Source organism: Moritella sp. 36 (genome assembly GCF_018219415.1).
GTDB lineage: Bacteria > Pseudomonadota > Gammaproteobacteria > Enterobacterales > Moritellaceae > Moritella.
This window is the reverse complement of the sequence record NZ_CP056120.1, coordinates 2,133,845-2,249,187: the sequence shown is the minus strand read 5'-3', so window position 1 is coordinate 2,249,187 and position 115,343 is coordinate 2,133,845. Positions and strand designations below refer to the sequence as shown.

Below are 115,343 nucleotides of genomic sequence, written 5' to 3'. Positions count from 1 at the left end.
TTACGAATGAAACCAAGAGAAGGTGATCCACGTCACAATATGAATGCTAATAGCTTTAATTAACATCAAACCTTAATGATAACACCCACATGTAGTTACCTAATTAGGTGGATAAACTTAATTTAAACGTGTAAGCGAAACAGGTTTGATTTGTTAAACCGATGACATACGACAAGGAAGATAACATGTTAAAAAAACGTTTTTTTAAAACAAAAGCCGAGGCCGATGTTACTTTTGAGTTCGCCTGCGATACCAGTACATCATTAATTAACAGTGATATTGTCGAACTCCATGCTGACTTTAATAATTGGCAAGCAATACCAATGAAGTACATAAAAAAAGATAACGTTTTCCGCACTAAAGTTCGTTTACCCATAAACCAGCATTTTCATTTTCGCTACCTAATTAATAGTAATGAATGGCATAACGATCATAAAGCCGATTTATATTTACCTAATACCTACGGTACAGATAACAGCGTTGTATCAACGCTACGTACTAAATAGATAACTAACAATACGTTTAATCCAGGATGGATCATGAGTAACATTTCGACTACACCAACAATAACAGGGCGCTTTGAAGAACGCTTTAGTCATCAAATCGATGCGCTAAACCAAGGTACACTCGATGACCCTTTTGCTTTTTTAGGTCCACACCAAATCACCAGTGATAAGTACGAACTTAGCGCTTTCATTCCCGGTGCACAACAGGTGTTTTATCAAAACCACCAGCGACGTTATCAACGTGTTGGTACCAGCGACCTGTTTGTTCTTAGCTTGTCAAAAAAACAATACAATGCTAATTATCAACTCACAATCGCATATCCATTTTCTACCGTAGTCGAGCAAGACCCTTATAAATTTGCATCAACCTTAGATCCAAAAGCCGTTTACTTATTTAACGAAGGTACGTTAGAACAAGCCCAACGCCATTTAGGTGCGCATTGGACTATCATCGATAATGTTGAAGGCGTTCGTTTTACGGTATGGGCACCAAATGCAAACTCAGTCAGTTTGATCGGTAATTTTAACCATTGGAATCCAACGCGTCACCCAATGCGTAAACACCTTGGTGCAGGTATCTGGGAAATATTCATTGCCGATATTACTGATTCTGATACCGACAATAATTACAAATTCAGTATCATTACCGAAAATGGTGAGCGCTTAGAAAAAGCCGACCCATTTGCCTCGTCCATGCAGTTACCACCGCAAACGGCATCATGTGTCCCCACTAAAGCAAACTCTGGTGCATGGCAGCAATCTCCAGCGAAAGCATGGGCACAACGAGCAGAACGAAACGCGATTAACGCACCTATTAGTATCTATGAAGTGCATGCGGGTTCATGGAAACGAGACGAGAATAATCAGTTCTTAAGTTATAAAGCATTATCCGAACAGCTTGTACCTTATGTAAAAAATCTTGGGTTTACGCATATCCAATTAATGCCAATCAGTGAATTTCCGTTTGATGGTTCGTGGGGTTATCAGCCTGTTGGTTTATTTGCCCCGACCAGCCGTTTTGGTAGCTTGGCAGATTTCCAATTTTTTGTTGACGCTTGTCACGAAGCCAACATCGGTTTATTAATCGATTGGGTACCTGGACACTTCCCTGCTGATGCACATGGTTTAGCACAGTTTGATGGCTCACATCTTTTTGAACATGCGGATAAACGTCAAGGCTTCCATCCCGATTGGCAAACCCATATCTTTAATTATGATCGCGCAGAAGTACAAAGCTTTTTAATTTCAAATGCACTTGCTTGGTTTGATAACTTTGCCATTGACGGTCTACGTGTTGATGCTGTGGCATCCATGTTGTATCTCGATTACAGCCGTCAAGAAGGTGAGTGGATCCCAAATCAGTATGGGGGCCGTGAAAATCTAGGTGCCATTGAATTATTAAAACAAGTTAATCAGCGTTGCTATAAAAATCATCCAGGCATCATGATGGTTGCCGAAGAATCAACAGCCTGGCCAGGTGTGACAGCGTTCACTGACCAAGGTGGTCTTGGGTTTGGTTATAAATGGAACATGGGCTGGATGAATGACAGCTTAGAATACATGAGCTGCGACCCACTCTATCGCCAGCATCACCACCATGAAATGACCTTTTCATTAGCTTATGCATTCAGTGAAAACTTTATTTTACCGCTAAGCCATGACGAAGTTGTACACGGTAAAGGCTCACTGCTTAACAAGATGCCCGGAGATGATTGGCAAAAATTTGCTAATTTACGTGCCTATTACGGTTTCATGTGGGCACATCCAGGTAAAAAACTACTGTTTATGGGTTGTGAATTTGGCCAACGTGCAGAATGGAATCATGACCAATCACTCGACTGGCATTTACTTGATCAACCAGCGCATCAAGGTGTTCAAGCGCTCATAAAAGCCTTAAATAACAGTTACTGTCATCAACATGCCTTATTTGAGTTAGACACTGATCATCAAGGTTTTGATTGGATTGACGCAAGTAATGCCGAGCAATCCGTGTTTAGTTTTTTACGTTATAACAAAGCAAAAGATGAACATGTTGTCGTGGTATCGAATATGACACCTGCATGCCACTCAAACTACCGCATTGGCGTACCAAATCTCGGTGAATATGAGGTTATCGTTAATACCGATGATACTGAATTCGGCGGTAGCGGTTTTGCAAACCAAGCGAGTTACACTGCCGAATACGTTGAATGGCAAGGATTTACACAAAGTATTTGTATAGCGCTACCACCGCTATCAACGGTGTACTTAGCACCCCAAAAATAGCAAAAAATAACCACAGTAATAAAAGAATAGTTAGCCCAAATGTCATAATAAAGGAAGTAATATGTCATTAAAAAAACATACATCTAAAACAAACAAAGTTTGTACGTTAGAGACAAATAATGGGCCAGTGGTGAATGCCAGAACCTTGCCTGAAGATTTAAAACGTCATTTCCATTATACCCTTGGTCGTGATGAAGTCGGTGAATCGCCACAATATCTATACCATGCTCTGGCATTAACAATCCGTGATCGCTTAATGGAAAAATCACGCGCTACAAAAAAACGACAGCAAACGCAACCGACACGTCGTGCAGCTTATATCTCATTAGAATTCTTAATGGGTCGCGCATTAGGTAATGCGGTGCTAAACCTTGATTTAGAAGACAGTGTTCGTAAAGGCCTGAACCATTACAGCTGTGAATTAGAATCCATTGCAGATTCAGAACACGATGCCGGTTTAGGCAATGGTGGTCTAGGTCGATTAGCCGCTTGTTTCCTCGATAGCTGTGCAAGTTTAGCACTACCGGTGACAGGCTACGGTATCCGTTATGAATACGGTATGTTTAATCAAAGCATCGAAAATGGTCATCAAGTAGAACACCCAGATAACTGGCTACGTGATGGCCACCCTTGGGAAGTTGCCGCGCCAGAGCATAACCGCCGTATTAAGTTCTTTGGTCATGTAGAAACCTATCAAGATAAAGAAGGTCGCACTCATCACCAATGGGTTGGGACTGAAGATGTACTCGCTGTGCCTTATGATGTACCCGTTCCTGGTTATCAAAACGGTATCGTTAATACGCTTCGCCTTTGGAAGTCAGCGGCAACAGATGAATTTGATCTCGGTGAATTCAACGCTGGTAGCTACACTGAAGCGGTTGCACGTAAAAATTTAGCTGAACAAATTACCATGGTGCTGTATCCAAACGATGCCAGTGAAAACGGTAAAGAGCTACGTTTACGTCAGCAATATTTCCTTACGTCTGCTAGCTTACAAGACATCATTGCTGAATGGGTAAAAGTACACGGCAGTGATTTTACTGATTTTGCTAAATACCACGTGTTCCAACTTAATGATACGCACCCAAGTGTGGCGGTTGCAGAACTGATGCGTTTACTACTGGATGAGCATGATCTAGATTGGGATCTCGCGTGGCAGATCACAACGTCTACAATGGCGTACACCAACCATACCCTGTTGCCAGAAGCATTAGAAAAATGGTCTGTACGTTTATTTTCACACCTATTACCCCGCCTGCTTGAGATTATTTATGAAATCAATGCGCGATTCTTAACGGAAGTCGCTTGTCAGTGGCCAGGTAATGTTGATAAACAACGTGCGTTATCAATTATCGAAGAAGGCGATGATCCACAAGTCCGCATGGCTTACCTTGCAATTGTGGGGAGTTTCTCGGTAAACGGTGTTGCCGCATTGCACACCCAGTTATTGAGTGAAGGTTTATTCAATGATTTCTATCAGCTGTCACCAAACAAATTCAATAACAAAACAAACGGTGTAACGCCACGTCGTTGGTTAGCACACTGTAATCCAAAACTAAGCGAACTGATTAGCGACAAGATTGGTCATAACTGGACCCGTGACTTAAGCGAAATCAGTAAACTACGTCGTTATTATGACAACGCTAACTTCCATGCCAAGTGGCAAGACGTTAAAAAACACAACAAACAAAAATTAGCGGATTTAGTCAAAGAAGCATGTGGGGTTGAATTCGATACCAACATGATGTTTGACGTTCAAGTTAAACGTATGCACGAATACAAACGCCAGTTACTTAATATTCTGCATGTTATCCATCTTTATGATCGCATCCGTCGTGGTGATACCGAAGGTATGACACCACGCTGCGTATTAATTGGTGGTAAAGCGGCGCCGGGTTATTTCATTGCTAAGTTGACGATCAAATTAATCAATAACGTTGCCGCAACGATCAATGCCGATCCGCTAGCACAGCCTTGGTTACGTATTGCATTCTTACCAAATTACAACGTAACAGCGATGGAAACTATCTGTGCAGCAACGGACTTGTCAGAACAGATCTCAACCGCAGGTAAAGAGGCGTCTGGTACAGGCAACATGAAATTCATGATGAATGGCGCTGCCACTATCGGTACATTAGACGGGGCAAACATTGAGATCCGTGATGCTGTCGGTGCAGATAACTTCTTCTTATTTGGTGCTCACAGCGAACAGATAACCGATATCCGTGCTCACTACAACCCTGAAAATATCATTGCCAATGACGACAAACTAAACAGTGTAATGACATTACTCAACAGTGGTCATTTCAACTTATTTGAAAATGGTTTATTCCAACCATTAATCGACTCAATTTTAAACCCGCATGATCAGTGGTTAGTCGCCCATGATTTTGCAAGCTACTGTGAAGCGCAACAATCAGCCGCCCTCGCCTATCAAGATAAAGCAGCATGGACACGATTAAGCATTCTGAACACCGCAGCAAGTGGCACGTTTTCAAGCGACCGAACAATTAATGAATACAATCAAGATATTTGGAAGCTAACACAGCTGGACGCTTGATTTAACACTATTTATTAAGCCCTTGATTACTCTTGGCCTTACAATTAAAGTAACTTAAAGCATTGATTTAATAGTTAATTTCAAGGGTTGATAATTAAACCTAATTTCGACACAAGCTTATGGAGAAGTAATATGTCAAAAGGTACACATCGTTATATTAGTAACTTAACTAAAGATACTTATGCCTTGATCCTTGCAGGCGGCAGAGGTAGTCGTTTACATGAGTTAACAGATTGGCGCGCAAAACCAGCTGTATTTTTCGGTGGCAAATTCCGCATTATTGATTTCCCATTATCTAATTGCATTAACTCTGGGATCCGTCGTGTTGGTATTGCAACTCAGTACAAATCACATTCATTAATCCGTCACGTAAACCGTGGTTGGGGACATTTCAAGAAAGAATTGTCTGAGTCTGTCGAGATCTTACCGGCATCACAACGCTACGGTAACGATTGGTATTCAGGTACGGCAGATGCTGTATTTCAAAACATCGATATTATTCGTTCAGAAATGCCAAAATACGTCATGATCTTGTCTGGTGACCACGTATATCGTATGGATTACGGTGATCTACTTGCTAAGCACGTTGAAAATGGGGCTGACATGACGGTATGCTGTATCGAAGTCGCAACAGAAGAAGCGGCTGGCCAGTTTGGTGTAATGACAGTAGACGAAGATAACCGCGTTAAGCGTTTCGACGAAAAACCTGCACAACCAAATGAGATCCCAGGTAAACCAGGGCAGTGTTTAGCATCAATGGGCAACTATGTATTTAATACTGAGTTCTTATTTGATCAACTAGAAAAAGATGCGACGCGAACTACATCTGATCGTGATTTCGGTAATGACATCATCCCCGCAATCATTGAAGATCATCAAGTATTTGCATTCCCATTCAGCGATCCAAATAGTGATCAACAACCGTACTGGCGCGATGTAGGCACGCTTGACTCGTTCTGGGAAGCTAACATGGAACTGGTGACACCTGAGCCACAACTTAACCTTTATGATTCAAGCTGGCCAATTTGGACGTACCAAGAACAACTACCACCAGCTAAATTTGTTTTTGATAACGATGTGCGCCGTGGTATGGCTGTTGATTCGACCGTTTCCGGTGGTTGTATTATTTCAGGTTCAATAATCCGTAAATCACTGCTATTTTCAAATGTACATGTGCATTCATACTCAACAATTGAAGAGTCGGTAATATTACCGGGTGCTAATATCGGCGAAAATTGTAAATTGCGCCGTACTATCATCGACAGCAAATGTGTATTACCAGCCGGATTGATCGTAGGCTATGATAAAGACCAAGACTTAGCAAACGGTTTCCGCGTATCCGCAAAAGGGATCACCTTAGTAACATCGGATATGCTTAAAAGAATGGCAGAAAAGGGCGTTAAAGCAGCACTAGAAAAAGCCGCGAAACAAACTGCAGAACTCGTTTAATCGATAACTGAAAATCAATGTTTTATAAGCAATAAGTCTCTTAACTAAGTGACTTATTGCTATTTTTGTTTTATAACAATAAGTCTCTTTAATTCCACGATTATATTTCAATCAGACAAGTTTAATATTCTGCTTTAAGGACAATTTATTCATGCACGTTTTAATGATAGCCGCCGAAAATGATGCGATACCTGGTGCTAAAGTTGGTGGCGTTGCTGACGTAGTTCGGGATTTACCAAAAGCTTTGCCTAACCATGATGTAAGCGTTGATGTTCTGATCCCTGATTATGGTCATTACGCGAAAAAGTTTGAGTCACGCCAACTTGCAAGTGTAAAGGTTGAGTTTGCAGGACAAAGCGAAACCGTTACCTTATTCGAACTGTTTTTACCCGAAACACCAAATAAAGTACGTCAGTTTGTACTACAACATCCCTTATTTAGTCAAGGCGGCCATGTGTATAGCCATGACGAAGGCAACCGCCCTTTTGCTACTGACGCAACAAAGTACGCCTTGTTTAATCTTGCTGTATGCCAACTTCTTATCGAGTCAAAATTAACCCGACCTGATGTATTACACTTACACGACTGGCACAGTGCAACAATAGCCGTATTAGCCCAATATGCACCGAAATATAAAGAACTTGCTAATATCCACTCGGTTTACACCGTGCATAACATTGCCTTGCAAGGTATCCGTCCTATTACAGGCGATAAATCAAGTTTACTACACTGGTTCCCAACACTTAATTTTGATAAAAATGCCATTTGCGATCCGCGTTATAACCACTGCTATAACCCAATGCGCGCCGGTATCAATCTGTGTAACAAAGTCCATGTGGTATCACCGACTTATGCAGAAGAAGTATTGCACGCCAGTGTTGCTAGCAATGGTTTCTTTGGTGGCGAAGGACTAGAACAAGATCTGGCAAACGCAAAACAGCAAAATCGTTTAGTCGGTATTTTAAATGGCTGTGAATACACAGACACAGTCAGTAAAAAACGCACGAAACCAGCTGCACTAAGTACCTTCTTGGCCCCAGCACAGCAACAAGTTAAGCGCTGGTTAGCACAGTCTGAGCATTTAAAAACGGTACACTACCTTGCGAATGAACAGATCAATAGCTGGAATAGCCAAGCACCTTTCACTGATTTTTTAGTGACTAGCATTGGTCGTTTAACCGATCAAAAAGCACTGTTATTACGTCAGCCTTATCAAGGTAAAACAGTATTGTCTGTGTTACTTGATGATCTTGCACGCATGAATGGCCGCATGATCATTCTAGGTTCTGGCGATACTCGCATTGAATTTGAATTCATGCAGCTAATGGCAAGTCACGATAATTTCTTATTCTTAAACGGTTATGGCCAGACATTATCCGATCAAATGTATCTACATGGTGATCTGTTCTTAATGCCAAGTTCATTCGAGCCTTGTGGTATTAGCCAAATGTTAGCTATGCGTGATGGTCAACCTTGCCTCGTTCATGCTGTTGGCGGTCTAAAAGACACTGTTCAGCATTTAGAAAATGGCTTTAGCTTTAACGGTTCATCACTGCAAGAGCAAAGTGATAACTTGATTAGTGCCTTTAACGAAGCAATCAAACTCTATGCGAACAAACCTAAAACATGGGCTAAGATTGCAGACAACGCAAAGTTGGCTCGTTTTAGCTGGCAAGAAAGCACAAAGCAATATCTAGAACTGCTCTATACACACGACTAGACTAATACAGTGATAAATATCTAAACCACCCTGCTTTGCTCGGTGGTTTTTTTTCGATTAAAAATCAATACCTCACAGAGTATCACCCCAATCTTAGTAAATTAAAACACCCAAATAAGATCTTAACTTAATTCATAACACTAAAAATAAGATATAACCCATTCGATCTCGATCTATCTCTATCAATAACTAGTACTAATTGACATAAACACAATTATTTTGATAATGATAACTATTTTTATTTGAGCGTACGCTATTATGAATATGTTCTAGGAGAAGAACTTAAATTTGTCATTACAACAAAGGATTAACAATGATTAAAAAATTATCGCTATTGTGTATTTCGGGTTTTATCGCAACATCTGCACAGGCTGGTGTAAACATTAAGTGTCATAATACAGTGGAAAACCTACCGGTATCATTCAGCATCAGCAGTTCAACGGCCGGGTATGAATTAACTGCAACCAATGCATTAGCGACCCCTACACATTCATCTTATACGACAAGCTCTCACGTCTCAGGTATTCATCAAGCAACAATAAGACTATTTAGCGGCACAAATAATGCTGATGTTGAATTTGCTCTTTACTACCCATCAGTCCATGAAAAAATAAAATCTCATCATGAAGGTACTCCTGGATATCAGTATGATGTTGCTTCGCTATTCAATAACTTTACCGTGACACCTCAAGATCCAGAGAAAGTTCACGAAGTGCCCGCGAAAACCTATGACACAACTTATTATAAAGTCAAAAGCTATAATCTAGCATCTGTGCGATATTGGGATGGTAGTCAAGGCCATTCTTATTACGGCTGCCATATTGTAAATAGCCCAGTGACTGATCATGTTAAAAATAGCTAATTAACCAAATTTAACTTAAAAATTAAAACCGTTAAATAATACGTCCTAGCCCGACAAGTCATGGACGTATTATTTATAAAAAAACATGTGATCACCATGAATAATATCGCCAAGCTGAACGAATCCACTCAAACCCGAAATTATCAAAGAAGTACAACCTTTTGCGGTGTTTTTCTATCGGTGTATCAATACTTCGCTTGTATCCATGCTTCACTAAGTCATTTTCGACTTTCAAAAGATCATCAACGTTCAGCATTTAGAAAATGGCTTTAGCTTTAACGAAGCAATCAAACTCTATGCGAACAAACCTAAAACATGGGCTAAGGTTGCAGACAACGCAAAGCTGGCTCGTTTTAGCTGGCAAGAAAGCACAAAACAATATCTAGAACTGCTCTATACAGTGGTTATATGTAATTGATGTATGTCCACTTTATATTTTTATAGGCCAATTCTTACATGACCTGACAAAACCTTACAAGTGACCTCTGCTGCTAAGTCAATTAAAAATAAGCTATTTCTATAATTACGACCACAAATGAACATATATGAATACCGCATGATTAGCGACAATGAAAAATCACAGTAAACAGCTGAATTTAAAAGAAATATTACTATTTCACTTGTTCTGTTTAAACTTTATATGTTTATATTCAAGCCTTTACACTACCTGACAAAACCTTACAACTAACCAGTCTTATTGAATTGTTTAAAAGTGAACTTTCCCTATAATTGCGGCCATAAATTATTATATAGCATAGGAAGAGACGACATGAAATCGATTATAATTGCAGGTACTTTAGCGGCACTTTCATTAACAACAAGTGTTCAGGCAAACCAAGATGTTTCAGGCTTCTACCTTGGTGGTGGTGTTGGTAAATCAGCAATCGGCACAGATGCAAAAGGGGTGAAGAGCAAAACAGATGGTACTACACTAAAACTTATTGGTGGTTACCAGTTTAACCGTATCGTAGCAATTGAAGCTCAATATACAAAGTATGGTAGCATGACGCCGAATAAGGCGAATAAATCGAATAAGTGGGATCCAAAAACTTTTTCTGTAGCTGCTAATCTTGGTTACACTTTTCAAAACGGTTTACGTCCTTTTGCTATTCTTGGTCTTTCATCACTAGATCTCGATCAATCAGTAAAAATATACGACGATAAAAATGCACAAGCTATACACTGGGGCGCTGGTTTAGAATATACACCCGCTGCATTTTCAGATATAAGTTTCCGTATTGGTTATGAAGCTGATTCTTTTAAACTTGAACAGAAAAAGGCTAAGGATACTAACGTAACGATTGCTTCTGCATACCTTGCTGCAACATACAAATTCTAATTTTAGCCGGTAAGAAAGTACAAAAAAATATTTAGAACTATTTCACACGAATTAATTTCTGTAAACGAGTTCAAAGCCACCTAATATTATTAGATGGCTTTGAATCGTTATTTAACGCTAGCTATAGAGAGCGTAAAAAGGCAATCAAAGCTTGCTTATCACCCCTTGATAAGTTTTGATAATTATCATTGGATGTTTGAGCTTCACCGCCGTGCCACAGAATAGCTTCGTCGATTGTTCTTGCGCGACCATCATGTAGATAACTTGCATCTGGTGAACAAACTTCATCGCCCCGCTTATTGCGGTCGACATCAATCACACCGCCTGTAACACAAGCTGAAAGACCTAGCCCCCAAAGTGGCGCAGTCCGCCATTCTGCTCCTGTAGCTTGACCCTCACCTAAGTTATCAGCCAAGCCAGTCCCCATATCATGAAGTAACAGATCCGTATAAGGATGAATAGTTTGGTCTCTAAGTTCTGCAAATGGTGCATATGAACTCGTTTGCATTGTATCTCGGTGACAACTTTCACAACCAATAGCATTGAACTTCTGCTTACCAACAATGACCTGTTGTTGCTCAATATCACGCTGAGGTCTAACACCTAACAAAGCAATGTATTTAACTAAATTATCAAGATTCTCATCAGATAGCTCAGCCCCTTGACTATTGTTACAATTTTTCTGCTCTGCTCCACAATCAGGATTAGGTAGCACACTCGTCATCACCCCCATATCAGTATTTAAAGCACCTGCAATTTGATGTTTCAAACTAGACGCTCCAGCTTTATAACCAAACCGGCCTAGACGAGCTTCGCCAGTAACGGGGTCAGTTACCTTTTGAGGTCGACCTGAAATACCATCTTGATTTGTATCTTGAGGATCTTCACGTTGTAAAATAACCTCCTCACTAACAGCTTCAAGTAAGCCTAAGCCTACAAGTTGGGGTGCGAGTCGTGCAGAAAGTTTGGCTGGTCTATTTTTAGAAAACTCATAATTTGGAGAGCGTAAACCATTAGATTCACTCCAAGCACCAAGAACAACACCACCTTCACTATCTTGCTCTGCAATTCCAACATTGTTTGACTGTAGTACGGACCCAATAAGCGGATGTGGATTTCCCTTGCTATCCGCAACTTTAAACACCCATTTGTCTAATGCCTCGCCAACGTCAGCAACAGGTGCGCGACCATTTCTGGCATGGCAAGAAGAACATGAGCTGTTAACATAATGTGTCCCAGCTATATTTTTAAGCACATCAAAAACACCATTTTTTACTGACTCATCATGCATCCCTGTAATCATATCAGTATGATGAACACGACGGCCTAAAACAAAAGGTTGGCCATTAATGCTCGATAGGTTTGTCGCCATCTGCATAAAGTGATTATCTGGTTCGGCAGTGTATTGATAAGGTAGGGTTGTTTTACCACCTAGCCAAGCAGACTCATCGATAGGATAAGAGTTTTCACGTTCTGAAGACTGGTCAGCAAAATCACCTACCGTTTTCCAAGGAACCATACCACCAACACCGACTTGATAAAGGTAAGTTGTACCATAATAATTGTCACGGCCTTCTGGCGCATTATCAAGAAATTGACTCACTTCAATCTCCATATACTGACCGACCGCTAAATTACGTCGAGTACCATCAAGTGCAACGTATTCATCAATAGTAAGTCGATATTTATACTGTTCCCCATCAGTACTTATCAACTCCAGGTTATCATCAAAAGTACCATTAGCAATTTCTTGAACATGATTCTCATAATTACCATGATATTCGGCTACAGTGCCAATTCCTCTATACCAAGCCCTAAACTCTTTAACGCCCAGTTTCCACTCTGTAACAAAAGTGATTTCAATATCACTGCCACCTTTAGCGACAGTATCAACAAATTTAAAACGAGCCGTTCTATGGGTCCAATAATGTGAAAGATAATGATCGTATGCTTGAAAATGATCTTCTTTTGCGTGACGATCGCGACCACGATCTGCAAAACGAGTTATTACGGCATAATTAGTCTCTGAAATAACACTTGGTTCCAATATTGTGTCAGCATTAAACAAAGGCGTTATATCAGTACTATTGATAGGACAACCGAACTCATTTACTGAAGTACCAGTTGGCGTATTTTCACACTGATCTATTGCATCGTTAATACCATCTCCATCAGTGTCAATCTCAGGTCCTATTTCACAACCAACCTCATTAACAACTACATCTGGTCGAGTATTAGGGCACAAATCAATACGATCAATTACGCCATCGCCATCAGTATCATTTACAGAACTAGATTCAAGCGTATAAGTTTTACTTTCAGTGTCAGTTGCAGACTTTCCAGTCCAGTAGGTAAAGCTATAAACAATCGAATCACCAATAGACAGGTTATTTAACTGAAAGTGATTACCATGTCCAGATTCAAGCATGCGAATATTTCGCTGTCTTCCTCCGTTGACCTTGAAATGAACGTCAGCCCAGGCATTATTATTCACATAAAAATTAACAGTATCTGAGCCAACTTGTTCGATCCCTGTCATTTCAGTAGCCACTTCACAACCATTTGTATCAACAGCCTGACCACTTTGAGTATTTGGACACTGGTCTAAACTATCAACCACACCATCGTTGTCACTATCAAGTTCACAACCAACTTCATTAACGCTGGCACCTTTACGAGTTGTAGGGCATTGATCAATGCTATCAATAACACCATCATTATCAGTATCTTTAACTTGATCAGATTGGAGCGTATAATTTTTAACGGAAGTAACAACCGCGTGCCCTTCACTTCCCCAATAAGTAAAACGATAACTAATTTCGTCACCGCGAGATAAATTATTTAGCTCGAATCTGTTACCATTTCCAGATAACTCCATACGAAGATTTCTTTGCTTTCCACCGTTAATCTTATAATGGACATCAGCCCAGTCATTACTACCAACATAAAAGTTAACCGTATTGGAACTAACTTGTGTGATACCTGCTATTTCAGTAGGTATTTCATCACCAGCTCTCACTTGATTTACATTTAAAATTAACATCCCCATAATGAAAAATATTCGAACCGTCATTCTATTTATTTTTTTTATTATATTATTTTTTATCATTACTCACACTCAGCCTAAAAAGTGGAATTCAGTCATTCATTGCTAATAACTAAATGTATTTAAAATTGCTAAATCAGTTACTACACAGGGATCTAGCCGACACCAGATGACGCTAACTTACAGTAGCTAACATTAACTGACACTAACTGACACTGGTGTTTTTTTTAAATTCACTTTATTTTTAACAACATTCTTTAAATTTTATCTATTCTTGTCCAAGTGTCGGTACACCTTCCGACTTAAAACGCTACTATTGTGTTGTTATACAATGATATTTGAATACGAATACAACAAAAATACGTCAATAAATAAAAATAAAAGAATTGTGAAGTCAATAACAGCCGTAAAAATATACATAATATTTTCACACTAAAACTAAGTTTCCTTCAAATAAAATAGCAATAGAAAACCAAGCTTACTGAAACCTCTAAAAATCAGTAGCATCACAAGATCGATCAACGAATGAGCAGCGATGATCACATAGCGATCACCTAATTAGTCACGCTATTGCATGATGGTCTACTCATTACTATGCTAGTGATTAACGATAATTATGGTTAACACTAGGATTAAACATGACTGATATTAAAAGCTTATTTGATCAACTCACCGCAGATTTAGACCTATTAAAAAAACTGCTAGGAAACACACAGCCTGTGCAGGCATTAGTTAGCCGGATCCCAGCGGTACTAAAAGGCCAAGAGCAAGCCATAATAAACGAAATCATTCCCGAATTAACGACCGATATGTTGGCAATGAAGTTAGCAGCAGAAGCCTTTAAAGACATTCACATTAAACACCCATTTTCGCAAAAATCAGCCCGCCGCTATGTCGGTATTATTCATTTACACCCAGACCACGACAATACAGAGAAAATAGTTACACAAATTAATGCCATTAATACGATCAAAGCGAAGATAGAACATGCTGTTGTTAGCGAGAATGACACACGCCAAGCGCGATTCAGCGCAATACACGATAATTGTCCAGGGGTGATGACTGTACACCTCTATCGAAAAATACATTGTGTAGATGATGAGTTAGTTAAATCTGTGCGTTTTAGTTGGCAGCGTAAAGATTCATTACACCAACCCGATAAGATAAAGTTATTAGCACAAATCACGATTGAACAAGAAAGAGCGACACTAGATAACCAATTAGCACTAGCGCAGTTATATCAAAAAATAGCCACGACACCAGAGCATGCATTACGTATTCGCCGACCAGTCAAAGTACAACCAGCAGCGAATATTGTAAAAGTAACCGGATTAAAAACAGTCACGGCACCATTACCAATAATTGTGGTGCAGAAAGAACCATTAGAAGCAAATGAAGTGGCAGATTTTGTTGCATCGCAGGTGCGAAAACAACGTTCAGATAAGCGTAAAAATACAGTATTAGGAACTCTGACTGGACATACTATTGAGAAAATAACCGCGGAATGATAACCCTGATAACTAGAACCAAGGACGGCTTTCTAATACATATTCTTGTTCAAATTTAACATCTGACTTAAACAAATAGATAACAAACTCAACCAAAGCAATAATCGCAATGACCATCGAAGGTAAACCGAGAAAAACATAACCTAATACAAACAACACCAACATGCAAATACCTTGTTTATGGTACCCTAAATAAAATTTATGGAAGCCTAAAGCGCCAAAGAAAAAAGCAAATAATACCGCGCCCATTTTCTTTGATTTCCCTACTGTTGTCATTGTGACTGAAACAAGTTCACCGGACTTTAAAGTGAAGTAAACTCGACTACCTATCTGAGGTAGTCGTTGGTACATCCACTGATTGATATTAAATAAATAACGACATCCATCCTCACCAGAAATAACGCCGTTCTTACTTCCGATATCAAATTCAAGGATCGATCCCTTCATCACTAACTCCATCTATAAATATAAGTGGTTAAATTATCACATTATTATTAACAATAACACCAAACTGACATACTGTTACATTACGAAGTGCAATCAATGAAGAACTATAAAAAATATTAGTGCCAAACAATGGTTAACATTTTTAGATGCACGATCGGGAAGCCATTATATTTATTGAAACCAAAGCAAACAACAGTAAAATTTATTTTATATTATTAATATGCATATTTAATTAAAAGTTAATGTTTTTGGTTAATTATCACTCGAACTTATTAAAATAAAATTTAAATCATCAACACGATTGCTATTAACTTGCTGATAAATTGAATGAATTTATAGTTATTTTAATCTTAACATCGCATTCTATTCACATTTGGGTATACTAAATAAATCAATACAACATAACACAGAGTTAATATATGAAAGTAAGAGATATAATGGCAGACAATATTGTTTGTATTAGCCATAAAGCCAGTTTAAAAGATGCGCATGAACTTATGCAAACTCGTGGTGTGCGCCATTTACCCGTTATCTCTGAAGACGATGGCACACTGGTTGGTATTCTGACTCACAAAAAAATGATCAGCACTGTCATTTCAATGATGAACAAATACGGCACTGACATACTCGCAAGAAAAGAACGTGGTCAGTTAATCGAAGATTTAATGGAATCAGACTTTCAGAAACTAACCGAAGACGAACCGCTTAAAATTGTTGTTGAATACTTTATTGGTAATAAACTTGGCTGTCTTCCGGTCATCGATAATCAGAACAAAGTCATTGGTATTGTTACCTCATCTGACTTTGTGAAATTATGCGCGCAATTACTGAATGAATAATAATACAATTTATTTGTCTGCTGTAAGCAAGGAGGCTGGTAGTTCCTTTCTCAGCCCTTGCTCAATGTTGTTATGACACAGCTTTACGAGAATAGGCTGCGGCAATTGTAGCACCCGTAAGCGCTATCATAGACGAAAGCAGCATCATGATAACGACAGGTTGCACTGAACCCAGACTTATAAATGCAGATAGTGCACTCACAGTCCCACCTATTGTATATTGAGTTGCTCCTAATACCGCAGAAGCAGAGCCAGCATTACGCCCAAAACTCTTCATAAAACATGCACTTGAATTTGAGATCACCGCACCATTTGCCGAAATAGCAATAACAAACCCGACGGCAGCCACATATAAAGCATCAGGTACAAGCACAGATGCTGTCACTAATATTATGCCACCAAACACTTGCAAGCTTAGAAACGCTTTTAATAAAGCTTCAGGTTCAAACCGCGATAATAAAAATGTATTCGCGCGGTTAACAACCACCAAACCACAGATATTGGCAAAGAACAACATTGAAAACTGTTTTGGCGTTTGACCAAACACTTCCATATACATCATCGACGCATTCGTTAAAAATATCATCATCACTGAATAAGCAAACGCTTGTGCAACCATAAATCCTAATGCGCGCTTTTCACTAAATACCGATAATAACCCGAACTTTTGCTGTATTTCTGAAGATACGGGTTCAAGTGTAACCTTTTCAGTTGGCTCAGGCATAAAGCACATAACGAGAATAGCCACCAGTACAGCCATGATCGCAAGTGTATAAAAGATCCAACGCCAATCAGCTAACGACATAATGATGGTACCCACTGTCGGCGCGATAGAGGGTGCAATCATCATAATGAGCGCAATCAACGAAAATAACTTAGCGGCTTCTTTACCACTGGTCGTATCCCGAATAGTTGCAGGGACACCAACAACAGCCATACCACCACCGATAGCTTGCAACACTCGCCATAACCACAAGACTTCAATTTGATTTGCAGTGGTTAATAATATGCTCGCAACCGCAAACACAGCTAAACCAGCAATCATAGCAAAACCACGGCCTTTCTTATCTGACAAGGGCCCACCGATTAACTGCCCTATAGCCAGTCCAAAAATGTATAAGCTTACCGTCACTGACATCAAAGAAATATCAACGCCCATTGCGTTGGCCATGGTTGGCATTGCTGGCAAATAACTGTCAATGGTAAAAGGGGTTAATGCAAATACTGCAGCCAGCGTTACAATCAATGTCTTATTCATTTTTCCGGTATTATCTATCGTATCAATTTTTATCTCACTCGTGGCAAGTGAAGATCCATTACTCTGTGTCATTTTAATGCCTCCAATTTATCTTTCTAGAAAGATAATAACTGGACTTTAGCTTTCTGGCAAGATATATTATCGAGGCTACTAACATAGATAGGGATTGAATGATGACTAATAGCATTAACGACATACTTGAAGCAATGAGTGAAAACTGGCCCCAGTGCGCTGACACGGTTTCTCCCGCATTATTACGCTTACTCCGTGTCAGTAATCTATTTCACAATAAAATGGAAACGCTTGTTGAAAGCCATAATTTACAACGCGCAGAATTCAGTGTATTAGCGACATTAAGGCGGAACCCAATACCTTATTGTATGTCACCCACGGCACTATATCAGTCAATGATATTTAGCTCTGGTGGACTGACCAAAGTATTGAATCGTTTAAACCAAGCAGAATTGATTGAAAGGGTTGATAACCCAGAAGATAAGCGCAGTAAGCTTGTACGCCTGACAGCGACTGGCAAGCAATTAATTGAAACTGTCATGCCAAGATTACATCAAAAAGAAAGAAATATATTAAGTGTGTTATCACCAGATGAGCAACAACAACTTGACTCGTTTATGCGACGTATTTTAGAGGCGCATGAGCCGTAAGATAATAACAGTGCAGGATTACGATCACCCTGCACTCTTTATTTTTACGTCACCTAAAATGTGCCCATACTCATCTCTACGCTGGCATTATGGAACACCTGTAAAGATGGTAATTCAGGGATTTTCATGGCTGTCACTTTATGTTTGATAAACAAAGAAACTGGAAATTGTTTAGCCGATGCAAAATAAATTGACAATAGATGTAGTCCATTCTCATGATGTAGCGGTTGGGTTTCGAGTGACAGCGCTTCCAATTTATCCTCATTTTCGAGCCAAGTTAAAAAAGCTTTAAAATCATCCTCTAGCACGTCTTTACTAACAAAGCTTATACGTAAAAAATCCAATTCAAGAAATGACCATAAAGGCTCTAGTTCTGATTCGTCACACATATCTATTTCGATATTAATACCATTAATACAATGGCCATAATGCGTCAGGTGCTTGATTTTGCTTATATCACAGGCATGCTTAGTATTAGCAATATTGATTTTAGCACCAGGTGTTTGTTGTAATAACGTTTCTACTTCCTGCGTGGTTGGCACATATTCGAACATGATTTCTTTGGGAGGCAATTCCATTTAGACACCTTATTTATCCATATAAACGGCATGAGTAACCAAATAAAAACACACCGTCTTATTTTGACATGACTATTACACAGATAAAATGTCATAAATATGCCATTTATAAAAATATGATCTAAATGACACAAAGGTGGAAATAAAGAGGTAGTTTCGTGATAAATTCTAAAATAAAATGAGTCCCTACGTCAAGGGTAAACTACAAAAACATAACAAATAAGAATAGTTAAAATGTTAAAATGTTAAAATACAAGTTGATACAAATCTAATTTACCACCGACCTACATTTTTACGTTTTTGTAACACCCAGTAATTCTTATTCGACGCGGTTATTTATTATCACCTAATATTTGCTCCATGACCCAACTGGTATGTAAAGCCGTTTCACCGCTAGATGGGTGGTCAATGTTATTAACAAGATGCTCCCGCATATTCTGCACATGATAGAGTTGAATATTTTCAGGATTCTCAATGATAAATTCTTGGCGTTGAGCAAGTGTTTGCAGAATAACGGCGGCTTCATCAAAAATAGAAAAACGGATTTCACCTTTACTGCCAGTGATCACAACCCGATCTTCCCGTGTACAACCACCAAAATTCCAACTTCCAACGCCTGTCACGCCACTTTTATGTTGCCAGCATGCGGATACCGAATCTAACGATGAATACAGCCCTTGCTGATTGGTTCCAAGCCCCTTAACAATATCAAATTCACCCAGCAAATAAGCAAACAGATCGAGTCCATGACTCGCTAGATCGTCAAAGTAACCACCAACAGCAACGTCTTTATCTGTTCGCCAATTAAACTGACCCGATAAATCTAATGCATTGGCGGGTTTATTCAAAAATGCATTAATCGTTCTTACTTGGCCAATAGCGCCGGCTTCAAGTAAGGCTTTCACTTTATTAAAACGTGGTAATGAACGACGGTAATAAGCCACAAACAAGGGAATATTCTTATCATTAAACGCATTATAAATGTCGAGGCTATCCGCATAATTTGGTGCTAACGGTTTCTCGATACAACAAGGTTTACCTGCTTGTGCAACTTTCAAGGCATAAAGCTTATGACTATCGGGAGGAGTCGCGATATAAACAGCATCAATATTATCGCTATTAATAATATCGTCCGGATTTGAGGAGTATGCTTCAACCTTATGTCTTAAAGCATAATCTTGGGCAAGATCAAGATTACGTCGCATTACAGCCGACAGTTTAAATCCCGCTACTTTTTGATATGCAGGACCACTTTTTAATTCCGTTACATTGCCGCAACCGATAATTCCCCAGCGAATCGGTAATGTCATTTCATTTTTACTCTGCATATTCTATCCACGAAAGGTTAAATTGAGTCTAATACCCATCTATCTATTGTGATGAGTATAATACCTCAGAGATATGAATATAGGCTATTAATATTAAGAAAAAGAGGATTAACAAGGAAAGGAAAAACATCAAAATTGGCTATACGCATTTCCACATGCATACAACCGTTCTGATCGATAACAATTAAACTGTTAGTGTATGCAACCGTTTAAGGGCCGCATCAACACCGACGTCAATTTGCTTAGTACCTGCGAGATAACGTTCACGGAAAACATCAAACCAGCAAGCAAGAATGTCAGCATTCAATGCTTCACCGTGATGACCGAGAACCAGTGACGCAACTTCAGCCGTTGCGAGCTGATTGTCTTTTGCAGCCTTACGGATCTGATATTGGGAAACCACGTCAGGATCAAATGAGATGACCGGAATATGTTCTAACCAGGGGCTCTTTTTGAACATCTTCTTCGCTTCACGCCAACTGCCATCGAGTAAGATGTATAACGGTCGTTTACCCGGCTCAATTATTAATGGCCCTGTTTGTACCCGCTCACGCTCAACCACATACTCTTCAGGGAAGATAATGAATGGTTGCCAGCAATCAGTATTGATGATGTCGATCATCTCTTGATTAGGTTCAGTGCGCGACCATTGATAAGCAAACGTATCTTCAACCACATCGGCAATCAAACGACCCGTATTGCTTGGCTTAATCATTTCATAATCAAACATCACCAGCATAAAACCAGCTGTCGACTTAACGAGTGGTTGATGCTCACAAATACAAAACTGTTTGCCTAGCATGCAATAATCGCAACGACGTAAGCGTCCGCCACGGGCTTTAAAAGGTTTAGTGCTGTCAGCTAAACGCTGTGTCGCTAATCGATGAACATTATGAATGCGCATAAAGTGATACCACTTAGAAATAAATTGCTAAATTGCAGATAAAAAAATGACCCAGTAGCAAGTTCTATCTCCACCGTCGTGGGATAATACCTGCTACTGAGTCATTCACATATTTAGGTACGCGTTTAGCGTCACTTAATTATGGTGCTTACGATCTTCCAATTCAGATTTAGTCGCACGAACCTGACGCATAAAGAAGTTAGCCATCGATGCTGCAGCAGGTTTCTTTTCTGGTGCTGGCATTTTTGACGTAATTACGCGTGGTTTCGGTGGCGCTACTGGTGCAGCAACAACAGGTTTTGCAACTTCCGGCTTAATTGCAGCAGGTGTTGCAGTTGCATGTACAGGACGAACCTGGCTTGTCGCAAATTGTGACGATGCAACGTGTTGTCTTTGTTGTTGTGCTTGTTGCCCATTCACTTGTGGACGCGTTCTAATCACTTCTATCGAGTAAAGTTTACTTGAGATAGAGTTTGTAGACTGTGAGACTTGCTCACGACGTAAACGTTCACCCGTTGATTTGAATTCTTGGTATTGTACTGCTAACCAATTCTTCAAATGCATTAACATACCAGCTTCAATTAACTCTAGGCAAGTTCGGTTGTTATACTCAACTAGTTTCGTTTCTGAAAAATACGTCTTGGCTTCTGCTTCTGAGCCGATGCGTTCGACTAGTTCGAACCATGTTGATAAACCTAATACTGTGTAATGACTCATTGTCTACCTTGCAGATAACCAGCTACATTTTAGTAGCTTTCTCGAAAAATTAGGAGGCGGATTCTATACCTTTGTCGCTGTGATTAAAAGCATATTTACGAAAAAAACTTAAAAATAATGTGATAACTCATAAATGTGCAGTTTCAGCTCCATTTAGACTAGACTAAATTAATTTTTTAGTGTTCGAAAAAGCTAAAAATAATAACATAATTTTTTTAACCTAATGAGTGCCGATTAAAATCTAGAAGCGATTATATCAGATGTTTCTGATTATCCTTGAGGTTTCGAGTTGCCTCTGTGAGAATGATCAAACTAAATTTTATTTATTAAAGGAAATGTGAGAATGCCTGACTCTTTATTACAAATCAGCCGTCAAACACACAAGGTTCAAATTTATATCGGTCAGGTTAAGCATCACTACGGTTTTGATTCTGCAATTGATAAAGAAACGGTCAACACCTGCATTTATCTTTCTGAGCTTGGACTCGAAAACGATACGACTGCCGATAAAAAATACCACGGTGGTCTTGAGCGTGCTTTGCATCAGTACCCTGCCGAGCATTATTCATTCTGGCAGCAAGTATTTTCACCACGCAATAACAAGCAACCACGATTTGAAGCGCCCGGCATGGGGGAAAATATCAGTGCAATAGGTATGACAGAAGAAAATGTTTGTATTGGAGATCAATATCAATGGGGCGAAGCTATTATCGAAGTGAGTCAACCTCGCCTACCTTGTTTTAAATTAAATACCCGTTGGAATGTCTCCGACATTTCAGTTCAGATGCAAACATTAAGCCGTTGTGGCTGGTTATATCGTGTTATCAAACCGGGTATGATCGCTCAAAGTGATGAACTACACCTCATTAAACGACTTGAATCTGCAACCACAGTTAAACAAGTATGTGAATTATTCTTTAGTGAGCCATTAAACAAAGCTAACCTAATTCGATTGATAGAAATGCCAGCGCTGACACCTATATGGGGTGAGGCCGCAAGCAAACGCTTAGAAACCAATACCGTCGAAAATTGGAACTTTAGATTACTCGATCATCCTTAACCACTAGAGAAGCAAGGTAGACAGTATTGTAACTCGCCATCTACCTGTGCTTAACTCAAACATGGATTAAGATCTTGCTATACTTCCGTGCCACGTAATTTTACTTAATAGCACTTTTCAAAATCGAATCAAAATCACGGATCCATGGGTAGTTCGTTTTCAGGCGAAGTGGTAAAACACTCATTGCAACCTGCGCCTCAGTAAAACTGGCAAAGTCACCGTAGTACAAATTATACCAATCACGCTGAATATGCAGGCTCTTATTAAAAGAAAGCAATTTTCCACTCAGCCCTATTTCATTTTGATTCACATAAGAAATTAAGTAGTTTTCGTCATAAGCACCCATCAACTGAATCGTATAATGAGCAGGATTACGCTGCGCTATCCAGCCGACATTATTGAGTGGTACTAACGATTGAGTTACTGCTCCATTTTTATTTCCTGGGCCTTCGACCTGAAACTTCAAGTCATCCATACCCGTTTTAACCGATGTGAGAGTCGCTGTGAGATGACCTAGCTGAGCAGTGCTCTTTTCTATTTGGGACTGTAATACTAAACGCTCTGCACTACGTCGTTCATCGATGGTTTCAGCCTTGGCTTCGAGTTCAGCAAATTTTGTCTTCACATCTGCAACATCACCTATTAATTCGGTACCAATTTCTGACTGCAGTGCCGTTTCAGTTTTAATCTCGGTCACTGAGTTATTAAGCGTCGATAACGATGATGTCAATTCAGACAATTCAGTTTTTACAAACTCAGGGACAACGGTAGGATTCAGTTCAAGCAAGGTTATCGCAGAGGCCAGAGCAATAGTCACCCCAGTGCCTACACCCGCAACAACTTTAAACCCTTTGCGCGTGTAGCGCTTCAAGCTGCTCGCATTCAACTCGATGCTATAGACTTTATCAGCAAGATCGTTAACTTGGCCTTTCAGTGATTCATGTTCTTCGGATAATATGACAAGTGATTTTTTCTGATCTTGATGCAGCGCTTTCAACCCTTCCACTTGGGCTTTGTTCGCCTGAATTCTTTGATAGGATTCCCGTGTGTGAGCTTGCAGGACCTCGTCGGTATCATCGGCATTTTTTTCAAGTCGCTTTTGCATTTCTTCAAAAGCAGTTTGAACCGTGAACAAGCGCTTGAGCTGCTCACCCTGCTCAATAATGGATTCATTCGCATCCTCAAAACCGCCCGTTAACGCATTCAGTTTAGCCTGTATACGCTGTTCTAGATCATCCGATAACTTAACTTGTTCCAAGGTAGATTGACTTAAATTAGAACCTACACTTTCAATCTTCTTATCAAGTTTGGCGTTGCGACTTCGTAATGAACGAATAGTGGCTCCCAAGTCGTCTTGAGCTTCAGAGAAATCTTTAGTTAACGTGTCAAAATGGATTTCGAAATCACCCATTTTGCTATTAATATCCCTCGCAGAAAGTAATTTAGTGTCCTGATCAGGAAGCTCAATAATGCGTGAGTCATCTTGACCCGATATTATAGGTTCTTCTATTGTCACGGATTCAGGGTAATCGAATTTTTTTTCAGCAGACATGGTAAACCTCCAACCTTGGAAAATAAGTCATTTTATGAATATTTAATATTCGACATTTAAGGTAGGATCTCACCTACCTACAATAAAGACACTCGTAATCACACCCGAAGTACTTCAAAGTTTTGGCTATCAATACACCTTAGATTTATCCATTAACTGCTCAGGAATTTAAAATCTGAACCTTTTCTTCGTCGGCTTGTTACTCGTACCCTCGATCAACACTTGGCCACATCAACACTAGGCCAATAAATTAGAATATTCATCCAACCTTGGAGCCTATATATTACATCTCACAACCAAACATTTCGTATTAATGATTATTCTGAATAAGATTTCGGATCATTACCATCAAACATAGATTTACGACGCTTAATAACTTGCTCTCACGCTTCGCTTAGCTTAATCTCTGGATATCATCCTAGAGACATTCTAAAATCACTAGAAACGAAAATTAAACGTGATGTAAATTGTAATGCAAGTTTCTGAACCAACTCAGCATAACAATAAAAAATAAACATCTAATTAGATAAAAATGAATAAGTACAAGGCGTAGTATGGATAACAATTCAAACAAAACAGCAACAGATCAGCCGACTTTTTACTGGCATGATTATGAGACTTTCGGATTAAGCCCGTCACTGGATCGTCCTTCTCAATTTGCTGGTATTCGCACTGACATGGACTTTAACGTAATCGGCGAACCTGATATGTTTTACTGCCGTCAATCAGATGATTACCTTCCTTCGCCAGAAGCTGCCATGATCACAGGGATCACACCTCAAAAGACCCAAGCAGAAGGTGTAACGGAAGCAGAATTTAGTAAACGTATTGAAGCGCAGTTCAGCCACAAAAACACGTGTATCATTGGTTATAACAACATCCGCTTTGATGATGAAGTAACACGTAATATCTTTTACCGTAACTTCTACGACCCATACGCACACACCTGGAAAGATGGAAACTCACGTTGGGATATTATCGATTTAATGCGTGCTTGTTATGCGCTGCGTCCAGAAGGTATTATTTGGCCAGAAAATGACGACGGCCTGCCAAGTATGCGCCTTGAGCTATTAACCAAAGCTAATGGTATTGAGCATGCCAATGCACACGATGCAACCTCTGATGTATATGCAACCATCGCGATGGCTAAGCTGGTCAAAGAAAAACAACCTAAACTATTTGATTTCTTATTTAACCTGCGCAGCAAACGTAAAGTTGAATCGCTGATTGATATCATCAACATGACACCATTAGTGCATGTAAGCGGTATGTTTGGTGCAGATCGCGGGTTCACTAGCTGGGTTGTGCCACTGGCTTGGCACCCTAGCAACAACAACGCGGTTATCGTGGCTGATTTAGCCCAAGACATTACGCCGTTATTAGAGTTAAGCGCGGACGAACTACGTGAACGTTTATATACACCAAAGAAAGACCTAGGTGAGCTAGCTCCTATCCCGCTAAAACTTATTCATATCAATAAGTGTCCAGTACTAGCTCCGGCTAAAACTTTATTACCTGAAAATGCAGAACGTTTAGGGATTGATCGCAACGCCTGCCTTGCAAACCTAAAACGTTTAAAAGAAAGCGCAACACTGCGTGAGAATGTTGTGGGTGTTTATCAAGTCGAACGTGAATATCCAAAATCAACCAATGTGGATGCAATGATCTACGATGGCTTCTTTAGTGCAGGTGATAAAGCAAACTTTGAAATACTACGCGAAACAACACCAGAGCAACTTGCAGGACTGCAACTGAAAGTCAGTGATGCGCGTTTTAATGAATTGTTCTTCCGCTATCGAGCACGTAACTTCCCGCATTTATTATCAATGCCAGAGCAACAAAAATGGCTTGATCATTGTCGCACAGTACTAGAAGACAGTGCGCCAGCCTATTTTGCACGTTTAGATGCATTAGCAATCGAAAACAGCCATGACGAGCGAAAAATGAGACTACTGCAACAATTATACCTTTATGGTCAGCAGATCATTGGCGGCTAAGTAAAAAATTAAAAGTAGCGTATTAAAAAGCCTGTTAGTGATCTCACTAACAGGCTTTTAGGCGTAACTAACCAAACTTAAACTACTAATCTTAAATCTCAGATTAGAATAGCTTTTTCAAACCTCTAAATATTTCATTCTTAATCTTGTTCTTGTCTTCATCTGACCCAAGATACTTATCAATCAGTTTATCTTTTTCAAGCTCTATCACTTGTTTAGTAATATCACTAAAATCAAACTTGATACGTGGCGCTGCAAAGCTGCCTTTCACTTCAATAGGAAGACGTAAATCACGTACAGCCTTCATCGTTGAACTTGATTGACCACCAATGTTTTCAGCAAGCGAAGCACCAAAAGTAAAATCAAGCTTTTCACGCATCAGATCTGCATAGCCCTTGCCATTGACCTTGATCGCAGGTGAAGCCAAATCGATTTTCGTCGATGTTAACTTACCGTCAGCGAGTTTAAAGTTTACAACCATCGCGCTGAAATCAGTCTGTTCACTTTGATCCGTATTATCGGCAGATTTCTTATCAAGCATAGCAATCGCTTTACGCACTTCTTTTGCTACATTAACCCCTAACAGCGCACCGTCAGAAAAGGTTGTATTAATCGTCCCTCTCGTCGCAGACTTAAGTTTAGTCATGGCTAAGCCTTTACCACTTAAACGCACGTCAACATCAACCAAACCCGTTAACAATTTTTTACCTGCAGCGATCGTGATCAATTGTTCTGACTGTACTTTCTCTAACGTACTATTCAAATTAAATGTAGCGGGTTTCTTGTTACTATCTAATAACGCTTTAACCATTAACTTCCCTTCATAAAGATCTGAAGATAATTTGGTTAACTGGAATACGCCGTCTTTTAACTCACTCTGAACCTTAACATTATCCAAGACATACTCGCCTTGTTTAATTTGAGTAATCGTCAATGACCCTTTTTGATTCACACTTGATAATGAACTCAAGTCAGGCTCTACGTCTGCAGCGGCTTTTTTACCCTGCTTATCTGTCGAGGTTTGAGTCACTTTTTTACTTGTGTCTGTCACTTTCGATTCAGTCTTTTTATCTACAGACTCAGTCTTAGGTAACCAATCATCAATAACAAGTGTATTCATGGCTAAGTTGTATTCAAGACTCGGTTTTGAAAATACATCAACAGACAGATCGCCAGTAATACTAAGTTCATCAACGTCTAATTTAAGTCCTGCCAATTTCATTTTTTTGTAAGCATTATCGTATGTCATGTCACCTTGCAATGAAATATTCATTTCTGGTCGCGGTAATAACTTGCCCGTTAACGCGAGTTTATTATCAAGCTGCGCTAATTTTATTTCATTAAATTGCTCGTCAATCGTTAATATCATGCTTGTTTTTAGTTTAGCCGTTAACTCATTGGTTCGGTAATTTGCAGCTAACGTAATCGCAACAGGTTTGGCAAAGGCAAACTCACCGACGGTTAAGCTACTGTCAGACAGTTTATGGTAGGTACCATCTTGACGGTTATTCAATGATAATTGTGCGTTGGTTATATTCACCGCTTTAATCACAAACTTATATTCGCTCTTCGCAATTTCACCTTCTGGTGTGACTTTAATCGCTTGAATATCTTCGTTTGATAATGCCTTTTCTGGTGGTGATAATGTGGCAAGTAATTCATCCATGTTATTACGGCCATCGGCTAATGTTTCGACATTAACGGTTAGACCATCCACTTCCACATTTGTTACCACTATCGTTTTGGTAAAGAGTGACATCAATTCGACAGCGACTTGTACACTTTTAACTTCAACTTGTTTTGAGTCCGCATATTCATGCTTATTGAATAAGGTCACTTTACCTAGCTCAAAACCAATTTGTGGATAGAAAGTTAGATTTAAATCACCTTCAATTGTGACGTCTTGTTTAGTGAACTGCTTTGCTTGCGTAATTAAATTATCTTTAATTAACTCCTCATTAACTAAAAACTTAATTGCAATAAATCCCACGACGATAATAATCGCAATGAGCCCACTAATACCAAGAAGTATTTTTTTCATCCTGAAACCACCTTATAGAAATATATCTTAATCAGCTAAGACAACACATAGAAGATTATGTTTACACTATCGACTCTAAGAATATCATGTAATTACCAGAAACGCAGAAAGATAAACAATAAAACACCTAACATAGATAAAAGCTAAGCAAAGTACATTTAGATTATAGAATAGAACTCATTATATTCAGCGATGCGAAAAAACTAGCTTAAAAAAAGAACATAAAATCAACTTGGTTATTTACAAATTATTCACAAATACAGACAAAATACGAAAATATAATCACGTTTACTGCATATCTATTGATTTCCGATATATAAAACTAGAAAAATCACACTAATCAATATAATCAGCCTAAATCAAAATCTATTTATGTGACATTAAACACCTAAAGCAACATAAAAAATTTTATTTTCATGACAGCTGACACATGGTGTTAATAATATGTTTCTCACATGTATATTCGCAGTTACTATCTCCAGCAATTAAGTTTACGGCAATTAAAAACACCTAATCTTAAATAAAATGGAAGATGGAATACTTAGTGACAATACTGTTATACCGAACTGGTAATCAGTAATTAGTCCTATAAAAGGGAACAATTCAATGAAAGATAATAATATTTACGCGGAATCACCGCGTAATCTAAACAAAACAAACACAGATGCTCAGACACACACAGGTAATAAATCAATATTACGATTTTTACTGCCTTCATTAATCGGTTTATTTTTATTTATGACCCCGGTAACCTATGAAGGTGACATGACGATCCCCGTCGCATTGTTAGCAAAAGTATTAATGGCAGCACTGGACGGTTATTTGCTTCATATCATTACCGTCATCATTTCATTTATGGCGGTGGCATCAACATTAGCGGTTTTACTTAAGCCTAAGTTTATTACTCAGAGTAAATTCCTTCATGAGTTATTTATACCGACACCGCTTTGGCTAGCCGTTCGAATTATCAGTTGTGCGTTTACTATCGCGACTGTATATCAGATTGGTCCAGAGTATATCTGGAATGAAAATACCGGTGGCCTTGTGCTCAATGACTTACTGCCGACTCTATTTGCAGTATTCATCTTTGCAGGTCTGCTACTGCCTTTATTGCTCAACTTTGGATTACTGGAACTATGTGGTTCGTTATGTACTAAGATTATGCGTCCAATTTTCAACCTACCAGGGCGTTCAGCGGTTGACTGTATTGCATCTTGGTTAGGTGATGGTAGTGTTGGCATCTTGCTGACCGATAAACAGTATCAAGAAAAGTTCTATACTCAACGTGAAGCAGCTGTTATTGGTACGACATTCTCGGCCGTATCCATCACATTCAGCCTTGTTGTCATCGCACAAGTAAACTTAGAGCAATACTTCCTACCTTATTACCTCGCGATTACATTATCGGGCATTGTTGCAGCGATTATCGTACCTAAATTACCGCCATTATGCTGGAAGAAAGATATCTATATCGATGGAACTGAAAAACACCATGATTTAGAGTCTATTCCAGCTAACCATAATGTTTTCTCATGGGGCATTGATCAAGCCATTGACAGAGCATCAAAAGTCACATCATACCGTGCTGTATTCATCGAAGGCCTAAAAAATGCCGCACATATGGTATTTGGTATTTTACCGGTAGTGATGGCAATAGGTACAATTGGTTTGTTAATCGCAGAATACACCTCGCTATTTGCGATTCTTGGTAAACCATTTATGTATTACCTTCAATTCATGAACGTACCAGAAGCTGCACTAGCATCTGAATCGTTAGTGGTTGGTTTTGCCGATATGTTTGTACCAAGTATTCTTGCTACGTCACTCGATAATGACATGACTCGTTTCATCATTGCGGGTGTATCAGTGTCGCAACTTATCTACATGTCAGAAGTCGGCGCATTACTGCTAGGCAGTAAAATCCCGGTTAACATCGTTGATTTGTTTATTATCTTCGTACTACGTACAATCATAACACTACCGATTATCACTGGTGTTGCACATCTTATCTTCTAATTACGACTAGCTAAGAAAACGAAGTAAAACCTAGACAAAAAAATGCCCATCACTTTAACGGTGATGGGCATTTTTGTATTTTAATTTAGTGAGATATTAACTGCTATACCAATTAGCTACTCATTATATTACTGAGTAACCATTATGCACTCTGATTGTCATTATCATCTTGGTTAATACGACTTGAATCAGCACCATGCTGGTTTTTGTACTTAGCATCTTTACGTTGATTGTAAGGACGTGCAGCAGGCGCGGTCAGTGTTTCAAAGTTTAACGCTGCAATAGTCATTTTCGGACGTAGTGCTAGCGGCAACTTACCACTGTTATAAAACTCAAGTACGATACGACCAGACCAGCCTGGGTCAATACGGTGTGCTGTTACATGTACCATAAGACCAAGACGCGCTAATGATGAACGTCCATCTAACCAACCAACGATATCTGCTGGTAACGTTACTTTTTCAAACGTCACAGATAAAGCAAATTCACCTGGATGTAAAATAAAGGCTTCACCGTCAGGCACTACAATTTCATCACTCATTACTTTATCAAGTTGGGTAGCCACTTCTTCTTTTGGACCACTCAAATCAATGTAAGGTGCGTTATGTGCTTGGAATACTCGGAATTCATGACCTAAAGTAACATCAACGCTTACGCCACTAATTTTACTTTGTTCAGGCCTTGGTTCTATCTCAATTCGACCATCATCTAAGTATTTTTCAATATCTGTATCGCACAGGCGCATGTTTTCTCTCTTTAATGGATGCTGTGTTATACCAATTACATTAAATAAGTGATCAATTATTTCGCTGGGAAAATTGACAATAACAAGGCGTTAATTGCCGTAACTAGTTATTCTAATTACAAAAATAACAACACTGTTAGTGTCTGTTTTAACCAGAAAGAATGATCATCTATTTATTGTGATTGGTACTAATTATAATGCTTTTCGCGTTGATACTACAAACAACTTAAATTAGTCGTTTAATAACTGACAAATTTTTGCTTTTAACGTATCAATCGCGAAACGATTCTTACCACCACGCGGAACAATAAGATCCGCATATTGTTTTGATGGCTCAATAAACTGTAAGAACATTGGACGAACCGTGTCATTGTATTGCTCAATTACCGATTCCATTGTTCTGCCACGTTCAGCAACATCACGCTGTAAACGACGTACAAAACAGATGTCTAACGGTGTATCCATAAATACACTTGCGTGAATAATGCTGCGGATAGCTGGATCTGTCAGTAACAAAATACCTTCTAAAATGATCACTTTTTTGGGTGTCAACTTAGTCGTCTCAGCCATACGCGTATGTTCTGTATAGCTGTACGTTGGAATTTCAACAGCATTGCCGTCACTCAAACCCTGTAAATGACTGCACAATAATTTATGATCCATCGCTTGTGGATGGTCATAATTTGTTTTAACTCGGTCTTCCATCTCGAGGTGACTTTGATCACGGTAATAACAATCTTCAGTAATGACTGCAATTTGTGACTCGCCAAACTCTGCAACAAGTTCGTTGTAGATTGTTGAAGAAAGTAGGCTTTTTCCAGATGCAGAGGCACCTGCGATCGCGATGATCACACAAGAGTTAGATTTAGTATTCATTTATAAAATGATCCGTTAGGGCTTAAGACTTGGTTATTATAGAAATTTATAGTCTGTCATTCTAGAGCAAACCGAAAAATACCTATAATAAGTTATAAAAGTACCTATATCACGTTAGCTTAATTGGTATCTCTGTTGATATTGTGTGCGTTTGAAAAAACATCTTACTGACAATATCATTCGCTAGTTGCGCATAAATAGCAGAGAATGCAGAATTAGGCTGTGCCGCTACAGTTGGTGTACCCGCATCTATATCCGCACGCAAGTCAATATGTAACGGTAGTTGAGCCACACATTCAGTGTCAAAACGTGCGGCCATTTTAACCACACCACCCGTGCCAAAAATTGCTTCTTCGTGCCCGCAGTTACTGCAGATATGCGTACTCATGTTTTCGACAACACCCAATACAGGGACTTTCACTTGTCTGAACATGCTAATACCTTTGGCTGCATCAGCAAGCGCAACATCTTGTGGTGTTGATACGATCAATGCACCCGTTACTGGAATATTTTGACTCAAGGTTAATTGAATATCACCCGTACCCGGTGGCATATCAATAAATAGATAATCAAGTTCGCCCCAATGTGTTTCACCGAGTAACTGCATTAAAGCTTTACTTGCCATTGGACCACGCCAAATCATCGCTTGATCATTTAGTGCAATAAAGCCAATACTATTAACCGCTAAACCATGGGCCTTGATCGCAGTCATGGTATTACCATCGTATGCTTCAGGGCGAGATTCGCTTACACCAAGCATGAGGGGAATTGAAGGACCATAGATATCCGCGTCCATGATACCGACTTTTGCCCCCATTTTAGCCAATGCGAGCGCTGTATTAACGGTTGTAGTTGATTTACCCACTCCACCTTTACCAGAGGCAACCGCAATCACATTTTTCACACCGTGAATAGCTGGCGCGTCGTTACAACGGGCTAAAGTCGCAATATCTAATGTGATAATCCACTGAACGCTTTCCACGCCCTTCATGAGTGCTACTTTTGGTTCTAACTTGGTTTTAACATCGCTTTCAAAATCCAACGATGGAAACGGTAGCCGTATCTGGATCTCAACACAACCGCCCTTATTGGTAATTGTTTCTAATACATTACTGTCCGCAATATTTTTCAACCAGTTTTTAGGTTGAAAAATGCCAACGAGCTGCGTGATCTTTGCAATATCCATAACCGCCTCTTAATTTGAGCTTGTAAGTGTGTAGCTTTTAAGCATTTATACTTTATTAATCTACTATATCAATGATAAAGCAAAGAATCACAAATAAATACGCTAAAAAACGCAGGGTTTTTAGCCTAACATCTATGCTTTAGAAGTCGTATCAGGTAACATCGGATAACTTTATTTTTCACCACAAGATGAATCAGATTTTTATGACATCAGAACGCAAAATCTTAGTAACAAGCGCATTACCCTATGCCAACGGTCCTATTCACTTAGGTCATATGCTTGAGTATATCCAGACTGACATCTGGGTTCGTTTCCAAAAGCAACGTGGTCACACATGTACATATGTATGTGCAGATGACGCCCACGGCACGCCAATCATGCTTAAAGCGCAAGAGCGCGGTATTACGCCGGAAGCAATGATCGCGCAGACTAAAATTGAGCATATGGCTGATTTTGCTGATTTCAATGTTGGTTTTGATAACTATCATTCAACGCACAGTGATGAAAACCGTGAACTTGCAAGCATGATCTACACGCGTCTACGCGACAATGGTCATATCAAAACACGTGTAATTTCACAGCTATTCGATCCTGAAAAACAAATGTTCTTACCAGATCGCTTTGTTAAAGGTATTTGCCCTGAATGTAAGAGTGAAGATCAAAATGGTGATAACTGCGACAACTGTGGCGCAACGTACTCTCCAACTGATTTAATCGCTCCAAAATCAGTCGTTTCAGGTGCAGAACCAATTCTTAAAGATTCAGAGCATTACTTCTTTGATCTACCTGCATTTGGCGATATGTTACAAGCATGGACACGCTCTGGTACATTACAAGACGAAATCGCGAATAAACTTGCTGAATGGTTTGAAGCTGGCCTTCAACAGTGGGATATCAGCCGTGATGCACCTTACTTTGGTTTCGAAATTCCTGATGCACCAGGTAAATTCTTCTACGTTTGGTTAGACGCGCCGATCGGTTACATGGGTAGTTTCAAAAACCTTTGTGATCGTAGTGATGATCTTGATTTTGACGAGTACTTCAAAAAAGATTCAACAACTGAACTTTATCACTTCATTGGTAAAGACATCGTTAATTTCCACAGCCTATTCTGGCCAGCAATGCTTGAAGGCACGGGTTTCCGTAAGCCAACAGCTGTATTTGCACACGGTTTTGTTACTGTAAACGGTAAGAAAATGTCTAAATCACGCGGTACATTCATCATGGCGCGTACTTACCTAGACAACCTAAATCCAGAATACCTACGTTATTACTACGCAGCAAAACTAAGCAACAAGATTGTGGATTTAGATTTAAATCTAGAAGATTTTGCACAACGCGTAAATTCTGACGTTGTTGGTAAAGTAGTGAATCTTGCAAGCCGTACTGCTGGTTTCATCTACAAACGTTTTGATGCAAAACTAGCAAGCGAAATTTCAGAACCTGAATTATTAGCTGAATTCGTTGCTGCTGGCGATACTATTGCTCAATATTACGAAACGCGTGATTTTAGCAAAGCAATTAAAGAAATCATGGCACTTGCTGATAAAGCAAATGCTTACATTGCAGACAAAGCACCGTGGCAACTTATCAAGCAAGAAGGTTGTGAAGCAGAAGCACACCTTGTTTGTACTATGGGTATCAACTTATTCCGTATCCTATCAGTTTACTTGAAACCTGTATTACCAGAAATGGTTGCTGAAGTTGAAAAATTCTTAAACGATGATTTTAACTGGGATAGCTACAAAACAGTATTAACAGACCACGAAATCAACAAGTTCAAGCCGTTAATGCAACGCGTTGAAATGGACAAAGTTGAAACTATGGTTGAAGCATCTAAGCAAAACTTAGTCGTTGCTGAAGAAGAGAAAGAAGAAGTTGTTGAGGAAACACCGCTTGATCTTGCTTCTGATAAGCACCTTAAAGATGAGCCAATTGGTGAAATGATCGCATTTGATGATTTTGAAAAAGTTGACTTACGTATTGCTAAAATTGTAAAAGCTGAACATGTTGAAGGCGCTAAGAAATTACTTAAGCTAACCTTAGATGTAGGCGGCGAAACGCGTCAAGTATTTGCTGGTATCAAATCAGCTTACGAACCAGAGCAACTTGAAGGTCGCTTAACGGTTATGGTTGCTAACTTAGCACCACGTAAGATGAAGTTTGGTATGTCAGAAGGTATGGTACTTGCTGCTGGCCCTGGCGGCAGCGATATTTTCGTACTAAACCCGGATGAAGGTTCTGAACCTGGCATGCGCGTAATGTAAGACGGTTTAGTCATAAAAATAGTGTTTCATCGCTATTATTATCACTAACTTTAAAGGGACTCACACTGAGTCCCTTTTTATCTATCTACTATAGAAGAATAAGAGATTTAAATGACAGCTCAAATTATCCTTGCTAAAGGCAAAGAAAAAGCACTTAAACGTAGACACCCGTGGATCTTCTCTGGCGCAGTTTCAAAAGTGAAAGGCGAAGCAACAGCTGGTGACACAGTTGATATCATGAGTGCCGGCGGTGAATGGCTAGCATCTGGTAGCTACTCTCCAGAATCTCAAATTCGTGTACGAGTGTGGCATTACGACCGTGGCGTAGAAATCGATCAAGCATTCTTTGAAAAGCGCATCAAACAAGCGCAATCATTACGTGATGAGTTAATCGAAGAAAAAGGCCTAACTGGCTACCGTTTAATCGCAGCTGAATCTGATAGCCTTCCAGGTATCACAATCGATCGTTACAACGATTTCTTAGTATGTCAGTTATTATCAGCAGGTGCCGATTTTCACCGTGACACACTTGTTGCAGCATTAAGCGTTCTTTACCCAGAGTGCAGCATCTACGAACGTTCAGATGTAGCAGTACGTAAAAAGGAAGGCCTAGAGCTAGTACAAGGTGTTCTTAAAGGTGAAGAGCCACCAGAAGTAGTGATCATTGAAGAAAATGGCGTTAAAATTGAAGTTGATATTAAAGGTGGCCACAAAACTGGTTTCTACCTTGATCAACGTGATAACCGTAAAGCAGCTGCAAAATATGCAAAAGGCAAAGACGTGCTTAACTGCTTCTCTTACACGGGTGGTTTTGGTGTTTACGCGCTACAAGCTGGTGCTAAGTCAATTACCAACGTAGATTTATCACAGCCTGCACTAGATATTGCTAAACGTAATGCAGAGCACAACAACCTTGACCTTTCAAATGCCTCTTTTGAACGTGCCGACGTATTCAAACTATTACGTAAGTTCCGTGAAGAAGGCCGTACATTTGATACGATCATTCTTGACCCCCCTAAATTTGCAGAAAACAAAGCGCAAATGAAAGGTGCTTGTCGTGGTTATAAAGACATCAACTTTGTGGCAATGCAAGTACTTAAGCCAGGCGGTACACTGTTAACATTCTCATGTTCAGGCCTTATGGAAGATGGTTTATTCCAGAAAATTGTTGCGGATGCAGCACTGGATGCTGGTCGTGATGCTTATATCGTTGAACGTTTATCACAAGCAGGTGACCACCCAACGGCTAGCTTCTATCCAGAAGGTTATTATCTAAACGGTTTAGTACTAAAAGTTTTATAATTTAGAGCTTTGATCTTGTAATAAATTGGATTTAGTTGCAAAGTGGCACTCAGATAGAATTTAATTCTCTATTCAGTGCCACTTTTTAATAAGGCCAATTTTTATGAAAAAAAATCTTCAAACAGCACTTTCCAGTTTACCGAAATCACTTCAAAGCCATGTTCTACCTATAATCTCTAAACCTGATTTTAAAGGTATAATTAGTGCTGCCGATGTCGACTTATTACAACTGCATTCAGCACTTGAAACACCTGAATTATTATTCAGTTTGTTACCCCTCGCTGCTGCCTATTCTGTTGCACCGATCTCTGAGTTTAATGTCGGCGCAATTGCACGAGCAGGATCTGGTAATCTGTATTTCGGTGCTAACTATGAATTTTCGAATCAAGCATTATTCAACAGTGTTCATGCTGAACAAGCCGCTATCAATAATGTATTTAGTCACCATGAAACAGAAATTTTAGATATTACAATTACCGCAAGCCCCTGTGGTCACTGCCGCCAGTTTATGAATGAATTAAGCTGTGCTAACGAATTAATTGTGAACCTTGAAGCCAGCGGTAGCAAACCACTGTCAGCCCTATTACCTGATTCATTTGGCCCAAGTGACTTAGGTGTAACCTCTCCCCTTCTTACTGCAGAAGCGGTATCGTTGACACTTAGTAGCGACTCAGCATCCGCAATTAGTGGTCATAACTCAACACTTACTGAGGTCGCACTTCAAGCAGCAAATACAAGCTATGCACCCTACAGCCATTGCCATGCTGGCATCGCGTTAAGAACAACATCAGGTACTGTAATTACAGGTCGTTACATTGAAAATGCGGCATTTAATCCATCGCTATCACCACTGCAATCCGTGTTAATTAATTTGAATTTAGCGGGATTTGAATTGGCCGATATTGAGACGATGATCTTGGTTGAAAAAGCAGAGACTAAGATGAGTCATGCACAAGCAACACAAGTACTGGTATCTGAAATAGGCGTAGTGAACTATCAATACTTATTAGCAAGTTAAACAATAAACGAAAACATCAACTATCCGAGCAATACTTGATGTTTTCGTTATTAAATACTTTTAGTCTAGAATGTTAAAGAACACCTAGCTCACGCAGTCTTTCTGTTAAGTATTCACCTGCGGTATAACGCTCTGATAATACAACCTCTGAATTAGGGTGTAAAAATAGCGGTAGCGAAACACGCGCTTTAGTCATATCAGCACCTTCAGGGTTTATCACTCGGTGCGTTGTCGATGGAAAATACCCACCCGATGCTTCTTGCAACATGTCACCAATGTTAATAATGATGTTACCAAAATCACTTGGTACATCTAACCAGCTACCATCTTGTTTCTGTACTTGTAAACCTGGCTCATTAGCAGCAGGTAAAACTGTTAACATGTTAATATCTTCATGTGCCGCTGCTCGAATAGCACCCACTTCTTCATCGCCCGTCATTGGAGGGTAATGCAATACGCGTAGTAGCGTAAGCGAGCTTTCTTCAACCATTTTTGACAATGGCATGCTGTATGTGGCAGACACATCGGCAGGTGAAAATTCTTCAACCCAATCAAGTAGCTCAGCGGCAAGTGCATTTGCTTGCTCGTAATACGCTAGAATATTTTCTTTTAATGACTCAGGAATACGGCCCCAAGTATATACATGGAAATATTCTTTAATATCTTTAACACTGTGGCCTTTTGCTGTTTCAGAAACAGTTGCAGGGAAAAAACCATCTTGCGTTTCTGGTTTAAACAAGAAATCATGTTTTTCTTCTGTTTCGAAAAACGCTTGCCATTCAGTATAAATAGTTCGAACTAATTCCGGATTAATCGGGTGATTAGTTAATACACCAAAACCTGTTTCACGAAGCGATTTTACAAACGCTTCAGCGCTGTTCTCTGCGCGGTAATCAATTGCTGCTAATGTCATTGCATATACTTCTCTGTTTAATTATTACAGAGAATAATAAAATTCATTAAACATAATGTCTACTGTTATCAACCATTTTTACCATATTATTTATCAAATGAACTACAATAGTACCTGCTTGCCGTCACAAACAATACTATTAACCTTTGAATGAAAGTCGATATAAAAACACATAATATACAACCATTCGATATTTAACCCTGAAAAAATACAAAAAAAAGAGCCACATAAATGCAACTCCTCAGTATTGATATCTGTTATATGATGTAATTAAAGGCTATTGCTCTAAAGTATTTAAGTAAGAAATAGTCGCAGCCAGCTCTTTTAATGTTTTATGCGCACCAGAATTAACTAAGTACTTACCTTTTACTAAGAAAACAGGTACAGATGCAATATTAGCGTTAGTCACAACCTTTTCTGCTTTAACCATTTGCTGATATACCGCTTCATGTTCAGCTTCGTTTAAATCGATTGGGCTCTTCATGTTATATTTTTTAAATATGGCTATCATCTGTTCTTTTTTCTGTGCTGGCGTCATATGTTCAGCAGGTTCTTCATTCTTTTGACCTTCACCATGATCATGATTATCCGCACCCGTACCACTTTGCGTATAAGTAAACAGATCAGCCATCATCTCTGAACTCGGTTTACCACCATTTTGATTTGCTGCTGCATAATAAACATAAGCCGAACGTTGCGCACTTTCATTAAACGTTACGTGGGTTTTGGCAAAATCGATTTTGGTCATATCTTCCATTACAGGAATCATTGTTTCCATGTTCTTACAATTGCCGCACGCAAGGGAAAAAATCTCTACAACATCAGGCAAATCAGACATAGGCGTCGGGATAATGGTATATTCGCTCCCTTCTTTTGGACTATTGTCCTCACTGCAGCCAGCAAGCGCAAACAAAGAAACAAAAACGAATAATAACGGCTTAAAGATAGATTTCATAATAAATAGGGGACCATAAGTTGGAAATTTTTAGAGCCTACAATGGATTATTATCAGTGTCGAATAATATTACTTAGCTTTACTTTCGGTATGATATTGATCAATTAAGTGACGCCATAACGACTATCAAGATAAATAAGTTCATAACACTATTACCACCGACTTTACAGGTCATAAAATAATGATAATTACCATAATTACAAAATTAATAGGTAGTTAACCGCAATTAAAGTGATCTAGATACAGATTATAATATAAAGAAATATACAATAAAGAACCATATGGATATGGTACCTGCGGGCTATGTCTACAGGTACCAGATCTACCCTTCTACTATCAATTAATACCGTTATGTAAGGATTAAGTTAACGTGAATTTTTTATCCAGTTTTAAAGGCCGTATCATTACAGTAGTGATATTACTCGTCATTTCCTCACTCGTGATATCGAGTTTTATTTCTTACCGACAATTATCTACTTCTATCGTAGGTAATATTGATAAATATTCACAGCTACAAGTCGATAGCACAGCCAACAAAATTAATAGTTGGTTTCAAGGCATCAAAAAAGGTTTAGCTGAAACAGCGCCTGATTTTGCAATCCCTCGTGATGATGAACAATTATTACTCATGGTTAAACAAGTATTTCTCGCTACCGACGCAAATGATATTTTGGCTGCTTATGAAGACGGTAAAGCAATTACAGCCATAGACGGCAAGCTAAATTTAGAAAGCTATGATCCACGTACTCGCGACTGGTATAAAGATGCAAAACAAAAAGGCGCTACAATCATTACCGGTATTTACAGTGATGCTACAACGGGCGGATTGATGATAAGTATTGCTGAACCCTTCTATTATAATGGCCAATTTTCAGGGGCATTATTAGCTGATATTCGCTTAGAAACAGTCAGTAACTTTATTAAGAATTCATCATTTGCAGATACCACGCTTAATTTATATGACATGACAGGCATGACCATCGCGTCAACAGATGATAGTCAAATCGTAGGTAAGCCGATGGACTCAGCCAATGCGACATTGACACCACTTAAAGACATGATCTCAAGTAACCAAGAAGGTACTTTCGAATTTAGCCAAGATAAGACAACAACGCTTGCGTATTTCACGACATTAAACCTTAACGATACTATTTCTTGGAAAGTGGCTATCACAGTAGACAAGTCTTCTCATTTTATCGAGATTAAAGAAGGCTTAGACAGCGCACTTATCACTGGACTCATCCTCGTTATTCTGGCGTCTATGATTAGCTTATTGTCCCTAAACCGTTTATATCGCCCTATCCTCACGCTAAAAGAAACCATTGTAGATCTTGCTAATGGTAATGCTGATTTAACCCGCCGTATCAATGTTCAAAGTAATGATGACTTAGGTCTGATTGCAGACGCGGTGAATAAATTCACGCTTAATTTACAAGGGATGATGTTAGATATATCCCAATCAACAGAGTATATCTCAGACGGTATTGAAGCACTTCGTTCGCAGACAGTACACAATAATAATGTACTACTAGAGCATGCGGCTGAAACAGAACAGATTGTTGTTGCGATTACAGAGATGAGTTCAACAGCTGATAGCGTTGCTCAAAGTGCTGCTCAATCAGCAACTTTCACACAAAAATCAACAGATGAAGCAAGACGTTCGAAAGAAGTGGTTAAAGGTGCGGTATTCGGTGTTGCAGAGCTCGTTACAGAAGTTGATAAGATGGCATTGAACATTCAAACGATGAATGAAGATACCAATAAAATTAATTCAGTATTAAGTGTCATTGGAGAAATTGCAGACCAAACGAATTTACTCGCATTAAACGCCGCAATTGAAGCTGCTCGAGCAGGTGATCAAGGTCGTGGATTCGCAGTCGTCGCAGATGAAGTGCGTACATTAGCAGCTAGAACACAACAAAGTACCTCTGAAATTAACGATATGCTAACCCGCTTATGTAACGGTGCGGACTCTGTTGTGCAAGCAATGAAAACCACAAAAACGAGCTGCGGGCAGACAGCGGAAACAACTGAAAGTGTGAATGAAAGCCTAGATTCAATGACTGAGTCAGTACTTCAAATAAACGATCTTGGCATTCAAATCGCCACAGCGGCAGAAGAACAAAGCTCAGTAACGGAAGAAATTAATCGTAACATGACCGCGATTCAACATATGGTACAGCAATTAACAAGTAACAGTGAAAAGACACTCAATAGCACCCATGACTTAGCAAGTAGTAATACACAGCTAATGAGTATTGTTAGCCAGTTCAAACTGAAATAAATACATCTTTAAGCAATGCGTTGAACCTTATTCAACTTTGGAACAACGTATTAATTCATTGCTAACGCCCGCTAAAGCCTCACAAATATCACCACTCTAAATCCCTCAAGACTCAATCCAACCCAATGTATGCATTAATACTTAATGATTAGAGATACTAAAAATTAGTGACCAAGATCAACTATTGTGCATTATAAATGCGATATCCATCTATCCTGCCGATAAGCTAATAACAATGTAATTACGATAGTGTTGTCGCGTTATCATACGCATTAACACTCCCGATACTAATGATTATAAGGATGTACCCACGTGAATTTCTTATCAAGTTTTAAAGGCCGGATAATTACAGTTATTATGTTACTGCTTATTACAACGCTAGCAATTTCGAATTTACTTTCTTATCGTCAAATGTCTTTATTAATTAAAGACGATATCGATAGCTACTCAACACTAAAAATACATAGCACGTCAGACAAAATAAACGCATGGTTTCAAACTATTAAAGATGGTTTAATCGGAACAGCTCCTGACTTTGCTAAACCGCATAACGAATACCAAATTAACTTAATGGTTCAACAGATTAATGCATCAACAAAAGCAACGGATATTCTTGTTGGGTTTGAAGATGGCAGCTCGTACAGTGCTATGACAGGCACTCGTTATGTCGCTGATTACGACCCTCGTTCTCGTGCTTGGTATGAAGACGCGAAACGTACAGGTACAACAATTATAACCCCGATGTATAAAGACGCACTGACTAATAATTTATTAGTGAGTATTGCTGAACCTTTCTATAAAGATGGGCAACTGGTCGGTGTATTACTTGCTGATATCGAACTAAACATACTTGAAGATATCGTTAAATCATCAGCATCTGACCATGCGAGCACTAGCCTATTTGACGAGGCTGGCACTATAATCGCGTCAACAGATAAAATAGAAGATCCAGGAAAATCAAAACTTGCAGACAATAGTGCTCTAACAGAACTACAACAGACAATGCTAACAGGAGACGCTGGTAAGCTAACCCATCCCGTTAATGGCAAAGAAAAAATCAGCTATTTTGATTCAATTAAACTTGATAACCAGCTAAGCTGGCATATATTGGTAACGGTAGATAAAAAGGCTCACTACGCTGTGATCGCTGACAGCTTAGAAGATTCGCTTATCACTGCTATTATGATGACGCTTATTGTGACTTTGTTAATATTCATTTGTCTGAATAAACTCTACCAACCAATCATCGCACTGAAGTCGACGGTTCAAGACCTAGCGCAAGGTAATGGCGATTTAACTCAGCGACTTGAAGTAACAAGTAAAGATGATTTAGGGCAGATTGCTGAATCGGTAAATACCTTTATTGCTAATCTCCAAACAATCATGTTAGAAATATCGCAATCAACAACACATATTTCTAGCGGTATTGAGCAACTTAGATCCCATACAGAACACAATAATACCGTATTAATTGACCACGCAAGTGAAACAGATCAGGTCGTTGTCGCAGTAACAGAAATGAGTTCGACAGCTGACAGTGTGGCTCAAAGTGCTGCGCAAAGTGCAACCTTCACACAAAAATCAACCGATGAGGCATACCAGTCTAAAACGGTCGTTCAAGGTGCAGTAAACGGGGTTGCAGACTTAGTAAATGAAGTTGAAGCAATGGCGTTAAACATTCAAACTATGAATGAAGATACTCACAAAATTAGCTCGGTATTAAGTGTGATTGGTGAAATTGCAGATCAAACTAACCTACTCGCGCTAAATGCTGCGATTGAAGCGGCACGTGCAGGTGAACAAGGTCGAGGCTTCGCGGTGGTTGCAGATGAAGTTAGAACGCTAGCCGCAAGAACCCAGCAAAGTACCTCAGAGATTAATGAGATGCTAACTCGCCTACGCAGTGGTGCAGATACCGTTGTAAAAGCCATGGACGCAACGAAATTGAGTTGTCAGCAAACCGCAGATACAACAGCAAGTGTGAATGAGAGTCTTGATTCTATGACGAATTCAGTTATGCAGATTAATGATCTCGGTATTCAAATTGCGACAGCAGCAGAAGAACAAAGCTCAGTAACAGAGGAGATAAACCGTAACATGACAATGATTCAAAGCATGGTTTCTCAGCTAACCGAAAATGGTGGAAAAACCATGGATAGTACACATACCCTGGCAAGTACGAATGATCAACTGCTTACCATTGTTGGACAGTTCAAGCTGCAATAATTTGATTTGATGTAGGCCTTCATCATTTTGAAGGTCTACCGATTTAATAATGGCCATTTATAAGTGATTATTGTTTAAAGCGCTTCTTACAATTGTAAGCCCTCGTAAGTTTTCACTGAATTGTCGACACTAAGTATATACAACAAGTTATCTTATATATATCATCCGCTGGCTATCACATACTAATTAACATTTATACAAAGTTAATACGTACTTTTAATCATTAAAATACACAAAATTATAATTTCAAAGGGTTTTATTTCATGGGCTTTATGGCGAGTTTTAAAGGAAGAATCATCTCGGTTGTTATTTTATTATTGATAACCTCACTGACAATTGCGAGTTATATTTCCTATAAGCAATTATCAAATTCAATGGTAAACAATATTGATCAATACTCAAAATTAAAAGTCCAAAGCACTACTGATAAAATTACCGACTGGTTTGAAACCATTAAAGATGCATTAACTCAGACGGCACCAAGTTTTGCTATAACGAGAAACGATGAACAGACATTACGCATGGTGAAACAAGTTGCGAATTCCACTAAAGCTACTGATATAATTGTAGGTTATGAAGATGGGCGTACATTTAGCGCATTAGAGGGATTTATTCCATTATCTGTCTTAGATGCAAGAACAAGAGCTTGGTATAAAAGTGCACGCCAAAATCAAGCGACAGTAATCACCGACATTTATAAGCATGCTATCTCTGGTGAACTGCTCATCAGTATTGCCGAACCTTTTTATGAAGATGGCCAATTTAAAGGTGTACTATTAGCTGATATTAACTTAAATATGCTTAAAGATATGATCAACAAATCAGCATTTTTTGGAGCCACTACCAGTCTATATGACATCAATACGATGACAATCGCATCGACAGATGAACGAGAAGTCATTGGTAACAAAATGCAATCTTATAGTAGTGCTTATACAAGGCTTCAAAGAGAAATCTTTCAAAAAAATACGGGCTCATTTGAACTTGAAAACAATGGTGTAAACCAAATTGTTTACTATACAAGGCTACACTTAGATGATAAATCAAGCTGGAGAATTGTTGTTACCATTGATAAATCAGTGCTTTTCTTACCCGTTCAAAACAGCCTGAATAACTCAATCATAAGTAATGTATTACTTGTCATTCTTGCCTCGATTATTATATTTATCGCCCTTTCACGTTTATACCGACCTATCCTGGCTTTAAAAGCGACTGTTTATGACCTAGCACAAGGCGATGCAGACCTGACTCGACGCTTAGCGGTGAATAGCCGGGATGACCTCGGTCAAATTGCCGAATCAGTGAATGCGTTTGTCAGTAATTTACAACGTATGATGTTAGAGATATCAGAATCAACAGACCATATATCAATGGGTGTTGAGCAATTAAAAGCACAGACAGAGCGTAACAATTCAGTACTTATCGATCATGCAAGTGAAACAGACCAAGTGGTTGTTGCGGTAACAGAAATGAGCTCAACAGCAGATAGTGTTGCTCAAAGTGCCGCGCAATCTGCCACCTTCACTCAGCGAACAACTGACGATGCTCACAGCTCAAAAGCCGTTGTCGAAGGTGCTGTACATGGGGTAGCAGACTTAGTGAATGAAGTTGAAGCGATGGCGCTTAACATTCAAACAATGAATGAAGATACCCATAAGATCAGTTCAGTATTAAGTGTGATTGGCGAAATTGCAGACCAAACTAACCTACTTGCATTAAATGCTGCAATTGAAGCTGCGCGTGCAGGTGAGCAAGGTCGTGGCTTTGCCGTGGTTGCTGACGAAGTACGTACACTTGCAGCAAGAACTCAACAAAGTACATCTGAAATTAACGAGATGCTTACACGCTTACGCAACGGGGCCGATATGGTTGTACGTGCGATGGACATCACTAAAGCAAGCTGTCAACAAACAGCCGCAACGACAGCAAGTGTCAATGATAACCTCGATTCAATGACAGACTCTGTCATGCAAATTAATGATCTTGGCATCCAAATAGCAACCGCAGCTGAAGAACAAAGTTCGGTGACCGAAGAAATTAATCGTAATATGACGATGATCCAAAGTATGGTTAATCAACTTACTGAAAATGGCGAAAAGACCATGGATAGCACACGTAATCTAGCAAGTTGCAATGAACAGCTACTAGCTATTGTTGGCCAATTTAAACTAGAATAGCCATAATATAAAATATTTAACTTTGTGGCGTTTATAGCCACAAAGTTTTATATTGAATCATAATCAAGAACTTCACGCCAAAACTAACGTTACATAAGCTTACAAAACCCTACCGAAACCTTCATATGAATGATAGGATGTTCAAAAAATTGCCATAATCTGAATATATATTGGCAAATCAGTTGAATAGCAAGATTTCTAATCATTAAAGGGTATTTATTCACGTGGATTTTCTATCAAGTTTTAAAGGACGAATAATATCTGTCATTATTCTGCTCTTAATAATCACCTTAACTATTTCTAATTTCTTTTCTTATCGCCAATTATCTTCTTCAATGTCGAGTAATATCAACGATTACTCGGCATTAAAAGTAGATACCACATCGGCAAAAATCAACACTTGGTTTCAGACTATTAAAGAAGGTCTGATTGCGACTGCACCCGATTTTTCGAAAACGCGTAATGACGAGCAATTAAACCTCATGGTTCGACAAATCACCGCGGCGACAAAAGCCAGTGATATCGTAGTCGGTTTTGCAGACGGTCGTTCTTATGGCGCAGCAAGTGGCAAGCGAGATTTGGCAAGTTACGATCCTCGTACACGAGACTGGTATACCCTAGCACAGCAAAAACGCACCACGATCGTAACTGCAATGTATAAAGATGCGCTAACTAAACAATTACTTATCAGTATTGCTTCACCGTTTTATAAAAATGGTCAACTTGAAGGTGTATTGCTTGCCGATATCGAGTTAGGAGTGTTGAATGAGATGGTTCGTGCATCAGCATTTGCCAACGCGGTAACAAGCTTACACGATAACCAAGGCACCACAATCGCATCAACAGAGCAGATCCGTAATCCAGGACAAAGCAGGCTAGCTGATGACAGGGGTTATTCGCAACTACAACAAGAAATGCTAAACAAAGATGAAGGCGTAACAAACTTCACTGTTAATGGTGCTGATAAAGTAAGCTACTTTGAAAGCATCAAGTTAGATGACTCGATAAGCTGGCATTTACTCATCACAGTAGACCAATCTGCTCACTATGCAGCAGTACAAGCGCTATTAAAAGACAGCATACTCAGTGCCCTGCTCCTTATTCTCGTTGCATCCGCTATCGTATATGCCGCACTTAATCGATTATACCGTCCAATTCTGGCGTTAAAGTCAACGATTGTAGACCTTGCTCAAGGCAACGCTGATTTAACACAACGCTTAGCAGTAAACAGCAATGATGATTTGGGTCAGATTGCCGAGGCGGTAAATCGATTCGTAAGCAACTTACAAGAGATGATGTTAGAAATATCACAATCAACAGATCATATTTCCTCAGGAATTGAGCAACTGAGAACGCAGACTGAGCACAATAATACAGTACTCATCGATCATGCGAGTGAAACAGACCAGGTTGTTGTCGCGATAACAGAAATGAGTTCAACCGCTGACAGCGTTGCCCAAAATGCGGCGCAATCTGCAACCTTTACTCAGCAATCTGCAGACGAGGCACATCAATCAAAAGCGGTTGTAGAAGGTGCTGTGCACGGGGTTGCAGACTTAGTTAATGAAGTTGAAGCAATGGCCCTGAACATTCAAACAATGAATGAAGACACCGATAGGATCAGTACTGTATTGAGTGTTATTGGTGAAATTGCAGACCAGACTAACTTACTGGCATTAAATGCCGCGATTGAAGCAGCACGTGCAGGTGAGCAAGGTCGTGGTTTTGCCGTTGTCGCTGATGAAGTGCGTACGCTAGCAGCACGCACACAACAAAGTACGTCTGAGATTAACGAAATGTTAGCCCGTCTACGTAACGGCGCAGACATGGTTGTTCGTGCGATGGACATCACCAAAGCCAGTTGTCAGCAAACAGCAACGACCACCGAAAGTGTTAATGATAACCTCGATTCAATGACCAATTCTGTCATGCAGATTAATGACCTAGGTATTCAGATCGCAACCGCAGCCGAAGAACAGAGTTCAGTAACGGAGGAAATCAACCGTAACATGACCATGATCCAAGGTATGGTTAATCAACTGACCGAAAACGGGGATAAAAACATGGACAGTACACGCAATCTAGCAAGTTCAAATGAACAATTAGTCGCTATTGTGGGTCAGTTTAAGCTGAGATAAGACGTTGTAAGTAACAAGCTAAACTACACAAACAAAAAAGGCCTTAAGCATTGTTTTATACAGTACTAAAGGCCTTTTTATTAAGTTGAAATGTTTGCGATACCTATTTAAGCATTAACCATTAACCAACTGAGTTAACCGCATCCGTTAAGATAGCGACAACCACATCAATCTCCTCAGCCTGGATAATCAGTGGCGGTAACATCCGAATAGTTGAACCAAAGCGGCCGCCTAATTCGATAATCAAACCTCGGCGTAATGCCGCTTGTTGAATACCTTTCGCACGTTGACCATCTTGCGGTAGATTACCTAACGCATCTCGTTCGCCATTAGGATCAACAATTTCGATACCTAACATCAAGCCACGGCCACGAACGTCACCGATAACATCACTTTCAATCGCTTCTAAGTCATGTTTTAACTTAGCGCCCATTGCACCCGCATGTAAGTGCAGTTGGTCTTGCGCAAGGTGACGCATCACCACCAACCCCGATGCCATAGCCAATTGATTACCACGGAATGTCCCCGCGTGTGCACCTGGTTCCCATTTATCAAAATCACTGTGATAAATGACTGCAGCTAATGGTTGGCCACCACCTAGAGCTTTAGATACCACGATCACATCAGGTTCGATATCTGCATGTTCAAAGGCAAATACTTTACCCGTACGCCCCATACCCGCTTGAATTTCATCAATGATAAGGACAATACCGTGACGTTTAGTAATATCACGTAAACCTTTAAGCCATGTTGGAGCTGCAGGTAATGAACCAGCTTCGCCCTGCACTGCTTCAACAATGATTGCAGCGGGTTTAGCAACACCCGACTCAGGATCTGTTAGCATAGTCTCTAGCTGATAAAGACTGGCTTTAATCCCTGTTTCACCTAATCCATAAGGACAGCGAGGTGCATACGGGAACGGCATGATTTGGACATCAGCCCCTGTCATACTCAATGCAGATTTAGGTCCTAAATTACCCATCATAGCTAACGCGCCATGCGTCATGCCATGATAAGCACCCGAAAATGCCAGTATAGAACGACGACCAGTGGCAATCTTAGCCAATTTTAATGCAGCTTCAACTGCATCTGAACCACAAGGGCTACACATTTGAATGCGTGCATGTTCAGCCATATTACCCGGTAGCAGATCCAATAATTGCGTCATAAACTGATCTTTAACAGGTGTCATCAGATCTAACGTTTGCATTGGTACTTCTGATTGCACAGCTTGTATCAAAGCTTCTGTCACATCGGGGTGACTATGACCCAGTGCTAACGTACCAGCAGCAGCTAAACAATCAATAAAAATCTGTTGTTCAGTATCTTCAACAAAGATACCTTGCCCGCGTTTTAACGCAAATGGCAAACGACGCGGATAACTGCGTGCATTTGATTCACGCTGTTCTTGGCGTTGTAAATAGCTATTAGTCGCTAGCACACGTGCTGGCTGACTCAGAAACGAAGCAAGATTTAACACAGCGGGCGTTTGTGGACGCATCACTGACTCATCATTATTCATTTCTGTCACATAATTTAAAACTTCGCTCACGTCGTTTCCAACCTTCTCTGATCTTTTATTCATAATTGCCACCTTGTGAAAGGTATCAGTCATATTGTTACTTACATTCGGCAAGATTAATCTTGACCCAACGTGGCCTTGAAATCCTGATAATCAAATTGATTCAAGGTTTCTATTTTACCTTCAACACGCGTCCCATTAACGTCATCGCTAGCAATACGCTTGTAGTAGATACTTGGCATTTTAAGGCCATTAAACCAGTTCAGTTTCACCATGGTGTAACCCGCTGAATCCTTAATAGTTAAACGATCACCGACTTGTAATGGCTGTGGAAAATTGGCCTCACCAAATATATCCCCCGCCAGACATGAACAGCTGCCAATAATGTAAGGATGTTCGCCATCTTCTCTTGCTTCAGCAAAACTCGCAGGCTCATTATAGATTAGGGTATCTAAACGATGTGCTTCAGTTGCACTGTCTACAATCGCGGTTTTTTTATCATTTTCAACAACATCTAATACCGACACAACTAGATCTGTCGTATCAGTAATAACCGCTTCACCCGGTTCCAAATAAAGCTGTACTTGGTGCTTCTCAGCAAAGGCTTTAAGCGCTAATGCTAAGTCCGCCACAGGGTAACCCGGATAAGTAAAGAACAAACCACCGCCTAAACTAACCCAAGATACTTGATCTAAGTGCGCAGAAAACTGCTCTGAAATTGTGTTCAGGATAGCGTTATAAGCAACAAAATCCTTATTTTCACAATTCATGTGGAACATCAAACCATCAAGTTTAGACACTGTTTCAACAGTAAGACCCGCTTGTTTAACGCCTAAACGAGAATAAGCGCGTGCAGGATCAGCAAGATCTTGTCCCGCATAACTCACTTCAGGGTTAATACGCAGACCAACGCTGCTCGCTGCGTTAAGCAAAGGCAGCATGCGTTCGAGTTGTGATACCGAGTTAAAAATGATTTTATCGGCAATATCACGCACAGAAATCACGTCATCTTCGCTGTAACCTACACTATAAGCATGTGTTTCACCGGGAAATGTTTCGTGACCGAGCTTTACTTCGTACGGTCCACTGCTGGTTGTACCGTCTAAATATTTACTAATGGTGTCGAAGGTTCCCCATGTCGAGAAACACTTCAACGCCAACACCAGTTTCACGCCAGAAAAATCTTTTAACTGCTTGCAGATCTCAAGATTACGCAACAGTTTATCTTCGTGGATCATGAAATACGGTGTTTTCAGGTTCGTTACTTCAGTCGTCGACATTACTCGCAATCCAACTCTTGAACTTCCCACGTTAGACCAATGCGTGGCATCAATTCTAAGAAGTCATCTGGATTAAGCTGCTCTACATTGAACAAACCAGCATCGCTCCACTTACCTTGGAAATAAAGTAGTGCGGCAGTGATTGCAGGAACACCCGTTGTGTAAGAAATCGCTTGGTGCTCAACTTCTTTGTAGGCTTCTTCGTGATCACAGATGTTGTAAACGAATACGCTACGCGGCTTGCCAGCTTTCGTACCACGTACCCATGTACCGATACAGGTTTTACCTGTGTAACCAGCAGCAAGTGATGTTGGATCCGGTAAGATCGCTTTCAATACTTTCAGTGGTTCAACCGTAATACCATCCGTTGTCGTTACTGGTATTTGGCTTAATAAACCAATGTCACGCATTACGTTAAAATAGTTTAGGTAGTTATCAGAGAAACCCATCCAGAATTCAATGCGTTTAGCAGGAATGAATTCTGCTAATGAACGTACTTCATCGTGCGCCATTGAATACACTTTTTGTTGACCAACAACTGGGAAATCAAATTCCATTACACGGCTGTGGCAAGGCACTTGATGCCATTCTTTGTTTTCAAAGTAGAATGAATCACCTAAGATCTCTAACATGTTTGTTTCTGGATCGAAGTTAGTTGCAAAGCGTTGACCGTGATCACCCGCGTTTACATCCATAACGTCAATGCTATCGATTTCGTCAAACAAGTGCTTATAAGCATACGTTGCAAATACGCTTACTACACCTGGATCAAAACCTGCACCAAGAATACCTGTGATACCGGCTTTTTCGAAGTCGTCACGGAATGCCCATTGTGGATCATAAGCCTCAGGTACTTGCTGACCTTCACTGCATAAATCCGTTGCAACAGATGTATCAAGGTAAGCCGTTTTAGTTGCTACACACGCAGCCATAATTGCCACGTTAACCCATGGAGGACCGGCATTGATTACAAGATCCGGATTCACTTCTTCAATCAGTGCAATTAGACAATCTTTGTTATCAACGTTGATTTCACGTGATACTAAGCTGCGAGTCTTGTCTTTTAAGTTGTCGCGATGATGAACACTTGTGATGATCTTGTCACATTTAGCGATTGTACGTGAAGCGATTGTGATATCACCAAACACGTCATTGTTTTGAGCACATTTATGCGCAATAACCCAACCAACACCACCAGCACCAATTTGTAATACAGACATATCTATTCCTTAAACTTATTCTTTATTGTTATTTTATAAATGGCAGATCTATTCGAAACAGATCAACCACTGTTATATTTATTGCTATAAACGCTAAGCTAGCGTTATTTGATATAGCTCTAATTGATATAACTTTGAAGTTCAGCAAAATCAGCGATCTTACTAAGCAGTCCTTCAAAATCACTTAACTGCAAGCATGGGTTCAAAATTGTCAGCTTTAGGCAGGTATAACCATTAATTTTGGTTTCGCCTAATACAGCCTGCCCTGCAGTTAACAGGTCTAAGCGTAAACGCTGATTGATCATGCTGATTTCTTCTTCATGCTCAATGCTTACATCACTGTTTGTAGATAAATGGTTATATCTAAATAATACGGTGCTTAATTGCGGTTGCGCCAACAGTTCAAACTTGTCTGTCGCTGTCACTAACCCGCCTACATCTTGCGTTAAGCTGATTAGGTGATCGTACATCGCACCAAATTTATCAGTCCCTAACGCTTGCATAGACATCAACAGTTTCAACGCATCAAAACGTTTTGTTGTCGCAATTGATTTATCCACCAAGTTTGGTAGTTCGTCAGTTTCACGATTAAGATAGTCCGCATGATGCAGCAGATATTTGAAGTTGTGGTTATCACGAATCAATAATGCGCCACAGCTAATCGGTTGGAAAAACAACTTGTGGAAGTCAGTACTGATCGAATCGGCTAGCTCAATACCAGCCAGACGCTCTTTGTGTGAGCTTAGGATCAATGCGCCGCCATAAGCACCATCAACGTGGAACCACATATTATGCTGTTCGCTGATAGCCGAAATAGCTTGCAGATCATCAATCGCACCAAGGTCTGTCGTACCCGCCGTACCAACTACACAGAATGGGATCAAGTTTTGCGACTCTAGATCTACAATCGTTGCAGTGAGTGCGTTAATATCTAAACAACCAAACTCGTCGGTCTCCACAGTAACCACTGCACGCTCGCCAAGTCCCATTAGGGATGCTGATTTTTGCACGGTAAAATGACTTGTTTGTGAGCACAGGATACGGAGCTTTTTCGCGTAACTTGGTAAACCGTCTTTTTGCACACTTTCACCTGAGATTTGTTCTACGGCACGGTCACGTGCCAATAACAGACCCATTAAGTTACTTTGCGTACCACCACTGGTAAAAACACCATCAGCGCCATTGCTTGTTGCTGACTGCTCAAGGTTATAACCGAATAACTCACACAACCAATCTGTCATTTTTTGTTCTACGTAGGTAGCAGAAGACGCTTGGTCCCATGAATCCATTGATTGATTTAATGCCGATATAATCGTTTCAGCAGCCAGTGCAGGGATTAACGGTGGCGTGTGTAAATGCGCAATACAATGCGGGTGTTGCACGATAATTGAGTTTTTACCAATGAGGTTAACATTGTTAGAAATGATTTCAGCCAAGGGGGCAATCGGCGACTTACCAATTGGCATCGCCATGATTTTTGCATTTAACTGCGCAGGTTCAAGCCCTGAATACGGTGCGTCAACAGCAGTAAACATCGCTGATAATTCGCGTGCAGAATGCTCGATAGCGTTAAGATAATGCGGTTGTGCTTTAGGATCAAGATGTACGAATACATCAGACCAATCACTGTTGTGATTTGCGTTTTGGTTTGAGTTTTTCATCATTCTTCAAATTTTAAATAAAAAAATGCATATTCGAATGTTTAATCGCCTAAAACCGTTTTAATCACGCTAAAGACAAGAGTTTAAACAAGCGAACAGATAGCTGCGTTGAGCAACAGATAGAAAATGCTAAATTTTAGGCAAAGCGGTAAAGCGCTCGCGCTAATCAGAGATCAGAAGTACGGTAGGGAAATACGAAATGTGTGATTAATGATTTGTATCACTGTATTTTAAAGTCCATATAAAAACAAAATAATCGAGGAGCTCGATTTAATGGCGACAATGTAATTTAAATGTAATTTAGATGCAAGTGTTTTATGTCACGGTTATTATAAATTAATCTGTAAATACAAGATCATTTGGTGATAACAACCAGTTTGGTAACAAAGCATATACATATTTAGACGGCTTAACACTACTGTTTATTTAAGATAATATAGCCCGTATATTGATGTGCGTGGCATTAAATAAGATTACTCGCTACCAAATTTGGCGTTATACGCTCGTATCTAGGAATAAAATTGATGACAAATATTGTTTTTGAACAAATACCAATACAAGAAAACGGTGAACCTCTGCTCTGTCTTGCTGAACTCGGCTTCATCCTTGAACCAGCCTATTTCAATATGGGCCTTTCAGATGACCCAAATCTCTATGCTAGAGAAAGCGTTGTAAACAAATTGATTCAGATTAGTAACCGCCTAGGAGAATACCGTTTCAAAATTTGGGATCCTTGGAGATCAAGAGAAGTCCAAAATAATATTTATAAAAAATATTGGTCAGAGCTCAGCACAGAGCACCCCGAATGGGATGAGGATCAACTGAAGGAGGAAGTTGGAAAGTTTGTCACTGTTCCAGATAATCCTGAACGAGTTCCACCTCATGCGACTGGTGGATCTGTTGATCTGACATTAGTTGACTTAGATGGAAACGAACTTGATATGGGGACTTGCTTCGATCACTTCGGAGTAGAAGCTGCAACGCTTTACTACGAAGAAGATGGAAGAGATATAGCGATAAGAGATAATCGCCGACTGTTGCGCCAGGCTATGGAAAGTGCAGGCTTTCGATCTGACGAAGATGAATGGTGGCATTTCGATTACGGAAATCAGCTCTGGGCGGCTCAGTTTGGTTATAGCTTTGCTATTTATGGCGAAAAATAAGCTTTCGTTTTCCACACCCCATTCCGATTAATATGGGGTGTAGAACGAAGGTAACAGCATGACGCTATCGTTTACGGCGCAGCTGAACTCTGACTTTCTAAAGGTGAGATATCTATGTATATATTAACAGCTCTCACCTTGTTATCACTGTTATAGATAAACGTATCGACAAATGGGATAGACACTTGTCTATTATCTTTTGTGGTATAAATCACAACCCCCTCTGCTGCTACATTACATTCATCTATCCAGATACGCTGCAACTTGTGACTCATCCCTTTAACAGAGCTAAAGAAATCTTTTTGTGCTTTGCGAATAGCCTCTCGCCCTTTAGAAGCGGGCCAATTAGCAAATTTAAACGTTGAATCATCAGTTATAACGGCTTGATACGTCTCAAGGTCTATACGTGCAGCATCAATCGCGGTAAAGGTGTCATACACAGTACTTTTAATAATGTTGCATTGATTCGCTGCTACGGCCGGAAAACTCAAAGCCGATACCAAGCAAATAATACCGATTTTTTTTATCATGATGTTCTCCTTAACCCTTCGCACTCTCGTGTTTAATTATTTTAATGAGTCTAGTTTAAGCGCAGGATTAGGGCAAATAGTAATGTTAGATAGCGTATTGAGCAGAGATTTTTTATCTCAAACATCTTGAAGCTCACCCAGCTAAAGCAAGGTGATTCTAGTCGTCAACGGTTTAAGCATTGTGATATTAAATCACTTTAGACTTCTAAAACCTCTTACAAGCATTTAATGTGTCGGTACTACCTACCGCCACAAATTATTTAAGCTGCTATCCTCAACCCTTCATTGTGAATATTGATAGCAGCGTTATGATCTCTGTCATGAGTTGCACCACACGAACAAGACCAGTTTCTTATCGCTAATGACCACTCACCTGAATACAGCGAGCCACATTCATTACACATCTTTGACGATGGGAACCACTGGCTAATAGCTGATACTTTACGCCCGTACCAATCCGCTTTATATTCTAATTGCCTTACTATTTCACCGAAATTAGCATCGTGGATATGTTTAGATAGCTTACGGTTCTTAACCATATTTTTGACTTTCAATGACTCGATCCCTATCACTTGGTTTTCGTTTATAAGTGTCGTCGTCATTTTATGGGTAAAGTCTTTACGGCAATTTGCTATCTTTTCGTGAATCTTAGCAAGGGTCAATTTTTGTTTATTGAAGTTGTTAGAGCCTTTTTTCATTTTGGCTAATCTGCGTGATGCCTTGGCGAGTTTTTTCGCGTATTTATTGGTTAATCGTGGATTATTGAACTTTGTTCCGTCCGAACAAATCGCTAAGTCTTTAATACCGACATCAACACCGACGGTCTTATTCACGACTGGTAGCTGCTTAACATCTTCTTTTACAAGCATTGATACAAAATATTTACCTGATGTTGTCTTTGATACCGTTAATGAGCTGGGTGTACCAGTAAACGGCCGTGACCATTTAATCTTTAATGCTTGCTTCATTTTGGCGAGTATTAGTAATTGCTTGTCCGCGCTCCATTTGAAGCCGTTACTCATATAGCTAGCAGATTGATTACCGTGTTTATGTTTAAACTTAGGATAACCAAAACCTGATTTAAAAAATGACTTAAAGCCTTTATCGAGATGCTTTAGTGATTGTTGCAATGGCACGCTAGAAACAGCTTTCAACCATGAAAAGTTGGGATTTTTTTTAAGCTGAGTGAGGTTTTTACTCCAATCGTTATAATTGGTTTTATTACCCAATTCGTATTGCGCTTTAGAGAAGCCAAGCGCTGAATTGTAAGCGAAACGAACACAACCAAATGTATGAGCAAGTATTGTTACCTGCTCATTGTTTGGGTAGAACCTGTATTTATACGCAATAAGTTTCAATTTTCAGCACCTTACATGACTGTATATATACACAGTACTAAGTTCTAAACTTAGACTCTATGTGCAAATATGTCAATATTAGTAACAAAAAAAAGTGCTTATTGCTACGCAATAATGACTTACATCACCGCCCTAAAGGACAGTGTTTTTCGTCAAAGGTGATAAATACATCTTTGATTAAAATTTCATACCCGGTTAATTCTAAAATATGACAATAAGATAAAATAACTAAATATGCCCTTTATGCTCAGTTATTTTCACGCATATCCATTCTCATAAAGTCTTCATAAATAGATTAAATCAGAACCACTTAACACTATAATTATTATAATAAATATTTGATGTTTTTATATGAATACCCGTATGTAAGTTATAAGTGCTGTATGACACTATTGAAATACAATAAAATAATAAACGATGGACTCAAGTGAATATTAAACATCTAATTTTAGCTGCACCTATACTAACAAGCTCGATGATTAACGCCGAGGAATACACGGCTCCACCTAAAATAATGAGTTATAACGTGTATATGCTCTCAAGCACACTATTTCATACCAGCCAAACGAAAAGAGCGGAACTTCTTACACAATCCAACATTTTTGACATCACAGATATTGTTTCTTTTAACGAAGCATTTGATAATGAAAGTAGTCAAATTATCTCTGATGGATTAAAAGAACGCTTCCCTTATTACACCCCTGTTCTAGGTCGACAAATAAATGGTTGGGACAACACAGACGGAAATTGGAGTCCGTCAACCCCCGAAGATGGCGGTGTATTTATGATGAGCCGTTATCCGATAATCTACAAAGCACAGCATATATTTTCCAATGCTTGTGGCGCAGACGGTCTATCTCAAAAAGGTTTTGTTTACATCAAAATTAAGAAAGATAATAAGTTATTCCATATTATCGCCACACACGTACAGGCAGATGATCCCGGTTGCTCAAATCCAGCCTCTATACGAGCTCAACAATTCGAAGAAATTACCCAGTATATCGCCCAACAAAACATCCCGAATAATGAAATGGTCATCATTGCAGGCGATTTGAATGTAGTCAAAAATTCAACTGAATTTAATTCAATGTTATTAGCTTTAAACAGCTCTGAACCCGACAGTTTTGCTGGTGCTGACTATTCATGGGATCCAACTGTGAATGCGTTAGCATACGACAGTTATCCCAACCTAAAAGGTCAATTACTCGACTATATCTTGGTTGAAAAGAATCACCAACAACCTCAATTTTGGCACAACCAAATACTCGATGTGATATCACCGAAAGTAGAAATATCAGGCACACTTGACAAATATTATGCTTATGAATACTCAGATCATTTCCCTGTAACCGCTTTTGAATATGCTGATAACACGACACTAGCCCAAAGCTTTAGACCAAGCAACACACCGTACAACAATATCAAAATTGAACACGTAGATACGGGTAGTTACGTTAAAGCTGATACTGAGCAGTGGATCACAACCGCCGATATGAATAATCCGTTATCGATAGAATTTAAACTTGATACTTGGATACCTAAAAATGCATTTTGCGTACATGATGATGATTACATCCAACTATCACTCACAGGTAACTATTCGAATTACTTTTGGAATTGGAATTTGTCGGGTTATTACTACGCACGAGAAAATAATGCCGCTGATTACTTAAAAATACGACGTAAAAACCCGCAAAGCGGCTGTATCAAAGATGGTGATGAAATCTATATGTATGATCATTCAGAATTAGGACCTGATGAGTACCTGCTACCCGATGGACACGGATGGATGATTTCAGCAACAATGCCATTTAAAAACGATGGCCTATTTGTAATAGAAATGCCTGAAGCTACCTACACAGATTGGTCGCATGAACTGTATTACCGTTAGTCAATAAACAAAAGGTGATGGTGAAGTTTATAATTTGAAGGCGTTGAATAAAAAAACCACTGCTAAGCAGTGGTTAGAAGTACAGTTAAATTATAACTTAGTTAATATGTTTTGAGATCACACTAGATAACACAGTAGCAACTTTCATATCAGCTGTATCTTTACCAACATTATAAGTATTAATTTCTCTTGTTTTTAAATCATGAATATTACTAATTGCAATAACATCACGTTGAACACCAAAACCAAAAAGGTCAATCATTAATGTTTTATTGTTTGATTTATCACCAATGATAACAATAGCGTTATACGCAGATAACATCTTTTTAGTCAGTTGATCAGCTTTAGTAATATTACTATCAATAAATAAGATGTCGGCATTAACAACACCCCGGCTTCTGGGCTTACCTTGCTCAAGCTGTAATTGTTGCATAGCAAGAAAAACACCATTATTTTGAGCGCTAACAGAATCTAAACTTGATGCATTCACGCCAGATGTAAGTAGTAGCATGCCTACAGCAATAGTATTTTTAAATAAATTCATCTCGATCACCCTATTATAATAATGTTTCTTTTTTAAGACGGAATGTTTGACCTTTTTGGTCAGTTGTACATTCTGTAGCAACCACAACACCGTAATCAGCATCCGCTATTTTTGTATCTTCGTCTGCAATATCCCAATTAGAGCCATACATATTTAAATGTGTACGAGCAATTTTAAGTGAATTACCAAAAATAAGGTTTTGCGACGTACAAGAACTAGAATCCTCTGTGTAATTCTCTTGCCATGCTTCATAACTTGTTAAAGGATAGCTACGATAAAGGTCTTCACCCCAAATTTCTGCCGCATTGACAACACGATTCCAGCCATCATTACTAGCCTGATAATCTTCAGCAGCTGCCCCTAATGCAAGAGTATTGATTTTTTGCGTAACAGCAGTACCAATGTCATTACCTTGACCTACAGATTTCAGCGTCAATACATTATGTGTTTGAGATGAAGATGTCGTTTGATCGAATCCAAAACCAACGCCTAAACCAGCAGAAGGTCCATCTGATTTACTCGCCTGAAAATCACCAGTAATATTAAAGCTGAAAGAGGTACTATTAGCAATATCAACCGTATTTCCAGCCGCATTGGTTGATGATGGAAATGTTTCAGTACCAATTAACTGGTTCCCAAACCCCTTCCCTTGAGGAATACAGCTTGCATTTATAGCACCATCACCGCATGTGTCAGCTAAATATTTCCAAGTTAAACGCTCAATTTCCGAGTCGTCATTAGTCTCTTGCATAGCTTTAAATTCCGCCGAGGCATATGCAGATTCACCAGCAATATAATTAAACTGAGAATTACCATGGAAAACTTGCCCAATATATCCTTCCCGGTACCAAAAGAATGGAAGAACATTTTCGTCATACCAACTTATTTCACCACCGTAATTAACAGTCTGTTTTGATACATCGACAGAACCATCAACAATAACGACATAGTCTGTTTTATTCGATTGCGAAAACATTAATAAGTCGATGGTACGGGCAACATCAAGTTGCTCCGTAACAGGGTAACTATTGCTGCCATCTTGGTAAGCGCCATTAACAGTAGTCAAATAGTATGTATCTTCAATTTGACCATCAGTAAACCGTACGGCTTGGCATAAGTTGCTAATATGTCCAGCACCTTCAGTCTGACTAAGTACACTATTAATATACTTGACTTTCTGATTGAAAACATCACATGCAGTTCTTGGGTCTTTATATGCTTGAAATTGATCAGCACCGTGGAAATAAGCATCATCAATACCATCAATTGGACTTGAATTAGCTAAACCAGATGCAACGAATAGAGCTGCATAGCTCATTTTAAAATATTTTTTATTCATGAAATTCCTTTCCTTGTATATCACTATAAAAAGATCGTAATTAAACACAGTCAGTTAATGTTAAGTACTTGTCTACCTAGCGTTAATAGCTGACATTTAACACTCATGAAAGTTAACATTTAAGATCTAAATAAGCATAAAAACACCATCAAACTTATGTGAATAAAAAATCAAATTAATATAAACGCATTATCAAATAGAACACACATTATCAACCGTGCTAAAAAACCAACAAAACAATATTTTGATACTATCAACGTGACTTGGTGATACGAATGTGCTGACTCGCAATGCGAAATAGATTTAATAGATTTAATAGATAGATTATTTCAATATTGGGGGAATGGATTAAAACTAAGTTAATAATAACGACGAGGTAAACTGCCGATCATCTATCCTCTAAATATAGAGGACATTCGATACGCGCTAATTTTTAAATCCTGGTACTTTAAAGTAATTCGCAAGATCAAAAGGCGTTGTTGTCGCTACCATCTTAAACGGTTGAAGCTCTTCTGCAGGATAGAACATTTGATCGAGTGTCGCTTGCTGCTGAAAACGAAAGTACAGATTATCAACTTCCTGATAGAACTGCTTACTGCTAGACGCACTCAATAATCGACTAGCAGAGTAAAAGGGATAATTACTGCCGGTATGTGCAGTGATGGCTTCCTTGATAAAACGTTGATTTACCCTAACTAAAGTACTGTGCATCGGTCCATCAGACCGCCATTTAATCGGTCTGTTTACCACAAAGTAAAAGTGATTACCCTGCCCTAATCGAATCAAAGACAGTTTTTCTAATTCACGTAAGTACAGATATATATCTGTCTGCAGTAAGTCATTCTGCTTCGCGATTACTTTTAAATCAAAGTCACTTATCAATAACATAAAAAATGACATTAATCCGTTATTTGCCACCAGCGCAGATTCTATTTCAATAGGTAATACAGTTGGTTCTGTTGGGCTGTTACTCGACAGTTCGACTAAGTCACCAAAGTTAACCCCAATCGCTTTGCAAATATCCATTAACCGACTTAACTTACAATCCTGATCTTTAAATAACCGCTTAATCGTGGGTTCTGACGTATTCATTAGTTCAGCAAGGTCACGATAACGTAGTCCTTGTGACTTTAAAACCTGTTTAAGCGTACTGAATAGCCCAGTACGTTGTCGTTGTTCATCCATGATCTGATCCTAAAGTTAAAAATAAGTATCAATTCCTAATACTCAACTAAGCACACATTGAATTGTGCTCAACTATTGATAACCTAATTGGCGTGCTTAATCAACAAACTAAAGGGAATTGAACCATGAGCCAATGGAATAAAATAAAGAAAACAGCATTAACCCTCACCGTTATTACAACAGCAATCACGAGCTACGCCGCACATGCTAAACAGCCTGAGTGGACAATAAACAACTTAGACCAACCGGAGTCGGTAGTCGCCAGTACTGATGGACAATTTATCTATATTAGTAATATTAATGGTCAGCCAATGGAGCTTAATGGCCAAGGTTACATCAGCATCGCCAATGTAAACGGAAGAATGGTTGACCAACATTGGCTTAAAGGATTAGACGCGCCAAAAGGATTAGCGGTATCCGGTCAGTATTTATATATCGCAGACATGCAGAAACTCGTCAAGGTAAACACCAGTACAGGTAAGATAGAGGATAGCTATACAGCACCAAACGCTAAAATGCTTAACGATGTAACAGCGACAACTGACGGTACGATTTATGTTAGCGACTTGCTCGAAGACACTATTCATCGACTCAAAAATGGTAAGTTTGAAGCTTGGTTCAAAAGCACTGCATTACCCCATCCTAATGGCTTATATGCACAGCAAGGTGAACTGTTAGTGGGCAGTTGGGGTAAAGGCATGAACAGCGACTTTTCGACCGCCGAACTTGGTTCACTATTACAATTAAACATTGTAGAACAACAGTTATCGACAGTGCCGACTGGATATAAACTCGGAAATCTCGATGGGGTCATAGTGACAGAGGATGATTCGATCTATGTCAGTGACTGGCTTTCTGGTGAACTGTTTAAACAGCAAGGAAAAGAACGTAAATTGGTATTAAGTTTAAAACCGGGCTTGGCAGATATAGGCGCAAACAAACAATATCTATTCGCCCCTATGATGATGGATAATGAAGTTAGCGCATGGAAATTCAGTGACTTTTAGTCATGAGCATCCACTCGCTTATTAAAACGATCAACTTGTTAATTCAAAGCTATACAACGCCTCTTTTTCAGTACTGATCTTGCTTTCCTGGCCATTAATAATAATGGCCAGTTTATGCATGCCTAAATGAAACACACGGGTACTGATCACTTTAAAGCTTTGATGACGCGTTATCTGTTCTTCTGTATTCCCAGCAATAACGCGTTCAGTGATTTTAAATACTTTTCGCGCCAATGTTCCATTCTTTTTAAGATAATACAGTCCGTATTCCAAACGTAATTTTTGTGGAGAACCGCTCGTGTTATTAATCGTGAAGTTAAACGTCAGCTTGCCCCCTACTTTTACAACCGGTGTCGTGATCGACATTTCAGTAAGCGTGATTAGGTCTTGTTGAAAGCCAAACAGTGCCATGATCTCTGGCTGAGCTTGCTTGAGTAAAGTACGACACGCATGTTTGACGAGTTTATCTGTCAGTGCGTTGTCTCCTAACCACAGCGTTGCTACATGCACTACTACATTGCTGTTATCTTTAGCAATGTCATTGAGATTATTCGCTACACTGCGCCTCACAACTTCACAGTCATCGTATTTCAATGCTGTTAAAATGGGTAACAAAGGCGTCGGATCTTTTTTAAATGCTGGCAATGCCATCGCCCAAGGTAATCTCGGTCGTGAACCTTCGCTGGCTAAGCGGCGTACATGGCGACTCTCGTGTGTAGTCCACGCCTGCAGCTGCACTAACATTTTAGCAGGATAACGTATAATGAAAGGTCTAACAGCAAATTCACAGCTGGTGTATTGGGTTACATATTCAAAGCAATCGACAGCACTGTCGTAATAGTCCAATCCATATGTCTCGATATAATCAGGCAAACACATATATTCAATACTGCGTTCTTTAATCCCCTGTCCACGCAGTTCATCAATAATGCGTTTGAGAGTTACAACAGCAGAGCTAAAATCTTCAGGCATAAAATGATCTAAGACTTCCGCCGTATGATGCATACGCTGCTTTAGTTCATAATCAGCAAAGCGTTCATTAAAGATCATTTGGTTAAATTTAATGGAATCAAAGTCAGGTAATACCTTAATTAACACACCCGAAAATTGCTCATAAAATGCAGGGCAATAAACGTCCTTAAATAACTCAGCCATAAGTAAATTCTCATCCTAATGGTAATCAATGCGGCGATTGATAAAACTGTATGGATAAAACTATATAGCAAGAGTGGATTAATTTAAATGATTTGGGCTAGTGTGATAACTAAAATCTCCAACTAGCATTACCTTGCTAGCATCATTTCATATTCAACCATCATATCGGCCATACCTAAGCGTTGAACATAACGTAATGTACCAGTGGCAGGTTTAACTTCTACATCAATCAAAAATTCTTCCCATACTGCCGCGATTTCACCAAATTGCTCTCCACTGACTTCATTAACGAATGTCCAATCAGTGCGCACGATATCATCGATGCTGAATCCAGCCTCTTCTAGAAAGTCCTTCATTTGTGCAAGAATAAGTCGTGTCTGTGCAACTGGATCACCTGGATGTTGAGTTATAAATTGCGGGTTACAATCGGCATGACCCGTGACAAAAAATATCTCCTTGAAGTCACTCAATTTCAACCCCCAACTGAAAGCATTACGCATGTCAGGTAAATTTTTGTTATGAAATCCTTGTTTATTCGCCATGGTATTTTCCCTTATGTTTTATCCGTTTAGTCCTTGCAGACCCGATAACGCTACTTTGCCAAAACTAATACATATAGTCTAATTGATGATTTATATAGTATTCATTGATAATATGAATGTGATTGAGAAATACGCCTATCATCCCATATAAAATAATCTATGTTTGGCCTACTGTTCGAGTTAATACCGCAGCGGCGTTTACTGCAAAAATGATGTTATTCTGTATACGAGACATGCAATAAGTATAAATATGGCATTTTAAAATATATCTTGATGATAGAAGAAGATGACGGAGCAACAATTGATCACGAGTGAATATGTAGCAAAAAAACCAGATGATACCTTATTAACCTTGAAAGTTTGTATTGGTATACCAGAACCTGATGGTGCAGATTTCCGCTGTAAGGTTGAAATTACAGCGCTGTCATTTTGTGAATACGTTTATGGCATTGATGCTCTGCAGTCGCTCTGCTTGGTTGTTCAATGCTTAAAATACGTTTTTGAGCCATTAGTCCGAAAGGGATGGACGTTTTATTTACCTCAAGACTTAGAGTATGAATTAGACATATTATCAGTCTACTTTCCAACGCAATCTACAGCGAGCTAACCGCTACTTACCAATACTTTCTGACAAATAATAAATACATCAATAATAAATTGAATCATCTGCTCATCATGTGTATCTTGTTTTCATTATAAAATTAAGACGAATTTAATCGTAATCACGGTAATAGTCCGTTAGCGATTTTGGAGTACTTTGAAATGAATAGCATTGATACATTTGTAAAAAACTGGGGCAGTAAAAACGCCATGGTACCAATCAATACTCAGGATATTACAGAGCTTGAATCAAAGTTGAAGGGAATTTTACCGGACTCATATAAATATTTAATCTCTACCTATGGCTTGGTTCACACGCCAAATGTATTAACTAAAATTTGTGATTTGAATTCCGATATTTCTGAAGTACAAGATTTTTTAAGCCTGGAAGATGTCGCTTCGCTATCACAGCTATATGAAATGAGCGGCATGCCAAAGGGGCATATTTTGTTTGCGTCAGATTGTAAGGGCAACATGTTTTGTTTCAAACTTAGCGATTGTGCAAGTCAACAAACAGATGTGCCGGTATGGTTTTTTAACTATGGTGTTTGCAGTGTCACGCAAGTATCTAATTCTTTCACCGAATGGCTCGATGAGTTCAACGAGCTTTAAGATGTCCTACAATAAAGTGAGTAATATCTATCAATATTGATAGATATTACCTCCAAAAATTTGGATTTACAATTTTTCAATCGCATCATTAAACTTCAAGCTTTCTATTTTTTGAAGCGTTACCTTTCCATCACCACTATCTCTATGATCTTCAACTAAATATGAGTTACCACTTAATTTAGTTATTGTATAATTGCCTACATCACCAGAAAATATAACGGTATTACTACCTGAATTCCCTGTAATGTTATTGTCGAGTTCATTCACAACAACATTCGTATTTTTATTACCCGTTAAACTAACGTCTTTTAAGTATCGAGAATGGTTTGTGTACGGCTTTAACTCATTATACCTAAGACTGAATGTCCCATCGAAACTTTCATCTATTCGAGCATTGTAAGTTCTACAATCCAATCTTTATTGTCATTGCGCAAACCCCATATACGACCTGTCATAGCCCCGACTTTTGCGCTTCGAATATCGCTTTGATATGCAGGTAGTGAACCTATAAACTCTTCATTTTGGTCAACACCAATACCAGTGTCATGAACCATATGCAAAATTTCTTCAAATGTTGCATCTCGGTGTTTATAATCTTGCTTGATATACCACTCATCTCCTTCCACTTGAATTTCATTTTGGTAGAGCGGTTGACCATCTAATTCACCTGCCGGGTTCTTCCCATCATCACTTCCATTTAGTAATAGTAACGTAGCACCATTCCCTGCCATTTTATTAGCAACCGAAGACTTATCACTCCCATACTTAGATGAAGTATAATTCGTTAAATAATGAACGAGAACCGAGCGAGCTCTGACTATTTGGTTATTGCTTAACTGATCTTGAGCAATAATATGTATTGCCTGTCCATTTGGTGTAATTACAGCAGTATATCGGTCAAACCTAAGCGCTTTCGTATATTTATCTGAAAGCGCTTTAGGTACTGATAAAATACCAACGACTGTCACTGTTGATGAAGTAGAACTAGAACTAGAACTAGAACTAGAGTTACAGCCAACTAATAAAGAAGTAATAATCATTGCGGCTATATACGCATACATACCTTATACACTCCCTTACACACCATAATTGAGCAAGTAAATGGATTTTTAATCCGTTAATTAAAAGCTATACAGTGCCCCTTGGTCAGGACTAACCTCGCTTTCTTGGCCATTAATAATAATGGCCAATTTATGTATGCCTAAATTAAATATCAAAACTATATTAATTAAACTTTAAATTTATCAAAAAATTCTCAAACTCATGATTTTTAGGGTTTATGCTTTCAATTTATCGCTCTCTGTAATAGTCTATGCCCACTCTATATCTACACCTTAATTCACATGAAAAATTAAGTTATACTTTTTATGATAAATAACATACCGGCGTGTCTATGTATAAAGTAAAGCAGTGGGTTCTTATTTCAGATTACTCCATGTTGAAAAACACAATCACAGATGAAGAAAAGCGCATAGGGAGCCACGACTTTTTAGTCTTGCTTCTATTATGTGAAAATTCGGGAAATATTGTACATAAACACAAATTATTAGAATATGCTTGGGCTGGAAAGCATGTATCTGAAGGTTCAGTAGCACAAGCTATTAGTAATATACGCAATGTGATTGACGATAATGGTAAAGATCAAAAACATCTAAAAACTATCCCCAAAATAGGTTATAAGCTAGACAGCTGTGTCGTTGAGATCATAGATGATCCTACTTTTGATCGTACTCTAATCGAAGAAAAAGCTGAGGGGAAAATATTATCCCCTGATACAAGTGAGCAAGAAAAAAATACTCACGATGCCTCTATCCCAGCTCAAAAGGATATGGCTAACCATTCAATAGGCAATAAATATAGTTGGCTACACTCATGGCAATTTATTAGTGGTGTTATTTGTCTGCTTATTGCTTTCATTTATCCATCGATAAGAAAGCATGACATCAATACTCCTGATACCACATCGATAATAGTTCCAGAAACGATAACAGATAGTGCCAGCCTCACCATGTTTTGGGATAACAAAGAGCGAGGGGAAATAGTTTCACTACGCTTACTTCCCTATATAGAGGCATTACAGAAAACGCATCCCCCTATTAGATTGGTTATTATGCACGTAGAAAACACACTTTCTCTCGTTATATTAAAAGAGTCTCTCAAACCAATCAATGTCATTTTCATGTTAAATAGTGGTGATGATGTAGAATTAATAACTCAGTTAATCAAGGACGAAATTCAATATCATGAACATTAGGACCGCATTTTTTTGTTTTGGCTTCATTATTATGATGACGTCCATTATTGTCAGCCTAAAAACAGGCCCTAAGGCAGCAATTAATGGAGCAATGTTCATCCACTCTTCTGATGGATCTTACAATGCAACACGTCATTTTGAAATGTTTGTGAAGAAGCATACCTTTGAGTCCAATGTCATATTTACGGAGACAGGACTGAAAAATATCATTGAGGCTAAAAGTACTGGAGAAATAAATAAAAATGCACCGGGTCAATACACAATAACTCTCTTTAATGAAACAGAGAATCGAGCATACATCAAAGATTACAACAAGATCCCTTTATATAATGAGTATATCAGTGCTAACCGTAAATTAGCTGACTATCAAAAAATCCAATTAGTTGAAGAGTTAAACAATGATTATATGATCGTCGCTACTAATGGATGGGCTCCCCATATGATAGCGATTCAAGTGGTGGTAAAGGAGTGATCGTTAAAAACATACCGAATTCTTTCAGTGAATAGCTGAAAGAATTCAACAAATTTTAAGTTAACAAAAATAAAGAAAAGAGAAAATCACACCCTAGTACTGGCTAAACTCACGCCAAAACTAACAAAGAGTCCACCGCTAACATAGTTTAACCACTTCGCTATTTTAGGTGTTGTCAGCAACGCTTTAAGCTTCGTAGCAAAAATGATGACCACAAGGAACCAGCTAGCCACAACCAACGCCTGAACAAGCCCTAGCATCATGCTTTGTTCTAAAATATGTTGTGGCGAAATAAATTGGGGGAAGATAGACAAATAGAACAACACAATCTTGGGATTGAGTAAATTGGTTAACAATCCTTTTGTAAAGCTACTAAGTAAAGACGGGTTAATCGCGCGTTTATTCGGATCTAATGTTAACTCAGACAGCTTTAGGCCGTTTTTGATATTACTCACGCCTAGCCACAGTAAATAACCGACCCCTAACCATTTAAAGAGATTAAAAGCCACAGCAGACTGTGACAGTAACAGGCTTAACCCTTGCGCTGATACAAAGGCATGAATCAGAAAACCGAAACCTACACCGACTATATTAACGAACGCAAATCGCTTACCTTGAGCCAATGAGGTATACAAAATGAGTAATGCATTGGGGCCAGGGATAATAGCCAATAAAAAAACAATGCCAGCAAAGGCCATCAAGGTATGAATCGTCATATTTAAATCCCAATAAAAGTCTCGGCAACATGCCAAACAAGCTTTGTAAAAGCGTATTATAGCGAGATTAATCGTTCAATAGCCAATTCCTCTTACCTGAATCCACTCGCATTCTATAGACACCTAGGCTATGCATTGATTGAAAAACCTAACATTCCTCTGTTTCACCCTTGCTTTGTCACATCAAATCGCCTTATTTTTCGGCTAAAGTGTTGCAACTGATATGACCTTACGCATAACGTTATTGACAATAAGTGAATGAATGAACTAACTAAGTATCCCATCCTATTGGTCATCGGTGTTCCGAAATCAACATGGCACAAGTTCTTTCGTCTAATGCTTCAAACATATGCGGCAAGTCGCCGGGATAGGTAATATAGTCCCCTTCACTGAGAACGTAAGCGTCTGATTTTAGACCGACTCTGGCACGTCCTTTCGTTATAATCACGTGTTCTATGACTCCAGGATTGTGCGATTTTGAATAGAAAGGTTCACCTAGACTCACTTCAATCCAGTATATATCACGACTTACATTGGCCGGACACGAGGAAAGCAAAGTAGCTTGATAGTCTTTACACTTAGAAAATACGGATTCTCCTTCACCATAGCGAATGACTTTCGTCTTTGGACTTGGTGATTCGATCAGACGTGAAAAAGGGATATCCAGCACCACACAAATGGACCATAGGGTTTCAATACTAGGGTTACCTACTCCATTTTCTAATTGAGATAAAGTTGATTTGGCTATACTTGCACGTCGAGCTGTTTCCGCAATGCTTAATCCTGAGCGCTGTCTTTCTGCGCTAAGTGTTGCAGCAATTTGTTCAATAGGTGGTTTATTCTTTGTCATGACGGTTGATGTACCTCCTCGATGAATCCCATCGTTCGCTATAAAAAACGATCGACTTGTTTGACAAACGATCCTTTAGTGTTCATTATAAAAAACACGCGTTCAATATATCATATAAAGCGAGTGAATTTAAATACAGTGTTGCGATTACATGGAAGTATCGGAAGGAGTTAAGTTTGGAATACTTATTGTCTGTGGCATTGTTTGCCATCACATCTTCGGTAACACCGGGCCCGAATAACATCATGGTGATGACATCAGGGCTAAATTTCGGTGTACGAAGAAGCCTGCCCTTACTGACAGGGATATGCGTTGGTTTTACGGTGATGCTGTTACTGGTCGGACTCGGTTTTGGTCAGCTGTTTATTTTGTTTCCCCATTTGAATTTAGCCATAAAAACGATAGGTACCGCATACTTACTTTATTTAGCGTGGCAAATTGCCAGAGCGACTAACGTTGGGTCAGCCGACCAGCAAGCGAAGCCGTTTGGGTTTATAAAAGGAGCCTTGTTTCAATGGGTTAATGCTAAAGCATGGGTGGTGGCCATTGGCGCTATTTCTGCGTTTACCACAGTAGGAGACAGCTTTTTATCGCAGAATGTGACCATTGCGTTTACCTTTTTTATCGCTTCTTTCCCGTGTGTTGGTATTTGGCTAATATTCGGAACCTGGCTACGTGAATGTCTTGAAAATAGGGTTTATCAGCGCTGGTTCAATATGATTATGGCCATTTTGTTGGTAGGGTCTGTGCTACCCGTTGTCACCGATATTTGGCACCAACTCTGATTTGTGAAGGTATAGATTTGATCAAATCACGGACTAATGAAGTAAGCGGAAGAGCCTAATACGTCTATATATCGACTTAGCATAGTTTCTGTAATGCGAATAATAGGCACTGAATCTTAAGCTCTAACACGGTTTTGTCCAATAACGGCTTAGCGAATATAAAAACAACCAAAACAGCATCTCGTTTTGGTTGTTAAGTTAGGCCCTATTACATCCCTAACAAACCTGGCCATGTACTATCATTGGTCGGTTTAGGGTAACCACTATCAGCACGATCACGCGTTATACTATAGCGAATATAACGTTGACCATCCAAGAAGAAATATGCTCGGGTATCATCCCAATAAATGGCAGCCGTAATCTGTTGTGCATAAGCCCCCAGACCAGGCCAAGTTGAATCATTTATCGGTTTTGGATAACCACTGTCAACGCTATCGTTAACTAAGTCATAACGTAGATAATTTCCATCATCGAGGAAGAAATAAACTTTATTACCTTTCCAGCGTAATGTGGCAACGATGTTGTCAGCATATGCTTCAAGCCCTGACCACGTGGTAGCGTCAACCGCTTTCGGATAACCGTCTCTCACTGAGTCTGTATTAAGGTCGTAAGATAAATATTGTCCATCGTGAGTAAAGAAGTAAGCCGTGTCACTGTCTTTATGGAAACTGGCGACAAGGTCTTCACGATAAGCACCAAGACCAGGCCAATTACTCTCATTCACCGCGCGCGGGTAACCATCTGCTGCTTTATCCAATACTTTGTTATAACGCACATATTGCGTATCACTGCGGAAGAAATAGCCTCGCGATAAGCTCCAACTTAGCCCAGCATTAACATCCATCACATTATTTCGAAAAGCGACTGGATTAGCGTTACTCGAAAGAACATAATCTACTGTACCCAACCGAGTATTCGCATTGTCTTGCCACGAATTATTTTGCGCAGGCAATACATCAACCAAAATATCATTACGATAAATGTGAATATCATCGTCACTCTCATTTATCCACTGTAAATAACCATCAGTACTTACCACTAATTTTCGAACACCTAACTCACCGATAAGTGATGGACCATCCAGTTTCCATTCTTGCTCAACCTTAATTCCCAAGTGAGTTAATAAAGTCGGAACAATCGACGTTTGTGCCGCGTAACCATAAAGTCCTGAAAAATCATTATTTGCACCAACCGATTTCTCGGTCAGCTCAGCATTAACTGGTTCATTACTGCCGATAAAGATGGTTTTTTGATTCAGCTTCTGCGCGCCATGACCACAACCTAAACTGTCACGACCATGATCTGTCGTTACCATTAGCAGCCAATTATCGCCACTTTGTTTTTCAGCCGCTTCAATTGCGTCTAGGATTTCACCCAATTGCTGATCAGCAGTAATAATACTCTTGTTATAAGCGCTACCAAAACATGTACCGTGCCCATGATGGTCAGGATCATCTAAGTGTGCAAATACAAAATCAGTGCCTTTATTTATTTCACTAATTGTCGCAGACGTTACATCCGCATCACTGATGCCACTTTCGACCCGCTCAACATTAGTAATATCTTGAGTGAAAAACTGCGTATTAATCGGAGACCAATGCACTAATGACGCTTGAGTTAATATCGGGTTCGCATCATTAATGCGTTTAAAAATACTGGGAAAATCGGCATTAGCCAAACCTGCACTGTTAGTATCAACGTTATGTTTATTCACCCAAACACCCGTTAAAATTGTCGCCCAGCCAGGTCCACTTGATGTTAACTGCTCATTGTCATAACCTTTCATACCACCCGTATACGCTTTGTTGATATTTAAGCGATCAAAGTTTGGGGTATTTAAAACTTGTACTTTTTCCCATTGCACCCCATCAATACCCAATAACACGGCTTTATTGGCCGCTAACACAGAGGGTACTTGCATCCCTACCCCAACGGTTAATAACGCCATTATCATCGTCTTCTTCATGGTCATCTCCTTGTTGACTTCACAAAATAACATCTGGTATAGCCCAGATGTTAATCTAGTCTGCGCCGTTAACATGAAGGAAACATGACTTTTTCATTAAGCTTTTTAATACAAACTAAAAGCTAAAAAAGTTAAGACGATATTGATATAAACGTTCCGCTTTATAAACCTGCCAATCTTCATCATTCATGGTTTTCTTTGATGTTGCTCGTTCATTAGCAAGTGTTACCTCAAGTTCATTTAATCCTTGCTGGTAATCCGTTATTTCTTGCTCTTGCTTATCGACTTGCTGCTCTCGGTTAACAATAGATTGTCGTTCGCTAGCGGTGAGATATTGCGAAGCCAGATCAGCCTTGATTCTGGCTGTTTCATCTTCAGGCATAGACGGTGGGATTAACTGCAATGCCTCTTCATATTTGGCGGTATCAGAACTTAACGCAAAGCTATCTAAGTCATTAGCCCGTTCTGCCAACATAGTGTTGTATTCATTGATAAAATCATCCGCGTTCTGAGTCTGGTTAAATCGACTATCAGGATCCGATAACGATAAACGGTAGTCATAATAAGTATCTTGCTGCTGAAATAACAGCGCTGCATCGTCACCCCACACCTGCTCTCTAATCGCTTTAACATTGGCGATTTTATCCGCCAAACTTGCATCCTGACTGATTAACGATTCCCCCATCAGACGTTGCTCTTCCTGCTGGTTCACAGGAAAGTTAATTAACAACTGATAACGATCATCGTCAAGTAGCAACCGTTGTTCGGCTAACAATTCATCACAATTATTATGTCTTCGACATTGCTGCCAAAATGACGTTATCGCCTCCATTAGCGTCTGACCTTGTGTGTCTTGCAATGAGGTATCTTGCTCGGGCATATTTTCATTAACTTGCATCTGTTCTTTAACGTGCACCTGTTCTTTAGCTTGATTCGATGCCATGTCTTCCGGTTGTATTGTTGAACTTACGATTTTAGATAATGCACTTTCTTGCTCAACTGAGTTCAGTTTATTTTCATTGGTGATGAAGAAATAAACGCTGCCCATAAAGGCAACGCTTATTAATAGTAATGGCAATCGCATTAACGTATCACTGCTTTAACAGGGAAATGGTCGGATAGATTCCAATGTTTCCATAAACTAGCAACCGTTGTACGCGGTATTTTGACAGTGTTTATGTTGTCATTTCGCTTAGCAAACTCATTACTGACAACAACATAATCAAGATATTCGATATTTTCACCACCCGATAGTGCACTTCCTGCATAATCATTAATACGCGGGTCGAACGTTGACTCTGTATAACCTGCATATTGCGGTTCATCAGCGCTAAGGTTCACAAACATCTGCTGATAGTCAGTTGGGAATTTAAGCTTGTTCACATTAAAATCACCACCGTAGACAACTGTGTCAGTGGCTGGAATATTCTGCGCTTGTGCAAAATTGCGCATCTGGCGGAATTGGCGTTGGCGATATTCACGTGCGGTATCAGTATCAAACGACGCGGTATGGGTTGCTAATACATGGTACGCCTGACCATTTTTGATCACTTCAGCATAATTTACGCCTTTATCAGCAAAGCAGTCTGTACCAGAGCAATCAGGATAGACGTACTGCCCTTCATTAACAATGGGATAGCGACTCACAATAGTCACACCACCATCGTAAATATTAATTCCAGGAGAAGCTAACATCTTCGTTTGATACGGGTATTCTTTAGCAAGATCTCGCAAAAATGCATCACGACCAGAAGCAAAGACTTCCTGTAGCATGAGTACATCATAGCCTTTTAAATGCTTCGGAATTTCCTGAAAACGGTCACCGATGTGCTTTGCAATCACAGGCAGAGCCCAGACATTATATGACATGACTTTGAGTGTACCTGCGTCTGCTACAGGCTGTTCATCAATTTTTTGCGGTGTGATACTGTAATAAATATCATCATAACGGCCAGTTGCACTCGCTTTAAACGCGATTTCAGTACTCTTGCTGTTACTGTTATATTGCGATTGATAGCGGTAAGTATCACGATCATCCGCCCATTTTAGCGCAACATCATTGGCACTAGCACCATGATCAAGTGTTGATTTATACCAATATCCTTTCACTTGTTGTAGCAACGAAAGCGACTCGCCATTTTCATTAGTTACAAGTGTTTCGAACTGATAAGTATCACCTGACTTAACCCCTTTCCAGCGATTAAAACTTAATACCATTTTAGTTTCCCATGGTTTAAGTGTTTGCACATATTGTTTCCATTCAGAGCCTTCTTCAAGTAAATCTGAACCGGTATGGTTAACTTGAATAGACATAGTCTGGTTAGAATTATTAGTAAGGTAGATATCACTGTCGGCAAGTGCAGACGCACTCATAACACAAGTGAGGCAAGTTGCTGTTATTACATTTTTTAGTATATTCACATCAAATCCTTTGATTGTTGTTATAGCGGATCTGAGGTTAAATTAAGAATATGACATTTAGAATACAATAATATTAAATATTTAGTTGGGATCACAATTAAGCATGAACATAGATAAAAAGCGTGATCACTGATAATAAACACCAAAGTAACCACAAAAATAATCCGTTTTATAACTTCACATAAAACCGACGACGGATCACACTTATATCGATTTCTATATTTAAGTTTCGATCAAGAAATAACGTGTAGGACTATTTATGCGAAATGGAAAATGTATTTACGATAATGACATATTTTCACTAAAACAGTTTATAATGCTGTTAAATTTGACCTTTAATCAATAAATTATACGGAGAATCATGAGTAAAGTTTCTATCTTTATAAAAGGCATGGCGATGGGCGCAGCAGACGTTGTACCAGGTGTATCAGGTGGTACAATTGCCTTCATTACCGGCATTTACGATACTCTGTTAGGCAGTATTAGTCGTATTACTCCAAGCCTAATCGGCATGATCAGAAAGGATGGTCTAAAATCGGCTTTTGATTATATCAATGGTACATTCTTGATAGTGTTACTAGCGGGTATTCTGACGAGTATTTTTACATTAGCGCGTGTTATCACTTGGATGTTACATACGCATCCTATCCCACTGTGGTCTTTCTTCTTCGGTTTAATCATCATCTCGGTAAACCACATGTTTAAGCAGGTCGAATACTGGAAAGTCAGCCGCTTTGTAGCTGTCATCATCGGTATCGGTTTTGCTTATAGCATTACCGTACTGCAACCGCTTAATCTTGAGCCAACCTCGATCAATATTTTACTTGCTGGCTCAATTGCGATTTGTGCCATGATATTACCGGGCATTTCAGGTAGTTTTATCCTGTTAATGTTAGGTATGTATGCACCGATCCTTGCTGCTGCTAAGTCTATCGATATTGTCACCCTAGGTACGTTTGCCGCAGGTTGTGCCATTGGTATTCTTACTTTCTCGCACGTGCTGACTTGGGTACTAAAACACTACCGCGATATCGCACTGACGTTTTTAACCGGATTAATGATAGGTACGCTTGGTAAAGTGTGGCCATGGAAAGAAACGTTAACTTGGCGTACTAATTCAAGTGGCCTTGAAGTGCCACTGCTAGAACGTAACCTTTCACCCTTTAGCTTCGAACAAGTAACAGGTCAGCCAGCATTGTTAGCGTATGCTATCGTCGCGATGCTTGCTGCAGTTATACTTATCTTGGCCTTAGAAAAGACCGCAGAAAAAGCATCCTAGTTCAATATCGAGTAAAAGTGAATGCGGCTGCTCATGTTGTCGTATTCACAACAGTTACTCCTAATCCTGCCATAGCTAACAATATATTAATTACTGCTTTGATGTTTGTTCTTTACTTAAAAACTATGCATGATAAAAATAAGATATGCATGATACTCGATGGTTAAATATTGTGATAAAACAAGAACTAAATACATAACAGGGTTGAAATATAATAATTTTAAGTGTAATTTTCTTATGAAATAGTTGATATCTTCGTAACTGAAAGTTCATAAAATATGAGTTGATCTCAAATAAGCACCTCTCGTAAGTTCTCTCGCGAAATATAGCTAAGAATCATAAAAACAACTCGCAGATTACTTGGAGATAAAATGGATTTATCCAAAAAAAAACGGCCATAGCAACAGCACTCTCGTTAATATTATCAGTACCTTCCTATGCTGAACTTGCAACCAATACGACACATAATGACTTTCGTAGTTCTGTCAAATTAGACCTTAATCCAATACAGCAAACAAATAAATCAGCCTATACAAATGGTTTACCAATACGTCAGCAGGATATAGCGTTCCAATATCTCAAGGATAATAAAAAGCGATACCAGATTGAATCAATCATTAATAGCTTGAAATTAACCTTAACCAAATCAAGCCTAACATCTAAGCACTTTTACTTTAAACAGTTTGTAAACGACATCCCAGTTGAAAGCAGCACAATAATTATATCCATTAATAAAAATAATCAAATCACTCGTGTCTACAATAATACTTATCCAGTCTTTAAAAAAAGCAACATTCATAGTAAAAAGAATATAAGTGCGGATATGGCAATAAAGACGGCGTGGGAATTTCTACAAGCATCTGGCATTTTACATATCAAGCCAACATCCCAATTAACATATTTAAATATGGGAACAACCTTTCAGCTTTCTTATAAAGTGAATATCTCGGTCTCAAACCCACAAGGAGATTGGGAATTTAACATTAACGCAAAAGACAATAGCGTTATAAATGTTACGCGTATTGATCTACCTATTAATAAAAATGCCAACTCAAATTCAAATAATGGGAAATGGTCTCCATTTCCAATAAATAAGCAGCATAAAACATTAGATGACGCGTTAGCGGAACTACATCAGGATAATAAATCAAACACTTATAGTGCAATATCAACATCTATAAATGCCCAAGCTTTAGTATTCTCCTCTAATCCAATTATAGATTTAAAAGATAATACGATTGAAGATAATTCATCGGAAAATAGATTCTCGTCCGCTTATGTAACAAGGTCGCTTAACGAGATAAGCTTAATTGATGGGCGCTATCACCTAAGTGGGCCATGGGTTAAAATCGTAGACTGGGATGCTCCAAACACAGAACCAAGTACAACAGAAAGTGGAAACTGGACAGCCAAACGAGGTGATAATGCTTTTAATGATACGATGACTTACTATCACATAGATCAAAGCCAACGTTATATTCAAAGCTTGGGGTATTCAGGAGAGAAAGGCATACAGTTCAATGCGATTGCTGTTGATACAAACGGTGCCAAAGGAGCTGACAATTCTTATTTCTCCCCAGGAACGAATCGCTTATCATTTGGCCATGGTGGCGTTGATGATAATGAAGATAGTGATGTAATTCTTCATGAATATGGGCATGCCATTAATAAGTCTATAAATAATCAATGGTCTGGTGGTGATACTGGTGCAATGGGTGAGGGATTTGGTGATTACTGGGCAAACTCTTACCGTTATTCAACGACTAACGGGCGTACTTTTAAACCTGAAAAAGTGTTCTCATGGGATGGGATTTCATGGGGCGGACGTCGTTCAGACAGAACCACATTTCGTTACGATCCAACAAAAACTTATCCAGCCCATACCCTAGTAAATGGACAAAACGGTGATGAACTATGGTCTACACCACTTACACAAGCTCACTTAGAACTATTAGATCTCGGGATCCCAAGATCCGAAATTGATACGATTATATTAGAATCACAATTTGGATTGGGCCAGGGTTTAACGATGCCAGATCTAGCGAACTCAATCGTAAGCACAGCTCAAAAACTCTTCCCTTCTAAGCCGCACGCGAGGGTTTTCTTTAAACACTTTAGCCAAGTAAATATACTTGAAACCATGAAGGCTAAACCCGTTATAATCCTCAGTTCAGGTAACGATGTAACTGCCGAACCAGGTGAAACCGTTAATATACAAATTCCATTGAATAATAAGTCACCTGCAACACTATCTGGTATAATTGGCTCATTATCTAGTTCATCAAATATAGATATTAATCAACCTTCAAGCCGTTACCCTGACTTAATCGCGAACTCTATAGATAATAACCTAAAAAATTATCAATTTACAATTCCACATAACCATATTTGCGGTGCAGAAATACCACTTACACTATCTGCCCAATATCAATATAACAATAGTCCAAGGACCCACAATTTTAGTTTCTTGATTCCAACAGGAAAACCTGGAAAGCTTGTCTCCCAACAATCAACACCCAATACAGCCATACCAGATAATGATAATTCAGGTATCAATGATCAACTGACATTAACAAATAGTGCACCAAATAGTTCCATCTCTGTAGAGGTTAACATATCTCATCCTTATTCAGGGGATATAACACTACTCTTAACTTCTCCTCATGGTACCCAAGTTAAATTGAAAGCCAGCAAACCTGGTGATTACAGCGCAAATATACAAGGTAATTACCCATTAACACTAACGCCAGTTGAAAGTCTCTCTGTATTTCGAGGAGAAGACACGAACGGAACTTGGACATTAAATGTTGCTGATGTTGACTCAATCGGCACAGGTGAATTAATTAGTTGGAAGATCATTTCAAGCGCTTTTAGCTGTAAGATCCCACCAAACCAACCACCTGTGATAAATATTCCTAATCTCAACATTCCTACCCGAGAAAGTGAAAATGTTGTATTAGATGCAAGTAATAGCACTGACCCTGAACATGGTGTACTAACATTCAATTGGACACAAACTTCAGGTCCTGATGTTGTGCTGATAAATGCAGACAAAGCCAGAGCCAATTTTATTGCTCCTGACGTGTCAGCCTCTACTGAACTCATATTCGAGATAGTAGTGTCTGACTCAAAAAGTGCTATGTCAACTGAAGAGATCACGGTTAAAGTCAATAATATCAATACAATACCACCACAACCAGTACAGCTAGAAGAAAACACGAGTGGAGGTAGCTTTGGGATATTTAGTATACTAACTCTCGGCTTACTTACATTATTTAGACGTAACAAATAGCGGTAAAAAAGCCAAGGCACTGTCTCTTTACAGTGCCTTGATTACGATAGAAAAGGTGAATGATGAAAAAAAAATATTGGAAACTAACCCCTATTTTATGTTTTTCAATCCTAATAACAGCGTGTCAATCAACACATTCGGTTGTTAATGCGTCGACTAAAACAGTGACCATATACAACCTAAAAGGAAAGGAAATAAAAGAGCTCGTTGATCCTTCAATTATACAAAAATTAGAAATTAATTTATCTAAAAAAGATCGTATCTTTACAAAGCGTAGGCCTACATTTGAAGCAAAAATAATTATTAAAAACTCAAATACAACAATTAATGAATGGTTTTATTCAAGTAAAGGCTTTGCCACATCAGCAAACAAAAAAAATACTGATATATATAGGGTATACCTGCCGAGTATAGATCTTTATTTAAAAGCGAATGAAGATTAGTATAAATCATGTAGCTCCACTTCTGCACAATAAGAAGGGGAGCCTTTATATAAATGTTACTTTAAGCTACTGTGCTTAATTGTATATTGCGGTTTAAACGATATGAATATCCGTTTCAGTGACGGGTAAGCATTAGCAAAAATGACTCCGACCGTAATACAGGTAATCCCAGTTAACTGTATTAGATGAGGCTGGGTACCCATGGACATGCTAATCAGTAAAGTAAACATTGGAATAAGGTTAAACATAGATGTTACTTTCTGTGGTCCAATTGTTTGAGTTGCCTTCATCCATAAAAAGTAAGCGACTAAAGTACCTAAAATCCCCATGTAGGACAGTAATACGAGATCCTTCAGTGTCATGTTTTGGTAAGCATCAACAGGGGATTCAAGCCAGCAAGCAGTTAATAACATTTGTATTAGTCCGAGTCCCAATGTCCACCTGACAAACTGAGGTACAGGTACATGCGGTACCCATTTTTTCGCCAGAATTGTATACAAACAACCACCAGCCAAGGCTAAAACAACGAGAAGATCGCCCTTCCTCAAGTATATCTGGTGCCAGTTTCCATCGGTGATCACCAACAACACACCAAACAGACTAATACAGATACCAACGATATGGTAAAAGGTGATCCGAGTACGTAATAATAGTGCAGAAAGCAACAGACCAGCGAGTGGCATGTTCGCCATAATAACAGATCCGTTGACAGCCGAAGTATACCGCATCGCCAAAAACAAGGCGCTGTTTTGGATGAACACCCCAATAATAGAGAGTAACAGCAGATAGCCTTTGTCCTTATTTGACAGTATCGATTCAGGATGCTTCGATAATAAGCGTAGAATAAGGAGGGCCAACACCGCTATCGAAAAACGAATTGTAGCCGCTGTGATAGGGGTTAATTCTGGGCTTAACGCACTAATAGCATTAAAGTTACTCCCCCAGAAAAAAATAGCCAATACCGCGCCCAGCCAGATTTTATAATTATTTCTCATTGTGTTACCTATCTAATGACTTGTGCGAACAGAATATAGATTGCATAATTGTTTGTTAATAGACAGATTTAAGAGCTTAGTTATCAAAAATGAGAAATCACTCATTGGATGATTTGTACCTTTTCGTACAAATCTCTCAGTATCAAAACCTGACCGTTGCAGCAAAGAAACTAGACATACCATTGGCTACCCTCAGTCGTAGGCTAAAACGGTTGGAGCAGCAACTCAACTGCAGGCTAATCGAAAGGAGTGCTCATCATTTCTCCCTAACCAGTGATGGCATCCGCTACTGTCAGTTATGTCAGCCATTTATTAATGGATTACATAATGTGAAGCAACTTATTGAAATTGACCGGCAGCAACTTGAGGGGCACATTAAAATTACAGCGCCAATGAATATGACACAGGCCTGGCTCAAACACTGCATCTATGATTTTTACCTGAAACATCCGTCCATCAGTATCGATTTACAGGTACAGAACGAAAAGATTAATCTCACCGCCGAGCAAGTCGATGTCGCATTCCGAGTTGGAGATGCTCAGGAGCCAGACTGGATTGCTCGTGATCTCTGGCAAAGCTCATTTGCTCTTTGTGCATCGACCCTTTATCTGGACCAACACCCCACTATTCATCATCCTTCAAATTTACTGGATCATAAATTACTGTCAGTCAGTACCTCCCCCAGGTGGATTATGCGTCATAAGCAAACTGATGAGGTTTATGAGATCAGTACTGAGTTTTCGTTTAAATCAAATGATGTGTTGTTGGTCAGAGATGCTGTTAAAGAAGGTATGGGAATCAGCTGGATGCCACCTTATTACTTTAATGGAGAACAGCATAAGGGTCATGGCTTGGTACCGATACTACCAGACTGGTCTGGCCAAGATCGCCAGGTTATTTTGATGTACCGGGATAGAGACAAACAACCAGCTAGAGTTCAGGCATTTATTCAGCATGTGTTCGACTGGAAAGCAGAGCAACCAGCTATGTATTCGGTGAACTAGCGCCAAATAGCTGGTTTATAATGGTATATGATACTCGACGAGTAAATCTACAAATAAAACAATTGCTTACAAAAGACCTTTCGCATTTATTAATGACTATGATTCTGTATTAACATCATGAATACGCTCCAACGCTTTAATACGGCGTTGTTGTTGAGAAGAAAAGTTAGCCTCACGTAAGTCTGTTATCGCGAATTCAAGCTCTTCATCCGTTAAGTTGTCATCCGCCATTAGCACTTGGCGCTCAACAAAATAATCATCAAGCTGGGTACTAAACGCATTATTTTTTTCATCTAATCGAGCTAAACGTTGTGCCCCTTCAGCTCCGACTAACTCTTGACGTATTAAATACTTTTCTTGCGTATCCAACCCTTTCGTATCTGCTAACGACCCCATTAAGGCCGCATTTTTATACACTACCTGTTCTTCTACAGGAAGCAACTGTAATTCTTGTTGCCATAGTACATTAAACTCCTCTTCTGACGCTGCAACTTGCTGAAGTTCTAGCTTTTTCAATGTCATCGTTCTAAGCTGGTTTTCTTCTGCGAACAGATCTTTTTGTTGTTCATGTGTAAAAAACTTAAGCTGAGCAGCAAGTAATAGATCATTTAATGCCATCAGATCCTCTAAACCAAATTCATCAGAGCTAGCATTAGATTCTAGCGTCTGTAAATAGGTTTTATAGTTAATATATTGCTGAAATAATACCTTATCTATTTGTGAGTCAGCAGGACGCTGCGAATTAAACTGTATAAATTTCGCTTGTAAATCATCCAACTCAACCTCACCTAATCCCGATAAAAAATATTCAAATGTATCGCGATCAAATTTTGAATCAATAGCAGTATCCTGCTGCGATTTTGACTGGAACGATTTCGCTTGTATGTGCTTATTAGTGTTGTTTTTATAGATAAAGATCGCAGTAACGACTACGATTAAAACTACCAGCGTTAATACGATCTTTTTCATTTCTATAAACCTTGTAGTTTTAAACGGTTAGCATGTTGACGATATAAAGTTTTTGGATCAGTTTCAAATAAATGATGAAGACCCAAAGTTTGATTAACTTCATCCATATGATTCATTCTATAATTATCGCGAATTACTTTACCTAAGCGTGAACTGCACGAAGAAACAAGACCATCATTTGGAACATTAAAAGCCTTACCAGTCAGAGTAAGCGCTAAATCCATTGGGTCTAACACATTAGTAAAGTTAGAACTACCGCTCCATGAGTAATAGTAAACCCCATTCCCAGCAACATAATCACCTTCACCACATGCGGTTGTAGGCACACCTTCTGGATACGATTCATTAAATTTTAATGAATTTTTAGTTGTTAACGCTTCTAATGCAGCAACTGTATCTTGTGGTAGCTTCCCTCCACGAGAAAGAAAAGTAATTAACTTACTTAAGCCATTAGCCATAGAAGATATTAATTTCTCAGATACCGAACCCTCTGGCACCTCTCCACGTAAAATATCTGCAACACGTGAACCTTTATTCACACCACCAATGCTCGTTACTGACGCCACGTATTGTGGCGCTACAGATGCCACATAACGCGATGTTGGACCGCCATGGCTGTGACCAATTAAGTTAACTTTATCAGCACCAGTAGCCGCTAAAATTTCTTCAACCTGTGCTAATAACTGCTCGCCACGAACTTCGGTAGTATTCGCCGCAGATACTTGAGCCACATACACCTCTGCACCACTTTTACTTAGAGCACGGGTAACACCATAAAAATAATCAATACCCAAAATGGAATCAAAACCAAACAGCCCATGGACTAAAACAATGGGATATTTCGTTTCTGTGTAGCCCTTATAGCTCGAACTATTCATGAAGCCTTTAGCCTGACTACTAAATACAATTAAACATAGAGTAAAAAATGTAAGAATCCGTCTCATTTATCTATCCTTATTATTAAATTAAATTTAAGTTAACAAATCAGTTCAGAGAGCCAGAACTGAGCTTTAGTGAATAAATACAAATAAACGATACAGGTAGTCACGTAGGATAAATGTGATTAAGATCAATTATTTAAGATGAGGCGTTTCTATATAAATTTTAATTTTTAGCGTTTGATTTTAAATGTGGAATTTAAATCTAATTACAGATTAGATTTAAAAAAAAACAATACAACCAACCACAATACCACTTTGCGGGTAGTTAAATATGGTACAATTCAAAGCTTAGAATAAATATAATAAGTGAGTTAAAATTTATTACTTATGAATAAATCCCCCCTTACTTAAGCATCAAATTACGCTCAGTTTAACAGCGACACCTATTATTAGGCTACATTAGCCCTGATAAGCCCGCACAAGAGCACCAGTTGCTCTCTCAAGGCTAACGATTGTGCTTGTTTTTCAGCACTGTCTTTCTCATTTTTAACAATCGGCCAGCCTATGTTTAATCTTAAGCAGTTTTGATAATAATCAAGCGTGGTAAATTCACTCCCAGCACGAAAAGAAATCCCTTTTTTCAACGCTTCATTTAATACGCTTTGACTATCCATATTATCGAGTTGTAACCAAATAACCATACCACCTTCGGCAACACTGATTTTAGTATTTTTGGGGAGTAATTCCCGTAGTAAACTATGGTACTGCCGTGCATGTGCCGCTAGGGTTAGCGTTAATTTTTTAAGGTGTTTTGCATAATTCCCTGTATTAATAAACTCGCATACCGTATGTTGAACGATATTATTAACACCGAAAAACTGCACACTCCGCAAGTGTAAATACGCATTAAAAAAACGCCCGGGCTCACACCATCCCAAACGATACCCTGCAGCAATCGTCTTAGATACCGAACTACACCACAATACCCAGCCAGATTTATCCCAATACTTAATTGGCAAAGGCGTAGTATTGGAATAGCTTAACTCCAGATAAATGTCATCTTCGATAACAGGCACTCGGTAATCAGCAGCAAGCTCAGCAATACGTTGTTTTTGTTGATTACTTAAACAAAACCCTTGTGGATTTATATGGTTAGCGCTAAATAAACACGCAGAAATACGCTTAGCTTTGAGTATAGATTCAAGTTGTTCTAAATCTAGCTGTGATTGATAACAAGGTATCTCAAGCACTAATCGCCCCATATTTTCAAGTAAGTTCAATAAACCATTAAAACAAGGTGATGAAATCGCGACCGTGTCCCCTGGATTAGTCGTGACTTCAATGGCACTACGCACAGCATCGATACAACCATTGGTAACAACCAAATGATCCGCCGTTAAAGGAAAGTGCTGTTGCGTAAAATGATCGGCTAATGCGGTACGTAAGCTCATGTCACCTTGATAATCAGGGTATGCAAATAGATCTGAACCAACTTTTTGGTTGGCACGTCGCAAACAGCGATTCAAAATGTCTTGAGGTAACAACTCAGCAGGCAGTTGCGCGGTATAAAATGGACCACGTAATCCTTGATCAATGAATTGACCAACTTTAGGCTTTGCAACTTGAGCGTTGAATTGAGGATATATTGGGGTATTTTGTTTATTCAAAGGCTGAGTAATAAAATAGCCAATTTGCGGCTTTGCATGCAACCAACCTAAATCGAGTAAACGCTGATAGCAATTATTCGCTGTTGTCATACTCACATTATGCAACTGGGTAAACTGCCGTAACGACGGCATTCGTTTATCGACAAGTAATATACCTTTATCAATGTCGTTAATAATATTATCTGAAATTGTAATATAACGTGCGGTCATCCTTCCCTCCCCATCAAAATTAAAACTGTACTCTAAAAAATAACAAAAACTGCATCTGTTTATTATTTGTGAAAGCAACATACTAGTCAAACAATAAAACAACGGAGTATTCATATGCACGGAAGATCAATAGCACCTATTCACTTATTCATCATTATCGCGGTAACTTGTCTATGGGGGTTCAATTTCTCCGTGATTAAAGCGGGTGTGGACAACATAGACCCCTTTATTTTAACAGGGCTACGTTTCACCTTTGCAGCATTTCCAGCGGTCTTGTTTGTTCATAAGCCGGATGTCAAGTGGCGTTATCTCGCACTCTATGGCATTACATTTGGAGTTGGCCTGTGGGGTATGATGTCTATGGCTATTTATTCAGGTTTATCGGCTGGAACAGCGAGTTTGATACTCGAGTTCAGCGTATTTATTAGCGTACTGATGGGTATCGTCTTTCTAAAAGAGCGCATTAATACGAGTTTAAAAATAGGACTCGCATTGACCTTAGTGGGGCTTATCTTTATTGCCAATATTACTGATGGTTCGGTTACCTTAATCGGTTTTGTATTTGCACTCACTGGCGCCCTAAGCATGAGCATCATTAGCTTAATGGTTAAAAAATTGAATATTAAAGATATGTTTGCTTTTGTCGCTTGGTCTTGCCTTTTTGCACCGCTGCCGTTATTTACTATGGCATATATCGTCAATGGCGTTAATCTTTATAGCGAGTTAAGCACGAAATTCAATCCAACAGCTTTTGGCTCTGTCTTGTTTCAGGCTTATCCAACAACCTTATTAGGCTATTGGGTATGGAACAAAATGCTAATTAAATACCCGCTCAGTATGATGAGTCCATTTAAACTATTAGTGCCTATTTTTGCTCTATTAGGATCGGTCATCTTTTATAACGAACAATTAGGAATAAACAAGATGATTGCCTTTTCGCTCATTATCGTCGGGATATTATTACCATTAATAACACCGTTATTAATGCCATTCATAAAACAACTACGGTTTAAAAAATTACAGTTATAATCTAACGGTTAATCAGCATTAACTGTGATTAATGCTGATTTTTCTATCTTAGCGGTACGCGTTTTAGTTCCTTCGCAATCATCACTATTACACTGCCGTGTACATGATTTAGTACAATGCACTCGTTTATTACAGCTCCATAAACAAAGCTGCCAAACTTGCCGCTTAGACTCTGGGTCTAAACAGTTGAGATCAGCCGCACAAAGATGACCCGCCTGAATCAGCTCTGCAAGTTTCGAACTCGATATACTTAAATTAACCTTAGAAGACATGATTTAATCCCTTATAAACGCGCTATAGCTCCATATATTCATAATAACCCCAATTGAGAATGATTATCAATAGCGATTATTATGTTTACTTACACTAAATTACAAAGCGTTTAAATAACAATCTAAAATGATAGCTAGATCAAAGTAAGTACGTATATAAGTGACTATTTACATAAGAATATTAGCGACACAAATCATGAACGATTAAAGATCATTGGTTATAAAGATCAGGGTATAAAAAGGGGGCCATTGCTAATGTCAGTCCTTGGGTATAATTGCTTTCGCGGGTTGCATGCCCATTCGTTAACAAACCAATCGCCCCTCCTTTGTGTTTAATGTTGACTGTCTTAAACAATTTATCCATCACTGGTCCCAATTCTTCTCCGTTTAATAATGATTGATAAATGGGTGCAGGTAATGGTAACGCAGCGCTACGTCCTACCGACTGTTGTTCTTTATTAGCAATAACAACATATGCGAATGTTGCAGGCCCATCGTCGAGTAAATCAACGCCACCTTCGATTGCAATATAAAAATCGGCATCTGCATTCTGTTTACAATATTTAACGCGGTTAATAGCCCCTTCACGTGTCTCAGAGGCATCCATGGGCTGGTCTGGGACATTCGAAGGTGCATCGATACCATCACATTCCACAATATGCTCGGGATACAGTTGAGCAATAACAGTACGTGAAGCATTTACCTTCACTGGATTTTTAGACCCAACAATAACTTTAATTAATTTCTGTTCCATCATTTATAAATCAACTCTTCTTGATTGCCAATAGTGGCGGTTCCAATATGGATTATCCAAACGAGATAAGATTACCCCACGGCTACTGGATGCATGAAAAAATTGCAAGTCATCAACCATAATACCGACGTGACGTACATTAACCCCTGTTTTAAAAAACACGAGATCACCAGTATTTAATTGCTGGCGTTTAATTGAATACCCGACTTTTACTTGTTCGGCAGTCGTACGAGGAAGATGAATAGAAAACTGCTGTTTAAAGATCAGCTTAACTAAGCCAGAGCAATCTACCCCACTCTTACTTATCCCACCCCATTGATGAGGCGTCCCATACCAATCTTTATATTGTGCGAGTAACTGACGTTGAACATAGTCGAGTTCTGGTGTTGGTCGATTAACTGCTATTGTAGGATCTGAAGGTTTTATTGCTACCTGCTGACTACAACCTGAAATTAATACCAACAACATAAAACACAATAAAGACTTAAACACTAAAACATCATCCATTACGAGCCATTTCCCCTCGCATTCTACCTTTACTCATTGTTTCAAAACAACCAACTTATAACGCAATTTATAGATCGAGTCGGTTTCCCAACTTAAACAGCTCGTCAATAGGATTCAATAAAATAATTATTAATATTTACCAGACACCTCACTATGTTACAAAGCCAGCTATGTTACCGGTAACATATGGAAGTGTTATTAACACTATCAAGCTAACCCTTTTTATATACTGCCTTCGTGGTATATCTCCAGCGAATTAAGATTTAACAAATCGCCAATTAAAAAGTAGGTGTAACACAAAAAATAGTACATTTAATACTATTTTCATATGCTTAAGATTTAAGTTAACACTTTGTCACTATTTACAAATGTAAGACAAGGGACTAACATATACCCATATAGTTATAGACAAATGAAAAAGTAGAGCTAAATATCTAAACACTCTATTTTATGGATTTACTGCATAGGGATTAGATAACATGCAAGCACTAACGCTAGTTGATATGGGTTTCTTGTACACAGAAACAGTTGCCAGTCCTAAACATGTAGCCGGATTACAAATTTTTACCGCGCCTAAAAATTACGAAGGCAACTTTACTCGAGATCTGTTCGACACCTTAATGTCGCAGGACGAAATTAAGAAACCGTTTAATTTAAAACTGAAAAAACAGCTCACTGGACAATATTACTGGAAAGAAGATGACAATATTGATCTCTCTTACCATGTACGATTTGCAATGCTACCGCAACCAGGCAATGAAAGTCAGCTGCTTCACTTTGTTGAACATCAGCATGAAACACTATTAGATAGAAATAGACCTTTATGGGAAATGATTCTGATTGATGGCTTAGAAGATAACAAATTCGCTATCTATTTAAAAGCACACCACGCGTTCACTGACGGCGCAAAAGCCAATCAACTATTAATGTCGTATTTAAGCCAAGATACTGATGCGCAAATGACAGCATTTTGGAATATTGAACTTGAGCAGAAAGAAAAACAGCTTGATAGTATGCTTTCGTCACTCACAAAAACGTCCAAGAAACTGGCAGGCCAAGTTAAGTCAATCCCATCACTGACTAAACTAACAACAAAATTGCTTTTCCAAGCCGCAAATGTGTATAAAGCGGATATGCCAACACCGTTTATGGCGCCTAAAACACCTTTCTCTGTGAGTCCCAAACGTGCGCGCCGTGCAGCTGTTTCAGCTCTGTCGTTAACACGTGTTAAACGCATAGGTAAAATGACAGGCGCAACAATCAATGATGTAGTTGTAACCATCTGTGATATGGCTATTCATAACTATCTTGAAAGCAAGAGTTTTAAACTTAAAAAACCGCTTGTTGCACAAATGCCAATGAGCTTACGTGACGCTAGCGATACCGTAACCAACAATCAAGTTGCAATCAGCTTAGTTGAATTAGCTTATCATGGTGAATCACCGCTTGAACGTTTAATGACAATTAAAGATTCGTGTATCAAATTAAAAAATGAAACACGTTTACTCACAAAAGAAGCACTAACAAGCTATACAATGGCAAGCCAAGGCCTTGCTGTCGTTAGCGAATTTTTCAATTTGGATACCGTATTACCGCCAATGGGTAATGTGCTAATTTCAAATGTTCCAGGCCCACAACATCCCCTATATATGATGGGTGCGAAAATGGATCAATGCTTCCCTATTTCGGTACTTCCACCAGGAATGTCTTTAAACATTACGTTATATAGCTACAACGGATTGATCAATGTCGGCTTAGTATCATGCCGTTCTGCGCTACCTGATCTAGCGGATCTTGCTGATTATATCAATAAAGCATTTATTGAACTTGAAAACGAAGTACTAAAAAGTGCATCAATCTCGGTTTCAGAACAAATTGCACTATTAGCAATAGCGAATGCTAACTCCGATATTAAGCAACAAAGCTTAGCTGTGATCGAACAAATATTAGCAGACGCACAAAATACTACCGATATTGAAACTCCGCCGGTAACACAGCAACCAAAAATCAGCCGTGTTGATACACCACCAACCGACATTATTTCTACTGATACAGAGACTAAAACTGTATTAGCATCAGTTTAGGAAAAAGTGATGAAAACACGCGATAGGATATTACAGTGTAGTTTAGAAATGTTCAGCCAATACGGACACGTCAAAGTGTCCACGGTTGAAATTGCCAACGCTTTAGAGATCAGCCCTGGTAATTTATATTATCATTTCAATGGCAAGGAACAATTACTCACCGAGTTGTTCTACGAATATGAAGCAGCAATCAATAAACTTATGTCATTTTATGAAGATGATGTACAAGCATTTGAAGATTACTGGGCATACTTAAATGTGTACGTCGGTTTGATTCAACAATACTCCTTCTTCTATCGTGATATGAAAGTTATTTTTGATGAAAACAAATTGCTAAAACGACGATTTATGCGTTTAGTTCATAACCATCACAGCTTTTTCTTAAAAATGCTTGTGTCATTAAATGAGAGCAGTGAAATAAAAATGACAGAAGCACAGCAAAGTTCGATGGCTGATACGATCTGTTTAATTGCGACGAACTCATTAGATACGCAGTTAGCTGAAGAAGATTACGATCTTCAAGAAATTACACAGCGTATCGTATTGCGTATTATCATGTTAGTTGAACCTTATTTTTCTCACGAATCTAAAGAAAAATATTTATACGAAGTTGAGCAAAACCCTGTTGAAGCAACAAGTTTGTTTAGCTAAGTAGCGAACCTTACAAAACCAGCTTAAATAAAAACCTAGTGATGATTAATTCACTAGGTTTTTTAGTATAAGCATTATTTATCTGCGAGATAAATCTCTCACCAAGTATCCATAATTTACAACATTTTTTATTAAAGACACCAATCAGTTACTTTCACGCAAATAACACCGCAAATAACTATATAAAATCATCATCAAAATCTTATACACTACAACCATCTTAAACGACATAACAACATGATTTAAATGGATTTAAGTTCATTGTCACAACTCTTGTTTATTGCTATTGTATATGAGCATTAGAGTAAAAACTCTCTTTGGTGCTGTTTGCTGTCAAACTAATGAATTCATTCAACAAGGACATTTCAATGAAAAATTCGATAATTAAAACCAGTTTATTAGTAGCAGCCCTATCTTTAAGTGGTTGCGATGTCACTTTCATTGCACCTGATTGGGTTAAATTTTACGACAACAGTAAAACGGAAGAAACAACAGTAGAATGGTTGTCTGCACAAGCGATCGATAGTGCCGGTAATATAATCCAAGCTGGAGAGACGATTAGAACAGGCAGTGATCGAGTTCAAAACATGCTATTAGTAAAATACGGTACATCTGGTAACACACTATGGACGGTTGAGCATGATGTGACTCACGGATTATCACGCAGTGATGAAAATATAACGGCGATGGTTGTCGATGATGAAGACAACATCTATATCACTGCAACAGCCTATCTACAAAACAATGCCCAAGGACCTCGCGCATCACTGCTCGCTAAGTTTTCTACCGATGGAAGATTAATTTGGGAACAAATAATCAGTAATGAATATGACGTTCGAGATCTTGAGCTTAAAAATAACAAACTTTATGTAACAGGGCTTAATACTCAGATCTTTAATACTGACGGTGAACAACAATTAAACATCGAACATCTAGACCAACAGGCTTGGGATATTGAACTCGATACAAATAATAATATGTATGTTTCTGGCCGTAAAGGCGTGAGTAAGTACAATGCATTAGGCCAATTAGAATGGACACAACCACAAACTGAAGACACATTTGCAGAAGCTGCAACCACTGTTTTAGCTGACGGTTCTATTATTTCGATCATCATGACTAAAGATCGCGATCTACAAATTCAATCAATTGATACTAACGGTCAACTATTGTGGCGTAATAACGTATATGGTAACCAGGACAGTTATGCGCTACCTGGCCCTGTTATTCTCCAAAAGAATGCACAAGATGAATTATTTATCGCGTTTTCAGATGCCTCAAATAGAGATCTGATTAAGATGCAAGCGAACGGCGATATTATTTGGCATGTGAGCAATCAACAAGGGGAAATTAGTGCAATTAACCTTGACGATAACGGGGGAATATTTGTTGTTGGTAATGGCAATAATGAAAAATATACTAACGATGGAGTATTAATAGCGGTTGCGAATACCGGATACGAAGTGCAGCAACGCACAGGTAATATTGTTCGTAAAGGTAACGACGTTTATGTTGGTTATAGTACTTTCATTAATAATAATTTTGATTTCTATCTTGCTAAATACACTGATAGATAACACCTAAAGAATCTTGTCGTCGATAAATAGTCAGGGATGGTTTCAAATACTGAGCCATCTCTGAAAATAGATCTTATTCAATCTTTGACATCTTAGCTACTGCGACTAATAAAATCGCCATAACGACAAACATAAGCCCAACATCGAACCAACGTTCATTCACTAAATCATTGACAAAAATAAAGGCAAAAACAATACCGACACCTTGAAAACATGTATACAAAGACTGTTTATCTTCCATTATACTATCCTACATATACCTCATCTAATCTTACAAATTCATCATAAACGGAATTCATTCAGAATTAGAGTCATACATCGTTATTACCTTCTATTATAGTCGAGGAACAGTAATTGTATGGCTTTAAAAAATGTAAAACGACATAAATAGGCTCTATTGCCATCACCTCATATACTTTAAAATCAGTTCTATAACCCATGCTTACTTTTCACATCCGCCGTATATCTACACAATAAACGATTAAAATGTTAAATAATTGAGAAAAACAACAATTATTTCCTTAATAGCCTGTATTCCTGTACAATTCGCACCTTTAATTTTTCGTATTAATTTATCCCAAGGCTTATTATGAATCTTTCAGCTAAAACGGTTGTTGTGATTGCAATTGGTGCTGCTTTATACGGCATCGGCGGACTACCTATGTTTGGTATACCAGTGTTTGCAAACACTACGCTTAAACCTGCGATGGCAGTGCTTGCTCTCTTCTCGGTATTATTTGGTCCATTTGTTGGTTTCTTAGTAGGATTTATAGGTCATTGGGTTACTGATTTATTCTCTGGCTGGGGTGTTTGGTTAACGTGGGTATTAGGCTCGGGTATTGTGGGCCTTATCATCGGATTATTCCCTAAACTGACAAAAGGTCGTTTAGAAAAAGGGCAATTCTCGATGAAAGATATGGCACTCTTTGTTGTACTTGCCTTAGTCGGTAATACCGTCGGTTATGGCGTATCAGCACTACTCGATAGCATTCTTTACGCAGAACCGTTCAGTAAAGTCATGACGCAATTAACGATCATTGCAGCAGGCAATACGATATTAATTGGTATTGTTGGCTACATTCTACTGACTGCGTTTGCAAAGCGTAAAAAACAAAGCCGTAATCTGACCGAGGATTAATCAAAAATGACTATCGAATTTTCTGACTTCTCTTTTAAATATGCTTCGCAGGAAAAAGCGACACTAAAAGGCATAAATCTAAGGATAGAGAAAGGAGAGAAAATCGTCATTATTGGTCCAAGTGGTAGTGGTAAATCAACCCTTGGGCAATGCTTAAACGGTCTGATTCCGCATGCGATAAAAGGTGACTTGTCTGGTACCTTAACCATCAATGGTACGCAGGTATCAGGGTTACGTATGCAGGATTATAGCGAGGCAGTGGGCACTGTATTACAAGATACCGACAGCCAGTTTGTCGGTTTGAGCATTGGTGAAGATATTGCATTTTCGCTTGAAAACAACATGATTTCTCAAGCGGAGATGTTGTCTATCGTGCAGAAAACCGCCGCGATGGTTGATCTTGATGAGTTACTTGATCATTCACCGTATGCATTATCAGGTGGTCAAAAACAACGTGTATCATTAGCGGGTATTTTAATTGATGATACAGACATTTTGTTATTCGACGAACCCCTTGCTAGCCTTGACCCAAAAACAGGTAAAGCCACTATCGAAATTATCGATCAGCTGCATCGAGATACTGGCAAAACCGTTATCATTATTGAGCATCGTCTCGAAGATGTACTACACCGCCATGTCGATCGCGTGATCTTAATGGAACAAGGCAAAATCATTGCCGATATGTCTCCGGACGAAATAATTGCTTCGCCGTTACTACAGGTTCATGGTATTCGTGAACCTCTCTATATCTCGGCATTAAAAGCAGCAAACTGCCCTATTCTAACGACTAATAATCCAGCTTATATTGAAAAGATGGATCTGAAACAATATCAAACGCCATTAACCAATTGGTTTCATGCGCAAGCCCCTATTGTTCACCCCCATATAAACGATACATTAATTGAAATCAATGATTTAACCTATTCTTATACTGGCGAAAAGAATGCCCTTGAAGGTATTTCGTTTAGCATAAATCGTGGTGAATTCGTTTCTATTTTAGGTAAGAACGGCTCGGGTAAATCAACCATCACCAAACTGATTATGGGCGTTATCGCACCAGATACCGGTAGTATTAAGCTTAATGGTGAAAATATTGCTGACTTATCTATCTTTGAGCGGGCTCAAAAGATTGGCGTTGTGATGCAAAATCCAAATCACATGATCTCTAATCATATGATTTTTGACGAAGTGGCGTTTGGTCTACGTAACCGTGGCCATGACGAAGCATTTGTTGAAGAAAAAGTATTATACGTACTGGGTTTATGCGGCTTAATTAAATACCGTCACTGGCCAATTGAAGCACTTAGCTATGGTCAGAAAAAACGCGTAACCATTGCCTCTATCTTAGCATTAGAACCTGAATTACTTATTTTAGACGAACCAACCGCAGGACAAGATCATCGTAACTACACATCGATGCTGTCATTTATTAAGACACTAAACAAAACGCTGGGTATTACTGTTCTTATCATCTCTCACGATATGCACTTAGTGTTAGAATACACCACGCGTTCGATTGTTATTGCAGAAAGCAAATTAATTGCCAATGCCCCGGTTTCTCAAGTGTTCAGCGACCCTGCGCTACTTGACCGTGCCAACTTAAAAGTAACGAGCCTGTATACCCTTGCAAATGCTGTTGGTATCAAAAATACAGATAGTTTTATGCAGCAATTTATCAAATCTGAAGTGACGCCTTCATAATGACGCGCAACACAAATAATAAAAACAATATGAATAAAAACACGATTAAGAATACTTTTCCTAACAACAAAAGTAGCATCAATAAAACTAAAAAAATCGATTTTGGTATTAACTATGTAAATACCAATTCAGCCCTACATCGGCTTAATGGTGTCACTAAGTTCGTCTTGTTTTTAGCTTGGGTAACAGTGGTGTTAACAACCTTTGATTTACGCCTTATTCTCGCGCTAATCATTACAGGTTGTACCTTGCTTAAATTAACTAAGGTGCCTTTTCCGGTTTACAAACCTTTGCTCATTGCCACGGCAAGTGTGCTCACTATGAACGCATTGTTTATGTTCTTATTAGCACCACAGCAAGGCGTTGAATATATAGGTTCAAGTACCGTTTTGTTGTCGCTCTGGGGAAATTACTCCCTGACACAAGAAACCTTGTATTACCTGCTGACGGTAACGCTGAAGTATTTCAGTATGTTCCCAATTGCGTTGGTATTTGTCTTTACTACACATCCGACTGAGTTTGCTGCAAGTTTAAACCGCCTTGGTGTACCGTATAAAATTGCCTATGCAGTAAGCTTAACATTACGCTATTTACCTGATGTGAAGAATGATTTTGTTAACATCATGCATGCACAGCAGGCACGTGGCGTGGATTTATCAAAGAATGTATCTGTACTGTCGCGTATTAAAAATGTGGCCAAGATCTTAGGGCCATTAATTTTCTCAAGCCTAGATCGCGCAGACGAGATTTCGAATGCAATGACACTACGTGGCTTTGGTCATAATAAAATGCGTACGTGGTACAGCTTAAAACCAATGTCTAAACAAGATTACATTGTGATGGGGTTAATTACCTTGGTAGTAACGTTAGCGATTATCAAACGTGTTATGGCAACAGAATTGTTCTGGTATCCATTCTAACGGTACTTTTTCTAGGTACTTTTTATAAACGAATACGAGCTAAAAGCTGTTGATGGCTTTTAGCTCTATTCTCTCTATCTTCCCTGTACTCATGCCTTAATGCATCCACCAATACGAAAAATATTGCCAACATTGGGAGTAGCACAAAATCAAGGTTGATTTATGTTCATTATATATATCATGATAAGATAGCTAAATTAGCTTACACCTCGTCACTCAATGGAATAAATAGTGCTTTCAACAGATCAACTAACATTAGCTACGAATGAAATTCATCTGTGGTCGGTAGACCCGAAAAGAATCCAACAACCTGAATTATTACGTGCTTATAGTCACCTGTTAGCACCAGAAGAAACAACAAAACAGCAACGATTTCGTTTTGAAAAAGATCGCCACAGTGCATTAATAACCCGCGCTTTTGTCCGTGATTTGTTATCACGTTATGCTGATGTGCCACCCGCAGACTGGAAATTTGTCAAAGGTGAAAAAGATAAGCCCGAGATTGTTAACCCACCCCTGCCATTACGTTTTAATATCAGCCACACCGACAATATGATCATTTGCGCGGTAATGCTTAATGACGATATTGGTTGTGATGTAGAAAATACCAGCCGAACAAGTGATGTATTAAGTATTGCGAAGCACTCATTCTCTCAAGTTGAGGTCGAGGATTTACTCACCCAACCAATAGCGCAGCAAGCGAGTCGTTTTTTTGATTATTGGACATTAAAAGAATCTTACATCAAAGCGTGGGGGTTAGGTTTGTCGATCCCGTTGAAAGACTTTAGTTTCAGCCTGCCGGAAAACTACCAGGAGAAAAACATCAGCTGTATTGAAAACATTAAATTAAGCTTTGCAGCTCACCGTATTGACGATGCGAATACCTGGCGCAGTTGGTTGTTTTATCCCAACAACATTCACCGCGTCGCACTGTCAGTTCGCGCGACTTATAACAATCAAGATACAGATTATAAAATGCGTTTTTTTAATTCAATACCACTCATTAAAACGACTGAAACGACAAGCTTTAGCCCTGATGTGAACACTATGATGGATTAAAGGTTAATGACTTGGCCTATCCAGTCGTTATCCTTCCGTTCAGCAATGACAAGTGCATTTTGAGTTTCATCAGCACAAATGAGTTGACCTGACTTTGTCCAAATCGCACTCTTGCCTACTGGATCCCAATTACCGGTAGGTCTATTATGATTAGCCATTGCTACGAGCATATTGAACTCCCGAGCATAGCTGCTCATCAACTGAGTATCGGCGTCATAACCCCCCGCCGTGATTAACACACTTGCCATATATACATCAGCACCGAGTTCTGCACACCCTTTAGCATGTTCAATATGATTAGTATCAGCACAAATAGCATTAGCGACCATTATATTACTCAGTTGAAAGCTATGTCGCTTATCGCCAACTGAAAAATACGTCTCTTCACCGGAGTGTAAATTCATTTTGGCGTAGCTTTCTACTCGTCCTGTTGGATAAATAATAGCTAAACCAATATGTGGCAGTCCTGTCGTTAACAGCGGTAGACCAACCCCTATTGTTATCTTGTTTAGTTTTGCAATATCAATGAGTCGTTGAAGGCGCTTATCGTCAACAGTAAAAGCAAGATTGGAGGCACATTCAGGCAGGTAACCTGTCAGTGATAACTCAGGAAAAACAATATATGAAACACCTACAGATGCAGCTTTTTCAATAGCATTCATATGAACAGCTATATTTTCCGCTACATTACCGTCAACCGAAGCGATTTGCGCAACAGCCACTTTTATATTTTTCATTAATCTTCCTTTAGAGGTTAAAACTAAGTATTACAGCTAATGCTATACTCCGATTCCACCAGCGCTTTTATTTTCACCGCTTTCTCAAAGTGATCCAATTTATGCGTCATGATCCACCATTGTGCAGCTTCCATTAATAACGCTGGTTCATCATTCTTATTCGCGAAGAACGCATAAAATGAGAGGCCAACATTCGTCCCTTTTTTTTCTATTTTATTTTCACAAACGGCGATTATTTTATTTCTTAATATTTCTCTCATATACCCTAGTGATATCCATAAATAATGAAATAAACAATACCACATCTGTTTAATAATAATCCCAGCTTACTACTCAAAGGGGTTAAAAACGTCACTATCTCAATAAATTATAAATATTTATACAATTGATTAATACTTCAATTTTTTAGTTCTTTAATAAATAATCAAAGAATTTACATCATTTTATCAAAATCCTTCAATAGCATTAAAATCTAGCTATCAACAAAGTTACCGATAACAATGTAATCGTCAACGAATATATATAGTTCATTATGCCAATCAACCTTCAGCAATAACAAAAAAACTGCTACAAACATTCAATCATGAATCTAAAAAACACATTAAAACATTAACAATCAAAAAGTTAAAAACAATTAAAGTACTATAATAAATCGTGAAAATATTTCATTTGCGTAAATTTATGTCACAATGATGTATCTCTTTGTGAGTACTCATGTACTATACATATAACTTTAACATCCGTGACAGCAAGTCATAACATCACAATGTGATGATATGTGCGGTACGACTTAATCGGGCGCAATCTATCAATTACATTAGGAACATTAGAAAATGACTATGCAAGCACTCTCGTTAGTTGATATGGGATTTTTATACACAGAAACGGTGACTAGCCCAAAACACGTAGCAGGATTACAAATATTCTCAACACCAAAAAATTACCCAGGCAACTTTAGTCGAGACCTATTCGATAACTTAATGTCTCAGCAAGAGATTAAAAAACCATTTAACCAAAAACTAAAAAAACAAATCACGGGTCAATATTTCTGGCAAAAAGATAACGACATCGATCTGTCATATCATGTACGTTTCGCGATGCTGCCACAACCTGGTAATGAAGATCAGTTACTCAGTTTTGTTGAGCACCAACATGAAACATTACTCGATCGTAGTCGTCCATTATGGGAAATGATTTTAATTGACGGCTTAACAGATAACAAATTTGCGATCTACGTTAAAGTGCACCATGCATTCACTGATGGTGCTAAAGCAAATCAACTAATCATGGCTTATTTGAGCAAAAATCCAGAATCACCAATGACCGCCTTTTGGGCTATTGATCACCCACAAAAAGCAAGAACAGAAAAAAGTGCATTGTCACTGCTATCTGATACTTCGAAACTTGTAACCAGCCATGTGAAATCAATTCCATCATTAACTAAACTCACCACAAAACTACTTTTTCAAGCTGCAAGTATGTACAAAGCAGATATGCCGACACCTTTTATGGCACCTAAAACACTATTTTCAGTTAGTCCAAAACGTGCACGTCGTGCGGCAATGACATCACTGTCACTCTCACGAGTTAAAACACTTGGCCGCATAACTGGTGCCACAATTAATGATGTTGTTGTGACTGTTTGTGATATGGCTATCCATAACTACCTAAAAACACGTAACGTAGTACTTAAAAAACCATTAGTAGCGCAAATGCCAATTAGTTTACGTGATGCTTCAGACAAGGTGTCTAACAACCAAGTAGCGATTAGTTTAGTCGAATTAGCTTATGCCGGTGAGTATCCACTTGAACGTTTGATGACAGTCAAAGAGTCATGCGTCAGATTGAAAAATGAAACGAGACTATTAACCAAAGAAGCATTAACGAGTTACACATTAGCAAGCCAAGGCCTAGCCGCTGCGAGTGAACTATTGCACTTGGATACAATATTACCGCCAATGGGCAATGTACTCATATCTAATGTGCCAGGACCAAGCACACCGTTATATATGAAGGGTGCTAAAATGGATAAGTGCTTTCCAATTTCAGTACTACCACCGGGCATGTCTCTGAACATTACGCTATATAGTTACAACGGCTCTATTCATGTTGGTCTTGTTGCTTGTCGCTCTGCGTTACCTGACTTAACAGAACTCGCTACCTACATCGATGATGCTTTTACAGTACTTGAAAATGAAGTGTTAGTCAGTGCCATTGAGACGGTGTCAGATCATATCTATTTATTATCATCGTCACAACATAGTGACGATATAAAAAAAGAAAGCGTTGACATTATTAGTAATATGGTCAACAACACATCGATATTAAGCCCTCGACCGGACGTTGATATTGAAGACTCTCGGTTATGTGAAACAGCTTAGATCAGTAGGAAAATAGAAAAATTGCAGTTAGTAACCTATATAACAGCGGCTAACTGCTTTAGATAATAGCATTATTGATTTAGCTTAAAGGTGCTAAAACTCGGTGTAGATGATCTGCTATTTCAATACCGCTATCGGTTAAATACCCACCGTCGTCTCGTGTAATAAGCCCTTTTTCAAAAAGTGATTTCGCAGCACTAATAACAGAGGGGCCAGCTTCATTATGAACCTTAATACCTTCTAAATAAGATTTTGTTGGGAATTTAGCCAGTAATTTCATTTCTTCAAACAGTGTATCAGAATAATTGTTAGTCATAATTGCTCGCTTTCTTAAATAGGAGAAGTTTCATCTTAGGAGCTTCAAAGAATATTGCAAAATTAATAATAGAGTTAATAGGGGTAGATCAAAAAAAAACTAAGAAAACGAACACTCAAGGGCCAATAGGTCAGTATTTATGCACCCATGTGTATTACATAAACACTTTATGCCTATTTAATGCTTAAATATTGAGATTAGATAACAACGACGAGCTTATTACTTGATATAGCAACTCATGTCCCGCGTTATTTGGGTGTAATCCATCGGCCGCTAAATAGGTTTCTTTACGATCATTGAATGGCGTGTAAACATCAATCAAATCGACACTATACTTCACCGACAAAACCAACAATGCTTGGTTATAACGACAAATGGTTTCATCATGGCGAATACGGTTATTTATATTCGGAATACCATCAAGCAGGGCTGAAATTGGCGTGACATTAATCAGAACAACATTAGCTCCCTTCTCAATTGAAAACTCAATACAGCAGCGTAAGTTGTCAATATACGTTTCAATATCAACAAGGTAGTTACCGTCTTGCTTAGCGAGATCATTAGCGCCATACCCAAACAGCACGGTATCCTGTTTATCTACGGCTTGCCGGGTCAAAAACTCATGTTGAAAACGTTGGATTAAACCATTTGTCGTTTCACCACTAATGCCCATGTTAAAGACACTTACCTTATCTTTACCCGTTTCCATAAATTGTTTAATTAAACGCGTTTTAATTCGGTCTGCCCAACCACCATACACAGCATCACTTTCGCCACGTGTAATACTATCACCAAAACAAATTATACTCGCCATATACCCTAGCTCCGAAAATATTCATAAATAAACTATTGAAAGTAAACTACTACATATCTCAAAAAGTTAACAGCATAACCTAGCCTGTAGTCAATGCATGACCAAAATGCAATTGCGAATGATTTTCAATTGCGATACAATCATTGGCTACCGTCACTTCCGAGTGCTTACATAAATTAATTCGCGAATAGCTGCCATGGAAAATACATCATTAAACCGCGTTAAAAATGCTTTTACCCAAGGCATTTGGGTTACATTAATTAGCATTGCTATCGGCTTTAGCTTTAAGGTTTGGCTGGCACACTGGATCCCAAAAGATGACCTAGCCCTCTTTCATAGTGTCGTTGATATCATTTCTTTATCGCTAATATTAATGACTGGATTTCGCTCATCCATGGTAGTGACTTATTCACAAACTCAAAATGACCGCGATATTATTAACATCTTCCGATATAGTTTAATCACCATGGTATTGATCACCTGGGGTTTGGTTATTCCTTATATTAAACATCAACTGCATATTGAAGTAAGTTATTACCAATTAGTTGGTATCATATTTGGCATGGGGCTAAAAGTATATTTCACCAATCTTATTGCTATGTATCGACTATATAATATTTCCAATAAGGTAGTATGGCTAGAGCCCCTAACCAATGTGATCATGTTCTTCACTTGTTATTATCTACTTGGCCTAGACGCCCTTATTTCCCTCTTTTCAGGATTAACCTTATCATCACTCGCGATTGTTGTTTATATGTTTAAACATCGTCGTAAGGATATTTCTACACGCCCATTATCGAGTGTACATCTTAATCCCAAGTTACTCAGCTTTGTAAAAAAGAGTTTTACCGCATCTTTAGAAGCGGGCGCAAGTATTTTAATGATATACATAACCGTACTGCTCACCATTCGTCATTTTAGTATTGACGAACTCGGTGATTTCCAAGTTGTTGTACGACCGGTATTTACCTATCTAACATTACTGTTTGTTTTTCCTATTTATCGTTTTGTATTACCCGAATTAGCGGTTTGTGTGCGCAATGGTGACCATCAACAAATTAAGCTTATTCGTAATTGGATATTTAAGATATCAGCCCTTGTAAGTGGCAGCTTTTTCGCGATTATGCTGCTGTTTGGCAATACGTTAGTTTTAACGATTTTCCCAGCAGAATATGACGGAGCCATCCCTGTCCTATTACATTTTTCGATGTTTTTCATCTTCCTTATGCTTAATGCTTATCAACTATGTTACATAAAAGCACATGGCCGTTTCATACAGAGTCTGTGTATTCGCATCAGTGGTATCGTCACTTTGGTCGTTTCGTTCGAGCTATTCAATCAGTTTACTGACAACGTAGTAGCCATTATTGTGGCACTTTGTTGTGGCTACTTGATGATGTTCATTCTATCCAGTGCTGTTGAACGACAAATACTGAAAAGTTATAACATCACGATTTACCGCCAGCCAAGTCTCAACTAAACACCCGTAACCAACACGATAACCGCCCTATTACGCTATGTTTATTTAACTAATTTACTGATCTCTTTAAAGATTGGGTTTTTAGCATTCTTTGTCAGTTCAAATAGAATTGATTCATACGTTGTTGGTATAACACCTGCCTGAATTAATCGTTCAATCGCCATTTTAGAATCCAATTTAGAACGAGAGCTCACACAGTCTGTTACAAGAACAGGCTGTAACCCCTCAGCAAGTAAATCTAAACACGTTTGAAGCACACAAACATGCGTCTCGATTCCTGCAACGATTACCACTTTTTTATCCGTATTTTTAATCGCTGCCAACGTATCTTCATTACCACAGCACGAAAAGGATGTTTTTTCGAAATGAGGTGCCGATTCAACTAATGTTTGTAACGCAGGGATGGTATCACCGAGACCTTTCTTATACTGCTCATTAATAATCAAAGGCACATTATTAAGTTGTAACCCTTTAATTAACGTAACTAGATTTTTTTCCACAGTTTCTTTATTTTTCATGTGTGGAAAAAGCCTTTCCTGAACATCAACTAAACAAAATACGGTATCTTGTACATTGATTCTCATATTATTCCCCTCAATAATTTTTAAGTGTTTCCATTCAATTTCATTTAAAGAATAAAAGCTCCTGTCGTTAAAGTCGAGCGACGTCATTATAAAACAATGGGTATCTCACTCGATTTTTTATATCTGCGATCTGTAGACTAAGCCAATGTAAATACCAAAGCGTCCGAAACAAGAAACTAAGATTGTAAAAATAGACAAAACGAAGAATTTAACATCCTAAATATGAAATTCAACATTAAATAAATTAAATTAATCAGCGATAAATAATTGATAATAAAATAAAAATAAATATTAATTATATTACCCCACAAATACACAACTAAGATACCTAATTAAATGCTATCTTAACTCTTTCCCTTATATTACATAATCTTACATTAACTTACACCAGCTTACACTGAGTGTAGTATGGAGAGAGCGATGGCAGTATCAGTAGTGGCAACAACAAAGCAGTACAACAATGAAGTCGATTACTCAGAATCAGTAAACCTTATTTCAACAACCGATCCGCACAGTAACATCACGCACACAAATCAACATTTTGCTGATGTTGCTGGCTACACAACGGATGAGATGTACAAACAACCGCATAATTTAGTCCGTCATCCAGATATGCCCAAACAAGCCTTTGAACAACTATGGCAATATATCGGCACAGGCAAAAGCTGGATGGGATTAGTAAAAAACAGCTGTAAAAATGGTAGTCATTACTGGGTATCCGCTTTTGTCACACCAATTAAAGACGCACAAGATAAAGTAATAGAATATCAATCAGTTCGCAGTAAACCTGATCGGGAATCAGTAAACAGAGCGTCAAAGCTTTATCAAGCAATGCAAAAAGGTAAGGTACCCTCACTTTTTGACCTACGTTGGAAACAAAATACAATGTTGCTTGCCCTCGCAGGTCTCAGTCTGTTGCTTTTAGCTGCACAATTATTTAATTCATGTATCACATTGTTAACGACAGCGACACTAGCAGCTGTCTTATGCTCATTTTTAATAATCTGGTACACACAAAGCAGAATTAAACATTTAACTAAACTAGCTAAGGATGCATACGATAACCCGTTAATGGAATATGTTTATACGGGTAAGAAAGATGACTTTTCAACAATAGAATTAGCCTTAAAAATGCGTCAATCAGAGCTACGAGCTATTGTAGGCAGAGTAAGTGAAACATCGACCGATATTCTAAAATCAGCTGAAAATGAGCTTAGCCAAACCCAGCAAATACAGACAAACCTGAGCCAACAACATGAGGCGACAGAACAGGTCAGTGTTGCGATGGAACAAATGTCATTATCTGTTCGTAATATATCAGAAAGTGCCGTACAAGCATCATCATTGACTTCTGAAGCACAGGAGATGTCAACTGAAGGGCAGCAAAGTGTTGAAACAACGATCAATTCAGTTCATTCATTACACCAGGAATTAGATAATTCAAAGCGAGTCATCAATGTGTTATCAGAAGACTGCCTACAAATAGAAACGATTCTAGATGTTATTGGTGCTATCGCAGATCAAACCAACTTATTAGCCTTAAACGCTGCGATTGAAGCAGCACGTGCAGGTGATCAAGGTCGTGGTTTTGCAGTCGTTGCAGATGAAGTGCGTTCCTTAGCTAAAAAAACGCAGGAATCAACAGGTGAGATCCAGCAAATGATAAGGAAACTACAGCAATCAGCTAATCAAGCAGTTAATTCCGTTGATCATGGCGTAGAACTATCACGCCAATGTAACGATCAAGCCGCTGAAACTGGTGAACATTTGGCTAAAATTAATAATAAACTAAGATTAGTCACAGATAGCAGTCACCAGATAGCTTCCGCTGTAGAAGAACAAGCGAGTGTTAGTGATGAGATTTCACGTAATGTTGAGCATATTGGTCAACTAAGTGCAGCAACTTCAATAACCAGTAATGAATCTGTTCAAAGTACTCATGAGTTAGTTAATAGATTAGAAGCAATGCAACGCTTAATTAGTCAATTTCAAAAATACTAAAAAAAAGGAGCCTATAATGGCTCCTCCTTCATTTTCTCATCACGCTATTTTTCTATTATTTGTAATCTATGGAACATACTATATAACACAGGTACAACAATCAGTGTCAGTACAGTAGCAAACCCTAAACCAAACATGATAGTGACAGCCATAGGTTTGAAGAACACATCGGGTAATAACGGGATCATACCTAATACCGTTGTGATTGCCGCCATACAAACAGGACGAACACGGCTAACAGCTGCATCAACAACCGCTTGATATTTTTCTTTACCAGTGTGGATCTCGATCTCAATTTGATCAAGCAATACAATACCATTCTTAACCAGCATACCTGACAGACTCAAGAAGCCCAACAGTGCCATAAAACCAAACGGTGTATTTAGCGCGAGTAGCCCTGTTGTTACACCAATAATAGCTAAAGGTACGGTTGCCCATACAATCACCGCATTTCTCACATTATTAAATAAGAAGACCGTAATTAAGAACATGAACAAATAGCCCATAGGCATCGTTTGGAATAATGATGCTTGCGCTTTCGAAGACGATTCATATTCACCACCCCACTCGAGTGAATAACCCGGAGGGAAATCGAGACCTTCGACTAACGGTTGAATACGTTTTTGCAACGTTGCTGCAGTTTCATCACCTAAGGGATCGGGATCAGCAAATATGGTCAACATACGTTTACGGTTTTTACGCACGACAATCGGATCTTCCCAACGAATATTAACCGCTAATACCACTTGTTGTAGTGGCACATAACCTTTCAATACAGGACTCCAGATCTTCATACCTTCAATCGTACTGATATCCACACGTTCTTTTTCAGGTAATCGAGCAATAATGGGTAACAGGTTTGTACCGTCACGATAAATACCAACGGTAAGACCAGAAAATGCCATTTGCAATAAATCGTCAACGTCTGATTTAGTAATACCATACCGACGAGCCTGACTTTCGTTAAATACAGGCTCAATCACTTTAGTACGTTCACGCCAATCATGACGCACGTTAAATGCCCCTGGATCGGCACGCATAATATCAGTTGCTTGCTGTGCTAAGCCACGTAATACCGTTGGATCTGACCCGACTAAACGCGCTTCAATTTTCGAACCAGATGAAGGCCCTAACTCAATACGTTTTAGTTTATATTCAATATCAGGGTGTTGTGAGTCAAGTTGCTCACTCACTTTACGTAACATTGGCATGACATCGTCATAGTCTTCAACACGGATAATTAACTCACCGTACGCTGCATAGCTTTTCTCTGGTGCATAGGTCAACATAAATCGCTGAGAACCTTTACCCGTGCTTGAAGATACATGTGATACACCCGCATTGGCCCTCACCATCACTTCTAATTCACGTAGCTTTTCATTGGTAGCACGAATATCAGTACCTTCCGGTAGCCAAACATCAATCATAAACATTGGTGTTGTTGACGAAGGGAAAAATGATTGCTTTAACTGCGTAAAACCATACAAACTTGCCGCTAACATTAAGATTAATGCGAATACTGTTGTCCACGCATTTTTCATGCATGCTTCTAATGCGCGTTTATAAACAACAAAGACAACCCCTTTATACGGGTCATTTTCTTCACTTTCGGCATCAACTTTAATACCTTTAAAGAACATATCGGCAAAAAATGGCGTCAGTGATATGGCCGTAAACCAACTTAGCATCAACGAGATAAGTAACACACTAAATAACGTTTGGGTATATTCACCCGTTGAATCTTGTGATAAACCAATAGGAGCAAATGCAGTGACAGCAATAACCGTTGCACCTAATAAAGGCCATTTAGTCTGCGTGACAATGTCGGTTGCCGCCTGCAAACGCGTCCGGCCTTTTTGTACCCCAATTAAAATACCTTCTACCACGACGATGGCGTTGTCCACCAGCATACCTAATGCAATCACCAATCCACCAAGTGAAATACGCTGTAGATCAATTGCCATCATATTCATGAATACAAACGTACCCAAAACGGTAAGCAATAAAATTAACCCAATTAAAACACCAGCTCGAATCCCCATGAATAAAAGTAAAACAATGATAACAATACCTATCGCTTGACCTAAGCTGATAATGAAGCCTTTTACTGACTTATCAACTTCATCGGGTTGGCTATATACAATATCTATATCGATACCAATCGGTTGTTGCTCTTTAAGCTCTGCGAGACGTTGATAAACCCCTTTGCCCATTTCGACAACATTAACACCAGAAATAAATGACACGCCCACATTCAATGCGACTTTGCCATTAAAAGTCACTAAGTTATCGGGAACTTCTTTGAAACCACGCTTAATCGTTGCTACGTCACGTAGATAAATCAGCCCCTGTGCACCATTTTCTGTAATAATTAAATCGCCTAGCGAGTCAACATCGGAAAACTCGCCCGTTGGGTGAATACGGATGTATTCAGTACCCATCCTTACCGCACCAGCACTGGATACCAAGTTTTGCGCTGCCAGCGTATTGTAAATAGTCGTAGGAGAAATACCCAAACTACTTAAACGTTGCATCGACATTTCAATAAAGACCTGCTCTTGCTGCACACCAGATACAGATACTTTACCAACACCATCGACCAACTCGATTTCTCGGCGTAAATAGTCTACATAGTCATTCAGTTCTTTGTAAGAATAACCATCACCCGTTATCGCCAACAAAATACCGTAGACATCACCGAAGTCATCAATCACTGACGGTTCAGCCACACCAGGCGGTAAACGGGGTTTTATATCATTCACTTTCCGACGTAACTCATCCCAAATTTGTGGTAAATCATCCGGACCATAATTATTCTTCATCGTCACGGTAATTTGTGACAAACCGCGGCTCGAAATAGAGTTTACCTCATCAACATATGTTAATTGCTGAATTGCTTTTTCAAGCGGATAAGTGACCTCTTCTTCAACTTGTAATGGCGTAGCACCCGGGTAAGATGTCACGACCATCGCATCTTTAATTGTAAATGCAGGATCTTCTAATCGACCTAGTCCGAAAAAGGCCATCGTACCGCCAATTAAGAAGATAAGCGTGATCATCCAGCTGATCACTTTATTTTTAATAAAATAGGCGGCGATATCTTGTTTCATTATTGTCCTGCCTCTTCAGTATCCGTTGAATTATTTATTGAGTCATCGAAAATTTTGATCGATTGACCTTCACGTAAACGGTTGCCACCAGCAACCACAATTTTCTCGCCGACTGATAAACCCGAGCTTAAACGAACACCGTCATTGACCACTTTCCCCGTCACAATTTGACGCTTGCTCACTGTATTATCATTGCCCACAACCCAAACAAATTTTTGCGTTAAATTCAAATCATCGCCATCTTCATTTAAAATAGCTTCAAGCGGAATATACGGTTCATTGGTCTTATAAATATTTAGCTTTTGAGCATCAGCCCGTACTTCAACAGCCATCCCATCAAGAATAAATCTATCTTTAGGCATTGGCATCGTCAGTGTAACGACAAATGAGCCCACTTTAGGATCGGGTTCTGTAGTGAACTCTTTTAAATGCGCATCATACTCTGTTCCATCAGCCGTAATGATCTTAGCGCCAGGTCTAGAGGCTTCAACTTGTACTGCTGAACTTTTCGAATAAATAATGTCCGGTGCTTGTAATTGAATATCGACCGTCGTGATGCTATGAATATTCATCACCTGCTGACCCACTTGCACATTTTCAAACTGCTGAATTGGTACATGTGAAATAACACCTGCAAACGGCGCTCTCAACGCCGTAAAACTTAAATTTAACTTGGCTATATCCAGCCTTGCTTTCGCAATACGACGCTGCGCTTTAAGCTCATCAAATTGAGACGGCGCAATATAACCTTGATCAACCAGCTTTGCCGAACGACGATATTGGCTATCTGTAATCGCGTATTCTGCTTTTGCGTCATCAACTTCTAAGCGGTAATAAGTAGGATCAATTTGAGCAAGTATTTGCCCCTGAGTCACTCGATCACCGGGACGAACCGTCACAGATGTAACTTCGCCTTGCAATCGGAAAGACAAACTTGATTTATCCGCCGCAACCGCAACCGCAGGAAACGATAACTTCGCCGTTTCTTCCGCTAATTTCACGGTATCGACTTTAACTAACTGCACTTTTTGTCTTGGTTCAACAATTAGTTTTTCACAACCTTGTAATATTGTCATCGCACTAAGCGCAATAATAATAGAGGGAAGTTTTTTCATGTTACAGTCCTCGTTCCTTGACCCACGGTCTCACTTTCTGACCTTCGCGCAATTGATTTACACCCGAGATCGCAACGTTATCACCATCGTTCAATCCCTTCGTAACACGCCTATTTTCATCTAATTCGATTTCACGCTTGTGCACAATACCTTGATCATCAACCTGCCATACAAAATATGAACCTCCCTTTTTCATTAACGCTTGTGGTGAAATAGTACCAACACTGCCTTTTGGAAGCGCAATCCGGACTGAACCAGCCATCCCAGGTAAAATATTCTTGCCTTCAGGACGATCCATAAACAAGGTTACTTTATAACTGGAATTTGTTGCATTGGCTTCGGTATCAATTTCTTTAAATTGAGCAGGAAATGCTTCGCCTGGGATAGTGTCGAAAATAACGGTAGGGTTACGACTATATTCATTATTGAAACGCGTAAGTAGTTGTTCAGGCAATTGGAATGTTACATTGATAATACCCGCACGCTGAATATGCATAACAGGTTCTTTCGCCATTACATATTCATGATTTTCCTTTAAAGATAAGGATAATGTACCATCATAAGGGGCTATTAAGGTCGCATAACCGAGGTTGGATTCTTGTTTGCTTAACGCGGCTTGCGCTTGGTTGCGCTTTGCCTTAGAGGTATCGTATGCTAATTCAGAAACAACATTCGTTTTACGCAATTTAGCATCACGTTTAAACTGTACCGAAGCCAATTCATAATTTGCCTGGGCCTGTTCGACTTGTAATAAAAACTCATCTTGGTTCAAACTAGCAAGCTTTTGCCCTTTCACAACGTTGTCGCCGGGGTTGGCATCGACCGAGGATAAAAGACCTGAAACACGGAATGCAAGTACCGCTTTGTCGTCGGCTTCAACCACACCAGGAAAGGTACGAAATGTATCTTTAATACCGACATCAACCGCTTGTAACTTAACAGGCCGGGAGTCTGGTTCAGGTATAACAACCTGTTCCTCACTGCAGCCAGATAATAGCAAACTGGTAATAATTGTAGTTGCTAAAATTCCCTTCATATACTACCTCCAATAAGACACTAACACTTACGTTTTTCAAGTAACGTTAAAACAAGGCAAGCCGTCACAATAAACTCTTACTCAATAATAGCCTTGTAAATAGTATTTACAACGGCTTATCTACTATATGCATATATCAAGCGTATAAAATCACGTCGATTAATAAAATGCTTAATACAGACAATGGAAACCATTAAATGATTCAAAAAATACCTCAATGTTAAACAGTGTGTGCAAATAACGTACACTAATGACAACTCAAAATGAACAAATTTGGATTATCGTTACTCACTTGCAGTATTTTACTCGCAGGCTGCAATGACAGTAACAAGCTCTTTCACCGGGCGATGATCAGTTGGAGGTATTTGATGGGGACAATGGGCGAGGAAGAATAAGCTAACAACCCGAATCTTCGAAACCAATCACAGGCTGAGAACCTTCAATTTCTAAATTAGCGTAGTAGGCAAAGCAACTTCCAAGTACATGTCCATTTGGCCAAAAGAAAACAACATGCCCAGATGTAACAGCATCAATAACCGGTTCATTCGTATAACTGCGATTACCAAGAATACAAAATTCAGAGTTATCACAAGGTACGGTTAACCAACTTGGCGTCCAAGTTGAACTCGGTAAATCCATATTCAACAAATAGCGCATCTGTCTTGCATCTGGCTTAGGATTACCTGCCACTAATGTGACCGTATTACCATTATAATCGACACTCGTTTCTGAACCGTCAATTTCTTTACGAACATTGACCAAGCCTATTGCCGCTTTCAACGTCGCACTGGCGCACTGGCGCTCTGCACAACGGCACTCGTTGCATCGTGCTTCATATTAATAAATTTAGGGATCACTGTCGCGGCTAGAACACCTAAAACGATGATCACTATTACTAATTCAATTAATGTAAAACCGTTATTGTTTTTCATAACATCAACTCATTCTAGCTTGATCGGAAACACGATATAAATATAGTGTTAGTACTCTAACTTGTTAACAAAATAAATCAATACTCTAATTCCATTGGCATATCTTTAATACCTGCTCTTTCCCGAACGCCACTCACAGGCACAAAGCCAAATTTTAGATATACGTCTGTCGCATTTAAGGCTGAATTAACCGTAAACTTACCTTCATTACCATTAGCCAAACATACATCTCTCGCCAGTTCCCATAATGTTCTTGATAACCCTTTTCCCTGCTGCGAGTCTGCAATAAATAAATGATATAAATGCGCGTTTTCTTTCATTCCGACAACACCAATTAATTCGCTATTTAACTCAGCAACATGATAAACATAGCCTGCATCTAAATAGTTAGATATACAATTTGGCGCCATAGAATTAAGAATTAACAGCCCGCCCTCTTTGCTACAAGTAGGTAAAATGTATTTAATGACAAGTGGCGTGATTAACTGGCTGATCGCTTCAACATCATCTAATTCGGCTTTTCTTATTATCATTAAATATCCTTAGCGTGTAGGTTTGTCTATATCTAACCTACACACTAAGGAGTTGTTATTCAACACATAATCCTAGGTGCTTAATCGATCTTTAATCAATAAGAAAATAAAATAACTCCCTCCGATAAGATAAACCAGAATACCAACAGCCAACAGCCAACTGAGCTGGATACTATTTATTAATCGCAACTGGCCCTATTGAAAACAAAATTAACGATTAAAAGTTGAATTTCACGTTAGCTGTAATATCACGTTCAGCACCAAACCAGCAATTGTTCGTGTCATAACAAGAATAATAGTCAGTTCCAAACAAGTTACTCGCCACCACAGAAATACTTGAACCATCTAAACTGTCGCTTAAATAAGACAGGTCATAAGAAACTGACAGATCAACTAATGTGTAATCAGGGACTTGATCGCTATTCAGTGCATCAATCTGTGCTTCACCCACATAACGGATACCCGTACCGATAGTCGTGCCTGCAGCCATTCCGTTATAAAGATAATAATTTAACCACACATTAGCAGCATGTTTCGGTACCCAAATCGGCGTTTTACCTTTCAACCCAGTATTATCCTCAGTCACTTTCATGTCCATATAGGTATAACTCGCCGCAAGATCCATATTGTCGGTTAGCATTGTATTCGCTTCAACCTCGACACCTCTAGACTGAGTTTCACCCGTTTGAACTTTATCGTATGGGGTACCTGTCGGATCACGCGTTAAATCATTCTCCTTGGTAATGTTAAACAGTGAAACAACAAACGTTGTACTCATATCTGCAGATTCATACTTCAGACCCGCTTCCCACTGTTCACCCGTCGACGGCACAAAAGCATTCCCGTGACGATCTTTCCCCACTACAGGCTCAAAGCTCTGTGCATAGCTAACATAAGGTGCTAAGCCATTATCAAAGCTATATAAACCACCTAAACGGAAAGCAAAGTTATCTTGTTTAATGGCTGCTGCAGTATCAACCCCTGAAGCATGGTCTGTTGATGTTTGTTCATATTCATCATAACGACCACCAGCAATGACAACCAAATTACCTAATACCAGCTGATCTTGTAGATAAAGTCCGACTTGATTACTTTCTAGATCAAAATCTGTGGTGTAGGTGAAATTAAGCGAGCTGCCGTCAATTTGTTGATGATTAGGGTTAAACACATCAATCGATGGCGCACTGGCATCTTTATAAATAATACGCGAATCAAGTTGCTGATAATCAAACCCTAATAGCACGTTATGTTCGAGTACGCCGGTATTGAAACGACCTGAAATTTGATTGTCGATAACAAAGCTTTGTGATTTTTCATCCGTAAGATACGCATTACGGCCAACGGTACGCATATCGCTCTGCAGCGCACCGTTATAGGTATTTTCTTGGTAAGCATCCGCATCCATGTAACGCGCATTCATCAAGAAGGCCCAGCGATTATTAAATTCATGGTTAATTTTATAACCGAGCATTAATACTTCACGCTCGTAAGTATTCCAGTTTTCATCACCTGTGAAAGTACTCGAATCAAGTTGCCCGTTAGGATTTGATAAAACACTCCCCGCCCCAGGTACTGACGTGTAAATACCTGCTGATGGATCATTTTGGTAATAAACATTAAGATTAACGAGTGTCTTATCGGATACCTGCCAATCTAAGGACGGGGCAAAAACATAACGTTCTTCTTCAGAGGTATCAGCTTGTCCGTCTTTCTTACGCGCTAAAGCAACGACACGATAAGACAGGTTTGAATCAGCTATCTGACCAGTAGAATCAATAGAAAACTCTTTGTGGTCATGGCTACCACCAGTTATCGTCACATCGGTACTTTGTTCTTGCTGTGGTGATTTAGCAATAAGATTGACCATACCGCCCGGTGGGATATTGCCATACAAAACAGAGGTTGGTCCCTTAAACACTTCGACTTGTTCAAGTGCAATTGAATCAATTTGTGGCTGTAGGTTCCAGCTATTAAACATCAGCGGCAAACCATCATAAAAATTCTGATAGTTAATAAAACCACGAATATTAAATAAATCTAATCGAGAAACTGCGCCGC

The 115,343-nt window shown here is 39.0% G+C and carries 95 protein-coding genes and 2 pseudogenes (1 of these 97 cut by a window edge); 45 read left to right on the top strand and 52 right to left on the bottom strand.

Annotation, left to right across the window (positions count from 1 at the left end; all coding sequences use genetic code 11):
• Positions 1-185 precede the first annotated feature (185 nt).
• The 7 genes from HWV03_RS10105 to HWV03_RS10075 all read left to right on the top strand — a co-directional run bounded on the left by HWV03_RS10105 (position 186) and on the right by HWV03_RS10075 (position 10,701).
• Entirely contained in the window at positions 186-506 is a 321-nt protein-coding gene (locus tag HWV03_RS10105; RefSeq protein WP_211679581.1) for an isoamylase early set domain-containing protein, read from the top strand.
• 33 nt (positions 507-539) lie between these two features.
• On the top strand, positions 540-2,771 hold the full coding sequence (glgB, locus tag HWV03_RS10100; RefSeq protein ID WP_211679580.1) for a 1,4-alpha-glucan branching protein GlgB: 2,232 nt from the start codon (positions 540-542) through the stop codon (positions 2,769-2,771).
• Between the two features lie 61 nt (positions 2,772-2,832).
• A complete protein-coding gene (locus HWV03_RS10095) occupies positions 2,833-5,331 on the top strand; it encodes a glycogen/starch/alpha-glucan phosphorylase (RefSeq protein WP_211679579.1) in 2,499 nt (832 codons plus the stop codon).
• 132 nt (positions 5,332-5,463) lie between these two features.
• Positions 5,464-6,780 carry a glucose-1-phosphate adenylyltransferase gene (gene glgC / locus HWV03_RS10090; protein ID WP_211679578.1) on the top strand — a complete coding sequence of 439 codons (1,317 nt, stop codon included), beginning with the start codon at positions 5,464-5,466 and terminating at the stop codon, positions 6,778-6,780.
• A gap of 151 nt (positions 6,781-6,931) precedes the next feature.
• On the top strand, positions 6,932-8,500 hold the full coding sequence (locus HWV03_RS10085; RefSeq protein ID WP_211679577.1) for a glycogen synthase: 1,569 nt from the start codon (positions 6,932-6,934) through the stop codon (positions 8,498-8,500).
• Positions 8,501-8,813: 313 nt separating this feature from the next.
• A complete protein-coding gene (locus HWV03_RS10080; RefSeq protein WP_211679576.1) occupies positions 8,814-9,362 on the top strand; it encodes a hypothetical protein in 549 nt (182 codons plus the stop codon).
• 769 nt (positions 9,363-10,131) lie between these two features.
• Positions 10,132-10,701 (top strand): porin family protein, encoded by a 570-nt coding sequence (locus tag HWV03_RS10075; protein WP_211679575.1) that lies wholly within the window; start codon positions 10,132-10,134, stop codon positions 10,699-10,701.
• A 121-nt stretch (positions 10,702-10,822) separates the two neighbouring features.
• On the opposite strand, the gene HWV03_RS10070 is transcribed toward HWV03_RS10075, so the two are convergent.
• On the bottom strand, positions 10,823-13,774 hold the full coding sequence (locus tag HWV03_RS10070; protein WP_255547157.1) for a di-heme oxidoredictase family protein: 2,952 nt from the start codon (positions 13,772-13,774) through the stop codon (positions 10,823-10,825).
• A 611-nt stretch (positions 13,775-14,385) separates the two neighbouring features.
• On the opposite strand from HWV03_RS10070, the gene HWV03_RS10065 reads away from it, so the two are divergent.
• Positions 14,386-15,255: a DNA replication terminus site-binding protein gene (locus HWV03_RS10065; RefSeq protein WP_211679573.1), complete on the top strand. Its 870-nt coding sequence runs from the start codon at positions 14,386-14,388 to the stop codon at positions 15,253-15,255.
• 12 nt (positions 15,256-15,267) lie between these two features.
• On the opposite strand, the gene HWV03_RS10060 is transcribed toward HWV03_RS10065, so the two are convergent.
• Positions 15,268-15,702 carry a TM2 domain-containing protein gene (locus HWV03_RS10060; protein WP_211679572.1) on the bottom strand — a complete coding sequence of 145 codons (435 nt, stop codon included), beginning with the start codon at positions 15,700-15,702 and terminating at the stop codon, positions 15,268-15,270.
• Positions 15,703-16,121: 419 nt separating this feature from the next.
• On the opposite strand from HWV03_RS10060, the gene HWV03_RS10055 reads away from it, so the two are divergent.
• Positions 16,122-16,541, top strand: a complete 420-nt coding sequence (locus HWV03_RS10055; RefSeq protein WP_067046411.1) for a CBS domain-containing protein — start codon at positions 16,122-16,124, stop codon at positions 16,539-16,541.
• 70 nt (positions 16,542-16,611) lie between these two features.
• On the opposite strand, the gene HWV03_RS10050 is transcribed toward HWV03_RS10055, so the two are convergent.
• Positions 16,612-17,871 carry a multidrug effflux MFS transporter gene (locus HWV03_RS10050; protein ID WP_211679571.1) on the bottom strand — a complete coding sequence of 420 codons (1,260 nt, stop codon included), beginning with the start codon at positions 17,869-17,871 and terminating at the stop codon, positions 16,612-16,614.
• Positions 17,872-17,969: 98 nt separating this feature from the next.
• On the opposite strand from HWV03_RS10050, the gene HWV03_RS10045 reads away from it, so the two are divergent.
• Entirely contained in the window at positions 17,970-18,461 is a 492-nt protein-coding gene (locus tag HWV03_RS10045; protein WP_255547156.1) for a MarR family winged helix-turn-helix transcriptional regulator, read from the top strand.
• 53 nt (positions 18,462-18,514) lie between these two features.
• Here the strand turns inward: HWV03_RS10045 and HWV03_RS10040 are convergent, their stop codons facing one another.
• From HWV03_RS10040 to HWV03_RS10025, 4 genes are all read right to left on the bottom strand, one after another.
• Positions 18,515-19,039 (bottom strand): hypothetical protein, encoded by a 525-nt coding sequence (locus HWV03_RS10040; RefSeq protein ID WP_211679570.1) that lies wholly within the window; start codon positions 19,037-19,039, stop codon positions 18,515-18,517.
• 332 nt (positions 19,040-19,371) lie between these two features.
• Positions 19,372-20,367, bottom strand: a complete 996-nt coding sequence (locus tag HWV03_RS10035) for a Gfo/Idh/MocA family protein (protein WP_211679569.1) — start codon at positions 20,365-20,367, stop codon at positions 19,372-19,374.
• Positions 20,368-20,551: 184 nt separating this feature from the next.
• Complete coding sequence (locus HWV03_RS10030; protein WP_211679568.1) at positions 20,552-21,271, bottom strand: tRNA-uridine aminocarboxypropyltransferase; 720 nt, start codon at positions 21,269-21,271, stop codon at positions 20,552-20,554.
• 135 nt (positions 21,272-21,406) lie between these two features.
• Positions 21,407-21,988 (bottom strand): hypothetical protein, encoded by a 582-nt coding sequence (locus HWV03_RS10025; protein WP_211679567.1) that lies wholly within the window; start codon positions 21,986-21,988, stop codon positions 21,407-21,409.
• 343 nt (positions 21,989-22,331) lie between these two features.
• Here HWV03_RS10025 and HWV03_RS10020 point away from each other — a divergent pair, with 343 nt between their 5' ends.
• Positions 22,332-23,048: an MOSC domain-containing protein gene (locus tag HWV03_RS10020; protein ID WP_211679566.1), complete on the top strand. Its 717-nt coding sequence runs from the start codon at positions 22,332-22,334 to the stop codon at positions 23,046-23,048.
• Between the two features lie 100 nt (positions 23,049-23,148).
• Here the strand turns inward: HWV03_RS10020 and HWV03_RS10015 are convergent, their stop codons facing one another.
• A complete protein-coding gene (locus HWV03_RS10015) occupies positions 23,149-24,600 on the bottom strand; it encodes an SPOR domain-containing protein (protein WP_211679565.1) in 1,452 nt (483 codons plus the stop codon).
• Positions 24,601-25,154: 554 nt separating this feature from the next.
• On the opposite strand from HWV03_RS10015, the gene sbcB reads away from it, so the two are divergent.
• Positions 25,155-26,597: an exodeoxyribonuclease I gene (gene sbcB, locus HWV03_RS10010; RefSeq protein WP_211679564.1), complete on the top strand. Its 1,443-nt coding sequence runs from the start codon at positions 25,155-25,157 to the stop codon at positions 26,595-26,597.
• Positions 26,598-26,700: 103 nt separating this feature from the next.
• Here the strand turns inward: sbcB and HWV03_RS10005 are convergent, their stop codons facing one another.
• On the bottom strand, positions 26,701-28,638 hold the full coding sequence (locus HWV03_RS10005) for an AsmA family protein (protein WP_211679563.1): 1,938 nt from the start codon (positions 28,636-28,638) through the stop codon (positions 26,701-26,703).
• Positions 28,639-29,244: 606 nt separating this feature from the next.
• Here HWV03_RS10005 and HWV03_RS10000 point away from each other — a divergent pair.
• On the top strand, positions 29,245-30,654 hold the full coding sequence (locus HWV03_RS10000; RefSeq protein WP_211679562.1) for a YjiH family protein: 1,410 nt from the start codon (positions 29,245-29,247) through the stop codon (positions 30,652-30,654).
• 142 nt (positions 30,655-30,796) lie between these two features.
• On the opposite strand, the gene dcd is transcribed toward HWV03_RS10000, so the two are convergent.
• The 3 genes from dcd to apbC all read right to left on the bottom strand — a co-directional run bounded on the left by dcd (position 30,797) and on the right by apbC (position 33,461).
• A complete protein-coding gene (gene dcd, locus HWV03_RS09995) occupies positions 30,797-31,399 on the bottom strand; it encodes a dCTP deaminase (protein WP_211679561.1) in 603 nt (200 codons plus the stop codon).
• A gap of 231 nt (positions 31,400-31,630) precedes the next feature.
• Positions 31,631-32,275, bottom strand: a complete 645-nt coding sequence (gene udk / locus HWV03_RS09990) for a uridine kinase (RefSeq protein ID WP_211679560.1) — start codon at positions 32,273-32,275, stop codon at positions 31,631-31,633.
• A gap of 109 nt (positions 32,276-32,384) precedes the next feature.
• Positions 32,385-33,461 (bottom strand): iron-sulfur cluster carrier protein ApbC, encoded by a 1,077-nt coding sequence (gene apbC, locus HWV03_RS09985; RefSeq protein ID WP_211679559.1) that lies wholly within the window; start codon positions 33,459-33,461, stop codon positions 32,385-32,387.
• A gap of 203 nt (positions 33,462-33,664) precedes the next feature.
• Here apbC and metG point away from each other — a divergent pair, with 203 nt between their 5' ends.
• The 3 genes from metG (at position 33,665) to cdd (ending at position 38,048) form a co-directional block, all read left to right on the top strand.
• Complete coding sequence (gene metG, locus HWV03_RS09980) at positions 33,665-35,728, top strand: methionine--tRNA ligase (protein WP_211679558.1); 2,064 nt, start codon at positions 33,665-33,667, stop codon at positions 35,726-35,728.
• Between the two features lie 111 nt (positions 35,729-35,839).
• Positions 35,840-37,030 carry a class I SAM-dependent methyltransferase gene (locus HWV03_RS09975; protein WP_211679557.1) on the top strand — a complete coding sequence of 397 codons (1,191 nt, stop codon included), beginning with the start codon at positions 35,840-35,842 and terminating at the stop codon, positions 37,028-37,030.
• Positions 37,031-37,133: 103 nt separating this feature from the next.
• On the top strand, positions 37,134-38,048 hold the full coding sequence (gene cdd / locus HWV03_RS09970; protein WP_211679556.1) for a cytidine deaminase: 915 nt from the start codon (positions 37,134-37,136) through the stop codon (positions 38,046-38,048).
• A 73-nt stretch (positions 38,049-38,121) separates the two neighbouring features.
• Here cdd and HWV03_RS09965 read toward each other — a convergent pair whose 3' ends face one another.
• Together HWV03_RS09965 and HWV03_RS09960 are read right to left on the bottom strand one after the other, a co-directional pair.
• Positions 38,122-38,961 (bottom strand): isopenicillin N synthase family dioxygenase, encoded by an 840-nt coding sequence (locus HWV03_RS09965; protein WP_211679555.1) that lies wholly within the window; start codon positions 38,959-38,961, stop codon positions 38,122-38,124.
• A gap of 277 nt (positions 38,962-39,238) precedes the next feature.
• On the bottom strand, positions 39,239-39,916 hold the full coding sequence (locus HWV03_RS09960; RefSeq protein ID WP_255547155.1) for a thiol:disulfide interchange protein DsbA/DsbL: 678 nt from the start codon (positions 39,914-39,916) through the stop codon (positions 39,239-39,241).
• A 370-nt stretch (positions 39,917-40,286) separates the two neighbouring features.
• Between HWV03_RS09960 and HWV03_RS09955 the strand changes: the two genes are divergently transcribed.
• From HWV03_RS09955 to HWV03_RS09940, 4 genes are all read left to right on the top strand, one after another.
• Positions 40,287-42,200 (top strand): methyl-accepting chemotaxis protein, encoded by a 1,914-nt coding sequence (locus HWV03_RS09955; RefSeq protein WP_211679554.1) that lies wholly within the window; start codon positions 40,287-40,289, stop codon positions 42,198-42,200.
• Between the two features lie 312 nt (positions 42,201-42,512).
• Positions 42,513-44,426, top strand: a complete 1,914-nt coding sequence (locus tag HWV03_RS09950; RefSeq protein WP_211679553.1) for a methyl-accepting chemotaxis protein — start codon at positions 42,513-42,515, stop codon at positions 44,424-44,426.
• A gap of 263 nt (positions 44,427-44,689) precedes the next feature.
• On the top strand, positions 44,690-46,603 hold the full coding sequence (locus tag HWV03_RS09945; RefSeq protein WP_211679552.1) for a methyl-accepting chemotaxis protein: 1,914 nt from the start codon (positions 44,690-44,692) through the stop codon (positions 46,601-46,603).
• A gap of 224 nt (positions 46,604-46,827) precedes the next feature.
• Positions 46,828-48,741 (top strand): methyl-accepting chemotaxis protein, encoded by a 1,914-nt coding sequence (locus HWV03_RS09940; RefSeq protein WP_211679551.1) that lies wholly within the window; start codon positions 46,828-46,830, stop codon positions 48,739-48,741.
• A 121-nt stretch (positions 48,742-48,862) separates the two neighbouring features.
• Here HWV03_RS09940 and HWV03_RS09935 read toward each other — a convergent pair whose 3' ends face one another.
• The 4 genes from HWV03_RS09935 to HWV03_RS09920 all read right to left on the bottom strand — a co-directional run bounded on the left by HWV03_RS09935 (position 48,863) and on the right by HWV03_RS09920 (position 54,427).
• On the bottom strand, positions 48,863-50,326 hold the full coding sequence (locus HWV03_RS09935) for a diaminobutyrate--2-oxoglutarate transaminase family protein (RefSeq protein ID WP_211679550.1): 1,464 nt from the start codon (positions 50,324-50,326) through the stop codon (positions 48,863-48,865).
• A gap of 53 nt (positions 50,327-50,379) precedes the next feature.
• Positions 50,380-51,543, bottom strand: coding sequence for a carboxynorspermidine decarboxylase (nspC, locus tag HWV03_RS09930; protein WP_211679549.1), 1,164 nt, complete (start codon positions 51,541-51,543; stop codon positions 50,380-50,382).
• Positions 51,543-52,763 carry a carboxynorspermidine synthase gene (locus tag HWV03_RS09925; protein WP_211679548.1) on the bottom strand — a complete coding sequence of 407 codons (1,221 nt, stop codon included), beginning with the start codon at positions 52,761-52,763 and terminating at the stop codon, positions 51,543-51,545. Before HWV03_RS09925 ends, nspC begins: the two co-directional genes overlap by 1 nt.
• A gap of 119 nt (positions 52,764-52,882) precedes the next feature.
• Positions 52,883-54,427: a pyridoxal phosphate-dependent decarboxylase family protein gene (locus tag HWV03_RS09920; RefSeq protein ID WP_211679547.1), complete on the bottom strand. Its 1,545-nt coding sequence runs from the start codon at positions 54,425-54,427 to the stop codon at positions 52,883-52,885.
• 521 nt (positions 54,428-54,948) lie between these two features.
• Here HWV03_RS09920 and HWV03_RS09915 point away from each other — a divergent pair.
• Positions 54,949-55,587 carry a M15 family metallopeptidase gene (locus tag HWV03_RS09915; protein ID WP_211679546.1) on the top strand — a complete coding sequence of 213 codons (639 nt, stop codon included), beginning with the start codon at positions 54,949-54,951 and terminating at the stop codon, positions 55,585-55,587.
• 71 nt (positions 55,588-55,658) lie between these two features.
• Here HWV03_RS09915 and HWV03_RS09910 read toward each other — a convergent pair whose 3' ends face one another.
• Both HWV03_RS09910 and HWV03_RS09905 read right to left on the bottom strand, forming a co-directional pair.
• Entirely contained in the window at positions 55,659-56,117 is a 459-nt protein-coding gene (locus HWV03_RS09910; RefSeq protein WP_211679545.1) for a nuclear transport factor 2 family protein, read from the bottom strand.
• A gap of 260 nt (positions 56,118-56,377) precedes the next feature.
• Positions 56,378-57,475, bottom strand: a complete 1,098-nt coding sequence (locus tag HWV03_RS09905) for an RNA-guided endonuclease TnpB family protein (protein ID WP_211677026.1) — start codon at positions 57,473-57,475, stop codon at positions 56,378-56,380.
• Between the two features lie 427 nt (positions 57,476-57,902).
• Here HWV03_RS09905 and sph point away from each other — a divergent pair, with 427 nt between their 5' ends.
• Positions 57,903-59,366, top strand: a complete 1,464-nt coding sequence (gene sph / locus HWV03_RS09900) for a sphingomyelin phosphodiesterase (RefSeq protein WP_211679544.1) — start codon at positions 57,903-57,905, stop codon at positions 59,364-59,366.
• A 97-nt stretch (positions 59,367-59,463) separates the two neighbouring features.
• Here sph and HWV03_RS09895 read toward each other — a convergent pair whose 3' ends face one another.
• The 3 genes from HWV03_RS09895 to HWV03_RS09885 form a co-directional block, all read right to left on the bottom strand.
• Positions 59,464-59,910 (bottom strand): hypothetical protein, encoded by a 447-nt coding sequence (locus HWV03_RS09895; RefSeq protein ID WP_211679543.1) that lies wholly within the window; start codon positions 59,908-59,910, stop codon positions 59,464-59,466.
• Positions 59,911-59,923: 13 nt separating this feature from the next.
• Entirely contained in the window at positions 59,924-61,249 is a 1,326-nt protein-coding gene (locus HWV03_RS09890) for an excinuclease ABC subunit B (protein WP_211679542.1), read from the bottom strand.
• 426 nt (positions 61,250-61,675) lie between these two features.
• A complete protein-coding gene (locus tag HWV03_RS09885; protein ID WP_211679541.1) occupies positions 61,676-62,434 on the bottom strand; it encodes a helix-turn-helix domain-containing protein in 759 nt (252 codons plus the stop codon).
• A gap of 125 nt (positions 62,435-62,559) precedes the next feature.
• Here HWV03_RS09885 and HWV03_RS09880 point away from each other — a divergent pair, with 125 nt between their 5' ends.
• Positions 62,560-63,441, top strand: coding sequence for a hypothetical protein (locus HWV03_RS09880; protein ID WP_211679540.1), 882 nt, complete (start codon positions 62,560-62,562; stop codon positions 63,439-63,441).
• A gap of 30 nt (positions 63,442-63,471) precedes the next feature.
• On the opposite strand, the gene HWV03_RS09875 is transcribed toward HWV03_RS09880, so the two are convergent.
• Positions 63,472-64,596 carry a DNA alkylation repair protein gene (locus HWV03_RS09875; protein WP_211679539.1) on the bottom strand — a complete coding sequence of 375 codons (1,125 nt, stop codon included), beginning with the start codon at positions 64,594-64,596 and terminating at the stop codon, positions 63,472-63,474.
• Positions 64,597-64,724: 128 nt separating this feature from the next.
• Entirely contained in the window at positions 64,725-65,138 is a 414-nt protein-coding gene (locus HWV03_RS09870) for a RidA family protein (RefSeq protein WP_211679538.1), read from the bottom strand.
• A 286-nt stretch (positions 65,139-65,424) separates the two neighbouring features.
• Between HWV03_RS09870 and HWV03_RS09865 the strand changes: the two genes are divergently transcribed.
• Together HWV03_RS09865 and HWV03_RS09860 are read left to right on the top strand one after the other, a co-directional pair.
• The gene (locus HWV03_RS09865; protein ID WP_211679537.1) at positions 65,425-65,745 is read left to right on the top strand and encodes a DUF6968 family protein; all 321 of its coding nucleotides are present in this window, start codon (positions 65,425-65,427) and stop codon (positions 65,743-65,745) included.
• 155 nt (positions 65,746-65,900) lie between these two features.
• Positions 65,901-66,350, top strand: a complete 450-nt coding sequence (locus HWV03_RS09860; protein WP_211679536.1) for an SMI1/KNR4 family protein — start codon at positions 65,901-65,903, stop codon at positions 66,348-66,350.
• Positions 66,351-66,416: 66 nt separating this feature from the next.
• Here the strand turns inward: HWV03_RS09860 and HWV03_RS22575 are convergent, their stop codons facing one another.
• Both HWV03_RS22575 and HWV03_RS22570 read right to left on the bottom strand, forming a co-directional pair.
• Entirely contained in the window at positions 66,417-66,617 is a 201-nt protein-coding gene (locus HWV03_RS22575) for a hypothetical protein (protein WP_255547153.1), read from the bottom strand.
• 116 nt (positions 66,618-66,733) lie between these two features.
• Positions 66,734-67,411: a hypothetical protein gene (locus tag HWV03_RS22570; RefSeq protein WP_255547152.1), complete on the bottom strand. Its 678-nt coding sequence runs from the start codon at positions 67,409-67,411 to the stop codon at positions 66,734-66,736.
• A gap of 332 nt (positions 67,412-67,743) precedes the next feature.
• Between HWV03_RS22570 and HWV03_RS09850 the strand changes: the two genes are divergently transcribed.
• Both HWV03_RS09850 and HWV03_RS09845 read left to right on the top strand, forming a co-directional pair.
• Positions 67,744-68,604 (top strand): winged helix-turn-helix domain-containing protein, encoded by an 861-nt coding sequence (locus tag HWV03_RS09850; RefSeq protein WP_211675220.1) that lies wholly within the window; start codon positions 67,744-67,746, stop codon positions 68,602-68,604.
• A 31-nt stretch (positions 68,605-68,635) separates the two neighbouring features.
• Entirely contained in the window at positions 68,636-69,076 is a 441-nt protein-coding gene (locus HWV03_RS09845) for a hypothetical protein (RefSeq protein ID WP_255547151.1), read from the top strand.
• Between the two features lie 86 nt (positions 69,077-69,162).
• Here HWV03_RS09845 and HWV03_RS09840 read toward each other — a convergent pair whose 3' ends face one another.
• Entirely contained in the window at positions 69,163-69,792 is a 630-nt protein-coding gene (locus tag HWV03_RS09840; RefSeq protein ID WP_211679534.1) for a LysE family translocator, read from the bottom strand.
• A 292-nt stretch (positions 69,793-70,084) separates the two neighbouring features.
• Positions 70,085-70,642: a helix-turn-helix domain-containing protein gene (locus tag HWV03_RS09835; protein ID WP_211679533.1), complete on the bottom strand. Its 558-nt coding sequence runs from the start codon at positions 70,640-70,642 to the stop codon at positions 70,085-70,087.
• 176 nt (positions 70,643-70,818) lie between these two features.
• Here HWV03_RS09835 and HWV03_RS09830 point away from each other — a divergent pair, with 176 nt between their 5' ends.
• On the top strand, positions 70,819-71,427 hold the full coding sequence (locus tag HWV03_RS09830) for a LysE family translocator (protein ID WP_211679532.1): 609 nt from the start codon (positions 70,819-70,821) through the stop codon (positions 71,425-71,427).
• Between the two features lie 208 nt (positions 71,428-71,635).
• Here the strand turns inward: HWV03_RS09830 and HWV03_RS09825 are convergent, their stop codons facing one another.
• From HWV03_RS09825 to HWV03_RS09815, 3 genes are all read right to left on the bottom strand, one after another.
• Positions 71,636-73,393 carry a hemopexin repeat-containing protein gene (locus tag HWV03_RS09825; protein ID WP_211679531.1) on the bottom strand — a complete coding sequence of 586 codons (1,758 nt, stop codon included), beginning with the start codon at positions 73,391-73,393 and terminating at the stop codon, positions 71,636-71,638.
• 115 nt (positions 73,394-73,508) lie between these two features.
• Positions 73,509-74,441: a chromosome segregation ATPase gene (locus HWV03_RS09820; protein ID WP_255547150.1), complete on the bottom strand. Its 933-nt coding sequence runs from the start codon at positions 74,439-74,441 to the stop codon at positions 73,509-73,511.
• A 35-nt stretch (positions 74,442-74,476) separates the two neighbouring features.
• Entirely contained in the window at positions 74,477-75,814 is a 1,338-nt protein-coding gene (locus HWV03_RS09815; protein WP_255547149.1) for a sphingomyelin phosphodiesterase, read from the bottom strand.
• Between the two features lie 361 nt (positions 75,815-76,175).
• Here HWV03_RS09815 and HWV03_RS09810 point away from each other — a divergent pair, with 361 nt between their 5' ends.
• The 4 genes and pseudogenes from HWV03_RS09810 to HWV03_RS09800 all read left to right on the top strand — a co-directional run bounded on the left by HWV03_RS09810 (position 76,176) and on the right by HWV03_RS09800 (position 80,828).
• Positions 76,176-77,093, top strand: coding sequence for a DUF368 domain-containing protein (locus tag HWV03_RS09810; protein WP_211679529.1), 918 nt, complete (start codon positions 76,176-76,178; stop codon positions 77,091-77,093).
• 625 nt (positions 77,094-77,718) lie between these two features.
• Positions 77,719-77,802: pseudogene (locus HWV03_RS22760) on the top strand (hypothetical protein); the annotation flags it as partial.
• Positions 77,803-77,916: 114 nt separating this feature from the next.
• Positions 77,917-80,385, top strand: coding sequence for a proprotein convertase P-domain-containing protein (locus HWV03_RS09805; protein WP_255547148.1), 2,469 nt, complete (start codon positions 77,917-77,919; stop codon positions 80,383-80,385).
• Positions 80,386-80,447: 62 nt separating this feature from the next.
• Positions 80,448-80,828: a hypothetical protein gene (locus HWV03_RS09800; RefSeq protein ID WP_211679527.1), complete on the top strand. Its 381-nt coding sequence runs from the start codon at positions 80,448-80,450 to the stop codon at positions 80,826-80,828.
• A 56-nt stretch (positions 80,829-80,884) separates the two neighbouring features.
• Here the strand turns inward: HWV03_RS09800 and HWV03_RS09795 are convergent, their stop codons facing one another.
• Positions 80,885-81,823 carry a DMT family transporter gene (locus HWV03_RS09795; protein ID WP_211679526.1) on the bottom strand — a complete coding sequence of 313 codons (939 nt, stop codon included), beginning with the start codon at positions 81,821-81,823 and terminating at the stop codon, positions 80,885-80,887.
• An 89-nt stretch (positions 81,824-81,912) separates the two neighbouring features.
• Here HWV03_RS09795 and HWV03_RS22755 point away from each other — a divergent pair.
• Positions 81,913-82,044 (top strand): annotated as a pseudogene (locus HWV03_RS22755) (helix-turn-helix domain-containing protein); the annotation flags it as partial.
• Between the two features lie 108 nt (positions 82,045-82,152).
• Positions 82,153-82,827 (top strand): substrate binding domain-containing protein, encoded by a 675-nt coding sequence (locus tag HWV03_RS09790; RefSeq protein WP_255547147.1) that lies wholly within the window; start codon positions 82,153-82,155, stop codon positions 82,825-82,827.
• 96 nt (positions 82,828-82,923) lie between these two features.
• Here the strand turns inward: HWV03_RS09790 and HWV03_RS09785 are convergent, their stop codons facing one another.
• From HWV03_RS09785 to HWV03_RS09775, 3 genes are all read right to left on the bottom strand, one after another.
• Positions 82,924-83,796: a lipase secretion chaperone gene (locus HWV03_RS09785; protein ID WP_211679524.1), complete on the bottom strand. Its 873-nt coding sequence runs from the start codon at positions 83,794-83,796 to the stop codon at positions 82,924-82,926.
• Positions 83,797-83,798: 2 nt separating this feature from the next.
• Positions 83,799-84,740: a lipase family alpha/beta hydrolase gene (locus HWV03_RS09780; RefSeq protein ID WP_211679523.1), complete on the bottom strand. Its 942-nt coding sequence runs from the start codon at positions 84,738-84,740 to the stop codon at positions 83,799-83,801.
• A gap of 386 nt (positions 84,741-85,126) precedes the next feature.
• Positions 85,127-86,554, bottom strand: a complete 1,428-nt coding sequence (locus HWV03_RS09775) for an aminotransferase-like domain-containing protein (RefSeq protein ID WP_211679522.1) — start codon at positions 86,552-86,554, stop codon at positions 85,127-85,129.
• 114 nt (positions 86,555-86,668) lie between these two features.
• Between HWV03_RS09775 and HWV03_RS09770 the strand changes: the two genes are divergently transcribed.
• Positions 86,669-87,583: an EamA family transporter gene (locus HWV03_RS09770; protein WP_211679521.1), complete on the top strand. Its 915-nt coding sequence runs from the start codon at positions 86,669-86,671 to the stop codon at positions 87,581-87,583.
• Positions 87,584-87,591: 8 nt separating this feature from the next.
• Here HWV03_RS09770 and HWV03_RS09765 read toward each other — a convergent pair whose 3' ends face one another.
• From HWV03_RS09765 to HWV03_RS09755, 3 genes are all read right to left on the bottom strand, one after another.
• Positions 87,592-87,855 (bottom strand): hypothetical protein, encoded by a 264-nt coding sequence (locus tag HWV03_RS09765; protein WP_211675196.1) that lies wholly within the window; start codon positions 87,853-87,855, stop codon positions 87,592-87,594.
• A gap of 211 nt (positions 87,856-88,066) precedes the next feature.
• Complete coding sequence (gene yjjX, locus HWV03_RS09760) at positions 88,067-88,609, bottom strand: inosine/xanthosine triphosphatase (protein ID WP_211680146.1); 543 nt, start codon at positions 88,607-88,609, stop codon at positions 88,067-88,069.
• Positions 88,610-88,612: 3 nt separating this feature from the next.
• Positions 88,613-89,116 carry a C40 family peptidase gene (locus HWV03_RS09755; RefSeq protein WP_211679520.1) on the bottom strand — a complete coding sequence of 168 codons (504 nt, stop codon included), beginning with the start codon at positions 89,114-89,116 and terminating at the stop codon, positions 88,613-88,615.
• Positions 89,117-89,595: 479 nt separating this feature from the next.
• On the opposite strand from HWV03_RS09755, the gene HWV03_RS09750 reads away from it, so the two are divergent.
• The 3 genes from HWV03_RS09750 (at position 89,596) to HWV03_RS09740 (ending at position 93,428) form a co-directional block, all read left to right on the top strand.
• Positions 89,596-91,200, top strand: coding sequence for a wax ester/triacylglycerol synthase family O-acyltransferase (locus HWV03_RS09750; protein WP_211679519.1), 1,605 nt, complete (start codon positions 89,596-89,598; stop codon positions 91,198-91,200).
• A 9-nt stretch (positions 91,201-91,209) separates the two neighbouring features.
• A complete protein-coding gene (locus tag HWV03_RS09745; RefSeq protein WP_211679518.1) occupies positions 91,210-91,851 on the top strand; it encodes a TetR/AcrR family transcriptional regulator in 642 nt (213 codons plus the stop codon).
• Between the two features lie 368 nt (positions 91,852-92,219).
• Positions 92,220-93,428, top strand: coding sequence for a hypothetical protein (locus HWV03_RS09740; protein WP_211679517.1), 1,209 nt, complete (start codon positions 92,220-92,222; stop codon positions 93,426-93,428).
• A 73-nt stretch (positions 93,429-93,501) separates the two neighbouring features.
• Here the strand turns inward: HWV03_RS09740 and HWV03_RS09735 are convergent, their stop codons facing one another.
• On the bottom strand, positions 93,502-93,669 hold the full coding sequence (locus tag HWV03_RS09735; RefSeq protein WP_211679516.1) for a hypothetical protein: 168 nt from the start codon (positions 93,667-93,669) through the stop codon (positions 93,502-93,504).
• Between the two features lie 348 nt (positions 93,670-94,017).
• Here HWV03_RS09735 and HWV03_RS09730 point away from each other — a divergent pair, with 348 nt between their 5' ends.
• From HWV03_RS09730 to HWV03_RS09715, 4 genes are all read left to right on the top strand, one after another.
• A complete protein-coding gene (locus HWV03_RS09730; protein WP_211679515.1) occupies positions 94,018-94,566 on the top strand; it encodes an ECF-type riboflavin transporter substrate-binding protein in 549 nt (182 codons plus the stop codon).
• 6 nt (positions 94,567-94,572) lie between these two features.
• On the top strand, positions 94,573-96,267 hold the full coding sequence (locus HWV03_RS09725) for an ABC transporter ATP-binding protein (protein ID WP_211679514.1): 1,695 nt from the start codon (positions 94,573-94,575) through the stop codon (positions 96,265-96,267).
• Between the two features lie 29 nt (positions 96,268-96,296).
• The gene (locus HWV03_RS09720) at positions 96,297-97,187 is read left to right on the top strand and encodes an energy-coupling factor transporter transmembrane component T family protein (RefSeq protein ID WP_255547146.1); all 891 of its coding nucleotides are present in this window, start codon (positions 96,297-96,299) and stop codon (positions 97,185-97,187) included.
• Between the two features lie 231 nt (positions 97,188-97,418).
• A complete protein-coding gene (locus HWV03_RS09715; RefSeq protein ID WP_255547145.1) occupies positions 97,419-98,246 on the top strand; it encodes a 4'-phosphopantetheinyl transferase family protein in 828 nt (275 codons plus the stop codon).
• Here HWV03_RS09715 and HWV03_RS09710 read toward each other — a convergent pair.
• Positions 98,243-98,983: a carbon-nitrogen hydrolase family protein gene (locus tag HWV03_RS09710; RefSeq protein ID WP_211679512.1), complete on the bottom strand. Its 741-nt coding sequence runs from the start codon at positions 98,981-98,983 to the stop codon at positions 98,243-98,245. The two genes, HWV03_RS09715 and HWV03_RS09710, sit on opposite strands and share 4 nt — an antisense overlap.
• A gap of 23 nt (positions 98,984-99,006) precedes the next feature.
• Positions 99,007-99,243, bottom strand: coding sequence for a DUF6500 family protein (locus tag HWV03_RS09705; RefSeq protein WP_211679511.1), 237 nt, complete (start codon positions 99,241-99,243; stop codon positions 99,007-99,009).
• A 579-nt stretch (positions 99,244-99,822) separates the two neighbouring features.
• On the opposite strand from HWV03_RS09705, the gene HWV03_RS09700 reads away from it, so the two are divergent.
• Positions 99,823-101,364, top strand: a complete 1,542-nt coding sequence (locus tag HWV03_RS09700; RefSeq protein ID WP_211680141.1) for a wax ester/triacylglycerol synthase family O-acyltransferase — start codon at positions 99,823-99,825, stop codon at positions 101,362-101,364.
• 79 nt (positions 101,365-101,443) lie between these two features.
• Here HWV03_RS09700 and HWV03_RS09695 read toward each other — a convergent pair whose 3' ends face one another.
• Positions 101,444-101,680 carry a TIGR02647 family protein gene (locus HWV03_RS09695; protein ID WP_211679510.1) on the bottom strand — a complete coding sequence of 79 codons (237 nt, stop codon included), beginning with the start codon at positions 101,678-101,680 and terminating at the stop codon, positions 101,444-101,446.
• Positions 101,681-101,864: 184 nt separating this feature from the next.
• Positions 101,865-102,494, bottom strand: coding sequence for an SGNH/GDSL hydrolase family protein (locus HWV03_RS09690; RefSeq protein ID WP_211679509.1), 630 nt, complete (start codon positions 102,492-102,494; stop codon positions 101,865-101,867).
• Between the two features lie 196 nt (positions 102,495-102,690).
• Between HWV03_RS09690 and HWV03_RS09685 the strand changes: the two genes are divergently transcribed.
• Positions 102,691-103,974, top strand: a complete 1,284-nt coding sequence (locus tag HWV03_RS09685; protein ID WP_211679508.1) for a lipopolysaccharide biosynthesis protein — start codon at positions 102,691-102,693, stop codon at positions 103,972-103,974.
• A 41-nt stretch (positions 103,975-104,015) separates the two neighbouring features.
• On the opposite strand, the gene HWV03_RS09680 is transcribed toward HWV03_RS09685, so the two are convergent.
• Positions 104,016-104,558 (bottom strand): hydrolase, encoded by a 543-nt coding sequence (locus HWV03_RS09680; protein WP_211675180.1) that lies wholly within the window; start codon positions 104,556-104,558, stop codon positions 104,016-104,018.
• Positions 104,559-104,978: 420 nt separating this feature from the next.
• On the opposite strand from HWV03_RS09680, the gene HWV03_RS09675 reads away from it, so the two are divergent.
• Positions 104,979-106,559, top strand: coding sequence for a methyl-accepting chemotaxis protein (locus HWV03_RS09675; protein WP_211679507.1), 1,581 nt, complete (start codon positions 104,979-104,981; stop codon positions 106,557-106,559).
• Between the two features lie 44 nt (positions 106,560-106,603).
• On the opposite strand, the gene HWV03_RS09670 is transcribed toward HWV03_RS09675, so the two are convergent.
• The 7 genes from HWV03_RS09670 to HWV03_RS09640 all read right to left on the bottom strand — a co-directional run.
• On the bottom strand, positions 106,604-109,669 hold the full coding sequence (locus tag HWV03_RS09670) for an efflux RND transporter permease subunit (protein WP_211679506.1): 3,066 nt from the start codon (positions 109,667-109,669) through the stop codon (positions 106,604-106,606).
• Positions 109,669-110,784: an efflux RND transporter periplasmic adaptor subunit gene (locus HWV03_RS09665; protein WP_211679505.1), complete on the bottom strand. Its 1,116-nt coding sequence runs from the start codon at positions 110,782-110,784 to the stop codon at positions 109,669-109,671. The genes HWV03_RS09670 and HWV03_RS09665 overlap by 1 nt, the downstream gene beginning before the upstream one ends.
• A gap of 1 nt (position 110,785) precedes the next feature.
• Positions 110,786-111,820 (bottom strand): efflux RND transporter periplasmic adaptor subunit, encoded by a 1,035-nt coding sequence (locus HWV03_RS09660; protein ID WP_211679504.1) that lies wholly within the window; start codon positions 111,818-111,820, stop codon positions 110,786-110,788.
• A gap of 396 nt (positions 111,821-112,216) precedes the next feature.
• Positions 112,217-112,600: a type II secretion system protein gene (locus HWV03_RS09655; protein WP_211679503.1), complete on the bottom strand. Its 384-nt coding sequence runs from the start codon at positions 112,598-112,600 to the stop codon at positions 112,217-112,219.
• Positions 112,597-112,752 (bottom strand): type II secretion system protein, encoded by a 156-nt coding sequence (locus HWV03_RS22750; protein ID WP_211679502.1) that lies wholly within the window; start codon positions 112,750-112,752, stop codon positions 112,597-112,599. The genes HWV03_RS09655 and HWV03_RS22750 overlap by 4 nt, the downstream gene beginning before the upstream one ends.
• A gap of 77 nt (positions 112,753-112,829) precedes the next feature.
• Positions 112,830-113,285 carry a GNAT family N-acetyltransferase gene (locus HWV03_RS09645; protein WP_211679501.1) on the bottom strand — a complete coding sequence of 152 codons (456 nt, stop codon included), beginning with the start codon at positions 113,283-113,285 and terminating at the stop codon, positions 112,830-112,832.
• Positions 113,286-113,502: 217 nt separating this feature from the next.
• A protein-coding gene (locus HWV03_RS09640) for a TonB-dependent siderophore receptor (protein WP_211679500.1) crosses the window boundary here: on the bottom strand, positions 113,503-115,343 show its 3' portion. It continues 283 nt past the right edge of the window; only the last 1,841 of its 2,124 coding nucleotides appear in the window; its start codon lies off the right edge, out of view — the gene reads right to left on this strand; its stop codon occupies positions 113,503-113,505.

Coding starts and splice junctions, on each gene's coding strand:
- HWV03_RS10105 (WP_211679581.1), top strand. CDS start 186: ATGTTAAAAAAACGTTTTTTTAAAACAAAAGCCGAGGCCGATGTTACT.
- glgB (WP_211679580.1), top strand. CDS start 540: ATGAGTAACATTTCGACTACACCAACAATAACAGGGCGCTTTGAAGAA.
- HWV03_RS10095 (WP_211679579.1), top strand. CDS start 2,833: ATGTCATTAAAAAAACATACATCTAAAACAAACAAAGTTTGTACGTTA.
- glgC (WP_211679578.1), top strand. CDS start 5,464: ATGTCAAAAGGTACACATCGTTATATTAGTAACTTAACTAAAGATACT.
- HWV03_RS10085 (WP_211679577.1), top strand. CDS start 6,932: ATGCACGTTTTAATGATAGCCGCCGAAAATGATGCGATACCTGGTGCT.
- HWV03_RS10080 (WP_211679576.1), top strand. CDS start 8,814: ATGATTAAAAAATTATCGCTATTGTGTATTTCGGGTTTTATCGCAACA.
- HWV03_RS10075 (WP_211679575.1), top strand. CDS start 10,132: ATGAAATCGATTATAATTGCAGGTACTTTAGCGGCACTTTCATTAACA.
- HWV03_RS10070 (WP_255547157.1), bottom strand. CDS start 13,774: ATGACGGTTCGAATATTTTTCATTATGGGGATGTTAATTTTAAATGTA.
- HWV03_RS10065 (WP_211679573.1), top strand. CDS start 14,386: ATGACTGATATTAAAAGCTTATTTGATCAACTCACCGCAGATTTAGAC.
- HWV03_RS10060 (WP_211679572.1), bottom strand. CDS start 15,702: ATGAAGGGATCGATCCTTGAATTTGATATCGGAAGTAAGAACGGCGTT.
- HWV03_RS10055 (WP_067046411.1), top strand. CDS start 16,122: ATGAAAGTAAGAGATATAATGGCAGACAATATTGTTTGTATTAGCCAT.
- HWV03_RS10050 (WP_211679571.1), bottom strand. CDS start 17,871: ATGACACAGAGTAATGGATCTTCACTTGCCACGAGTGAGATAAAAATT.
- HWV03_RS10045 (WP_255547156.1), top strand. CDS start 17,970: ATGATGACTAATAGCATTAACGACATACTTGAAGCAATGAGTGAAAAC.
- HWV03_RS10040 (WP_211679570.1), bottom strand. CDS start 19,039: ATGGAATTGCCTCCCAAAGAAATCATGTTCGAATATGTGCCAACCACG.
- HWV03_RS10035 (WP_211679569.1), bottom strand. CDS start 20,367: ATGCAGAGTAAAAATGAAATGACATTACCGATTCGCTGGGGAATTATC.
- HWV03_RS10030 (WP_211679568.1), bottom strand. CDS start 21,271: ATGCGCATTCATAATGTTCATCGATTAGCGACACAGCGTTTAGCTGAC.
- HWV03_RS10025 (WP_211679567.1), bottom strand. CDS start 21,988: ATGAGTCATTACACAGTATTAGGTTTATCAACATGGTTCGAACTAGTC.
- HWV03_RS10020 (WP_211679566.1), top strand. CDS start 22,332: ATGCCTGACTCTTTATTACAAATCAGCCGTCAAACACACAAGGTTCAA.
- HWV03_RS10015 (WP_211679565.1), bottom strand. CDS start 24,600: ATGTCTGCTGAAAAAAAATTCGATTACCCTGAATCCGTGACAATAGAA.
- sbcB (WP_211679564.1), top strand. CDS start 25,155: ATGGATAACAATTCAAACAAAACAGCAACAGATCAGCCGACTTTTTAC.
- HWV03_RS10005 (WP_211679563.1), bottom strand. CDS start 28,638: ATGAAAAAAATACTTCTTGGTATTAGTGGGCTCATTGCGATTATTATC.
- HWV03_RS10000 (WP_211679562.1), top strand. CDS start 29,245: ATGAAAGATAATAATATTTACGCGGAATCACCGCGTAATCTAAACAAA.
- dcd (WP_211679561.1), bottom strand. CDS start 31,399: ATGCGCCTGTGCGATACAGATATTGAAAAATACTTAGATGATGGTCGA.
- udk (WP_211679560.1), bottom strand. CDS start 32,275: ATGAATACTAAATCTAACTCTTGTGTGATCATCGCGATCGCAGGTGCC.
- apbC (WP_211679559.1), bottom strand. CDS start 33,461: ATGGATATTGCAAAGATCACGCAGCTCGTTGGCATTTTTCAACCTAAA.
- metG (WP_211679558.1), top strand. CDS start 33,665: ATGACATCAGAACGCAAAATCTTAGTAACAAGCGCATTACCCTATGCC.
- HWV03_RS09975 (WP_211679557.1), top strand. CDS start 35,840: ATGACAGCTCAAATTATCCTTGCTAAAGGCAAAGAAAAAGCACTTAAA.
- cdd (WP_211679556.1), top strand. CDS start 37,134: ATGAAAAAAAATCTTCAAACAGCACTTTCCAGTTTACCGAAATCACTT.
- HWV03_RS09965 (WP_211679555.1), bottom strand. CDS start 38,961: ATGACATTAGCAGCAATTGATTACCGCGCAGAGAACAGCGCTGAAGCG.
- HWV03_RS09960 (WP_255547155.1), bottom strand. CDS start 39,916: ATGAAATCTATCTTTAAGCCGTTATTATTCGTTTTTGTTTCTTTGTTT.
- HWV03_RS09945 (WP_211679552.1), top strand. CDS start 44,690: ATGGGCTTTATGGCGAGTTTTAAAGGAAGAATCATCTCGGTTGTTATT.
- HWV03_RS09935 (WP_211679550.1), bottom strand. CDS start 50,326: ATGAATAAAAGATCAGAGAAGGTTGGAAACGACGTGAGCGAAGTTTTA.
- nspC (WP_211679549.1), bottom strand. CDS start 51,543: ATGTCGACGACTGAAGTAACGAACCTGAAAACACCGTATTTCATGATC.
- HWV03_RS09925 (WP_211679548.1), bottom strand. CDS start 52,763: ATGTCTGTATTACAAATTGGTGCTGGTGGTGTTGGTTGGGTTATTGCG.
- HWV03_RS09920 (WP_211679547.1), bottom strand. CDS start 54,427: ATGATGAAAAACTCAAACCAAAACGCAAATCACAACAGTGATTGGTCT.
- HWV03_RS09915 (WP_211679546.1), top strand. CDS start 54,949: ATGACAAATATTGTTTTTGAACAAATACCAATACAAGAAAACGGTGAA.
- HWV03_RS09910 (WP_211679545.1), bottom strand. CDS start 56,117: ATGATAAAAAAAATCGGTATTATTTGCTTGGTATCGGCTTTGAGTTTT.
- HWV03_RS09895 (WP_211679543.1), bottom strand. CDS start 59,910: ATGAATTTATTTAAAAATACTATTGCTGTAGGCATGCTACTACTTACA.
- HWV03_RS09890 (WP_211679542.1), bottom strand. CDS start 61,249: ATGAATAAAAAATATTTTAAAATGAGCTATGCAGCTCTATTCGTTGCA.
- HWV03_RS09885 (WP_211679541.1), bottom strand. CDS start 62,434: ATGGATGAACAACGACAACGTACTGGGCTATTCAGTACGCTTAAACAG.
- HWV03_RS09880 (WP_211679540.1), top strand. CDS start 62,560: ATGAGCCAATGGAATAAAATAAAGAAAACAGCATTAACCCTCACCGTT.
- HWV03_RS09875 (WP_211679539.1), bottom strand. CDS start 64,596: ATGGCTGAGTTATTTAAGGACGTTTATTGCCCTGCATTTTATGAGCAA.
- HWV03_RS09870 (WP_211679538.1), bottom strand. CDS start 65,138: ATGGCGAATAAACAAGGATTTCATAACAAAAATTTACCTGACATGCGT.
- HWV03_RS09865 (WP_211679537.1), top strand. CDS start 65,425: ATGACGGAGCAACAATTGATCACGAGTGAATATGTAGCAAAAAAACCA.
- HWV03_RS09860 (WP_211679536.1), top strand. CDS start 65,901: ATGAATAGCATTGATACATTTGTAAAAAACTGGGGCAGTAAAAACGCC.
- HWV03_RS22570 (WP_255547152.1), bottom strand. CDS start 67,411: ATGTATGCGTATATAGCCGCAATGATTATTACTTCTTTATTAGTTGGC.
- HWV03_RS09850 (WP_211675220.1), top strand. CDS start 67,744: ATGTATAAAGTAAAGCAGTGGGTTCTTATTTCAGATTACTCCATGTTG.
- HWV03_RS09845 (WP_255547151.1), top strand. CDS start 68,636: ATGATGACGTCCATTATTGTCAGCCTAAAAACAGGCCCTAAGGCAGCA.
- HWV03_RS09840 (WP_211679534.1), bottom strand. CDS start 69,792: ATGACGATTCATACCTTGATGGCCTTTGCTGGCATTGTTTTTTTATTG.
- HWV03_RS09835 (WP_211679533.1), bottom strand. CDS start 70,642: ATGACAAAGAATAAACCACCTATTGAACAAATTGCTGCAACACTTAGC.
- HWV03_RS09825 (WP_211679531.1), bottom strand. CDS start 73,393: ATGAAGAAGACGATGATAATGGCGTTATTAACCGTTGGGGTAGGGATG.
- HWV03_RS09820 (WP_255547150.1), bottom strand. CDS start 74,441: ATGGGCAGCGTTTATTTCTTCATCACCAATGAAAATAAACTGAACTCA.
- HWV03_RS09810 (WP_211679529.1), top strand. CDS start 76,176: ATGAGTAAAGTTTCTATCTTTATAAAAGGCATGGCGATGGGCGCAGCA.
- HWV03_RS09805 (WP_255547148.1), top strand. CDS start 77,917: ATGGCAATAAAGACGGCGTGGGAATTTCTACAAGCATCTGGCATTTTA.
- HWV03_RS09800 (WP_211679527.1), top strand. CDS start 80,448: ATGAAAAAAAAATATTGGAAACTAACCCCTATTTTATGTTTTTCAATC.
- HWV03_RS09795 (WP_211679526.1), bottom strand. CDS start 81,823: ATGAGAAATAATTATAAAATCTGGCTGGGCGCGGTATTGGCTATTTTT.
- HWV03_RS09785 (WP_211679524.1), bottom strand. CDS start 83,796: ATGAAAAAGATCGTATTAACGCTGGTAGTTTTAATCGTAGTCGTTACT.
- HWV03_RS09780 (WP_211679523.1), bottom strand. CDS start 84,740: ATGAGACGGATTCTTACATTTTTTACTCTATGTTTAATTGTATTTAGT.
- HWV03_RS09775 (WP_211679522.1), bottom strand. CDS start 86,554: ATGACCGCACGTTATATTACAATTTCAGATAATATTATTAACGACATT.
- HWV03_RS09770 (WP_211679521.1), top strand. CDS start 86,669: ATGCACGGAAGATCAATAGCACCTATTCACTTATTCATCATTATCGCG.
- HWV03_RS09765 (WP_211675196.1), bottom strand. CDS start 87,855: ATGTCTTCTAAGGTTAATTTAAGTATATCGAGTTCGAAACTTGCAGAG.
- yjjX (WP_211680146.1), bottom strand. CDS start 88,609: ATGGAACAGAAATTAATTAAAGTTATTGTTGGGTCTAAAAATCCAGTG.
- HWV03_RS09755 (WP_211679520.1), bottom strand. CDS start 89,116: ATGGATGATGTTTTAGTGTTTAAGTCTTTATTGTGTTTTATGTTGTTG.
- HWV03_RS09750 (WP_211679519.1), top strand. CDS start 89,596: ATGCAAGCACTAACGCTAGTTGATATGGGTTTCTTGTACACAGAAACA.
- HWV03_RS09745 (WP_211679518.1), top strand. CDS start 91,210: ATGAAAACACGCGATAGGATATTACAGTGTAGTTTAGAAATGTTCAGC.
- HWV03_RS09740 (WP_211679517.1), top strand. CDS start 92,220: ATGAAAAATTCGATAATTAAAACCAGTTTATTAGTAGCAGCCCTATCT.
- HWV03_RS09735 (WP_211679516.1), bottom strand. CDS start 93,669: ATGGAAGATAAACAGTCTTTGTATACATGTTTTCAAGGTGTCGGTATT.
- HWV03_RS09730 (WP_211679515.1), top strand. CDS start 94,018: ATGAATCTTTCAGCTAAAACGGTTGTTGTGATTGCAATTGGTGCTGCT.
- HWV03_RS09725 (WP_211679514.1), top strand. CDS start 94,573: ATGACTATCGAATTTTCTGACTTCTCTTTTAAATATGCTTCGCAGGAA.
- HWV03_RS09720 (WP_255547146.1), top strand. CDS start 96,297: ATGAATAAAAACACGATTAAGAATACTTTTCCTAACAACAAAAGTAGC.
- HWV03_RS09710 (WP_211679512.1), bottom strand. CDS start 98,983: ATGAAAAATATAAAAGTGGCTGTTGCGCAAATCGCTTCGGTTGACGGT.
- HWV03_RS09705 (WP_211679511.1), bottom strand. CDS start 99,243: ATGAGAGAAATATTAAGAAATAAAATAATCGCCGTTTGTGAAAATAAA.
- HWV03_RS09700 (WP_211680141.1), top strand. CDS start 99,823: ATGCAAGCACTCTCGTTAGTTGATATGGGATTTTTATACACAGAAACG.
- HWV03_RS09695 (WP_211679510.1), bottom strand. CDS start 101,680: ATGACTAACAATTATTCTGATACACTGTTTGAAGAAATGAAATTACTG.
- HWV03_RS09690 (WP_211679509.1), bottom strand. CDS start 102,494: ATGGCGAGTATAATTTGTTTTGGTGATAGTATTACACGTGGCGAAAGT.
- HWV03_RS09685 (WP_211679508.1), top strand. CDS start 102,691: ATGGAAAATACATCATTAAACCGCGTTAAAAATGCTTTTACCCAAGGC.
- HWV03_RS09680 (WP_211675180.1), bottom strand. CDS start 104,558: ATGAGAATCAATGTACAAGATACCGTATTTTGTTTAGTTGATGTTCAG.
- HWV03_RS09675 (WP_211679507.1), top strand. CDS start 104,979: ATGGCAGTATCAGTAGTGGCAACAACAAAGCAGTACAACAATGAAGTC.
- HWV03_RS09670 (WP_211679506.1), bottom strand. CDS start 109,669: ATGAAACAAGATATCGCCGCCTATTTTATTAAAAATAAAGTGATCAGC.
- HWV03_RS09665 (WP_211679505.1), bottom strand. CDS start 110,784: ATGAAAAAACTTCCCTCTATTATTATTGCGCTTAGTGCGATGACAATA.
- HWV03_RS09660 (WP_211679504.1), bottom strand. CDS start 111,820: ATGAAGGGAATTTTAGCAACTACAATTATTACCAGTTTGCTATTATCT.
- HWV03_RS22750 (WP_211679502.1), bottom strand. CDS start 112,752: ATGAAAAACAATAACGGTTTTACATTAATTGAATTAGTAATAGTGATC.
- HWV03_RS09645 (WP_211679501.1), bottom strand. CDS start 113,285: ATGATAATAAGAAAAGCCGAATTAGATGATGTTGAAGCGATCAGCCAG.